Source organism: Bradyrhizobium sp. ISRA436, from assembly GCF_029910015.1.
Classification (GTDB): Bacteria; Pseudomonadota; Alphaproteobacteria; order Rhizobiales; family Xanthobacteraceae; genus Bradyrhizobium.
Genome location: NZ_CP094519.1, coordinates 4,252,781 through 4,364,588, shown reverse-complemented (window position 1 = coordinate 4,364,588; position 111,808 = coordinate 4,252,781). Strand labels below are relative to the sequence as shown.

Below are 111,808 nucleotides of genomic sequence, written 5' to 3'. Positions count from 1 at the left end.
CGGCGAAGGCGGCGATGCCGAGCACGGCACAGACCAGCCCCAGCGCGACGCGCCAGCCGTAGTGCTCGGTGATGGTCGCGAGCAGCGGCAAGAAGGCGAGTTGCCCGGTTGCGACGCTTGCGGTGAGGATGCCGATCACGAGGCCGCGCCGGGCCACGAACCAGCGCGCGGCAATCGTCGCTCCCAGCACCAGCGCGGTCATGCCGGTGCCGATACCGATCACGACGCCCCACAGCAGCATCAACTGCCAGACCTGCGTCATGAAGAGGGACGCCAGCAATCCGGACACGACGATCAACTGCGCTGCCAGCGTCACGTTGCGCAGGCCGTAGCGGTTCATCAGCGCGGCGGCGAACGGTGCCATCAGCCCGAACAGGATGAAGCGGATCGACAGCGCCGACGAGATCTCGGCGGTGCTCCAGCCGAATTCCTTCTGCAACGGCACTATGAAGACGCCGGGCGCGCCGACGGTGCCGGCCGAGATCAGCGCGGCGAGGAAGGTGACGCCGACCATCACCCAACCGTAGTGGATGTTGCGGCGGGCGAGGGTGGAAGCAAGCCAGTTCGAGATCATTGGGGTCCAAAGTGAATTGCAAAGGTGAAAAGCAGTGAGGGTCTTATTCGTGATGCTCACTATGACATGAGGTAGCTATGTCTAAAATGACATAGTTCCCTCGTTTTCGGACTCGGTCGGCCTCGGATCGAATTGGTCGCCGCGAAGGCGCTGCGCTCCCTCTCCCGCTTGCGGGGTATCGCAACGAGTCCCATCGCGGAGAGAGCCCCCAGCCGCCGCGCCGAGCGCGTCGGCCTAAGAGCGAGCTGCGCTCGTCTCGACCCCCGCAAGCGGGAGAGGCGATGCGAGGCTGCGGACAGGCCGACTGAACCAAATATCAATGCGCCTTAATGCGCCAGCCGCTCGACTGCGATCGCGGTGGCTTCGCCGCCGCCGATGCATAGCGCAGCGACGCCGCGCTTCAAATTCTGCGCCTCCAGCGCATGCAGCAGCGTCACGATCAGCCGTGCGCCGGTGGCACCGATCGGATGGCCGAGCGCGCAGGCGCCGCCATTGATGTTGAGCCTGTCCCTGTCGATGCCGAGATCGCGCTGCGCGGCCATCGCCACGACTGCGAACGCTTCGTTGATCTCGAACAGGTCGACGTCGCCGACGCTCCAGCCGACCTTGTCGAGCAATTTTCGGATCGCCGGGATCGGCGCCGTCGTGAACCACTGCGGCTCCTGGCTGTGGGTGGCATGGCCCTTGATCTCGGCCAGCACCGGCAAGCCGTCGCGATCGGCGAGCGAGCGCCTCGCCAGGATCAGCGCCGCGGCGCCGTCGGCATTGGCCGAGGAGGCGGCGGGCGTGATGGTCCCGCTGGCGCGGAACGCCGGCTTCAGGCCGGGTATCTTGGCCGGATCGACCTTCAGCGGATGCTCGTCATTGGCGATGATGCGCGGGCCGGCCTTCTCGGCAAGCGTGATCGGCACGATCTCGGCCTTGAACGCGCCGCCCTCGACCGCCTTGCGGGCGCGGCTCAGCGTCTGCATTGCGTAGGTGTCCTGGTCGGCGCGGGTGAACTGATAGGCCTGCGCGGTCGCCTCGCCGAAATCGCCCATCGAACGGCCGGTCTCGTAGGCATCCTCCAGCCCGTCCATCATCATGTGGTCGATGATGCGGTCGTGGCCGGCGCGATAGCCGCCGCGCGCCTTCTGCAACAAATAAGGCGCGTTGCTCATGCTCTCCATGCCGCCGGACACCACGATCTCGGCCGAGCCGGCCTTGATGATGTCGTGGGCCAGCATGGTCGCCTTCATGCCGGAGCCGCAGACCTTGTTGACGGTGGTGGCGCCGGTGGCGTCGGGCAGCTTGGCGCCGCGCGCGGCCTGGCGGGCAGGGGCCTGACCCTGGCCGGCCGGCAACACGTTGCCCATGAACACCTCGTCGACGCGTTCGGGCGCGAGCCTGGCCCGTTCCAACGCCGCGCCGATCACATGCGATCCGAGCTTGTGCGCAGGAAAGGGCGTGAGCTCGCCCATGAAGCGACCGAGCGGGGTGCGGGCGGCGGAGAGAATGACGACGGGATCGTGGCTGGCCATGGCGGGGCTCCCTTGCGTGTCGGAGATTCTATTGAATTATATGCATAATATGATGCATCGCAAAAAAAGCAACCAGCATGACAAATTGTCGTGTTCGCATGAACGGCGCAGCTGACTTCAAATAACTCGCAGCTTCGCGTCCTCGCGACATGGTCTGTCCGAGGTTTGCATCTTCGTTTCGCCCTCTCTTGAATAGAGGGCGCAGGGAAAGCCGGGTGCCGATCGCACCCATGGGTCCCGCGTAGTGAAAAACGCGGGAGGTAGGACCACAGGTGAGACCGAAGTACACTCCGGCTTTCCCTGCGCGATGGCTTTACGGGTTATACGTGCTCTCCCCGGCGAGACTGGGCTTTGTTGTCACCGTCATCAGCGAGAGACTTGCTCTCCTGCTGATGAGACACCTGCCACTAGGGCGTCAGGCCTGCACGACTTCACCGTCCGCCTCATGCGCACTCGTCAGTTGCACGCGAGGCGTCCACCGCATCCCAACCCAACACTCGTGACGATCGCGAAGCGCCCCTCAGGCGGGTGAGACGGGCGATTCATACACTGAGTTGCGATTCTGTAAAACAGAAATATTTCTTGCGCGAAGCCTTGACGCGTCGGGCAACTCAATGATTGGGAGCTCGCGATGCCGACGAGGAGGGAAGACCTGGACCAGGGCGTGCACCTCACAAATGCGTCGCGTCTGCTTTATCCCAAGCCGTGACGCCAAAGCCGACATGGAAGCATGTCGGCTTTTGAGGCAACGAGACCACATCGAGTTTTGACCCGGACGGCTCGACGAAAGCTCAGCTGTGCCAGGGAGTGTTACGGATGCGGACGCACGCGTTCGGCTTGCGAAATGTAGGATCGCGATGTTCGATGTAATCGAAATTGACCGTACCGAACGTGGTCTGAGGCTTCTTCAAGGCCGAGCAAGTCTGTATCTCGAGAAATTCATTCTTGAAGTCACCGCGCGGAAATGCAGCGATCACCTGCTCGCGTTGCTCCGGCGTGTAGTCGTCATATCCAACTCCCACGACGTCCACCAAAACTCCTGCGTTCGTGAGAGCGATTTCCGGTCGCATATATTGTGGAATCCCGGGGGTGGTGTGCAGCGCAATCGCTTCCCACACCAGATCAGCCTTTGGCTCTGCAATGCCGTGCGCCCGGAGAAATTCGCGCGCTGCGTCGGCGCCATCGACTTCGAATCGCTTTGTCTCAGTGTGGTAGTGATCGACAAGGCCGAGATCGTGAAACAGCGCCGCGACATAAAGCAGCTCGGAATCGAATTTCAGCCGCTGACGAAATCCCTTCATCGCACCGAACACATAGACGCGAACTGAATGGTTGAACAACATCTCGTTTTCGTACTGGCGTACCAGCTCGGCGGCTTCCCGTGCCAGCTTGCTGTCGGGAATCTTGACGCCGGAAATCACGTCGGTCATTTTCAGTCTCCTCGCTCAATCATCGATCTTCATCAAGCCGCCGCTACCGTGACGGCAGCTTGCGGCGTATTCCGGAAACTGATTGCCATGCGGTTATACGCATTCATCACGCTGATCGCGATGGTAAGATCCACGACGTCACGTTCATCGAAGACCGCACGGGCGGCCTCGTAGGCTTGATCTGGAATGCCAGCATCCGCGACGCGGGTTACCGTTTCGGCCCATGCAAGGGCGGCGCGTTCGCGCCCGTCGAACAGATTGCCGGCTTCAGCCCACGCCTGCACCAGCGCGAGTTTTTCGATGTTCTGCCCGCTCTTGAGCAGCTCACGTGTGTGCATGTCGAGGCAATAAGCGCAGTTGTTGATCTGCGATACGCGCAGGTAGACGAGGTTGATCAGCGTGGCCGGAAGCTTGCTCTGCAGGACGTAACCGTAGACCCCGCCCAGGGCTTTGACGCCTGCCGGCGCGATGCGATTGTAATCGAGGCGCATGCTCATGTTGTTGCTCCTTAATGGTCGTCCTGTTTGACGGGGGTGGTCAGTTGCTTATCGTCCGTATCGACGACGAATACGGCGAGCAGCTTTGCGGGGGCGGTTTTGCTGGCGTTGCGGCTGACGGGATGGCGAGAGCCCGGCGTCTCGTAAAAGCTTTCGCCCGCGCGGTAGACTCGCATCGGTTCGTCATTGACCTGCGATTCAATTTCTCCAGACAGCACGTAGCCGAAGATGAAAGCCGACTTGGCATGGACATGCGAAGGCGACGCACCACCCGGCGCATAGTCGACGACGACGGCGACAAGCGACTTGCCGGGGATGTTGGTGATCGGCTGCTGGAAGGTCGGCGCAACCGTCTGGCCCGTTTCATCGGCGGAGACAGGCATTGCCGCGGCAATGACGAGGGCGGCGCAGGCGGCGAGGATGGACGGAATTTGCATGGTCAGGCTCTCCTTTGCCCCACAGGTGCCCCCGTCTTGGTCCATAAAAAAGCACCAAGAACGCACAAAAATCGTGTACCAGGGGGCATGGCCGGGCCGCTGCGATTGGAGCTTGATCGATCTGCGAAGACGCCGCTGGCGGAGCAGATCCGCAAAGGTATCGGGGCCGCCATCGAAAGCGGCGTGCTCGCGCCGGGAGCTCGTCTGCCCTCCTGGCAGGACTTGGCGGCTCAGCTTGGCGTCGCGCGAGGCACCGTGCGGGCGGCGTATGAAAGGCTCTCCTCTGCTCAACTGATCGTCGCGTCGCGCGCAACTGGAACGCATGTCGCGGATCGGCCTTCCTTCGCCGTTGTGCTGGAAGAAGCGCCCGACGCGGGCTCGTTCATGGAGATGTACCAGGAGCTCACCGCGGGGCCGGCTATCTTTCAGATGGGCGTGCCCGCGCAGGAGACATTTCCCGCCAAACTATTCTCGAGGATCCACACGCAGGCGGTTCGCGCGGAAATGAGCGCGCCGGCCCTCTACCCGGATCCGCGTGGGGAGCTGGAATTGCGGCGCGAGATCGCGGGGTATCTTGCACTGGCGCGCGGGATCGAGTGTACGCCTTCCCAGGTTATCGTCACCGGAGGCTTCAGCAGCGGCCTTGGACTGGCGCTTCGTGTTCTGGGCCTCGAACAGAAGAAAGTCTGGGTGGAGGATCCAGGCTTTCCCTTCACCCGGCACGGTCTCGAGCTTGCAGGGTTGTCGATTGAACCGATCCCGGTTGACGCGGACGGCATCGACGTCAGTTGCGGCCTGGAACACGCTCCGGACGCGGCGCTCGTCGTCGTGACCCCCGGACAACAGGCACCGCTTGGATTCACATTATCGCTGGCAAGACGCTCGCGCCTTCTCGACTGGGCCGCTCAGGAGCGGGTGTGGGTGATCGAGGATGACTATCTGAGCGAGCTTCAGTTGAAGGGCCGGGCCACGCCGGCGCTCGCCTCTCTCGATCGTGCCGGGCGCGTCATTCACATCGGGTCGTTCAGCAAAACCCTGACCCCAGCCTTGCGGCTGGGCTTTATCGTTGCGCCTCCATCTCTGGCGCCTCGGTTTGCCGAAGTTGCGGCGTGCCTCGCGCCGGCGCCTGGCCCCTCGGTACAGCTCGCGACCGCCGAATTCGTGCGCGACGGCCACTATCTACGACATCTTCGCCGCACGAAGCGGGTCTATGCAGCACAACGCGACGCATTGCTGAAATGCTTGAGGGCTCGCGCCAGAAACGTGACGATCGGCGGACTAGCAGCAGTCCTGCGATTGCCGGACAGGGCTTCTGACCTCTCCATCGCCAGGAAAGCGGCATCATTCGGATTGGCGCCTACGCCTCTATCGCTTTGGTATGCGTCGAGGACTTCGGCGCGATCCGGTCTCTTGCTCGGCATCGCCACTTCTCCACAAAAGAGAATCGAGGCGTCCTGCGACCAGCTCTTTAACATCATTGATCGGCTCACGTGACAAACGCGGATGACGGGCGATCAGCCGGAATGCACCTCGGTCAGGGCGGTTGCTCACGCCCGCCGCGGGCGTCGCGTTGAACGTCTCGCACCGAGCTCGGGGGCGCGTTTGCGAAAAGCAGGCCCCCACTAGCCTAGCTCACCGCCAGTCGCAGAGATCAGTCGCAGATACGTCTGCGGATCACGACGTCCTCGCCATAACGATTGGTCCGATGGTCAATGACGACCCGGCAGTTCCTGCGGTAACTTTCGTCGTAATATTCGTTGTAGTGGCGATACCGCTCCGGACCGACGTAAACGCCATTCGGACCGACGCCAAACTCTACGGCCTTTGCTGAAGTGACCGCTCCCGCAGTCAGCGTTGCCAACGCAGTGAGCGCCAGGATCAATTGTTTCATAGGTGTCTCCTTTCAGGGAAGTGACACTAAAAAAAACGGTTGAGACATGGGATCTGTTCCCGATTCTTCGCATGGGGCAGGAACCGCGCATGGAGTCGTGCGCGAGCGAAACACCCTCCGCTTGCGCATTTGTCCAGGCAGACCGCGGAACTCCGCAGAGTGGGAGGCACGTCATGAATTCGTTGTCGGCACGCGACGCGTTTCTGTGGTCGCCATCATGAGTGCCACTGATTGAGGTAGTCGTCCTGACGTTGATCGGAATGTTCTGAATGACCTCACCTGGTGTCCGCTGTAACCGTCAGTCGGGAGCGACAGCTATCCTGTAAAATCTCATCGCAAGCTCCGAGATCGAAGGGATGCAAAGCGCATCGGGGTTCCGCGGGAACGACTCTAGCCCGCAGCAAGTTTTTACCTGGAGGATTCGAAGGTCAGGAGCGGAACCATGCGTGCCTTGACTGAGCAGGATATCCGAACGCGGGCCTACAAGCTTTGGCAAACTGCCGGCAGGCCCAACATCAAGATGGATGCGTTCTGGTACGAAGCGGAGAAAGAACTGTTGGCGGAGAGAGCGAGGGAGAGGCACGAATCTCACGCATCGAACACCGCGCAGCGTCGAGTCGTCCGACGGCGGCGCAATGCAGCCTTGGCAGGCGTTCACTAGGGAAGCGATTCGTCACGCGCGGCGAGCCGCCGCGACCTTCTCCCTCAACTACACTACGCAATGTCGGTGCGGATCCAACTAGCGTAGCCCGGATGGGCGCGCCGATGTCTGGGGACACGTACGAGCGCGACTTGTTGGCTGATGCGGGCTACAAGGGTGCGCTTCCTCATTATTCGCGGGGCGGTACGGCACGTTGCGGACTGATGCCGTCGAGCATGGCCGCATGCGGGGGTTGCGATTGACACGCGCGTCGCCAGCGCTACGCTGCTCGACTGGGAAGTTTTCCCAAAAGAACCAAGAAAGACGAACCAAAAGAACCAAGAAAAGGGCAGGGAACGCCGTGACACGCGTCATCGCGTCTTGAGCAGAGGCACGCGGACATCCGCGCTCGCGCCATTCCGCATTCGCAACTATCGCTTTCAATGGCCGTCCGATCTGCTCACCTCGTGGGCGTTCGAGGTCGAGACGCTGGTGCTCGGCTGGTACATCATGGTCGAGACCGGTTCGGTGCTGCTGCTGACGGTGCTCGCCTCGCTGCAATATGTCGGGACGCTGATCGCGCCTGTCGTCGGCATGATCGGAGACCGCATGGGGCATCGCGATCTCTTGGCCGTGATGCGCCTCGCCTATACGGCGCTTTCCGGGACCATCATGACGCTGGCGCTATCAGGCCATCTCGCGCCGCTCAACGTCATGATCATCGTCGCGATCATGGGCCTGATCCGGCCCTCCGATCTCGGCGTGCGCGGCGCGCTGCTTGCCGACATCATGCCGCCGGGGCAACTGGTCGGCGCCATCAGCCTGGCGCGCACGACGCAGGACAGCGCGCGCATTGCCGGCGCGTTGACCGGCGCCAGCCTGTTCGCCGTGCTCGGCATCGGTTTTGTTTACATCGGGATCGCCTGCTTCTATTTCGTGGCCGCCATCCTGATGCTCTGCATGACCCGTCCGGTTCAATCGCATGGCGCAGCCGATCGCCCGGCCGACGCCACGGTCGCTGGGACGGTGCTGCGGGACCTGAAAGAGGGCATCGTCTACGCCTGGAGCGGTCCGGGAATGAGCGCTGCGCTCTGCGTCGCGTTCCTGGCCAATCTTACCGCGTTTCCCCTGACCAACGGGCTGTTGCCCTACGTCGCGCGCGACATCTTCCACACCGACCAGACCGGGCTTGGCTATCTGTCGGCGAGCTTCGCGGTGGGGTCGCTGATCGGCTCGATCACGCTCAGCATGGCCGGTGGCGTGCGCATCGCCCGGCTTCTGATCGGCGCCACCGTGGCCTGGTACGCGATGCTGCTGGTGTTCGTGGAGATCAGGACCATGCCGGTGGCGATGGCCTGCCTCGTGCTCGCCGGCATCGCGCAGAGCATGTCGATGATCTCGGCCGCGGTGATGCTGATGCGCAACGCCAGCGCCCATCTCCGCGGCCGCGTGATGGGCGTGCGCATGATGGTGATCTACGGCCTGCCGCTCGGCCTGCTCGCGGCCGGCAGTCTGATCGATCTGATCGGCTATTCCGCGACCGGCACGCTCTATGCGGCCGCCGGCCTCGTCGCGATGCTTGCCATCACGCTGCACTGGCGCGCCGATCTCTGGCCGGTCCACGCCCCGGCGAATGCAAGGTGAGGAGGGCGCGGCGCGATGCCGCGCCATGACCGAAGGTGCGGCAAAGGACGCGACAGCGTGGAGACGCTATCGTAGATCGTTTCCCGCGCTCCGATTTCCAGTGCCAAGACCTTTCACCGCAATGCTCAGTCTTTTGACCCGGCTTGGACTGCGCTTCGACGACATCGCCGAAGAGCGCCGGTTCGTGGAGCAGTACGTGCGGGGCAATATCGGCTGGACGCAGGTCGCGATGCTGCTCGGCGCGTTCACCTATGCTGGATATTCGTTCTGGGACTGGTTTCTCTATCCCGAAATCGTGTCGACCACGCTGGCGATCCGCGGCGGCATCGCCGTGTTCGTTCTGCTGCCGTTGACCGCACTGCTCTCCGCGCCCGCGATGAAAGCCTGGGCCGAGACGATCTTCCTGGTTTATTGCGTCGTCCCGGGCTGCGTGCTGCCGAGCATCTACCTCGTCTTGCCCTCGGGCTTCACCTATGCGGCACCCGGCATGATCATGGTGATCTTGTTCGTCTCGACCATGCTGCCGCTGCGCATTGGGCCGCTCGCCCTGTTTTGTCTCACGACATGGATCGCCTTGTGCATCGCCGAATCCCTCGGACCTGCCTTGCCGCCGGGCCTGCGCTTCATCAACCATTCGCTCGTCCTCAACGCCTATGCGTTGTCGCTTTATGCCGTGGCGGCCCGCGAGTATCGCGCGCGCCAGCAGTTCCGGACGGCGGAGGCGCTGAAGCAGGAAAAGGAGCGCTCGGAGGCCTCGTTGCGCGATCTGCACGCAACTCAATCGCATCTCGTGCAAGCCGAGAAGCTGGCGTCGCTCGGGCAACTCGTCGCCGGTGTCGCGCATGAGGTCAGCACGCCGCTTGGCCTGGCGCTGACCACGTCCACGGCGATGGAGGCGGACCTGCGCGCGCTGCGTGGCACATTGAACGCTGCGTCCGTCCGGCGGTCCGACCTGACGAAGGGCATTGGACGGATCGAGGAGGGTTTGCGGATCACCTTTGAAAACCTGCATCGGGCATCCGAGATGGTGCACAGCTTCAAGCAGGTCGCGATTCATCAGGCTGACGAGGAGCGCCATACATTCGAACTCGGGGGCTGGCTCTCCGAGTTGATCTCGAAGCTCGGGCCGTTGCTCTCCCGCCAGGGATTGATGGTCGACGTCGCGTGCCCGCAAGGAATCATGCTCAACAGCTATCCCGGAGCGCTGGCGCAGGTGATCAGCAACCTGGCGTTCAACGCGGCGGCGCATGCGTATCCCGATGGCGGCGGCGGGCCGTTCAAGGTGACGGTGACGCCGCTCGACCAGGCGCTGGTGCGGATTGTTTGCGCCGATGAAGGCGTTGGCGTCGCCGAGGATTTGCAGGCACGTGTGTTCGACCCGTTTTTCACCACCGGACGCGAGAAGGGCAACATCGGGCTCGGGTTGCACGTTGTGTTCAACATCGTCGTGTCGTCGCTGAACGGCCGAATCGCGCTCGAAAGCAAGCCAGGTTGCGGCACGCTGGTGTTTGTCGAGATTCCCGTCTCAGGCTGAGCGCAGACTGAATGAGCGTGAAGAGCTCGCAGGATGGTCGTCCCGCATGTCGCTGCGCTCATGCGGGCTACGAGGCGTCAGATAGCTACCGCTTCCGATCCAAAAATCCCCGCAGCAGCCGTTGCGGCTCGCCGGTCAGGAACGACTGTCCGAACACGCCGACGCTCAAATTGACCGACTCGGTCAGCGGCAACTCTTCCCATTGCCGCAGCAGCTCCTTCTGGATGCGCAGCGCCTCGGGGCCGCATTCCAGCAACGCTTTCACGGTGTGCTCGACGGCGTCATCGAGGCCGCCGGGCTTGGCGACCGTGTCGACCAGTCCCCAGGCCAGCGCGGTGGGTGCATCGATGTTCTCCGCGGTCATCATCAGCCAGCGCGCGCGGCCCCAGCCGATCAGCCGCGGCAGCAGCGCGGCGTGGATCACCGAGGGAATGCCGACGCGCACCTCGGGCATGCCGAACATCGCGTCATGCGCGGCGACGCGCACGTCGCAGGCGGCCGCGACCTCGAGGCCGCCACCGAGACACCAGCCGGGCAAGCGGGCGATCACCGGCGCCGGAAACTTGCGCACGGCCTCGCAGAGGTCGCGCAGGCGGCTGATGAACTGCTCGGCGGAGGTTTGGTCGAGGTTCGCCATCTCCTTGATGTCGGCGCCGCCGATCATGCTCCGCTCGCTTTCGCCGGCGAGGATCACCGCGCGGATGGTCGAATCGGAGGCGAGATGCTCGAAGGCTTCGCGCACGCCACTGGTCACGGCCGAGTTCACGATGTTCAGCTTGCCGGCATTGCAGATCGTCAGGCGGACGACGCCGCGGCTGTCGCGGTCGATACCGCAATGAGGATTGAGCATGTCCATGGTGATGGTCTCGCAGCAGGATTGGTCGCGCCACTTCCCGGACAAAGCATGCTCCTGTCAAGGATCGAAGCGGCGGTTGCGCAGCGAGGGGGCGGCGACGCTGGATCTCAAGCTGATCTATCTGCGCTCGCTCTCGGTGCGCTCGGGAACCATCACAGTCGAAGGCTGGGACATCAACCCCGGCCGGCAGACCAGCCACACCGAAGACTTCGTCCGCGACGGCAAGGGCAATCTCGCAGTGCACGCTACCGCGACCTTCTCGATGATCGGGGACGGTGCAAAGACGAAATAACTACAGCTTTTCCGGCGCAAATCTGCTATTATATGATTAGAAACATTCCATGAGACCGGTATGCGCTATTCGAAAGAACACAAGCAGGAAACCCATGCGCGGATCGTGCGGAAGGCATCGGTTCGGCTGCGCGAAAAGGGTGCGCACGGCATCGGCGTCGCCGATCTGATGAAGGACGCCGGCCTGACCCATGGCGGCTTCTACGCGCATTTCGACTCGCGCGAGGCGCTGGTGATCGAGGCCTTCAACCATGCGATGGACCGTGGCACCGAACGCTGGCGCAAGATTGTCGCCGAGATGCCACCCGAGAAGCGGCTTGCGACCATCGTCGACGGCTATCTGACGCCGATCCACCGCGACGATCCCGGCCATGGCTGCGCGATTCCGGCGCTCGGCGCCGAGATCGCGCGCGAGAGCCCGAAGACGCGGAAGGCGTTCGCGCTCAAGCTTGAGCAGATGATCGACATGATCGCCGACCAGATCCTCGACGTGCCGCGCAAGACCGCGCGCAAGCAGGCGATGGCGACGCTTGCGACGATGATGGGCACCATCGTGATGTCGCGGATCGCCGGCAATGGCGAATTGTCCGACGAGGTCCTCGGCGCCGGCCGCGAGGCGGTGCTCGGCCGCGCCGCGGCGGCCAAGGCGTCGGCGAAGAAGGCGAAGGTGAGTTAGACCAAGCGCCGTCACTGCGAGGAGCTCGCGACAAAATTGCAAGGCAATTTTGCGCTGAAGCGACGAAGCAATCCATGCTTCCGCGAAAGCTGCCCTATGGATTGCTTCGCCGCGCTCGCAATGACGCGGATGGAACTGCGCGCACCATCATCACGGCCCGCCGAACAGCGCGCGCTCGGCTTCGACCGTCTCGTAGATGTAGTCGGCCACCGCGCGGATGCGTGCGAGGTCCTTGCTGTCGGCGTGCATCAAGAGCCAGAAGGTGCGCGAGATCCGCACCTCGTCCGGCAGCACGGGCTGCAATTCCGGGTGCGCGGTTGCCATGAAGTGCGGCAGCACGGCGATGCCGAAGCCCGCGATCGTCGCGTTGAGCTGGGCGATCAGATTGGCGCTGCGGAACCTGGCGGAGATCTTCGACGAGACCAGCGGCAGATAGTCCAGTTCCGGCGTGAACAGCAGCTCCTCGATGTAGCCGACGAAGCGGTGTTTCGGCAGGTCGGTGCGTCCGGTAATGTCAGGCGCCTGCGCGAGATAGGCAGGTGCGGCATATAGCCCGAGCGTGTAGTCGAGCAGCTTGCGGCCGACGATCCGGCCTTCCTTCGGCATGGTCAGGCTGATCGCGATGTCGGCCTCGCGCTTGGACAGGCTGAACAGACGGGCGGTCGCGACGAGCTGCAGGTCGAGATCGGGATACCGCTCGGCGAACTTGACCAGCCGCGAGGCCAGGAAGTGGCTGCCGAACCCATCGGGGGCGCCGATCCGCACCGTGCCGGTCAAATGCGCGCGCGAGCCGCCGACCGCCTCCTGGTTGGCCACGATGGTGGATTCCATGGCCTCCGCGCTGTCGGCGACGCGCTGGCCGGCCTCGGTGAGCAGGTAGCCGGTCTTGCGGCGATCAAACAGTTTTGCGGAGAGGTGACGCTCCAGCCGGTCGACACGCCGGATCACTGTGGCATGATCGACGCCGAGCTGCTTGGCGGCGGCCGAAACCGATCCGCCGCGCACGATGGCAAGCACGAAGCGGAAGTCGTCCCAGTCGATTGTGCCGCCGTCTTGATCCAGCATTTCCGCACATCTATGGTGCAATTTATCGGACTTGAATCCTATAAAATGCAGGGTCAATAGGGTTTGTAAAGCGATCTCGCCGGCAGGCTGGCGATTCAGGTCTTTCAAGGGAGGTTATCCATGCGCTCAATCGGACATTTCATCGGCGGCAAGGAGGTCAAGGGTAGCTCGGGCCGCACGGCTGACGTCTTCGAGCCGATGACCGGCGAGGTCCAGGGCAAGGTGGCGCTGGCTTCCAAGGCCGAGGTCCGCGCAGCCGTCGAGAACGCCAAGGCCGCGCAGCCGGAATGGGCGGCGACCAACCCGCAGCGGCGCGGCCGCGTCATGATGCGGTTCTTGGAACTGGTGCAGCGCGACTACGACAAGCTCGCTGAGCTGCTCGCACGCGAGCACGGCAAGACCGTTCCCGACGCCAAGGGCGACATCCAGCGCGGCCTCGAAGTGGTCGAGTTCGCCTGCGGCATTCCGCACCTCATGAAGGGTGAGTACACGGAAGGCGCCGGCCCCGGCATCGACATCTATTCGCTGCGGCAACCCCTGGGAGTTGTTGCCGGCATCACGCCGTTCAACTTCCCGGCGATGATCCCGATGTGGAAGTTCGCGCCCGCGATCGCCTGCGGCAACGCGTTCATCCTGAAGCCCTCCGAGCGCGATCCCGGCGTGCCTATGCGGCTTGCCGAGCTGATGATCGAGGCGGGCTTGCCGGCCGGCATCCTCAACGTCGTCAACGGCGACAAGGAAGCGGTCGACGCCATCCTCGACGATCCTGATATCAAGGCGATCGGCTTCGTCGGCTCGACCGCGATCGCCGAATACATCTACACGCGCGCGGCCCAGACCGGTAAGCGCTGCCAGTGCTTCGGCGGCGCCAAGAACCACGCCATCGTGATGCCCGATGCCGACATGGACCAGGCTGTCGATGCGCTGATCGGCGCCGGCTACGGCTCGGCCGGCGAGCGCTGCATGGCGGTCTCGGTTGCGGTGCCCGTCGGCAAGGCCACCGCCGACCGTCTGATGGAAAAGCTGATTCCGCGCGTCGAGTCGCTCAAGATCGGCACCTCGGTCGATCCGTCGGCCGATTACGGTCCGCTGGTGACGCGCGAGGCGGTCGAGAAGGTCAAGAACTACATCGACATCGGAATCAAGGAAGGCGCCACGCTCGCCGTCGACGGCCGCGGCTTCAAGATGCAGGGCTACGAGAAGGGCTTCTATCTCGGCGGCTCGCTGTTCGATAACGTCACCAAGGACATGCGGATCTACAAGGAAGAGATCTTCGGCCCGGTGCTGTCGGTGGTGCGTGCCCACGACTACAAGGAGGCGCTGGCGCTGCCGTCCGACCACGACTACGGCAACGGCGTTGCGATCTTCACCCGCGACGGCGACGCGGCGCGCGACTTCGCGGCCAAGGTGAATGTCGGCATGGTCGGCATCAACGTGCCGATCCCGGTGCCGATCGCGTACTACACCTTCGGCGGCTGGAAGAAGTCGGGCTTCGGCGATCTAAACCAGCACGGTCCGGACTCGATCCGCTTCTACACCAAGACCAAGACGGTCACGTCGCGTTGGCCGTCCGGCGTCAAGGAGGGCGCGGAGTTCTCGATCCCGACGATGAAGTGACATCTTCATCGTGGGCGGCGAGATGCAGTTCGCTCTCAACGAGGACCAGATCGCGGTTCGCGACATGGCACGGGCGTTTGCGGCGGAGAGGATCGCGCCGCACGCGCTCGAGTGGGATGAGAAGAAGCATTTTCCCGTCGACGTGATGCGAGAGGCTGCGAGCCTCGGCATCGGCGGCATCTATATCCGCGACGATGTCGGCGGCTCGGCGATGACCCGCTTCGACGCGGCGCTGATCTTCGAGGCGCTGGCGACCGGCTGCCCGACCACGTCGGCCTTCATCTCGATCCACAACATGGCCTCCTGGATGATCGATGCCTACGGCAACGACACCCAGCGCCGGAAGTGGCTGCCGAAGCTCTGCACCATGGAGTATCTGGCGAGCTACTGCCTGACCGAGCCGGGCGCTGGTTCCGATGCCGCTGCGCTCCGCACCCGCGCGGTGCGCGATGGCGATCACTACATCCTCAACGGCCAGAAGCAGTTCATCTCCGGCGCAGGCGGCACCGACCTTTTGGTCGCGATGGTGCGGACCGGCGGCGACGGGCCGGGCGGCGTCTCGACGCTGGTGATCGACGGCAAGACGCCGGGCGTGTCGTTCGGCGCCAATGAGCGCAAGATGGGCTGGAACGCGCAGCCGACTCGCGCGGTCATGTTCGAGAATGCGCGCGTGCCGGTCGAGAACCGGCTCGGCGAGGAGGGCATCGGCTTCAAGATCGCGATGGCCGGCCTCGACGGCGGCCGCCTCAACATCGCGGCGTGCTCGCTCGGCGGCGCGCAGGCGGCGCTCGACAAGGCGCTGGCCTACATGAAGGATCGCAAGGCATTCGGAAAGCGCCTCGACGAATTCCAGGCGCTGCAGTTCAAGATCGCCGACATGGCGACCGAGCTGGAGGCCGCACGCACCTTCCTGTGGCGCGCCGCTGCCGCGCTCGACCGCAAGGATCCCGACGCCGGCATGCTCTGCGCGATGGCCAAGCGCTTCGGCACCGATGTCGGCTTCGAGGTCGCCAACCAGGCGCTGCAACTGCACGGCGGTTACGGCTATTTGAGCGAATACGGCATCGAGAAGATCGTGCGCGATCTGCGCGTGCACCAGATCCTCGAAGGCACCAATGAAATCATGCGGCTGATCGTGTCGCGCAAGATGATCGAGGGCGCGCGATGAATGATGCTGCGGCTGCGGACGGCGACCTGATCGTTCGCCGAGAAGGGGCGCTGGGCGTGATCCGGCTCAACCGGCCGAAGGCGATCAATGCGATGACGCTGGAGATGTCTGAGGGCATCGATGCGGCGCTGGACCGGTTCGAGCACGATCCTGAAGTCGCCGTGGTGCTGCTCGAGGGCGCAGGCGAACGCGGGCTGTGCGCCGGCGGCGACATCCGCGGGCTCTACGAGAGCTCGAAGGTGAAGGGAGACCTCGGCAAGGTGTTCTGGCGCCAGGAATACATCATGAATGCACGGATCGCGGAGTATCCGAAGCCCTATGTCGCGTTCATGGACGGCCTGGTGATGGGCGGCGGCGTCGGGCTGTCGGCGCACGGCCGTCATCGCGTGGTGACGGAGAAGACCAAGCTTGCGATGCCCGAGGTCGGGCTCGGCTTCTTCCCCGATGTCGGCGGCACCTATCTGCTCTCGCGCACCCCGGGCGAGCTCGGGACCTATTTCGGCCTGACCGGCACGACCATGAATGGTCCCGACGCGATCCACGCCAGGTTCGCCGATGCCGTGGTGCCGAGCGCGAAGCTCGCGGCGCTGCGCGAGGCGCTGACACAGGTTGGACCGGGCACGACATCGGCCGCGATCGATGCGCTGATCGGTGGATTTGCGACCAGCGAGGCGTCAGGTCCCATTGCTGCGCTGCAGGCGAAGATCGATGGCTGGTTCGCGCATGACCGTATGGAAGAGATCGTTGCCGCGCTGAAGGCTGACGGATCGGAGCTTGCGCAGGCGACGCTCAAGACGCTGGGCGAGAAGTCGCCGCGCGGCATGGTCGTGACGCTCAAGCTGCTGCGGCTGGCGCGGACTGCCGCGACGCTGGAGGAGTGTCTGGTGCGCGAATATCGCGCCGCGCTCGAGGTATTCGCCAGCGACGACTTCCGCGAGGGCGTGCGCGCCGCCGTGATCGACAAGGACCGCAATCCGAAATGGTCGCCGCCGCGAATCGAGGACGTGACGCCGGAGATGGTGGCGCCTTACTTCGCCGAGATCGGCGCCGACGAACTGACATTTCCAGACAGCAAATAGAAACGTCGCAAGCGGAGGAAACTTCCATGGCAAACGTCGCATTCATCGGATTGGGCAACATGGGCGGGCCGATGGCGGCCAACCTGGTCAAGGCCGGCCATAAGGTGACCGCGTTCGATCTGGTCGCGGCGTCGCGCGACCAGGCCAAGACAGACGGCGCCGCGATCGCCGACAGCGGCGTTGCCGCGGTGAAGGGCGCCGCCGTCGTCATCACCATGCTGCCGGCCGGCAAGCATGTGCTCGGTGTCTGGAACGACGTTCTTCCGGCGATGGCCAAGGGCACGCTGATCATCGACTGCTCGACCATCGACGTCGAAAGCGCCAAGCAGGCGCACGCGCTTGCGGCCAAGCACGGCATGGCCTCGGTCGACGCTCCCGTGTCGGGCGGCACCGGCGGCGCTAGGGGCGCGACGCTGACCTTCATGTGCGGTGGCGCGGACAAGGCGTTTGCGGCGGCGAAGCCCGTGCTGGAGAAGATGGGCAAGAAGATCGTGCATTGCGGCGCCGCCGGCGCAGGGCAGGCGGCGAAGATCTGCAACAACATGATCCTCGGCATCTCCATGATCGCGGTGGGTGAAGCCTTCGTGCTGGCCGAGAAGCTCGGTCTGTCGCACCAGGCGCTGTTCGACGTCGCCTCGACCTCGTCGGGGCAGTGCTGGTCGCTGACGACCTATTGCCCGGTTCCAGGCCCGGTGCCGACCTCGCCGGCGAACAACGACTACAAGCCGGGCTTCGCCACCAATTTGATGCTGAAGGACCTGACGCTGGCGCAGGACGCGGCCAGGACCGCCGGCGCGGCGACGCCGCTCGGCCAGCATGCGCAGGAGATCTATAAGACCTTCGACGCAACCGGCCATGGCGGGGTCGACTTTTCCGGGATTATCCAGCACGTTCGGAGCCTTGCTGGAAAGTAGCGGCTTCACTCGTAGCCCGGATGGAGCGCAGCGAAATCCGGGACAGTTTCAGCCATGGCGCGGACCGGCCCCGGATTGCGCTTCGCTCCATCCGGGCTACGCTTGCAGCTGACGCTGGTTGCCACTCGACGGGCTCGGAAGAAGATGACCACATTTCAGGACGCACGCGCTTTTCTGCTCAAGCATCGGGCCGACTACGATACCGCGGTCAAAGAGTTTCGATGGCCGGACGCGGTGCCATTCAACTGGGCGCTGGACTGGTTCGATGCCGAGCTGGCGTGCAATCCCGACAGCCGCGACCGGCCGGCGCTGTGGATCGTCGATGCCGCCAGCAATAGCGAGACGAAGCTCTCCTTCGCCGAACTGTCGCGCCGCTCCAACCAGGTGGCGAACTTCCTGCGTGCGCAGGGGCTGAAGCGTGGCGATCATCTGCTGCTGCTGCTCGGCAATGTCGTGCCGCTCTGGGAGACCATGCTGGCGGCGATCAAGCTCGGCGTCGTGGTGATCCCCGCGACCACGCTGCTGACGGGAGACGAATTGCGCGACCGGCTCGACCGCGGCAAGGCGAAGGCGGTTGTTGCCACGCAGGATCAGGTCGCGAAGTTCGCAGGCCTCGGCAGCGACAAGCTTGTGCGCATCGTGATCGGCGCGACACAGGCGCCCGACGGCTGGCTCCCGTTCGAGGACGCCGCCAAGGCACCCGAGAGCTTCACGCCCGATGGCCCGACCCAGGCCGACGACCCGATGCTGCTCTATTTCACCTCGGGCACCACGGCGAAGCCGAAGCTGGTGCGGCACAGCCAGCGCAGCTATCCGGTCGGCCATCTCTCGACGATGTACTGGATCGGGCTGCAGCCCGGCGACATCCACCTCAACATCTCCTCGCCCGGCTGGGCCAAGCATGCGTGGAGCTGCTTCTTCGCGCCGTGGAACGCCGGCGCCTGCGTGTTCGTGGTCAACCAGCCGCGCTTCGACGCCAAGGGATTGCTCGCCATCATCGGCCGCTGCGGCGTCACCACGCTCTGCGCGCCGCCGACGGTGTGGCGGCTGTTCATCCAGGAGCAGCTTGCGAGCTACAAGGTCTCGCTGCGCGAGGTCTGCGGCGCGGGCGAGCCGCTCAATCCGGAAGTGATCGACCAGGTCAAGGCGGCCTGGGGACTGACCATCCGTGATGGCTACGGCCAGACCGAGACCACGGCGCTCGCCGGTAACTCGCCGGGACAGAAGGTGAAGGTCGGCTCGATGGGCCGTCCGCTGCCGGGCTATCGCGTCCAGGTCACCGACAATGACGGCCATCCGGCGAGCGAAGGCGAGGTGACGCTGCTGCTCGGCGCCGACAGGCCCGCCGGCCTGATGCAGGGCTACCAGGGCGACGACGGCAAGCTCGGCGGCGCCGACGGCGACATTTATCGCAGCGGCGACGTCGTGTTCGCCGATGACGAGGGGTATCTGACCTTCGTCGGCCGCACTGACGACGTGTTCAAATCCTCCGACTACCGGATCTCACCGTTCGAGTTGGAAAGCGTGCTGCTCGAGCACGATGCAGTGGCGGAGGCCGCCGTCGTGCCGAGCCCGGATCCAATCCGGCTGGCGATCCCGAAAGCCTATGTGCTTCTGGTGTCCGGCGTTGAGCGCAGGCCGGAGACGGCGCTGTCGATCTTCAAGCACCTGCATACACGCCTCGCGCCGTTCAAGCGCATCCGCAAGCTCGAACTGGTCACCGAACTGCCCAAGACGATCTCGGGAAAAATCCGCCGAGTGCAGTTGCGCCGGCTCGAACATGACGATAATCGCAGCGATGCGTTGCGCGGACAGGAGTTCCGCGAGGAAGAATTCCCGGAGCTGCAGAAGGTGCGGTCGTCGGGTTCGGAGAGTTAGCCAAATGAACGAAGTCTGGAAGAAGCCGCCGGTGTCCCTGGAAACCTACCAGGGCATGGTCGGCAAGGAGATCGGTGTGTCCTCGTGGCACCTGATCGATCAGGGCCGTATCAACACTTATGCCGACGTGATCGAGGATCATCAGTTCATCCATGTCGATCCCGAGCGCGCCAGGAAGGAAACCGCCTTCGGCACCACGATCGCGCACGGCTTCCTGACGATGTCGCTGATGAGCATCATGTCCTACGAGGTGATGCCGGTCGTCGAGGGCACGGCGATGGGCGTCAATTACGGCTTCGACAAGCTGCGCTTCATCTCGCCGGTGCGCTCCGGCAAGCGCGTCCGCGGCCGCTTCGTGCTGGCGGAAGCCACGCTGCGCAAGCCGAAGGAATTGCTGTCGCGGACCAATGTCACGGTCGAGATCGAGGGCGAGGAAAAGCCCGCATTGGTCGCCGACTGGCTCGGCCTGATCTATTTCAACTAAGGCGTCATGAGATCGGGTGAATAGCAGCCGCGAAGAGACTGCGCTCTCTCTCCCACTTGCGGGCCCGCAAGCGGGAGAGGTGGAGCGAGCCCGGCTCAACTTGCCTTCATAGGTGGTGCGTTGCTCGCTTGGTCCACATAGCGCATTGACGGCGATGATCCCTGGTGTCCATCATCCTCCGTTAGGCGGTGCGGTCCCGGGAGTGGCAGCCATGGTGCAGAACATCGTCGCCGGACTTGTCGTAGTCGCTTTGATTGTGATTGGCCTCATTAGCTTCGCCCAAGAGCATCACGAGTGCTGGAACGGGCACCTGATCAAAACCTTGAAGCCCTGCGGATCGGTCAGCCCTTCGGTGTAGCGCGCCCCGGGGCCATATTGGCCGGGCTTGACCCGGCCATCCATCCTTGTTCAAAAGCGTCCTCGTTTTGATGGATGCCCGGGTCAAGCCCGGACATGACGATGAAACCCGGGAAAGCAAGGTATGGCAATCAGGTTTGACGGACGCGTCGCTATCGTGACCGGCGCGGGCAATGGTCTCGGACGGGCGCATGCGTTAGCGCTCGCCAGCCGCGGCGCCAAGGTCGTGGTCAACGATTTCGGCGGCGCGCGCGACGGCACTGGCGGCTCGCTGTCGCCGGCCGAGACGGTGGTCGAGGAGATCCGCAAGGCGGGCGGCACCGCGATGGCCGACGGCGCCGATGTCTCGAATTTCGAGCAGGTCACCGCGATGGTCGAGCGCGCCACCAAGGAGTGGGGCAGCGTTGATCTCTTGTGCGCCAATGCCGGCATCCTGCGCGACAAGTCGTTCGCCAAGCTCGAGGTCGCTGACTGGGCCAAGGTGCTGGACGTGCATCTCACCGGCACCTTCTACTGCTGCAAGGCGGTGTGGGCCGGCATGCGCGAGCGCAACTACGGCCGCATCGTGCTGACGACGTCGTCGTCCGGCCTGTTCGGCAATTTCGGCCAGGCCAATTACGGCGCCGCCAAGGCCGGCATGGTCGGCCTGATGAACGTGCTCGCCGAGGAAGGCCGCAAGAACAACATCAAGGTCAACACGATCTCGCCCACCGCCGCGACCCGCATGACCGAGGAATTGCTGCCGCCGCAGGCACTGGCGCTGATGAAGCCGGAAGCGATCACGCCGGCGGTCGAGTTCCTGCTCAGCGAGGACGCGCCGACCCGCACCATCATGGGCGCGGGTGCGGGCTCGTTTGCCGTCATCAAGGTGCTGGAGACCGAAGGCGTCAACCTGCCGCAGTCCGAGTGGACGCCCGACGCGGTCGCCGCGCACTTCAACGAGATTGGCGATATGTCGACCGCGAAGGCGCTGCAGGGCGCGTTCGAGCAGACGCAGAAATATGTCGCCCAGGCCGCCGCGCGCGCGGGGATCAAGTTGTAAGGGACGCACCGCCCTTTCAACGCACACACTCGTCGTGGCCGGGCTTGACCCACGGCTGTCCGGTTTAAATTTGGCCTAGGCTGAGGCTCATCTGGCGGTCGTCTTTGATGATCGGGGGCGGCGGATCGAGGAGACGATCAATCCGCCGCCGGTGCATGAGGTTCTGAGCCACCAGACGTGTGAAGGTCAGGAGATTCTCGACGCTGCTTTGGGCGGTATGGGCCATGCGCAAGAGCAAGAAGGCGATCAATGCGATGGCGATCTGAATGCGGACGGCATTCTCCGACGTGCCGAAGAAGTGCCGGATTTTGAGCGTGTGCTTGATCCAGCGGAAGAACAGCTCGATCTGCCAGCGGCGCTTGTAGAGTTCGGCGATCTCGTCGGCCGGGGCATCGAGGTCGTTGGTCACGATACGCAGGATCTTGCCTGTCTCGGTGCGGACCGTGATCTCGCGCACCGGATCCTTGAACGGGTTTTTGCGGGACTTTGCCTGCCTTGCGGGCAACAGACCGATGCGATCGGAGAGCACGCAGGAGCCTTCAGGCACCTTGTTCTCGGCCGTCACCACCAACGGTGTGTTGACCTTCAGCCGTGTGACCAAGCGGCATCCCGCGTTGTCGAGCTGGGCCCACCAGCCATAGTCATAGTAGCCGAGATCGAAGACATAGGTGGCCCCGGGGCGGATCGGCATGGCCTTGGCGACGGTGATGTCGTTGACGTTGGCGGGCGTCAGCTCGGCGAAACTCGGCCGCTCGCGGTCTGGATTATAGACGATATGCAGCTTGACCCCGTGCACACCGGAACAAAACCGCGCCCACTCGGCGCTCAGGGAGGTCAGCCGAAAGCCCGTGGAATCAACCAGATACACTGCGCCCGCCAGCTTGCCAGCGAGGTCACGCTCGCAGCGGCCCATCAGCTCTGACAACAGCGCGGTAAAGACCGCGCTGGAACGCTTGGCGTTGGCGTCAGCCAGGGTCGAGCGCGACAGCTCTCGCGCTCCGAGATGATAGAGCCGCGTGGCATGGCTCTCGAAAGATGCTTCGATCGCGCGCAAGCTCTGGGCATCAGACAGCTGCGCATACAGCATCGCGACGAACTGGTTCTGCGTGCTGAGACGGCGTACCCGCTTGTTGGCGCGATATCTGTCCACAAGCCGATCCAAAACACTCCACGGCACCAAGTTCAGAATGCCGTGAAATACTGTATTGTGGTGGCGCATGGCGGGGACCTTCCTGGCGTGTCTCGAACATTTGGCGATGCTCAAGACCGCAGAAGAATCCACGCCATGCGCCCTGTCCACCAAATTTAAACCGGACAGCCGTGGGTCAAGCCCGGGCATGACGACCGATTTTGTGTGACGCGGATTCGCTCTATTCTCGCAGCATGTCATCGTCATCCGCCAAACACGCCGCCGTCATCGGAGCCGGCCCCGCCGGCCTGATGGCGGCGGAGGTGCTTGCGGCTGATGGTGCCGATGTCACCGTCTATGACGCGATGCCGTCGGCTGGCCGCAAATTCCTGATGGCTGGCCGCGGCGGGCTCAATCTCACCCACTCTGAACCGCTGCCGGATTTCCTCGCGCGCTATCGCGAGGCGATGCCGCACCTGAAAGCCGCGGTCGAGGCGTTTCCGCCTGACGCCCTGCGCGCGTGGTGCGAGGCGTTGGGACAGCCGACCTTCGTCGGCACCAGTGGCCGCGTCTTCCCCGAGGCGTTCAAGGCATCGCCGCTGCTGCGCGCCTGGCTGCGGCGGCTCGACGCCGCTGGTGTCCGGTTCGCGTTCCGCCACCGGTGGGTCGGATGGGACGAGGCGGGCGGACTGCTGTTCGGTACGCCTGATGGTCAACGCGTGGTCCATGCCGACGCAGCCGTGCTCGCGCTCGGCGGCGCGAGCTGGCCGCGGCTTGGATCCAACGGCGCATGGACGGAGATCTTGGCCGCGAAGGGCTTTGCCGTGGCGCCGATGAAAGCGGCCAACTCAGGCTTCACCGTCGCCTGGTCCAATGTCTTCCGCGATCGCTTCGAGGGCCAGCCGCTGAAGGGCGTCGCATTGATGATCGGCGCGCACACCGTGCGCGGCGAGGCAATCATCACCGGCGCGGGCATCGAAGGCGGTGCGATCTACGCATTGTCGGCTGAACTGCGCGAGGCGGTGCTGGCGAAGGGAGCTGCAACACTTCACGCGGCGCTGCGCCCTGATGTTACGACGGGCGAATTGGCCGCGCGGCTGTCGGTGCCGAAGGGCAAGCAATCCCTGTCCAACTTCCTGCGCAAGGCCGCGCAGCTCTCGCCCGTCGGCATCGGGTTGTTGCAGGAGACGGCCATCGCCTCGAGCCGGCCGCTGGCCTCGTTGCCGCCGGCCGATCTCGCCGCGATGATCAATGCGGTGCCGATTCAAATCACCGGTATGGCGCCGATCGCGCGCGCGATCTCGAGCGCCGGCGGGATCAGGTTCGACGAACTCGACGATCATTTCATGCTGCGCCGGCTGCCCGGCACCTTCGCCGCCGGCGAGATGCTCGACTGGGAAGCGCCGACCGGCGGCTATCTGTTGCAGGCCTCGTTCGCAACCGGCGCCGCCGCGGGGAAGGGCGCGCTCAACTGGCTCGATTTGCAGGATGGGTAGAGCGAAGCGAAACCCATCATGCTTGCGTGCGGACAGAATTTGATGGGTTCCGCTGCGCTCTACCCATCCTACGAGGTCTCATGACGAGCCGGTCCTGGTCGTGAGATCGGTGATGACGCCGAGCACGCCGAACGCTCCGGCCACCACGCACACCATCGTCCAGCCGCCAAAACTCCAGGCGGCGGAGGCGGCCGCTGCGCCGACCGCGCCGCCGATGAAGAACAGCGCCACGAACAGGCCGTTGATCCGGCCGCGCACCTCCGGCTGCAGCAGATTGACCGCGCGCCGGCCGAGCGTCTGGTCCGTGGTGATGCCGAAATCGAGCAGGATCGCGCCGACGCTCAGCACCAGCAGTGCCGCGATTCGGGATTCGAGCATGGCGGCCCAGATGCACAGCGCAACCGCGATGATGATGAGCAGATGCGAGCCGATCAGCAGTGGTCGCGCAGAGCCTCTGTCGCCCCAGCGGCCGGCGACCGAGGTCGCTGCGGCTCCGGCCACACCGATCAGTGCGAACACCGCGATCCCCCTGGCGTCGAGATTGAACGGCGCGTCGGGCAGACGCAATGCGATGGCCGCCCAGAATGCAGTGAAGGACGCCATCACCAGTGCCGCGGTCCAGGCGCGCACGCGCAGCACCGGTTCCTCCCGCAGCAGCCTTGGAAAAGAGCGCAGCAATGCGCCGTAGCTTGTAGCGGCTGCGGGCTTGAGCGTCGGCAGATAGCGGGCCAGCGCCGCGGTGAGCACGATCATCAGGATGGCCGAAGTGACGTAATAGCCGCGCCAGTTCCAGGCATCCGCGATCAGGCTCGCCGCCGGGCGCGACACCAGGATGCCGATCATTAATCCGCTCATGACGTCGCCGATCGCCTGGCCGCGGCGTTCCGGCGCCACCATGGACGCGACCAGCGGCACCACCATCTGGATCGCTGCGCAGGACGCGCCGAGGATGAAGGTTGCGGCGAGCAGGACAACGGGCGTCGGTGAGAGCGCCGTGCCCAGCGCGGCCACGATCGCGCAAGCCAGCGTGCGCAGGATCAGCCGCTTGTTCTCGACCAGATCGACCAGCGGCACCAGCAGCAGCAGGCCGAGCGCGTAGCCCAGGAGCGTCAGCGTCGAGATCAGGCCGGCCTGGAATGCGGTCATGTCAAGCGAGCGGCCCATCAGCCCGACCAGGATTTGCGGCGCGAACAGGTTGGTGACGACGGTGCCGGTCGTGATGGCGCCGATCCAGATCAGGGGACGCACCGAGACGAGGCGCGCCGGAGAGAGCTTGGTGACGTCGGAGATGGTCATGGGACCTCGCGGATGGAGTTGCGAAGCCCCCTTTAGGGGATTGGCCTAATATGCTACAATTCAAATAAGGTAATGAAGAATATGCGAGTTTGTTATGAATACGCACGACCTCGTCGCCTTCGTCGCGGTGGTGGAGACCGGATCGATCGTCGCGGCGTCGGCGCGGCTGAATCTGACCCAGCCCGGCGTGACGCGGCGGATCCAGAATCTCGAAGAGATGCTCGGTGCGCAGCTTTTGGACCGGCTGTCGAAACCGCTGAAGCCGACGCCGGCCGGATACGAGGCCTACGAGCAGGGCCGCCGCCTGTTGCGCATGCTAGACGATCTCAAGTCTGGATTAGCTAATGACGGCGTGGTGCGCGGCGAGTTCAGGCTCGGCCTGACGCCGTTCCTGTCGGAGGCGGGGCTCACGGGGCCGCTCGATGCCGTGCGCGCGGAATTTCCCGCGCTCGCCGTACGCGTCGTCTCCGGCTGGTCGCCGCATCACATGGAGGCTGTCTCGCGCAACGAGCTCGATGCGGCGGCTATCTGCCTGCCTGACGGCACCGCCCCGCCGGCAGAGCTTCTTGCCGACGATCTCGGCGCGCAGCCGGTGGTGTTCGTCGTCGCGCGTGACATGAAGATGCCGAAGTCGGTCGACCTCGAATGTCTGTCCCGCATGGGCTGGGTGATCAATCAGGATGGTTGCGGCTTTCGCCAGACGCTGAAGCGCCACTTCGATGCGGCGCATCTGCCGTTCACGGTCGCAGTCGAGGCGCTGGACAGCGAGCTGCGCTTGTCGCTGGTGGCGCGCGGCCTCGGCATTGGCCTCGTGACTCCGGTGGCGCTGAAGCGGAGCCCGATCCGCAACCGGCTCAAGATCGTCAGGATCGAGGATTTCAACCCGGCGGTCCGCGCCTGGATCGTGCACCGCCCCCCGGCCGGACGGCTGACGCGGCCGATCGAGGTGTTTCGCGAGGCGCTGAATCAGGAGCTGCAGGCGCTGGTGCGGGGTTAGCGCAGTTCTGGGGTTGGATAGCAGCCGCGGCGGCGCTGCGCTCCCTCTCGCTTGCGGGAGAGGGTTGGGGTGGGGGTATTACAGCGAGTCATATCGTGGAGGAGAGAGCCCACCCGTATCGCATCTGGCGATGCGATACGACCTAAGAGCGAGCTCCGCTCGTCTCGACCCCCGCAAGCGGGAGAGGTGGACGACCGCGCTACCGCAGCTTCCCGCGCGCCGCGATCGGCAGCGTGCCGATGATCTCGTTGCCGCGCACCACCACGACCTCGTCCATCATGTTGACGACGACGCAGACGTGATTGGGCACGATCCGCACGACATCGCCGACATTCGGCCGGGTGTTGCTGCGGGACAGATCGAGGAAGCCGTGTTCCTCGGCAAAGCGCGCGATCTTGGCTTCGGGATGCTCCAGGATCAGGCCGTGACCTTCGAGGCCGCCGGTATCCGTGGTCAGCGTCTTCGAGCCGGCATCGAGGATGCCGCGCTCGGGGCCGGCGCGGCTGACGACGGTGGAATAGATGTGCAGCGCGCAGTCGTCCCAGGTGGCGACGCCGGCGGCGACCTGCATGCGGTCGTTGTAGATGTAGGTGCCGAAGCGGTGCTCGGTGCCGCCCTTCAGCTTGCCGAGATTCTTCAGGTTCGGCGTGCCGCCGGTCGAGACGATCGCGGCATCCAGGCCGTGCGCGCGGACGCCGGCCAGCGCCTCGTCGTAGAATTTCTGCGCCTCCGCCCAGCCGGTCTCGGTCGGATAGAGCATGAAGCCCGCAAAGGTCAGGCCCTTGGAGCCGGCGATCTCGCGCGCAAGGGCAATCGCCTCGGCCGGGGTCTCGACGCCGGCGCGCTTGCGGCCGGTGTCGCATTCCACGACGACGGAGAGCGGACGGCCGGAGCTTGCTGCGGCCTTCGGCAGGTCGCCGACGACGACGGAATTGTCGGCCGCGACGGTGACGTTTGCCTTACCCTGCAGCGCGCCGAGCCGCGCCATCTTCTCGTCGCCTAGCAGATTGTAGCTGATCAGGATGTTGTCGATCCCGGTATCCGCCATGATCTCGGCCTCGCCGAGCTTCTGGCAGGTGATGCCCTTGGCGCCGGCCTTGATCTGCATCTGTGCCAGCGTCGGATTCTTGTGGGTCTTGATGTGCGGCCGGTTCGCCACCCCGGCGGCGTCGCAGGCAGCCTGGATGCGCGCGATGTTGCGCTCGACCCGCTCCATGTCGATCACGGCGCAGGGCGTGCCGTATTCGCGGGCGATCTTGGCGGCGAGGGGCGTGGTCATGGTCTTCCTTCTTCTCCGACCTCGTAGGATGGGTAGAGCGCAGCGAAACCCATCGACTTCCGTCGTTTTGACAGGATGGGTTTTCGCTGCGCTCTACCCATCCTACGGCTCATGCCTGTTCGATCTCTTCGCGCAGCACTTCGAGCTCGAGCCAGCGGTCCTCCGCGGCGGTGAGGTCTTCCTGCGCCTTGGCGATCGCCGCGGATGCAGCATCGAATTTCTTCCGATCCTTGGTGTAGAGCTCGGGATCGTCAAGCAGCTTCTGCTGCTTTGCGATCTCCGCCTGCAGCTTCTCGATCGTCTTGGGCAGCGTTTCCAGCGCGTGCTTCTCGTTGAAGCTCAGCCGGCGCTTTGGCGCCGCCTCGGGCGCGGTGGCTTTCGCTTCCTTCTCGACCGCAGCTTGCGCCTTCACCGTCTCGCGCTTCACGTCGGCGCCGCGCTGCGCCAGCATGTCCGTGTAGCCGCCGGCATATTCGATCCAGCGGCCCCGGCCTTCAGGCACGATCACCGAGGTCACGACGCGATCGAGGAAGTCGCGGTCGTGGCTGATCAGGATCACGGTGCCTTCGTAGTCGCCGAGCATCTCCTCGAGCACGTCGAGGGTTTCGAGATCGAGGTCGTTGGTCGGCTCGTCCAGCACCAAAAGGTTGGACGGCTTGGCCAGCGCGCGCGCCAGCATCAGCCGGCCACGCTCGCCGCCGGAGAGGGCCTCCAGCGGCGTGCCGCGCTGCTCCTGCGCGAACAGAAAGTCCTTCATGTAGCCGATGACGTGCTTGGGCTTGTCGCCGACCATCACGTGGTCACCGCGGCCGCCGGTCAAAGCTTCGGCGAGCGTCAGCTTCGGATCGAGGCTTTCGCGGTGCTGGTCGAGCGTCGCCATCTCGATGTTGGCACCAAGCCGCACCGAGCCGCTATCGGGCGGATCGTTGCCGATCAGAAGATGCACCAGCGTGGTCTTGCCGGCGCCGTTGGGGCCGACGATGCCAACGCGATCGCCGCGCTGAACTCTCGTCGAGAAGCCGTCGACGATCGTGCGATCGCCATAGGCCTTGGAGATGCTCTTCGCCTCGATCACGAGGCGGCCGGATTTCTCGGCCTCTGCAGCAGCCAGCGTGGCGTTGCCCGTGGCACCGCGATAATTCCTCCGCTGGTCGCGCAGCGCATGCAGATTGCCGAGCCGCTTGACGTTGCGCTTGCGGCGGCCGGAGACGCCGTAGCGCAGCCAGTGCTCCTCGTTGACGATCTTGCGGTCGAGCTTGTGCTGTTCGCGTTCTTCCTCGGCCAGCACCTCGTCGCGCCACGCCTCGAACGCGCCGAAGCCGCGGTCGATCTGCCTGATCTGGCCGCGGTCGAGCCAGGCTGTGGTGCGCGACAGGTTGGTGAGGAAGCGGCGATCGTGGCTGATCAGCACCAACGCGCAGCGCCGGCTCTCCAGTTCGCCCTCGAGCCATTCGATGGTCGGCAGGTCGAGATGGTTGGTCGGCTCATCGAGCAGCAGGATGTCGGGCGAGGGCGCCAGCACCCGCGCCAGCGCCGCGCGCCGCGCTTCGCCGCCGGAGATATGTGCGGGATCTTCCTCGCCGCTGAGGCCGAGCTGCTCGAGCAGATAGCGCGCCTGGTAGCGGTCGTCGCCCGGGCCAAGCCCGGCCTCGACATAGGACAGCGTGGTCGCATGCCCGGCGAAATCAGGCTCCTGCGGCAAATAGCGGATGGTCGCGCCGGGCTGCACGAAGCGGCTGCCGGAGTCGGGCTCGACCAGGCCGGCCGCAATCCGCAGCAGGGTCGATTTACCGGAGCCATTGCGGCCGATCAGGCAGACGCGCTCGCCTGCGGAGACCGACAGCTCGACGCCGGTCAACAGCGGCGTGCCGCCGAAGGTGAGGCTGATGTCCTTGAGCTGGATGAGCGGTGGTGCCATCGCGTCAGCCCTGGCTCGTCGCCGCCTGCTCCGCGCGGCGGCGCTGGATGCGGCGGATGGTCTGGTCGAGCGTCGACAGGAACGTCGCGCGGTCGCGCGGCGAGAACGATTTCGGCCCGCCGGTCACTTCACCCGACGACCGCAGATCGGTCATCAGGTTGCGCATCGCAAGTGTCATGCCGATCGACTGCTCCGTGAACGGCTTGCCGTTCGGCGCGATCACCTCGGCGCCGGCCTTGACGCAGCGGCTGGCGAGCGGAATGTCCGCGGTGATCACGACATCGCCCTCATGCGCGCGTTCTGCGATCCAGTCGTCGGCGGCATCCATCGCGGCGCCGGCGGCGACGCGCTCGATCAGCGGATCCTGCGGCACCCGAATGAAGCTGCCTGCAACCACGCTGACAGGCACGCCGAGACGGAACGCGACGCGGTAGATCTCGTCCTTCACCGGGCAGGCGTCGGCATCGACATAAATGCGGGTGGGGGCAGGGGTTTCAGTCATTGATCCAAAGGTTGGCGGGCGCGCCCCGCGTCTACTCCATCGGGCGGAAAATTGCGAGCAAAACGAGAGCCTTGCCACGGTGTTCGGTTCGACTACGATCATCGCCAGAAAAACAACCGAAATAAGGGAACACCCATGGCGGCTCCGCAAACTTACCGTGTCTCGGCTTACAACACCTCGAAACTGTCCGAGAACAAGATCCACGACGACACGGTGGCGCGGAAGTTCGGCTTCTCCGGCGGGCTCGTTCCCGGGGTCGACGTGATGGCCTACATGATGCACCTGCCGGTCGAGAGATGGGGCCGCGATTTCCTCGAGCGCGGACTGATCGAGGCGCGCTTCGTGAAGCCGGTCTACGACGGCGAGATCGCGGAATTGACGGGCCAGGAGACCGGCAATGGACTGTTGATCGAGCTGCACAGCCGCGGCGAGCTCTGCGCCACCGGCACTGCGTCGCTGCCGGCCTCGACGCCGAAGGTCGCGATCGACGACTACAAGGAGGTTGAGGCAGTGGCCGAGCGCAAGCCGGTCAGCGCGTCGTCCTACGAGCTTGGCAAATGGCTCGGCACCATCCCGCGCGACTGGTCCGGCGATGCCGCGACGGCGTACCTCGCCGACATCAGAGAGACCGACCCGATCTACCTGCGCGAAGGTCTCGGCCATCCCGGCCTGCTGCCGCGGGTGATGAACAAGGTGCTGGTCGACAACGCGATCCTCGGCCCCTGGATCCATGTCGGCACCCGCATGCAGCTTCTGTCGGCGGCAAAGATCGGCGACGAGCTGACGGCGCGGGCCAAGGTGATCGGCAATTACGACAAGAAGGGCCACCGCTTCGTCGAGCTTGACGCCCTGGTGCTCGCCAACGGCACGACGCCACTGGCGCATTGCTGGCACATCGCGATCACCCAGCCGCGCGAGCAGGCGGTGGCGTAATTCGATCCGTCATTGCCGGGCCTCACCCGGAAATCCATCGCCTTCGCAAAAGCGTTCTTGGTTGATGGATGCGCGGGTCAAGCCCGCGCATGACGAGTGTGGATTGGGCTGAGGTCTCGCACAACTGTCATACCCCGCGCATGCGGGGTATCCAGTACGCCGCGGCCTCTTGGTTCAACGACTGCTGTCTCTGGAATACTGGGTCACCCGCCTTTGCGGGTGACGACGCTGGGTTTGTGGGGGCGGGGCGGCTTTCCTTACGCCGCCTTCGACTTGGCGTCCTGGATCGCGCGCCAGACGCGTTCCGGCGTCAGCGGCATGTTGATGTGCTTGATGCCGTAGTCCGACAGCGCGTCCACCACCGCGTTCACAACGCAGACGAGGCTGCCGGCGCAGCCGGCTTCGCCGCAGCCCTTGGTGCCGAGCGAGTTCGACTTCGCCGGCGAGGGGTGATTGTCGACCTGCATCGACGGGATGTCGCCGGCGCGCGGCAACGCGTAGTCCATGAACGAACCGGTGATCGGCTGGCCTGAGCCGTCGTAGTTCACTTCCTCCATCATCGCCTGGCCGATGCCCTGCGCGACGCCGCCGTGCAGTTGGCCGGTGACGATCATCGGATTGACCACGGTGCCGAAATCGTTGACCGCGAAGTAGCGGACGATCCGCGTCACGCCGGTGTCCGGGTCGATCTCGACCTCGGCGACGTGACAGCCATTCGGGAAGGTCGACACCGTTTCCTTGGTGGCATGGTCGACGTCGAGCGTATCAGGGGTGCCCTCGGGCATCTTGCTGTCACGCATGCGCTCGGCGAGCTCCATGATGCCGATCGAACGGTCGGTGCCGGCGATGGTGAAGCGGCCATTGCCGAACTCGATGTCGGCCTCGGACGCTTCGAGCACGTGGGCTGCGGCCCTCTTGCCCTTCTCGACGACCAGCGCGGAGGCCTCGACGATCGCCTGACCCGTCGCGGTGATCGAGCGCGAGCCGCCGGTGCCGTTGCCGAAGCGGACGCGGTCGCTGTCATTCTGATCGAGCGTGATCTTCTCGAAGGGGATCCCGAGCTGATCGGACAGCACTTGCGCAAACGGCGTGGCATGGCCCTGGCCGTAATCGAGCGTGCCGGTGGTGAGCTTCACCGATCCGTCTGGCTCGAAGGTGATCTTGCCGAGCTCGCCGCTCGGCGGCGCCGTGACCTCGAGATAGGAGCCGACGGCGATGCCGCGCAGCTTGCCGTTCTTCTTGCTCTCCTTCTTGCGCTTCGCGAAGTTCTCGTAGTCGGAGATCTCCAGCGCCTTCTGAAACACGCCGGCGAAATCGCCGCTGTCATAGGTGACGCCGCTCGCCGCCGGGAAGGGCAGTTGTGACGGTTTGATGAAGTTGCGCTTGCGCAAGGTGAGACGGTTGATCCCCATCTCGTCCGCGGCGGCATCGATCAGCCGTTCCATGTAGTAGTTGGCCTCGGGCCGTCCGGCGCCGCGATAGGCGCCCATCAACGTGGTGTTGGTCACGACCGTCTTGATGTCGACGCCGAGCAGCGGCGTGCGATAGACGCTCGCAAGATTCTTGCCGGTGTTGAGCGACAGCGGGCCCGGCGCGACACCTGTGATGTAGGCGCCGAGGTTGCCGTAGCCGGAGAGGCGCACCGCGAGGAACTTGCCGTCGGCGTCGAGCGCGAGCTCGGCATGGATCTTTTGCGCGCGGCCCTGGCTGTCGGAGAGGAAGCTCGTCGAGCGCTCGTCCAGCCACTTCACTGGGCAGCCCAGCTCCCGCGCGGCATGCGCGATGCAGGTGTATTCGGGATAGTTGAGGTTCTTCATGCCGAAGGAGCCGCCGACATTGGCGGTGAGGATGCGGACCTTGTCCGGCGGCACGTTGAGCAGCCGCGCCAGGATCGCCTTGTTGCCGGAGACGCCCTGGGTCGGCACCTGCAGCGTGAAGCGCTCGGTTTTCTTGTCATAATGAGCCAGTGCCACCCGCGGCTCCAGCGAGACCACGGCGACGCGGGTGTTGACGATGTCGAGCTTGGTCACATGCGCGGCGCTGGCAAACGCCGCCTCGATTTTGGCGGTGTCACCATAGTGGTAATCGAGCGCGACGTTGTTCGGGATGTTGTCATAGAGCTGCGGCGCGCCGGGCTTGGCGGCCTCGGCCGCGTCGGTCACGGCCGGCAGCGGCTCGATGTCTGTTACGACAGCCTCGGCCGCGTCGCGGGCCTGCGCCGCGGTTTCCGCGACCACGAAGGCGACGGGGTCGCCGACGAAGCGCACCTTGTCGGTCGGCAGCGCGGGGCGGTTGGTCTGCAGCAGCGGCGAGCCGTCGCGGCTCTTCAGCGGCATCCCGCAGGTGAAGGGGTTGTAGCCGGCGGCCTCGAGATCGGCGCCGGTCCAGACCCCGAGCACGCCCGGCATCGCCCTGGCGGCCGCGGTGTCGATGCCCTTGATGATGCCGTGGGCATGGGAGGAGCGGACCATCCAGCAATACGCCTGGCCGGCCAGCGAGAAATCGTCGGTGTATTTGCCCTTGCCGCGCACCAGCGTGTCGTCCTCCTTTCGTCGAACCGGCTGCCCGACACCGTATTTTTGCAGTGCAATAGCGTTTTCGAGAGGGGCGGAGGACGTGTGATCTTGCATCGGAAATGACCTGAAATGCCCGGATTTGCGCCGGTTTGGCGGGCGGTTGACCAGATAACGCACACCCCCCTTAACGACAACGCCCGATTGGGCATGGACCCAATGTGAACAGAGTTTGCGCAGGCCATTGCCGCTGCTAAAGTTTCCGTGAGCGGACAATTCTTCGGTGGGTCGACAGCGGCCGCAACGAAAGACAGTTTTGATGGATGACGATGTGCGGCTTTGCGACGGCCTTCCGGCCGGCGAGGCCCCGTCAGGGTTGATTGCGGCGGGCGCCGACACGGGGGTCTACGCCGCGCTCGACCTTGGCACCAACAATTGCCGACTTTTGATCGCCTGTCCGTCGGGCGACGGGTTCCGCGTGGTCGATTCCTTTTCGCGGATCATCCGGCTCGGCGAGGGGATCGCCGCCACCGGTTCCATCAGCGAGGCCGCGATCGAGCGCGCCATCGCGGCGCTCAGCATTTGCAGCGACAAGATCCGCCATCGCAAGGCGCGCCGGCTGCGGCTGATCGCGACCGAAGCCTGCCGCGCCGCCGGCAATGCCGAGAGCTTTCGCGCACGCGTCGCTGCCGAGACGGGCATCAAGCTCGAGGTGATCGACCGCGAGACCGAGGCGACGCTGGCGGTGATCGGCTGTTCGCCGCTGCTCGACCCGAAAGGGCGAGGCGCCATCCTGTTCGACATCGGCGGCGGCTCGACCGAGCTGGTGCGGATCGAGCGCGATCCGCATGCGCCCGATGCGCGGCCGCGCATCAAGGCGTGGATGTCGATCCCGCTCGGCGTCGTCACGCTGGCCGAACATTTCGGCGGCAGGAACGTCACCAAGGACGTGTACGCGCGCATGGTCGAGGAGGTCGCGCAACATGTCGCGCCGTTCGCCGCCGAGCATGGCCGGGACCTGCGCGACATGCACATGCTCGGCACCTCAGGCACCGTGACCACGCTCGCCGGCGTGTTCCTCAACCTGCCGCGCTACGATCGCCGCCGCATCGACGGCATCTGGATGAACGATGCCGACGTCACCGCGACGATCCAGGAGCTGCTCGGCATGAGCTACCAGGACCGCGTCAACAACAATTGCATCAGCATCGAGCGCGCCGACCTGGTGCTCGCGGGCTGCGCCATCCTCGACGCGATCCGCAACGCATTCCCGCTGCCACGGCTGCGGGTCGCCGACCGCGGCCTGCGCGAGGGCATGCTGGTCGAGATGATGCGCGAGGACGGCGCGCTGCGGGCGTGCTAGACGCTGAATCACCTCGCCCCGCTCTTGCGGGGAGAGGTCGGATTGCTCTCGGCGATGCGAAGCATCGTCCGGTGCAATCCGGGTGAGGAGCCGTTTCCACGCATCTCGTGAGCGGAAGCAGCCCCTCACCCCAACCCTCTCCCCGCAAGAGCGAGGCGAGGGAGAACCACACACCGAGACGCAAGAAGCACAATGGCGAAAGACACCACCGGACGGCTGCACGTCACGGTCAAGAGCGGCGGCAAGCGCAAGCTGTCGTCAAAACTCTGGCTGGAGCGCCAGCTCAACGATCCTTACGTGGCCAAGGCCAAGGCGATGGGCTACCGCTCGCGCGCGGCCTTCAAGCTGCTCGAGATCGACGACAAATATCGCCTGCTCAAGCCGGGCATGACGGTGGTCGATCTCGGCGCGGCGCCCGGCGGCTGGAGCCAGATTGCGGCCAAGCGCACCGGGGCCGCCGACGGCAAGGGCAAGGTGGTCGCGATCGATCTGTTGGAGATGGGCGAGATCCCCGGCGTCACCTTCGCGCAGCTCGACTTCCTCGACGCCGATGCGCCGGAGAAACTGATCGCGATGATGGGCGGCCGCGCCGACATGGTGATGTCCGACATGGCCGCCAACACCACAGGCCACCGCAAGACCGATCAGCTCCGCATCATCGGCCTGGTCGAGACCGCGGCACATTTCGCCTGCGAGGTGCTCAATCCCGGCGGGACGTTCCTGGCCAAGGTGTTTCAGAGCGGCGCGGATGCGGAGTTGCTGGCGCAGCTCAAGCGCGATTTCGCCACCGTGCGCCACGTCAAGCCGGCCGCGAGCCGGCAGGATTCTTCCGAGCGTTACGTGCTGGCGACCGGATTTCGCGGGCAGCCCAACCGGGCCTAGCTGCGGCTCTGCCCGCCGCTGGAACTTTTCCGCTTGCGGCGAATTCTACTGTCCCGGCGCAGTCGTTGCGTATCTCAGCCTGGTACCCACTGCAGGTTTGTGCAGCGAGCCGCGCCTCACGGAGCTTTCCCGTGATGGAGCGTAGGTCGAGCATAGGTAATCGCCTCCTGGCGGCCTTGCCGCCCGCCGATTTTGAGTCGCTTGCACCCCATCTCCGCAAGGTATCGCTCGAACGTGACGTCGTGCTGGTGCGGTCGGGTGACCTCGTCGAACAGATCTACTTCCCTTGCACCGCGTTGATCGCATTCGTCATGGACATGCCGAACGGACAGGCGGTCGCGACAACGATGGTCGGCAACGAGGGGGCGGCCGGCATCCTGCCGGCGCTCAGGTCGATACGCTCGCCGATCTCAGCGGTGGTTCGCATTCCGGGCACGACATGGCAGATCTCGCCGGCACGATTTCATGCCGCGCTTACGCATAGCCGCGCGCTTGCGGATACGGTGCAGCTCCATATGCGGTCGTTGCTGGTGCAGTTCCAGCATATCGCAGCCTGCAATGCGCTGCATTCGGTAGAGGCCCGCCTGGCCCGCTGGCTGTTGCAGGTTCACGACCAGATCGGCCACGACACGCTCCCGCTGACGCAGGAGACGCTGTCGGAATTGTTGGGCGTGCGGCGAACGACCGTAACCCATGCCGTGTGCAAGCTTCGCGCGTCGCGGGCCATCCGGTCCAACCGACGGAGTTCGATCGAGATCGACAGGCCACGGCTCGAAGCTGCGGCTTGCGAGTGCTACGAGATCATGCGGGGCAGGGTTGATCGCATCGTTTCGGCCGAAGGGATGAAATCGTCCGGTCGCGGCGCGCCGCATGGACTCCTGCGTTATCGCGATCAACCGTGGGCCAATGGCGATGAGGTTCAAGCACCCGTGCGAATCGCGGGTGCCGGGCGATCACGGAGCCATTGAAATCAGGTTTCGGCGATATTCCGGAACGCCTCGGGGAGGGCGAACAGGCGGACGCCGCCGGCTTTCGGATCATCACTCATTTCATTCGCATGGGCATCACTCACTGGCTCTGATCCTTTCAAACGAAACTAAATCGAGAAAGGCCCGGCCTTGCGTGGCGCACGAACGCCACGGAAGGGAAACCCGAAGCGCATCCTCCTGCATGGATTTTGCTGACGCGGGATCGCTGCTTCCCGCTCGAGCCGAACTATGCGGCCGCGGAGCTTCCGTTCGCTTTCTGACTCTCGCGAAGATTTCTTTGCCGGGACGAAAGGCCGTGGTGCATCGGGCCAGCCGCGGCCACTCAGCCTTCGATCGCGGGGTGACGTGTTGCGGCCGTTTGTTTGAGGACTGGAAAATCGGCGATGCCAGGCGCATAATTCGGCGATGTCGACAATTGTTCAATGCAATTGCGGCGCCGAGTACAGACGCACTGAAGAGAAGTTCTTGGTGCCGCACACGGGTGACGCGATTTGCACGATCTGCGGAGCGGCGCTGGAATCGTGGCTGGAAAGCACCCACGTTCCCCAATATGAGCTTGTTGAACGTCCGGATCAGACAGATGACCGGAATGACCGGCGACCCTTAAGGTCTGGACGTGATTGGACGACGCGCCTGCACTGAATGTCCGTGCCTCGCGAACAACCGGTTCGATTGACTAGCCCAGCCGCTGATCCCGCGCGTTCTGGGTATCTTCCGTCGCGTGCTTGACGGCGGCGGCGGCCGCGCCCCTTGCGGCGCCCTTGCGGCTGGAAATCTCGATCGACTTGCGACCGGAGATTTCGTGGCCGGCATCGGTCGGCATCTGCCAGAAGAACCAGGCCGACACCGCCGAGATCAGCGAAACCACCACGAAGGCCGGCCCGAAGGCGCCGGCGGTGAGTTCGGTCTGGTTATGCAGCGCCAGCGTAGCCTCGACCGAGAAGGCACCGACCGCGACGCCGGCGGACACCGCGAGCTGCTGGTTGACGCTCGCCAGCGTCGTGGCGCGGCTCATCTGCGCGGCTTCGACCTCCGCATACGCCACGGTGTTGATCGCGGTGAACTGCAGCGAGCGGAAGAAGCCGCCGACCACCAGGATGATCATGATCAGCAGCAGTGGCGTCGTCACCGTAAACAGTGCGCAGGCAGCGAGGAAGGCCGCGGAGACCACCGCGTTAGCCGTCATCATGTAACGGAAGCCGAAGGTGCGGATGATGCGCGCAGCGAGCGTCTTCATGCCCATGGCGCCGACCGCGGAAGCGAAGGTCACGAGGCCCGATTGGAACGGCGTCAGGCCGAAGCCGACCTGCATCAACAGCGGCAGCAGGAACGGCAGCGCTCCGATGCCGAGGCGGAACATGAAGCCGCCGACGATGGCCGCGCGCATCGTCGACAACCGCAGCAGCGAAAAATCCAGCACCGGCGATCCGCTTCGCTTCGCATGCATGACGTAAAGCGTCATCGAGATCGAGCCGATCCCGACCAAAGCGGCGACGATCGGCCACGGCAGGAGATTGAGCCCGGCGACCGAGAGGCCGAACGCGATGCCGGCAAGGCCGATGCCGGCGAGCACGAGGCCATAAAGGTCGAAGCGCTCGGGATCGACGCTCTTGATCGGGTCGATATATCTCAGCGCCAAGAAGATGCCGAGCAGCCCGATCGGGATGTTGATCAGGAAGATCCAGTGCCAGGAGAAATAGGTGGTGATGAAGCCGCCGAGCGGCGGCCCGATCACGGGGCCTATCAGCGCGGGGACCGTCACCCAGGCCATCGCATGGACCAGCGCGCTCTTGTCGACCGAGCGCAGCAGCACCAGACGCCCGACCGGCGTCATCATTGCCCCGCCGAGGCCCTGTAGGATGCGGGCGAACACGAAATCGGTCACCGAGGAGGAGAGCGCGCAGCCGATCGAACCCAGCATGAAGACGCCGACGGCGCCGGCAAACACGATGCGGGCGCCAAAACGGTCCGCGGTCCAGCCGCTCGCCGGGATGAACACCGCGAGCGAGAGGAGATAGGAGGTGATCGCCAGTTTCAGCGTCAGGGGGCTGGTGCCGATATCGGCGGCAATCGCCGGTAGCGAGGTCGCGATCACCGTGGAATCCATGTTCTCCATAAAGAGAGCGGTGGCCACGATGAGCGGGATCAGGCGTTCTTTGTTCATCAAAATGGGACGGCTGGGAGAGCTGAAATGGCAGGCGAGGGGGCTGTATCACCCTGCCGTCAGCCATGCCATTGCGGAACCGGCCAAACCACCTAAATCCAGCGTGACGCTGGTATGCATCCGCCAAGCGCCTGAGGTGTGCTGTGATCTATGTCCTCGCCGCCCTGTTGCCGCCGATCGGGCTGCTCCTGAACGGGCAGCCATTCTCGGCGCTGTTCAACCTGGTCCTGATCGTGTTTTGCGCGATTTTCGGACTGATTTTCCACGTGTTGCTGCTGGTGCCCTCGGCCCATGCCGTGATCGCGGTCCATATGAAGCGGGAGGACCGCCGCCACCGGGAGGTGGTCGAGGCGATCCGCCGCCACGGGCCGCCGCGCGGCTATTGGGCCCCGTAAAAAGCCTGTGCATGGCTGGCAAACACTTTGATTCGTCATGCCGCCATGCTATCGACCAGCGTCAACCCCACCGATGGGCACCGATTCGACGGTGACGCAGCGAGCGTCGCCGCAGGCGGCGTTCATCCGTAAGATCATTGCGGCGGACGCCGCCGAAAGGAGTTGGCAATGGCCACGGGACTTCAGACTATCCGTGAAGCCTTCACGTTCGACGATGTGCTTCTGAAGCCCGGTCTGTCGGACGTTCTTCCCTCGGAGGTCGATATTCGCTCGCGCGTGACCCGCGCGATCCCGCTCAATATCCCGATTATCGCCTCCGCGATGGACACCGTGACCGAGGCGCGCATGGCGATCGCGATGGCGCAGGCGGGCGGCCTCGGCGTCATCCACCGCAACTTCGATCCGGAGGGGCAGGCCGCACAGGTGCGGCAGGTGAAGAAGTTCGAATCCGGCATGGTGGTCAATCCTCTCACCATCGGCCCGGATGCCACGCTGTCCGACGCGCTGACACTGATGAAGGACCACGGCATCTCCGGCATCCCGGTCGTCACCGGCGGGGCCAAGAACGTGCCGGGCAAGCTGGTCGGCATCCTGACCAACCGCGACGTGCGCTTTGCCAGCGATCCGAGGCAGAAGGTCTCGGAGCTGATGACGCATGAGAACCTCGTGACGGTGCGCGAGAGTGTCAGCCAGGACGAGGCGAAGCGGATGCTGCACAAGCACCGCATCGAGAAGCTGCTCGTCGTCGACGATCAATATCGCTGTGTCGGCCTGATTACCGTTAAGGACATCGAGAAGGCGGTGGCGCATCCGCTCGCCTGCAAGGACGAGCATGGCCGGCTTCGCGTCGCCGCCGCCACCACGGTCGGCGAGACCGGCTACGAGCGCACCGAGCGGCTGATCGATGCCGGCGTCGACGTGGTCGTGGTCGACACCGCGCACGGCCATTCCCGGCACGTGCTCAACGCCGTCAACCGCATCAAGCGGCTGTCAAACTCGGTGCAGGTCGTGGCCGGCAACGTCGCGACCGAGGACGGCGCGCAGGCTCTGATCGATGCCGGCGCCGACTGCATCAAGGTCGGCATCGGCCCGGGCTCGATCTGCACCACGCGCATCGTCGCTGGCGTCGGCGTGCCGCAGCTCACCGCGATCATGGATGCGGTGGCCGCGGCGAAGAAGTCCGACATCCCGGTGATCGCCGATGGCGGCATCAAATATTCCGGCGACCTCGCCAAGGCGCTCGCCGCCGGCGCCGACATCGTGATGGTCGGCTCTCTGCTCGCCGGCACCGACGAGACGCCGGGCGAAGTCTTCCTGTGGCAGGGCCGCTCCTACAAGGCCTATCGCGGGATGGGCTCGGTCGGAGCGATGGCGCGGGGCTCGGCCGACCGCTACTTCCAGCAGGACATCAAGGACACGCTGAAGCTGGTGCCCGAGGGCATCGAGGGCCAGGTGCCCTACAAGGGGCCGGTTGGCAATGTCATGCATCAGCTCGCCGGCGGCCTCCGCGCCGCGATGGGCTATGTCGGCGCGCGCAACATCAAGGACTTCCACGACAAGGCCGAGTTCGTCCGCATCACCGGCGCGGGCCTGCGCGAAAGCCACGTCCACGACGTGACGATCACGCGTGAAGCCCCGAACTATCCGGGCGGGGGCTAGCCCGAGCACTGCCATTCGGGGTGCGCGTCTTGCGACGCGCCCCTGAACGACTGTCGAGAGACGGCCGATAGCATACTCGAAATGACGCTCGTCATTTCAAACAACGTTTCAAACAATGCTGCGCGAAAGAGCAAATCCGTCTCCCTTGCAGGGAGACGGATTGCATGACTACGTGTGCGCCACGAAACCAACGAGCAGAGGAATTCCCATGTCCCAAGGCAAGCGCATTGTTCTCGCCTCGCGTCCCCACGGCGAGCCCACCGCAGCCAATTTCCGGATCGAAAACTACACGCCGCCTGCGCCGGGTGACGGGCAGGTCCTGCTCCGCACCATCTGGCTGTCGCTCGATCCCTATATGCGCGGCCGCATGGCCGACGGTCCGTCCTATGCTGCACCGGTGCCGGTCGGCGGCGTGATGGAGGGCGGCACCGTCAGCGAGGTGGTCGCCTCGAACAATCCGAGCTTTGCCAAGGGCGACATCGTGCTGTCGCGCGCGGGCTGGCAGACGCATGCGCTGTCCGACGGCAAGGGGCTCGCCAAGATCGATCCGACAATCGCACCGATCTCGACCGCGGTCGGCGTGCTCGGCATGCCCGGCATGACTGCCTACACGGGCCTGCTCGAGATCGGCAAGCCGCAGTCTGGCGAGACCGTGGTGGTCGCGGCTGCGTCCGGCGCGGTCGGCTCGGCGGTCGGCCAGATCGCGAAGATCAAGGGCGCGCGTGCGATCGGCATTGCCGGCGGCAAGGACAAGTGCGCCTACGTCAAGAACGAGCTCGGCTTCGACGACTGCCTCGACCATCGCGATCCCAACCTCGCGGCGAAGCTCAAGGAGGCCTGCCCGAAGGGCATCGACGTTTATTTCGAGAATGTCGGCGGCGCGGTGTTCGATGCGGTGTTTCCACTGCTCAATGCATTTGCGCGTATCCCGGTCTGCGGCCTGATCGCGCACTACAACGATACAGAAGCTCATGCACCGAAATGGGCCGGCGCGATGATGCGCAACATCCTGACCAAGCGCCTGACCTTTCGCGGCTTCATCGTCAGCGACTTCGCCGCCATGCACGGCGACTTCATCCGCGACATGTCGCAGTGGGTGCGCGAGGGCAAGGTTAAGTACAAGGAGTTCGTGACAGAGGGGCTCGACAGCGCGCCCGAGGCCTTCATGGGCCTGCTCAAGGGCGCCAATTTCGGCAAGCAGCTGGTTCGGGTCGGGCCGGACAGGGCCTGAGCGGAGGGGGCCTCCAGGTCCCATTCCGCGCAGAAAGTATCAAAATCGCCACAACGTCAGGCTTTTGGGGGCTTTTTAGCCCCCATTTGCTTGACCGGCACCCGGAGGAATTGAATCAATATCTCATTTTAAGGTGTAGCGATGTTTGAGCTGGTTGTTGCAGGGGTCATTTTGCTGGCCGTCGGCTACTGGGCGACGATGTTCGCCATGGGCCGCCGTGATGATGTGTTGCATGGAGATTTCGTGCAGGACGAGCCCGAGGTGGAGTCGGTTCTCTCCATGCCTTCGCTGCCGCCCACGCGCCAGGCAGCGCAACCCGACAGGGACTCGCTGCAGGCGCTTCTCACCGCCATCAAGCGGGACCTGAAGGACGTGGCGCAGATCTGAGGCTACTCAGCTCGCCAACTGCTTGCCGAGCAGCATGTCCAGGTCGACATCGGCCTGGCCCTTGGCCCGCACGTGGCGCACTTCAAAGCCGTCGGGGCGGAAGCAGTATTCGACGATCCCGGTTTCCTTGATGCCGATCCGCTCCTGCTTCTCGTCGGAGATGATGAAGCCGACCGAGGGGGCCCAGATTTGTCTGACGCGCCCGAAGGTGTAATCGCGGCGCTGGTGGACGTGGCCGCTGCCGATCAGGCGCAGATCGACCTTGCCGAACATCTCGATCAGGCGGCTCCGCGCCGGCTGCGGCACGAAACGGATCGCGGTGGCCTCGCGCTCGGGGTCGTCGGGCGTGTCGAGATAGAGCGGCTTGTGCAGGAACAGCGCGACCGGCTTGCCGGCGGTCTTGTCGAGCTGCGTGGCGAGCCAGTCGAACTGCTCGGCCTCGCTGTCGAGGCCGGTGTTCATAATCAGCGAGTTCAGCCCTATGAAGCACCAGCCGGCGGCCTCGAATTGCCAGCGGTCGTCGCCGAGCACGGTCCGGAATGCCGCGCGGCTTTCTTCCGTGGGCAATTGCGCCGGCGTCGGGCCGACTGCGGTCGGATTGTCGCCGATATCGTGATTGCCGGGCAGGTAGCGGCAATCGGCCGGCAGCGCGTCATGCATCTCCCTGGCGAACACGAGATCGTCGCGGCTGGTCGGGCCATCGAACGACACGTCACCGCTGTTGAGGACGAGATCGGGCCGCGTCGCGTCAATGTGCTCGCTCACGCGATGGAAGTTATCTGTGAGGAGCTTGAAGCAGCGGGCGAGGTGGGTGTCGGAGATTTGCGTCAGACGAAACTGGGCCATGCATCGTTCCTTTCGGTTCGATCATAGGCCGGAGCGAAGTCGGAACGATGACGATATGCTGGGGAGGAGACGGTTGCGTCTTGCCGGCGTTATGCCCCCCGCGAGGCCTTCATTGTCAGCGGCAGGCTCGGCCGCTAAGAAAGGGGCGCAGCGTCGCGGCTGACGGAGATTCCGGTGTCCATTCAAATGGTTTTGGTGCCGGTCTTCATCCGGATTGGACACGCCTTCGCGCTCTCGTGAAGAGGCTGTATTTCGCGCTCCGGATCCTGCTTGTGATCTGATGCGCCCAACCGAAAGAGATCTATGACTCCCGCTGCCCGGCTCTCCGCCGCCATCGACCTGATCGCCACCATTGACGCCCAGCGCGTTCCTGCCGCCAAGGCGCTGAAGGAATGGGGCACCGCGCACCGCTATGCCGGCTCCGGCGATCGCGCCGCGATCTCCGGCCTGATCTGGGACGTGCTGCGCCGGCAATCCTCCGCGGCCTATCTGATGGATGACGACAGCGCCCGCGCGCGCGTGCTTGGCATGCTCAAGCTCGAGCGCGGCATGGACCTTGCGACGATCACCGCGTTGTTCGACGGCAGCCGCTTCGCGCCGGAACCGCTGACCGAGGCGGAGCAGGCGGCGCTGACCTCGCGCTCGCTCAGCGATGCGCCGGCACCGGTTGCGGGCGATTATCCGGAATGGCTCGATCCTCACCTCGCCAAGGTGTTCGGCGAGGCGCGTGCAGCGGAGGCGGCCGCGATGGCGAGCCGCGCGCCGCTCGACCTGCGCGTCAACACGCTGAGGGGCAAGCGCGAGAAGATCCTGCCGCGGCTGGCGCATCTTGGCGCCAGGGAGACGCCGTGGTCGCCGCTCGGCCTACGCATCGAGCTCGGCGCCGATGCGCGCAATCCCGGCATCCATTCCGAGGAGGACTTCATCAAAGGCGCGATCGAGGTGCAGGACGAGGGCTCGCAGCTCGCCGCGGTGTTCGCGGCGGCGAAACCCGGCGAGCAGGTGATCGATCTCTGTGCCGGCGCCGGCGGCAAGACGCTGGCGCTCGCAGCCCAGATGGGCGGCAAGGGCCGGTTGATCGCGACCGATCACGACAAGCGCCAACTCGCGCCGATCCACGAGCGGCTGTCGCGGGCCGGCGTGCACAATTGCGAGGTGCGTACGCCGCGCGGCGAGACGGACGTGATGTCCGACATCAAGGCCTCCGCCGACCTCGTGCTGATCGATGCACCCTGCACCGGCACCGGCACCTGGCGCCGCAACCCCGACGCAAAATGGCGGATGCGCCCCGGCGCCCTCGAGGTGCGGCTGAAGGACCAGGCCGAGGTGCTCGATCGCGCCGCGCCGATGGTGAAGCCGGGCGGCCGGATCGCCTACATCACCTGCTCGGTGCTTTCCGAGGAGAACGGCGAGCAGGTGCGGGCGTTCATCGCGCGTCATCCGGAATTCGCAGTGCAGCCGCCGGAGCAGACAGCATCGGTGCTGTGGGACAAGGCCGAGGATTTCGCGCAGGCCGCGTTAAAATCGGATGAAGGCTGGCTGATGACGCCGCGCTGCACCGGCACGGACGGGTTCTTCGTGTCGGTGCTGAAGAGGGCGTGAGAAGGGCTTCGTCGTGAATTAGGTCAACAATACTGACATATATCAATTTGTCCATGCCCAAAGAAGAATGTGGGCGCGCCGCTTGGTGCGGTTGCGGGGGCGGGCCGCGTCGCGTATCTGCTTGCCATGACAGCCCAGCAAACAGCCCGCGAGTCGTCGACGCCCTCTGTGGCCTCGGCGCATGACAAGATTCTGATTGTCGATTTCGGCAGTCAGGTGACGCAACTGATCGCCCGCCGCGTCCGCGAGATGGGCGTCTATTCCGAGATCGTCCCGTTCCAGAAGGCGGAGGCCGCCTTCAGCCAGATGAAGCCGAAGGCGGTGATCCTCTCCGGCGGGCCGGCCTCCGTGCTCGACGCCAACGCGCCGTCGGCGCCGATGTCGGTGCTCACAGCGGGCGTGCCGGTGCTCGGCATCTGCTATGGCGAGCAGACCATGGCCCAGCAGCTCGGCGGCATTGTCGAGGCCGGGCACCACCGCGAGTTCGGCCGCGCCACCATCGAGGTCACCGACGATTGCGCGCTGTTCGAGGGCGTCTGGCTGAAGGGCGGCCAGTATGACGTCTGGATGAGCCATGGCGACCGCGTCACCAAGCTGCCCGACGGCTTTCGCGCCGTAGCGCGCGCGCCCGGCTCGCCGATCTCGGTGATCGCCGACGACAAGCGCAAGTTCTATGCGATGCAGTTCCACCCGGAGGTGGCGCATACGCCCGACGGCGCATTGCTGTTGCGCAATTTCGTGCGCAAGATCGCAGGTTTCACCGGCGACTGGACCATGCGCGCGTTCCGCGAGGAGGCGATCGAGAAGATCCGCGCCCAGGTCGGCAGTAGCAAGGTTATCTGCGGCCTGTCCGGCGGCGTCGATTCCGCGGTCGCCGCTGTCCTGATCCACGAGGCGATCGGCGATCAGCTCACCTGCGTGTTCGTCGATCACGGCCTGCTCCGGCTCGACGAGGCAAAAACCGTCGTCGACCTGTTCCGCCACCACTACAACATCCCGCTGGTGCACGTGGATGCGTCGAAGCAGTTCCTCGGCGAGCTCGCCGGCGTCACCGATCCGGAAAAGAAGCGCAAGACCATCGGCCGGCTCTTCATCGACGTGTTCGAGGCGGAGGCGAAGAAGATCGGCGGCGCCGAATTCCTGGCGCAGGGCACGCTCTATCCCGACGTGATCGAGAGCGTCTCCTTCACCGGCGGCCCGTCGGTGACGATCAAGTCGCACCACAATGTCGGCGGTCTGCCCGAGCGCATGAACATGAAGCTCGTCGAGCCCTTGCGCGAATTGTTCAAGGACGAGGTGCGCGTGCTCGGCCGCGAGCTCGGCCTTCCCGAGATCTTCGTCGGCCGCCACCCGTTCCCGGGCCCGGGCCTTGCGATCCGCTGCCCCGGCGACATCACCAAGGAGAAGCTCGACATCCTCCGCAACGCGGACGCCGTCTACATCGACCAGATCCGCAAGCATGGCCTCTACGACGAAATCTGGCAGGCCTTCGCGGTGTTGCTGCCGGTGAAGACCGTCGGCGTGATGGGCGACGGCCGCACCTACGACTACGTCGTCGGCCTCCGCGCCGTCACCTCGACCGACGGCATGACCGCGGACTTCTATCCCTTCGAGATGAAGTTCTTGGGCGAGACCGCGACGCGCATCATCAACGAGGTGAAGGGCGTGAACCGGGTGGTGTACGACGTGACGTCTAAGCCGCCGGGGACGATTGAGTGGGAGTGAGGTAGAATACCAAAGGATAGCGGCGATCATAGTCGGCAACAGGATCTTACCGATACGTATCGATCGCAGCCGGCTCGATCCTGCTTAATCCTGCCTCGCGGGGCCCTTCTGCGTATTTGGAATGTTCGCCGTTATCGTAGCAGGGCTACGACTCAGAACAATTCCGGGGGATTTGACGCCGAGGGGCGCCGCGGTGCCGGGACGACGCCGTTATTCCTTCACGCCCTCGACGATGCCCAGCATCTTTGAGGGCGGATACCAGGTCTGGCGATATTTCCAGCCGGACCGTTCCAGCAGCGCAGCGTATTCCTCTCCCGTGCGTTCCCGGCCGCTGCCCCAGACCAGCATATGGATGTCAAACAGTTTTGAGAAATGCGAGGTGTCCGGTCCGGGGACGACCTGCTCGACGATCAACACCCTGGCCTGCTTCGGCGCCGCTCGCTGCATGGTGGAGAGAATCTGCAGGCACTCCGCGTCGTTCCAGTCATGTAGAATGCGCTTCAACATGTAGGCATCGGCGGAAGGGACCGCTTGGAACATGTCGCCGGCCACGTAGGTGCAGCGATCTCCGACCTCCATCTTCGCTGCCCACAACAGCTCTCGATTGGCGATCACGCCAGGCAGCTCGAACACCGTGCCTTTGAGGTGCCGGTATTTGGCCAGCAGGTTGCACAGGGCATAGCCATGGCCGCCGGCGACGTCGCAGAGATGCGAGACGCGGGTGAAGTCGTAAGTTTCGAGCGCTTGCAGCATCAGCATGTTGTCCATGCCGGAGAAGCTGCTCATCGCCGCGTTGAATGCGGTGCCGTAACCCGGATTTCGTGCCGCATACTCGAAGGCGGGCGCGCCCAACTCACGAGCAAAGCCGTCCTGGCTCCCTTCTGCGATCAGGGCGCTCAGGTGCTTCCAGGCGGCGTAGTGCTCGGGGCCTTCCTCCAGCAGGGTCATCGCGCGCAGGCTGTGCGGGTGGTCCTCGCACAGCAGCTGGCCGCTCGCGGTCAGTGAGAAGGTTTTGGCCCTATCCTCACTCAACAGTCCCAGGGAGCCGAGCGCCCGCATGAGCCGGTACAACAGGTCGGCATCCAACTCGTGCTCGCCGGCGACGCGGGCGGCGGTCTTGGGACCGCTCGCAAGGGCGTCGAAGACGCCCAACTTGGCCCCCGCATAGAGGATTTGGCTCCGCCATCGCCCGAAGATGAGTTCGATCACCTGTCCGCTGGCATCCCCGGCCGGACCGTGCTGAGGCGGCGAAACCTCGACCAGCTCTGGCAATTGCTGCTGCTCCATGGCAATCTCCTTTGCTGAAATCTGAGGTCGCCCCGGAGCGGGTGACCGTGCAGGCACTCAAGGTCATACGACGATAGGGATCGCGGCTCGGCGTGTAACGAAAGACCGACGATGGTTCGCCGAAATTTCGACGAAAGTGCCTTGAAGGGCACGGACGCGCCGGCATCGCGGATGGAAGCCGACCTGCCCAGAAACCTTCACTTCGCCGGCTGGACCCTCAATCTCGCACGCCTCTCGCTGGAGGGCGAGGGCAGGGAGATTTTTCTCAGGCCCAAGTCATTTGAAGTGTTGCGCTATTTGGCGGCGAACCCTGGGCGCGTCATCACCAAAGACGAATTGATGGAGAGGCTGTGGTCCGAGACCGTCGTCACGGACGATTCGCTCGTGCAATGCATAAAGGACATTCGCGAGGCGATCTGTGATCAAGAGCGGCGAATCGTCAAGACCCTTCCGCGCCGCGGCTACCTGTTCGCGGCGGTCGTCACGGACGGCGCGACCTCACCGATTTCAGCCGACTCCGTGTCTCCGATCCGCTTCGCCAAAAGCGGCGAAGTCCACATCGCCTATCGGGTTTGGGGAGAAGGTCCTCGCCATCTCGTGTTCTGCCCCGGTTTCATCACCCACATCGAGAACGCGTGGACCGAGCCGAGCATGGCCCGGTTTCTGCGCCGCATGGGACAGTTCGCGCGGGTCATCATGTTCGACAAACGCGGGACCGGCATGTCGGACCGTGCCGAAAAGGTTCCTGGCCTCGATGCGCGCGTCGATGATTTGCGTGCCGTCCTGGATGCTGTGGAGGTCGAACGGGCGGCCATCATCGGACCGTCCGAAGGCGGCTCGCTTGCCGCCTATTTCGCCGCCACGCAGCCGCACCGCTGCGAAGCGCTCGTGCTCTATGGTGCGTTCGCGCGCTTTGCCTCTTGGATCCGAAGCGAAGAGGCCTTGCGGGGACTGTTGCAATACATCGATACGAGCTGGGGCAGCGGCGCGAGCCTGCCCATGTTCGCTCCCTCGATGGTCGGAAATGCGGCATTCCAAGAATGGTGGGGACGATGCGAGCGGCTCGGCGCGACTCCCGCCGCCGCCATGGCGCTGATGCGTCTGAACAGCGAGATCGATATCACCGGTATCCTTCCGAGCATCCGCATTCCGACCCTGGTCATTCACCGAACGGCAGACGCGTGCGTTGATATTGCAGGGGGGCGGCAGCTCGCGGCCAGCATACCGAACGCACGTTTGGTCGAACTCCCTGGCGCTGATCATCTCCCCTGGGTGGGCGACAACGCTGATGAGATTCTTTGGCGCATTGAAGAATTTCTAGCTGGCCGAGAGCGTGCAGGCGTGGTCCCGCCACCACAGCCGTCAAACTCTCTAGCGCCGCGCTGACGGTATTTTCCGGCTTCGCTGATCTCGCCACGGGCGCTGCTGATCATCGAGAATCGCGCGATTGATGCCGATAGTCGCTGAAACCTACCAATTTTTTTATTCAGCGAATTTCCTTTCTGAATTCAAGATCGGAAATTTCTGGCGTACCGCGTGCACGGTGTTGGCGCGGACTAAAAAATTGCGCTGAAAGATCAGCGCATTACTGGGTCTGAAAATAATCGAGTGGGAGTAGCTTGCTTTAGAAATGTGAGCGATATTCGGCTCAAGGGAGCCGCTATCAATGACCGAGACGATTGCCATCGCGTCCGATCATGCCGCAATCGAGCTGAAGGCCGCGCTCGCCGCGTGGCTGCGCGCGGCCGGCCATGAGGTCATCGATATCGGCCCCGAGACGGCAGACTCCGTAGATTATCCCGATTACGGGTACAAGCTCGCCGAACATATCGCCGCGGGCTGGGCGGACAAGGGAGTCGCGCTCTGCGGATCCGGTATCGGCATCTCGATCGCCGTGAACCGCAATCCGGCATGCCGCTGCGCGCTGGTCTCCGACAGCCTCTCCGCCCGTCTCTCGCGCGAGCATAATGACGCGAACGTCATTGCGATGGGCGCGCGGCTGATCGGCATCGATACCGCCAAGGATTGCCTTTCGGCCTTCTTGGCCACGGCCTTCGGCGGAGGCCGCCATGCGCGCCGCGTCGACAAGCTTTCCCATCCGCCGCAAGCGTAGCGCGGATCAGCCTAGCGATATCCGCGGCTCTTCCACCGAGGCGTCGCATCTTACTCCCGCATGTCGCTTCGCTCATGCGGGCTACCTTAGCCAGTGAGTGGCTGGCCCGTGTTAACCGCCAATTGCGCCTCAAAAGCCCTCTTGTACGCAGGCCGCGTTTCGCCGCGGCCGACGTAGGCGGCAAGGTTCGGAAATTCATCCAGAACGCCTGATGCTCTCAGCCTGAGCAGCACCGACACCATCATCAGATCGCCTGCGCTGAATGCGCCGTCGAGCCACTCGGCGTCGCCAAGGCGCCCGGAAAGTTGCCTCAAGCGGTCGCGGATGCGGTCCACGACCAGGGGCAGGCGCTCCTTGCTCCAGGGCTTGTCGCCCTCCATGAACTTGGCGATGACGAGCTCGAGGATCGGCGGCTCAACCGTGTTGAGTGCGGCAAACATCCATGCGATCGCGCGCGCCCGGGCATTGGCATTATCAGGCAGCAGGCCCGCATGGTGCTCGGCGATATGGAACACGATCGCGCCTGTCTCGAACAGCGCGAGATCGCCGTCCTCATAGGTCGGAATCTGGCCGAACGGATGCAGCGCCAGATGCGCGGGCTCCTTCATCGCGCGGAACGAAACAAGGCGGACCTCGTAAGGCTGGCCGACTTCTTCCAGCGCCCAGCGAACGCGGGTATCACGTGCCAGCCCCTTGCCGCCATCGGGCGATCGTTCAAAGGCGGTAATGGTGATGGTCATGGTCCTCTCCGCGTCCGTGGTCTGGCGTCCCTAGAACGAACGATCGGCACGCCTTCCGACATCCGATCTTGGATTCGTTTGACCGGGGAATTTCGAGAGGTTGACCCGCAGATCGGATTCGTCCGGCACCCCGGCTATATCGCTGCGATAGCAATGTTCATCGCAATTCCGCTTGCGCTCGCCTCATGGTGGGGCTTGTTGCCGGCTGCATTGGCCATCGTGCTGCTGGTCGTCCGGACGCGGCTGGAGGACGGCCTGCTCCAGGCCGAACTGTCGGGCTAAGCTGACTATGCAGGCCGAACGCGTTATAGGCTCGTGCCCGGTATCTGGTGACGGATCACCGCGGGCCGAAATCAGTCGAAGACAGTTCTGGGAAGGAGACTACCATGACCGACCTCGTCACATGCCTCTGGTTCGACCAGGGCCGAGCGCGCGAAGCGGCAGAGTTTTACGCTGCGACTTTTCCCGACAGCCATGTCGGCGCGGGCCATGCATCGCCGATACCGGGCATCGGGCAGGGCGAAGAACTGACGGTCGAGTTCACCGTGCTCGGCCGGCGCTTCGTGGGGCTGAACGGAGGCCCCACCTACACGCCGAACGAGGCGGTCAGCTTCATGGTGCTCACCGACAGCCAGGACGAGACCGACCGCTACTGGAATGCGGTCACCGGCAATGGCGGCAAGGAATTGCCTTGCGGGTGGTGCAGGGATCGCTGGGGCTTTGCCTGGCAGATCACGCCGCGGCGGCTGCTCGAGCTCGTCAACAGTACCGATCGCGCCGTCGGTAAGCGCGCGATGGAGGCGATGATGACGATGACGAAGATCGACATCGCCGCGATCGAGCAGGCGGCTGCGGGATGAAGGTGGTGCCGCCGCGTCCGTTCACCATGACATAGCGGCAAGGCGCCCGGAGCAAACGCAGGATGTGCCGCGTGCCCTCCCATGATACGACTCGGTATCGTCCTATTCTGGAGCCTGCCCCTCATGTCCGTTGCGACCGCCGCCAGCCAGCAGCCCCAGAGCGCCGCCGAGACCGATCCGCAAACGCTCGGCTGGATGCAGGGCTTTCCGCCGCCGCCGGACAAGACCATCATGTTCCAGGACGGTTCGTTTCGCAGCTTTCCGGAGCTGCGCTGGGCGTGGAGCAGTCTGCGGCAACTGGTGCCGACGGTGAACGTCTGGCGCGGGCCGGGGCCTGCGTCGGTGCTGCCGCGCGAGGACCATGACATCGGCGCCTCCGCGTCGGTCACCATGGACGGCCGTCCGATGACCTTTGCGCGGATGCTCGAGGAAACCTATGCCGACGGCATCGCCGTGCTGCACCGGGGCAAGCTGATCTATGAGCGCTATTTCGGCGCGCTGAAGCCGCACAAGCCGCATATCGCGATGTCCGTGACAAAATCGTTCACCGGCACGCTCGCCGGCATTCTGATCGCCGAGAGCAAGATCGATCCGCAAGCTCCGATCACCGACTATGTGCCGGAGCTGAAGGCGAGCGCCTTCGGCGACGCGCGCGTGCATGAGGCGATGGATATGACCACGGGCCTCGCCTACACCGAGGTCTATACCGACAGGAATTCCGACGTGTGGGGGCTGCGGCGCGCCAACGGCATGGCGCCGATCCCCGAGGGCTATGAGGGCCCGACCACGATTTTCGATTTCCTCTGCGCGCAGAAGAAGCAGGGCGAGCACGGCAAGGCCTTCGCCTACAAGACCGTCAACACCGACGTGCTGGCCTGGATCTGCCGCCGTGCCAGCGGCATGACCTTGTCCGACCTTCTCTCCGAGCGGATCTGGACGCCGATGGGGGCGGAGGAGGACGCGCATTATCACGTCGACCGCATCGGCACCGAGAGTGGCGGTGGCGGGCTGTCGACGACGCTGCGCGATCTGGCCCGCTTCGGCGAGACGATCCGCAATCACGGCCGCTTCAACGGCCGCCAGATCGTGCCGGCTTCCCTGGTCGAGGACATCGCGCGCGGCGGCGATCCCGAAAAGTTCAAGCCGGCCGGCTACACCACCTTGCCCGGCGCCTCCTACCGGAATCAGTGGTGGGTGACGCACAATGCGCACGGCGCTTTCATGGCGCGCGGCGTCTATGGCCAGGGCATCTACATCGATCCGAAAGCCGAGATGGTGATCGCGCGCTACGCCTCGCACCCGGTCCCCGGAAATGCCGCCAACGATCCCGTGACGTTGCCGGCCTACATGGCACTGGCGAAGGATTTGATGGCGGGCGGGTGAGGGCGACAAATTTTGGTTCGATCGGTCTATCGGCAGAACTGACTTCGCCTCTCCCGCTTGCGGGGGAGGCCGACGCGCTTGGCAGCGCTCTTGCGCGCCTGAGCGCGGCGGGTGGGGGCTCTCTCCACAGCATGACTCGCGGAGATATCCTCACCCCGACCCTCCCCCGCAGGCGGGAGAGGGAGCGCAGCGTCTTTGCGGCAGCCAGTTCAATCTAATACCAACGGCCCCCGGATTTGACTCACATTTGGGATTTCCAAATCAGTGAGTTTCTGAATCGATGTTGCTGCGTAGACAGGAGCAATATCGATGGGGGCAGCGGTAGCGATTACGCGGCTTGATTTGACCGCGGGCGAGCTTCGGAAGGCGGCGCGCAGAGAGAAGAATAGTACGGTAGCGCGGCGGATATTGGCGCTTGCGCTTGTGCTGGAGGGCGCGGACCGCAAGAAGGCAGCCGAAAGTTGCGGGATGGATCGTCAGACCCTGCGGGACTGGGTGCATCGTTATAACGCCGAAGGCTTGGCGGGACTGCGGTCGCGCAAACCGACGGGACCGCGGTCGCGGCTGACGACAGAGCAGCAGGCCGAATTGGCCGCGTTGGTCGAGGCCGGTCCCGATCCTGAGCAGCATGGGGTCGTACGTTGGCGGCGGGTGGATTTGCGCGACGAGCTTGAGCGGCGGTTTGGCGTCAAACTGCACGAACGTTCGGTCGGCAAGGTTCTGGCCAAGCTCGGGTACCGCCGGCTCTCGGTGCGGCCGCGCCATCCGCAAGCCGATGAAGCGGCTCAGGAAGCGTTCAAAAAAACTTTGCTACGACCCTCACGACAACGCTCCCCGCTCACGCCCAAGGCAAGCCGATCGAAATCTGGTTCCAGGACGAGGCGCGGATCGGCCAGCAGGGCACGCTGACACGCGTGTGGGCCAAGCGTGGCTCACGGCCTCGCGCGCCGCGCGATCGACGTTACGATTGGGCTTATCTCTTCGGTGCCGCCTGTCCTCAACGGGGCGTCGCCGCGGGTCTTGTCATGCCGACGGCAAATGCAGAGGCGACGTCACTGCATTTGGAGGCAATCAGCCGCAAAGTTGCACCCGACGCACATGCCGTTCTCGTCTTCGACGGCGCCGGCTATCACAGTGCCGGCACCGTCCGAGCTCCGGAAAATATCACTCTGTTACAGCTGCCGCCTTATGCGCCCGAGCTCAATCCGATTGAAAACGTCTGGCAGTACCTGCGCGCCAACAAGCTCGCCATCACCGTCTTCGACGACTACGACGATATCGTCGCCAAGACCTGCGAAGCCTGGAACTTCTTCGCAAATGATCCAGGTCGCATCGCCTCAATCACAAGCCGCACTTGGGCAACAGTCAATCCTTAGGGCCATTGGTATAAGCTCATCCTACAGCTTAACCCCGCGACATCTTCTCGAACCGCTTGATCAGCCGCTCGCGCTTGAGGCGGGAGAGCCGCTTGATCCAGAACACGCCGTCGAGCTGATCGATTTCGTGCTGGTGGCACACCGCGCGCAGGCCGTCGGATTCCTCGGTCTGCATGTTGCCGTCGAGGTCCTGATAGCGGATGCGAACACGCGCATGACGCTCAACCTCATCACTGACCCCCGGCATCGAGACGCTGCCTTCGCGATGCAGGATCGTCTCGGGCGAGGTCCGGATGATCTCGGGGTTGACGTAGGTCCGTGGGCCTTCGCTGGCGTCGAGCTCGAGCACCACGACGCGTAAGGAGACGCCGATATGCGGCGCGGTGATCCCGATGCCGGGCGCGGCGCGCATGGTCTCCAGCAGGTCGCCGGCCAGCTCGCGCAGCGCGTCGTCGAACACGGTCACTGGCTGCGCGGGCAGTGCAAGCCTGGGGTCAGGATAGCGGACGATGGGGCGGATGGTCATGGGATCGTCTTAGGCCAGCGCATGGGGCCGGACAACACGCTCATACCGTCGATGCACGGTGCATTCGCTTCGCTGCGATGACGCCCACGCGCGGCGCGCCGCTCAGAGCCGTTTCTCGAAGAAGAGATCGGGGTAGGGGTCGTCGTTGAAGCGCGGGATCTCGGTCCAGCCGCTGCTGCGGTAGAGCTGACCGGCTTCCGCCAGCGCGCTGTTGGTGTCGAGCCGCAATACCGCGATGCCGAGCTCGCGCGCGGCGCTCTCGGCCGCCTCCATCAGGCGCCGGCCGAGGCCCAGTCCGCGTGCGGCCGGCGCGACCCAGAGCCGCTTGATCTCCGCCAGCGCGCCGCCGCTGCCTTTCAGTCCGACGCAGCCGACCGGCAGGCCGTCCGACATCGCCACGATGAATGTGCCGCGCGGGCGCACCATGTCCTTCGCGTCGGGATCGCGCGACCGCTTGACGTCGAATCCCTGGCTGAAGCGCCGCGCAAGCTCGGCGTAATAGGCGCCGAGGCAGTAGCGCGCCTCGTCGCTGCGCGGGTCCGTGTCACGTAACGTCATGCCGTCGCGCCCGAGCGCCGAGGCGATCATGTCCATCGCCGCCAGCAGCGCCTCGCGCTGGGCGTGGTGGGCGAGGAAATCCCTGGCCTGCCGATTGGAGATCGCCTCATAGGCGTTGAACTCGCGACGGCCGGCCGGCGTCAGCCGGCAGATGCGGCGGCGCGCGTCGCTCGCATGCGCCGTGGTCTCGATCAGCCCTTCGTCTTCAAGGCTTCGCAACAGACGGCTCATCAGGCCTGAATCGAGGCCGAGGTAATCCCTGATGTCGCCGACCTCAGAGCATCCATGCCCGATCGCGTTCAGCACGCGCGCCGCGCCAAGCGGCCGGCCGCGCCCGAGAAACGATGTGTCGAGCGCGCCGACGGCTGATGTCACGGCACGGTTGAAGCGACGGACGCGGGAAACTGGGTCAAGCATATATCTGACTCTAGTCAGATATCGTTTCCCGGTCAATTGGCCGCCGGTGCAACTCAAATGGGGGGCGCCGCCTGCGACAAATCAACCCGACGGGCAAAATTCCGCTTCCGTCGTCGGGCAACTCAGCATTACGACTCCGCGCGTCTCACCCGACACGAGGGGCGGATCGCGATCGTCACGAACGCGGCGTGAGATGCGGTGGACGCTAGTTGCGCAACTGACGAGTGCGCATGAGGCGGACGGTGAAGTCGTGTGGTCTCGACGCCCCAGTGGCAGGTGTCTCTTCGCAAGACGCCGATGCGCTTTGCGAGGACGGTGACAAAAAAGCCCGGTCTCACCGGGGAGAGCACGAAGTAAGCCGTAATCCATCGCGCAGGGAAAGCCGGGATTGTTCCGGTTACACCTGTGGTCCTACCTCCCGAGCTTTCCATTTGCTCGGGACCCATGGGTGCGATCGGCACCCGGCTTTCCCTGCGCCCTCTGTTCTCGGAGCGGCGAAACGAGATGCAAGACTCGGACAGATCGTGTCGCGAGATGGTGGTTCTGTGCCCTCACGCTGTGCAATGGCTCAATCTTCGCTACGAGAGCCGAGCGATGGCCAGCGACCTAAAGCGCTCCAGCGTCAGCATCGGCGGCAGGGTGGCATCGTCGTCCTGCTCTTCGACGATCGGGTCCGGAAGCCAGGGACCGACAGGATGACATCGCCGCATATCGGAACGGCAAGGACGCATTTGTGCAGGAGATCCCGGCGAAGGCGCGTTGGGTTGCGATCGTGGCGCGAGGTCGGCGGCGCGAGGTGCTCGAGCAGCGCCGCGAAAGGAATCCCGACACACTTGTCACTCCCATGGTCCGCCGCCGCCGCGCCACACTGAGCGCACGAACCAAGACGAGGGACGGGGAACAGCGTTTCGCCCCCGGCGTTCGTCCTTTCAGGAGGTTGAACATCATGAGCAAATCACCCGAAAACGCCCGCTCCGCCATGCAGACACCGCCGGTGGTATCGCCGGAGGCCTGGGAGGCTGCGCGGCTGCAGATGCTGGCCAAGGAGAAAGCGCAGGTGCGGGCGCGCGATGCGCTTGCCGCCGAGCGCCGCCGGATGCCGTGGATGGCCGTTGAGAAGCCGTATGTTTTCGAGGGACCGAACGGCAAGATGAGTCTGCTCGACCTGTTTGAAGGCCGCCGGCAACTCATCGTCTATCGCGCCTTCTTCGAGCCCGGCGTGTTCGGCTGGCCCGATCACGCCTGCCGCGGCTGCTCGCTCGGCGCTGACCAGGTGGGCCATCTCGCGCATCTGAACCAGCGCGACACCACGCTGGTCTATGCTTCGCGTGCGCCGCAGGCCGACATCGCGCGGCTGAAGGCACGGATGGGCTGGGAGATGCCCTGGTACACGATCACGGACAGTTTTGACGCGGATTTCGGCGTCGGCGAATGGCACGGCCACAACGTGTTCTTCCGCGACGGTGAACGGATCTTCCGCACCTATTTCGTCAACAGCCGCGGCGACGAGGCGATGGGTACGGTGTGGAGCTATCTCGACATCACCCCGCTCGGCCGGCAGGAGCTCTGGGAGGACTCGCCGGCAGGATATCCGCAGGGCCCAACCTACAAATGGTGGAACTGGCACGACAACTACGAGGCCGAGGCCACACCGAATGCGAAATGGGCTGCGGTCACCGACGCCGGCGAAGCCGCGTTCCGCAAGATCGCCGAGGAAGAGCGCAAGGCGATATAGCAGCCGGATAGGGAGGACGGGGGCATCCTCCCTAGCGACCGTCTGCCGGGATCGCCTTCAGCGCGGACAGGGTCTGTCGCAGTCCGCGATCCAGGCGCTTGTCGCGGCGGATCACGACGGCGAGCCGGCGGTACAGCTTCGGCGACAGCGAGCGAACGGCGAGGTCGCGTTGCTTGCCCGTGGTCGAGACAGCCATGCCCGGCAGGATGGCGCACCCGAGGCCGGCGCGCACCATCTCCTTGATGGCCTCGACGCTGCCGAGCGACATCAACGGCTTCAGCGCGACGCCGCCGCGCGCCAGCCATTCGTCGGCGGTGCGCCGCGTGTTGCCGCCGGGTTCGAACAGGACGACCGGCCGCGTCGCCAGCACCGCCGGCGTGATCCGCGCCGGCAACGGCATGTCGGGAGGGGCGATCAAAACGAATTCGTCGTTCAGGACTGGCGTGATCTCGAAGCTGCGCCCCGACACCGGCAGCGTGACGAGCCCGATGTCGATCGTGTTGTCCTCGACCGCCTTGGCGATCTCCGGCGTGTTGCCGGTCGTGACCGTGATCTCGAGCCCCGGAAGCGCCGCCCGCAGCTCCTTCAGGATCGGCGGCAGCAGGAAGATGCACGCGGTCGCGCCGGTCCCGAGCCGCACGCGCCCCGCGGTGCCGGCCGTCTGCTGCGCGACGGCGTCGACGGCCGATGTGACGGCCGCGCTGATCTGCTCGGCATGGGTCAGCAGCGCCGCGCCGGCCGCCGTCGGACGGGCCCTTCGCCCGACGCGCTCGATCAAGGTTGCGCCGAGACTGCGTTCGAGCTGACGCACCTGCAGGCTGACCGCGGGCTGCGTAAGCTGCAGCCGTTCGGCGGCGGCGGAGAAGCTGCCGCTCTCGATCACGACCCGGAAGCTCTCGAGATAGTCGAGGTTGAGGTCCTTCATCAAAGCATCTCTTATGCTTTGCATAAGCTGTCAAAGCTTCCCTTATATAGCGCCAGGGCGCATGCTCGGGCAACACGACAGCGTCCGGGTTCACCGTGCGCCGACGCGCCGTCGCAGCGCAGGCGCGACGGCGCCGGACGAGAGAGGAAGGATGAGAGGAGACAAGGACACCGTGATCCGCGACGCGACAGAGGTCGACATGGCGGAGGTGCAGCGCATCTACGCGCACCACGTGCTGAACGGACTTGCGACCTTCGAGGAAGTGCCGCCGACTCTGGATGAGATGATCGCGCGCCGCGACGCCGTGCTGGCCGCCGGGTTGCCGTATCTCGTGGCCGATGTCGACGGATGCGTAGCCGGCTACTCCTACGCGACGTCGTATCGGCCCCGTCCGGCCTACCGCCACACCATCGAGGACTCGGTGTATGTGTCGGAAACCCTGCGCGGCCGCCGCGTCGGCGCGGCGCTGCTCCAGGCGTTGATCGAACGGACAGAGGCGGGGCCGTGGCGGCAAATGATCGCCGTGATCGGCAACAGCGGTAACGCCGGTTCGATCGCGCTGCACCGGCGTATGGGCTTCGAGATGGTCGGGACGCTGAGATCGGTCGGCTTCAAGCTCGGGCAATGGGTCGACACCGTGCTGATGCAGCGGTCGCTTGGTCGCGGCGGCGGTGCACCTCCATCAGGGACCAGGGAGGCGCCGCGGTGATCGCGCGCCGGCTCGTGGTCGCCCTCGGACTTGGCCAACTGATCTCCTGGGGCGCCACCTACTATCTGATCGGCGGATTTGGCGAGCAGATCGGCGCCGACCTCGGCTGGAGTCGCGACATTGTTTACGGCGGCTTTGCCGTCGCGCTGCTGGTCATGGGGTTGACGTCGCCGCTGGTGGGACGGCTGGTGGATCGCCGCGGTGGCCGCGACGTCATGGTCGCCGGCGCGGTGGTCAATGCTGCCGGATGCGCCGGTCTTGCCGTCTCGCATCAGGTCGCAACGTACTTCGCGGCGTGGATCGTCCTCGGCCTCGGGATGCGGCTGACGCTGTACGACGCCGCCTTTGCGGCACTGGCGCGGATCGGCGGACCGGAGGCGCGTAGGGCGATGTCGGGGATCACGTTGCTCGGTGGATTGGCGGCCACCGTGTTCTGGCCGCTCGGACACATTCTCTCGGAGCATTTTGGCTGGCGGATCGCGCTGCTCGTCTATGCAGGCTTCGCGCTTGTGACGATTCCGCTCTCTCTCATGACCCCGAACCGGCGCTACGCCGGTCCGTCCGACTCCGGCGCGGCGGCGCGGAGGCAGCCACTCGCGTCCAATCCCCGGCAGGTGTTGGTTGGAGGCGGGCTCTATGCCGTGATCACGACGGGCGCGAATTTCCTGAACGCCGGCATGTCGGCGCACATGATCGCCGTTCTCGCCGGCCTCGGGCTCAGCGCCACGGTCGCCGTCTGGATCGCGACATTGCGGGGAATCGGGCAGTCGGCGGCCCGTCTCTGCGAAGTCCTGTTCGGCGGACGGATCAATCCGCTCGCGCTCAACCTGCTGGCCTGCCTGGTCATGCCGCTCTCCTTCATCGCCGGGCTGTTCAGCGGGACCTCGAAGGAGATGGGGATCGTCTTCGCGCTGCTGTACGGCGCCTGCAACGGCATCCTGACCATCACCAGGGGGACGTTGCCGCTCATCCTGTTCGACCATCGCAGCTACGGGACGATCGTCGGCCGCCTGATCGTGCCAAGCTTTATCCTGCCCGCGGCGGCGCCGCTGATCTACGCGATCGTCATCGACCACGTGGGCAATGCGGGCGCGCTGTATCTCTCGATCGGCCTTGCCATGATGACGTTGCTCGCGGCGGTGCTGCTGAAGGTGCTGTTTCCGAGACCGTCTTGAGGTCTGCGCCCAACGAGATCTCTTCAAGAAAAACATGCGAGGAAGAAAAGACATGGCGCCGCTGATCAAAGGCCGTCTCGCGGCGCTGGTTCTCAAGCCGCCTGCTCGCGGGGCAGCCAGAGCGACAGCCAGCCGCCGAGCGCCAGCAGTGCCACGTTGCAGCCGAGCCCGATCGTGAAGGCGTGCGCGTAATCGTCGGCATCCGGATGCACCCCAAGCAGGCTGTAGAAGACGCCGCCGATGGTCGCAACGCCGAGCGCGGCGCCGATCTGGAAGGTCGAGATCATGATCCCCGATGCGAGCCCGGCGTGGTGCGAATTGATGCTGCCGATGACGGCCTTGATAACCGACGGCATCACGGTGCCGAAGCCGAGACCGCCGCACGCCAGGCCGATCGCAAGGCTCTGCGGCAGCGCGCCGCCGACCGAGAGCATCACGACACCGAAGCCGACGACCTGGAGGGCGAAGCCCAGCGTCAGCGTACGCACGCCGAGCCACTGCATGACGTAGGACGACACCAGCGAGGCGAAAAAGAAGCCGACGGCGAAGGGCAGGGTGGCGAGCCCCGCGGTCAACGGCGACTCGTGCAGGCCGTTTTGCAGATAGACCGCAAACGTCAGGTAGGACGACGACAGCATGTAGAAGGCGAGCGCCATCACGAGCCCGATCACGAAGTCGCTGTTGCGCAGGAGATGCAGCGCAACCAGCGGATCGCCGCCACGGGCCGACAGGTTCGCTTCGAAGCGGACGAAGGCCCCGAGCATCAGCGGCGAAGCCAGCAGCATGGCGACGATCCAGATAGGCCATCCCGTCTCGCGGCCCTGGATCAGCGGGTAGACCAGGAGGCCGAGCGTGAGCGACAGCAGGATCACCCCGCCGATGTCGATCCGCTTGGCGTGTTGTGCACGCGAATCAGTCAGGAACAGCAGCCCGCCGATGAAGGCGGCAAGCCCGATCGGTACGTTGATCAGGAAGATCGCCTGCCAGGCAAGTCCGAACGGATGGGCCGACACCAGCACGCCGCCGAGCACCTGGCCGCAGATGTTGGCGAGGCCGAAGGTCGCCCCGTAGTAGCCGAGGGCGCGGCCTTGCTCGGCGGCCGGAAACAGCACGCGGATCGAGGTGAGCACTTGCGGCGCCATTGCGGTCGCGGTGAGGCCCTGGAGGATCCGCCCGGCGACCAGCACGGGTGGCGACCACGCGATGCCGCACAGCACCGAGGCGATCGTGAAGCCGGCAACGCCGCCCAAGAACATACGCCGCCGTCCAAAGAGATCGCCGAGCCGGCCGCCCGTAATCAGGAACACTGCGTAGGTCGCGGCGTAGGCTGAGATGACGAACTGCATCTCGCTTGCGGTTGCGCCGAGATCCTGGCGAATGGCCGGCAGTGCGAGATTGACGACGTTGAAGTCGAGGATCGGCAGGAAGGCGCCAGTGAGCAGGACGGGCAAAGCGAGCCACCGCCGCGGGTCTCCCATCGCGTGTCCGGCATGGTTGAAGCGCAGCGTATCGGCAGTCTCGGTCGTCACCTTCCAACTCCTCCGTATCGCCGGATGCCCTGGCGCGGCGCGCTCGGTCGATCGAACCATGCAGAGGAAGATGGCCTGTCCATCTGCGATATGATATTGTCCATCATCGCCAATCGAGTTTGCAAAAATGCACAATGCGATCGACTGGAATGATCTTCGCCTCGTCCTGGCGGTCGCGCGCGAGGGCAGCCTCTCGGGAGCCGCACGCAGGCTGGGCGTCACGCATTCGACGGTGTTTCGCCGCCTTGGCGCGATCGAGGCCACGATCGGAACGCGCCTGTTCGAACGCTTCCGCGACGGCTATGCGCCGACCCCGGCCGGCGAGACGGCGGCTGCGTCTGCGGCCCGTCTCGAGGACAGGTGCTCGCACTCGAACGCAAGCTCTCCGGGCAGGATCTCAGGCCGTCAGGCCCGGTCCGGATCACGACGACGGATACGCTCGGCGCGATCCTGATGCGGCATTTGCCTGCGATGCGCGCCGCCGATCCGGAGATCGAACCCGAGATCACGATCTCGAACACGATGGCGAACCTGACGCGGAGGGAGGCCGAGATCGCGATCCGCCCGACCCCGGCGCCGTCCGAATTGCTGGTCGGGCGGCGCGTCGCCGAGATCGCGCACGCCATCTATGGATCGCGCGCCTATCTCGGCCGGCGCAGCGACAAGGATTTGTCCGCGCACGACTGGATCGGGCTCGACGATGCGCTGGCGGGGACTGTGATTGCAGGCTGGATGCGCCAGAACCTGCACGCGGCGCGCGTCACCTGCCGTGTCGATGCGCTGCCTGCGCTGCGCGACGCGGCGATTGCCGGGTTGGGGCTTGCCTTGCTTCCCTGCTACGTCGGAGACCTCGCGCCCGGACTGCGACGAGTTACGCCGAAGACGCTTGCCGAGCCCCGGTCAGCGCTGTGGCTGCTGACGCATGACGATCTCAAGCGCACCGCGCGCATCCGCGCCACGCTCGACTTTCTCGCCAAGGCCCTGGCGGCAGAGCGCGCATTGTTCGAGGGGAAGCGTGCCGATGCCACGCGACGATAGACGACCGGCGTGTCATCGTAGATGGATCAGGCGCGCGATGCGCCGTTCAGGGTCTTCTGAGCGTGATGACCGGCGCGCCCACGTCCGGCCGCGTTGCCGGCGATCCCGGGGGCACGATGCTCGCGAAAGGCAGTCGCGAGGGCCTTCAGCGCGGCGCGCGACCGCGGATCCGAGAGCGTCGACAGCAGCACGATCTCTGACGGGGGCAGGGCGGGAAGGCCGAACCGCTTGCTCACCTCGATCGTGCCGGGCGGGGCGACCCGGCAAGAGAAGACCGAGATGGCGAGGCCCGCCGAGACTGCCTCCGCAACGGCAAAAGCCCCGCACCCCAGAAACGTCTCGGTCCACGGCAGTCCCGCCGCGTCGAGCGCGCGCGTCGCGATGTTGAGGATGCCGCAGGACGGCGAGGACGCCGCCAGGCGGATCGGGTCTCCAGTGTGATGGACGAAGTCCGGCGTGGCAAACCAGCCGAAATGATCTGGGCCGAGCACCTCGCTGTCGCGACGATCGTCCTCCCGGAAGATGATCACCGCGTCGATGATGCCGCGATCGAATGCGTCGAGCAGGTCGCGGGCATCGTCGAGCCGCACCTCGATGGTGAGCGCCGGATCATGCCCATTCAGCCGCGCCAGCAATGTCGGAAGCTCGGGTGCGCCGACATGGGTGGCGATCCCCAGCGAGAAGCGGCGGCGAGCCGAAGACAGTTCGGCGACGGCGCGGTCGTGCGCGGCGAGGAAGGCGCGTGCGGAGTCGAGGAACACAGCACCCTGCGCCGACAGGCGCACCAGCCGCGGCGTCCGTTCGACCAGTCTGTGGCCGAGCCGCGCTTCCAGCCGCTTCAGCTTGACACTGATCGCGCCTTGCGTGGTGCCGAGCGTGTCGGCCGCGCGGGTGAAGCTCTGTAGATCGGCAATCGCAACGAATGCCTTGACGGCATCGACATCGAGTGTGGTCACGTCAATCATCCGAATTTGTTGTCTCTGAAATATCTAGTCATCCAGTTCCAAGATGTTCAAGCGCCGCCTAGCTTCGCGACAGGTCAAGCGCGGCGCACGGCTATTCCGTCGCCGCTTCAATTGATTGTGTGCCGACCCGCGCGCCGCTGCTGCCAGTACCCTGGCAGCAGCGTGGGCTATGGCGTTGGCGTCGCAATGTCGAAAGGCTGAACCATGCCCAATGAGCTGAGCCGCCGAGGCGCCGTCGTCCTGTCCGCCGTATGTCTGTCATGCCTGATGTTCGGCCTGGAAATTTCCAGCATTCCCTCGATCCTGCCGACGCTGGAGCAAGTGTTGCACGCCGACTTCAAGCAGCTGCAGTGGATCATGAACGCCTACACGATCGCCGTCACGACCGTGCTGATGGCGGTCGGAACGCTGGCGGACCGCTTTGGGCGCAAGCGCATGTTCGTCATCGCGATCGCCGGATTCGGCCTCACGTCATTGATGTGCGGGGTGGCAGACAACGTCGTGACGCTGATCGTCGCCCGCTTCCTGCAGGGCGCGAGCGGCGGCGCACTGCTGATCTGCCAGATCGCGGTCCTGTCGCATGAATTCCAGGGCGGACGGGAACGCGCCATCGCCTGGGGCTGGTGGGGCGTGATCTTCGGCATCGGGCTTGGATTCGGACCGATCATCGGCGGCGCGGTCGCCGCGGTCCTGAGCTGGGAATGGGTGTTCCTCGTCCACGTGCTGTTCGCGGCGGTGGCGCTCGTGCTCACCATCGGCGGCGTGCACGAATCGAAGGACCCGAAGGCGAGCACGCTCGACCTTACAGGCATCGTGACGCTCTGGCTCGCGGTGTTCTGCCTGGCCTACTACATCACGCAGGGACCGGATCTCGGCTTCGCCAGCCCGGCCGCGCTTGCGATCCTCGGAGTTTCCGCGGCGAGCCTCATCGCCTTCCTCGTTGCCGAGCAGGTCAGCCGGCGGCCGATGTTCGACTTCTCGGTGTTCCGGATTCCCGCGTTCTCCGGCTCGATCGTCGGCTCGGCCGCGATGAACCTCAGCTACTGGCCTTTCATGATCTATCTGCCGATCTGGTTTCACGCTGGTCTCGGCTATGACAGCGTGTCGGCCGGTCTTGCGCTACTCGCCTACACGCTGCCGACGTTGGTGATGCCGCCGTTCGCGGAGCGGCTGTCGCTGCGTTACCAGCCTGGTCTGATCATTCCCGCGGGGTTGTTCACGATCGGCATGGGCTTCATGCTGATGAAGTTCGGCAGCGCCGCCGCACATCCGGATTGGTCGACGATGCTGCCGGGCTGCCTGATCGCCGGAATCGGCCTCGGCATCACCAATACGCCGGTCACCAACACGACGACGGGCTCGGTCTCGAGCGACCGTGCCGGCATGGCCTCCGGCATCGACATGAGCGCCCGGATGGTCTCGCTTGCGGTCAATATTGCGCTGATGGGCTTCATCCTGGCGAGCGGCGTGCTGGCGCATCTCAAGGCAGTGCTGCCCGGGCTCGATGCGGACCAGGTGCGCGGGCTCGCCGAGAAGATCGCTGCGGGCAACACCGTATCCATGCCCGAGCTGACGGCTCCGATCGTGCACCAGGCGCTGGCGAGTGGATTCGGCTGGGTGATGCTCTACGGCGGGATCGGTGTGTGGATCATGGCCGGCATCAGCTTCGTGATCTTCAACGCGCGGCCGCTTCGTCAGCCGAGGGTTCAGTACCCGGAATGATCGGATCAAGCGGGGAGTGCCTGCGATCCCGCGGATCCTCGTGCGGCCTCTGCGCTGCGCGCAAGTCGACAACGGGATAACCGCGTGCATGCAATTCGGCCAGCAAGGTCGATTTCCCGCCGCCAGAGCAGCCCGAGATCAGGATGAAGCGAGTTTCCAAGGGAGGCCTAGACCCGAAACGGATTGACGATCCGAAGGCTGTTATCCAGGACTTGGTTGTGCTGCATGTCCTCAGACCACAATCTGTCGCAACCGGCCTGAAGCGCGGAGGCGGCGATCATGGCGTCGAACATCGACAATCCGTAGCGCTCGGCCAGATCAAGTCCAGCGTCATGGATCTCCTGCGTGAGGGGATAGATCGTCAGCAGATTGCGCAAGATCGTCAGAAATGCGCGCGTCTCCGTCCATGACATCCGCATCTTGCGGCGCGCGACATTGGCGATTTCATTCAGCACCTGAACGCTAATCACCCCGCCCCGGGAAATGACGGCTTCTGCCCGATCGGCCTTCAAGGGATCGCCCGACGCGAGGTGGACAAGCACGTTGGTGTCGAAGAAGTCACCGGGCATTTGCCTCGTCCCGGTCGAATTTGAAATCCGCCGGCAGGCGTCCGCGGAAGGCGCGCAGTCGCGCCAGTAACTCCTCACGCCCCGGTTTGCGCGCGACGCCGAAGTTCCGCTCGTCGGCAACATGGATTTCGATCTCGTCGCCTTCCTTGAGTTCGAGCGCTTCGACCACGGCCGCGGGAAGCCGAATCGCGAGGCTGTTACCCCATTTGGCGACTTGCATGTTGGTGCTCCGTGTAAGGATATCCACCAGCTGAGATGTATATCCGGAAGCCGTGGATGCAAGCGGACTTCGCGCCGCACCTATTGCGCGCGCCCCAGCGGCCCGTCGCAGAATCGACTTGTTTGCTTCGTCGCCTGTCGGTTCCACACCGTCCCGTTCGTCTTCCACCCAGACCGAGGTGCACTGGGAGATCAGGAATGAGCAATTCTCACTATCGTTGGGTGATCGTCGCGGCTGGGGGCCTGTTAGGCTGTGTCGCGATCGGCGGCATGTTTTCGCTGCCGGTGTTTTTGCAGCCGATGGCCCGGGAGACCGGCTGGTCGGTGACCGGCATTTCCAGCGCGATGACGATCGGCTTCCTCGCGATGGCCTTCACCAGCATGATGTGGGGCACGCTGTCGGACCGGTTCGGTCCGCTTCCGGTGGTGCTGACCGGTTCGGTCGTGCTGTCGGCGAGCCTTGCGCTGGCGAGCCGGGCGCCGTCGTTGCTGGCGTTTCAGGTCCTGTTCGGCGTGCTGGTCGGCGTCGCGACCGCCGCCATCTTCGCGCCGATGATGGCCTGCGTCACCGGCTGGTTCGACACCCATCGCGCCCTTGCCGTCTCGCTGGTGTCGGCGGGCATGGGCATGGCGCCGATGACCATGTCGCCGTTCGCCGCCTGGCTCGTCTCCCATCACGACTGGCGCACTTCAATGCTCATCGTGGCTGGCGTGGTCGCCGCGATCATGATCCCGGTCTCGCTCCTGGTGCGAAGGCCGCCCGCGCTGCAGAACCCGCAGGCGGCCGCGGCGGCCGACAACGGCGAACCGGCGATGTCGATGGCGCAGGCGCTGCGCTCGCCGCAATTCATGATCCTGATCGCGACCAATTTCTTCTGCTGCGCCACCCATTCGGGGCCGATCATCCACACCGTCAGCTATGCGATCACCTGCGGCATTCCGATGATCGCTGCGGTCACGATCTACAGCGTGGAAGGACTGGCCGGAATGGGCGGCCGCATCGTCTTCGGCCTGCTCGGCGATCGCTTCGGCGCCAAGCGCGTCCTCGTGCTCGGCCTGCTCGCGCAGGCGTTCGGCGCGCTCGGCTACGTCTTCGTGCGCGAGCTCGCCGCGTTTTATGCGGTGGCGGCGGTGTTCGGCTTCATCTATGCGGGCACCATGCCGCTCTATTCCGTGCTTGTGCGCGAGAACTTCCCGCTGCGCATGATGGGCACCGTAATCGGCGGCACCGCGATGGCCGGTAGCCTCGGCATGGCGACCGGGCCGCTGGCCGGCGGCCTGATCTACGACACCTTCGCGAGCTACACGTGGCTCTATGTCGGGTCCTGGGCGGTCGGCCTCGGCGCGTTCCTGATCATGATGACCTTCAGGCCGTTCCCGGCCGTGCGGAGCGCGGCTCCGGTGCCGGCCTGAGACGTGAGTTGATGCGTGGCGTGGTCCGCCGAGGGGTGGATCACGCCGCACCTCACGCGCGGCGTCGCTTTGGCCGCGCAATCGCGCGTACCGTGTTCTTGGCGTGTCCGCCGCCGCAGAAGAAGCGGTCGCCGCCATCAGACTCCAGTCCGGAGACGTTCGTCCCCTTCGGCATCTCGAGCCTTTCCAGAACGTCGCCGGTTTGCGGATCGATGTGCCGCACCTCGCTCGCGTCGTCTTCCCAGGTGCCGTGCCAGAGTTCGCCGTCGACCCAGGTGACGCCGGTGACGAAGCGATTGGACTCGATGGTGCGAAGGATCACGCCGGTGTCCGGATCGATCTGGAGGATCTTGCGGTCGCGATATTGTCCGACCCAGAGCGAGCCTTCGGCCCAGGCAAGGCCGGAGTCGCGACCGCCACCGGGCGATGGGATCGTCGACACCACGCGGCCGTTCTTCGGATCGATCTTGTGGATACGGTCCTCGGTGATCTGATAGAGGTGCTTGCCGTCGAAGGCGGTGCCGGCATGAGCTGCGATGTCGAAGGTGCGGGTGGTCTTGCCGCTGTCGGGATCGAACGCGATCATCCGGTCGCCCGCAGCGAACCAGACCTGCTCGCCATCGAAGCTGACGCCGCCCACGCTGTCGACGCCTTCGAAGGCGTATTCCCTGATGATCCGGGCCGGCGACGTCTTCATGCTTCGCTCCTGTTGCTTGATTGCGGCCTGATGCTAGCCGTTCGGCAGCGGGGCAGGGAGTAACAAGGTCGTCGTGAATCCCGGCACTGGCGGCGTCATCCAGCGCCGCGCGCGGGCGCGGCCGACCGACCGCACCTTGCCCGCGGCGGCGAGCGCGTCGAGCGCGCGCTGCACGGTGCGCTGGCTGGCGCCGAGTGCCTGCGACAGCGCCGAACTCGACCACGCCTCGCCATCGGCGAGGAAGGCGAGCACCGCGGCGTGCTCCTCCTCGACTGGGCGCGCCAGCACGGCAACCTCGCGCCCGCCGTGTGGCTCCAGCACAAAGCCGTCGGGCGTCGCGCGCAGGTCGGCGAGCGGCCGCAGCGCGCGACGCAGCCGGCCGATCTCGACCCGCAGTCGCGCACGGTGCGATTCATCGGCGTGCTTGCCGCGAAACGCCCGCGCGATCAGCGTGCCGCGCGACACGTCCCGCGGCCACGCCTCGCCCAGCGCGCGGGCGAGCGCGAACAACACCGGCCGGCGCGTCAGCGAGACCGTTGTGCTGTTGTCGCGCACGACGTAGCGGCAGGCATCGACGACAAGCGCCTTCGACACCATCAGGGCCTCGACCTCTTCGAGCCGCAGCAGCCGTTCACTGCCCCGTGCGATCAGACGCGCCGCGGGCGCTCCGAGCAGACGCGCGGTGCTCTCGACCTCGGCCGCAAGTTCCGCGATGCCGGCACGGCGCGCGGCGTCCTTGGCCCGCGCCAGCGCGTCGCGTGCCGGTTTCGTCCGCAGCCGCCGCATCGCGATCCCGGCCACGACGAGCTCATGGCCGACCCGAAGTGCCGGCGGGAAGGGCGCGGGGTCGAGGTCATCAAGCATGCGCTCGGCCGCATCGAGGCTCCCGATCAGCAGCAGGCGGCGGATTTCGAGATAGCCGGCATGTGCGGCGTTGAGCGCATCACCATGCGCCGCAAGGGTCGCGCGCGCCGCGGCGAGGGCTCGCTTCGGAAAAGAAAGGTCGCGCGACACCAGCGCGATCTCGGCCTCGGCCACCACGCAGCGCGCACGCGCAACGGCCTCCCGCGGGCCGAACGCGCGTCCCGCGCGCCGCAACAGCTCCTTGGCCCGGGCGAAGTCGCCGAGCCGGGCCATCGCGATGCCGCGCAACGCCAGCGCCGGCGCGTCGTCGCGCAGCGCCACCCGTTTCAGTGCGCCAAGGGGATCACCCGCCGCGAGCGCGCGCGCCGCAGCCGTTATCAGCGCGTCCATCCGAATCCCGACACACTTGTCACTCTCTCCATCCGAGTCCCGGGCCTAATCTAGCACAAGACGACAGAACGCCATGGCCAAGGAGACCTATACGATGACCAGTCACCAAATAGGAACGCGCGAGCAATGGCTTGCGGCCCGGCTGGACCTGCTGCAGGCCGAGAAGGAGTTGACGCGGCGCAGTGACGCGGTGGCCCGGCAGCGACACGCCCTGCCGTGGGTCCGAATCGACAAGGACTACCGGTTCGATACCGATGACGGCAGCGCTTCGCTGGCAGACCTGTTCCGGGGCCGCTCGCAGCTCCTCATCTATCATTTCATGTTCGGCCCCGATTACGCCGCCGGCTGTCCGTCCTGCTCGATGATCGCCGACGGTTTCAACGGATTTGCGGTCCATCTCGCTCATCACGACGTGATGCTGTCGGCGGTCTCGCGGGCGCCGCTCGCAAAGCTGCAGGCCTACAAGCGGCGGATGGGCTGGACGTTTCCATGGGCGTCGTCGTCTCCGAGCGACTTCAACGCCGACTTCAATGTCTGGTTCACCGAGGATCAGCAGAACAGTGGCATCGACTACAACTACCGGCGCGAACCGCCATTCGTGCAGCGTGACGAGCCGCAGGGCGGCGGCGAGGCCCCGCGGTCCGTGTCCCACTCCGCGATGTGCGGGACCGACCGCGCAACCTTCCTTCGCGAGCGGCCGGGCATGAGTGCCTTCGTCCGCGAGGACGGCGCGATCTACCACACCTATTCGACCTACGCGCGCGGCCTCGACGGCATCTGGGGCATGTATGCCTGGCTCGACCGCGCGCCGAAGGGCCGCAACGAGAGCGGCGGCGCGTGGTGGCGCCGTCATGACGAGTACGACGCGGCCTGATCGGTCCAGGGAGGCGGCTGATGAGCGATCAGACCACATCAATCGTCGGCGCGCGGCCGCACGGATACGGCCAGACGGCAGCGCGTTGGCTGTCGCTGGCGGCGGCGCCGGCCTTCGCGATCATGGCGTTGCTCGCGGCGGCCGCGCCGGCCGACATTCTGTGTGTCGCCATGCAAGGGCCGATTTCGCTTCAGGGCATGGTCCCGATGTATGCGCTGATGAGTGCCTTCCATCTGGCACCGTGGCTGCGGCTGCTGCGATGACCGGTTCAATCTTCCGGCAGGGCGAACACCGCGCAGGGCCGCACGATGCCGCGCAGCTCGTGCGTGCCGAGCGCGACCAGCGGCATTTCGGTCTCGGCGGCCAGCGCGCCCGACACCAGCACGGTTTTCTGCAGCGGCCTGCACAGCCCTTCGAGCCGACTGACCAGATTGACCGCGGAGCCGATCGCGGTGAAGTCGAGACGATCGGCGGCGCCGATATTGCCCCAGAGCATGTCGCCGAGATGCAACGCCGCGCCGAACGGCAGCGGCGGCAGGCCCTGTTTGCGGCGCTCGGCATCGAGATGCGCCATGCCGAGGCGTGCGGCCGAGACCGCGCGCAACGCGGCCTCGCAGGCGCTGCGCGGGCTGGTCGTGACCGGGAAGATCGCGAGCAGGCCGTCACCGATGAATTTCAGCACCTCGCCGCCGAAAGCGTGGATGGCGCCGGCGATGCGATCGAACCAGGCGTCGAGCGCGGCGATCACCTCGGCGGGAGGATGGCTCTCGGAGAGTGCGGTGAAGCCGCGCAGGTCGGCAAACAACAGCGCGGCCTTGATGGTCTCGCCGGTGTTGCGCCGCAAGGGCGATGCCAGCACGCGCGCCGCGCTGCGCCGGCCGAGATAGGCTTCCAGCGCCGCGGTCAGCGTGGCTCGCGTGGCGAGCGCGGCCAGCGGCGCTGCGGCGAAGCGCGCCGCATCGCGCAATTGATCTGCCTCGTCGGGCGTGAAGGGGCGGGTCCCGATCCAGCCAAGCGCCGGCCCATCCGGGCGCGGGCCGATGGTGTCTTCATGCACCGGGCCCGTCGCGAGCCCGCTGAGCCAGCGGCGGCCGGCATCGCCGGATGCGGCGGTATCGAACATGCCAAAGGGCTGCTGCGGCGCGAAGCCGAGCGCCTCGATGACTTCACCGCTGTCGGCGCGCCAGAGCCAGGTGCGCCTCGCGATCAGCGGGTGCGGAACCTCGAGCGTGAGGGCGCCGCCGGCGAGCGGCAGGCCATCCGCAACCAGATGCGCACCGAGTTCCGCCAGCAGCCGGTTGGCGCCCGCGGTCTCGGCTGCGGCGTCGACCAGCCAGCTCAACGTCGAAGACAACTGCATCGCGGTATCATGGAGGTGACGCCTCACTCTTGTCACGCGTTATCCGTTAAGATCGCCGCCAAGGGAGGATTTGATCGATGAGTGACCCCTTCGTCGTCAGGCGCGAAATCGAGATCGCAGCCCCGCCGGCTTCGGTGTTCGCCTTCCTGACCGATCCGCAGAAGATCGTAAGCTGGATGGGCCTCGAGGCAAAGACCGAGCTACATCCGGGTGGCCTGTTCTTCCTCAAGGGCGTCGGCGACGATCATGAACGCGCCGCGCGCGGTGCGTTCCGCGAGGTCGTGCCGGTGCACCGGCTCGCCTACAGCTTCGGCTGGGAAGGAGGCGAGGAGGTGCCCCCGGGATCGAGCCTGATCGAGATCGATCTGATCGACAAGGACAGCGGCACCCTGTTGCGCATGACCCACAGCGGCCTGCCCAATGCGGCGCAGTGCGCCAGCCATGACAAGGGATGGGCGCACTATCTCGGCCGGCTCGCGCTGGTGGCCGCGGGCCAGGATCCTGGTCCGGATCACGGTCCACACCGCCGCGCCTGACACCGCGCATGCAAGGACGCGCGCGCCTCCGCTGGAATCCGCACGGCGCGCCGCCACTATCGCCACGCCAGGCGGTAATGACAGGAGCGTTACGCGAGCCCGAGCGCCTTGCGCGACTTTCGCGTCAGCCTCGCCGCAATCAGCGCGTGCGCCTGGTCGAGATAGGCTTTGAGCTCGGCGTCGGGCAGCACGTTGTTGCCGACAAGCTGCACCCATTTGGCGCGCGCCAGATAGGGCGCCGGCTGCGCCAGGCCCTGCTCGATCAGGAGTTGGTAGGCCATGTTCGAGGTCTTGAACATGAAGCCGCCGCCGAGCCGTTCGACGAAGCCGCCACCCAGCGCAAACATCTTGCCGCCGACCTTGAACACCGACGTGCCTTCCCATTGCACCACCTTGGTGGTGGCGGGCAGGCTCAGGCAGTGCTTTTCGAAAGCCTTCGGGCTCATGGCATCGGCTAGCGGTGGAGAGAAGTGCGCGCATGCTTAGTCTGGGCGCGTAAAGGTCGACAAGCCTTAAGTGGTGACCATTTGGGCGAATGCCGCTCAAGGGCAGCACGGTCTGTGCTTGAAGGTGGCGTGACGCGGCGCCTGTGGCGCCACCGGTCCGCAGCCTTTTGGTTGGCGATGATGGCTTCATCGCAACGGCGCGGGCGTTTCGCCGCATCATTTTCGGCGGTCGCGGTGACCTGAGCGGGGCCAGCGGCCGATCAGAAATGATGGATGCCGAGCGCCGAGAAGGCCGCGTCGTGTGTCTCATGGCCGTCGGTCGTCGGCTGGCCGAGGAAGCCGAGGTGGAGCGGAAGCGGATGGAGCGGGGCCATCGGGATCGCGCCGGCGGTGTCAAGCAACGGAATGCTGGAGGGTGTGCTCGCAGGCGAATGCGCTGAGCTGTCCTGCGTCGAGCCGAGGATATCAGTCAGGACAGGTTCGACGACGGTCGTGACCGGCGAGTCATGAACAACGCTCGACACCATGCCGGTCAGGCCGTCGGTGAGATGGTTGATCGAATCAGACAGTGACGATGTCACCTGGCCGATCGTGGCGCTGACATCCGAGATCACGTGCGACACCGTCGCAAGGGAGCTGTCGACCAGGTTCTTGATGGTGTCGACGGGCTGCACGAGGGAAGACGCGAGATCTGTGGCCGGCGGCGCGCTGACAATGCCGTGGCTTCCGACGGCGTCGTGCGGCGATGCATGATCAGCCGATGTGCCGGGAGACTCCGCTGGAATAGACGGGGTCGGGGCATGCGCGGCGGAGGCGGTGCCAGCCGATGCCGTCGTTGCCGCCGTATGGTCTGGCTCGGGCGAAGGGCCGGCATCAGCGTGATCCATCGCTGTGGGCTGCGCCGGCGGCGTATCGGGGCTGCCTGCGTGCTGCTCGTGGAGATGAGGATCGGGCGGCGCAGGCTCCTTCGCGGACGGATCGGCGGGCTGCGCGGGGTGCAAGGCGGGCTCCGGCGCGGGCCGCTCCGGGTCGTGGTGGATGACGCGCGGCGCGGCTTCGGCCTCGTTCAGGACGGCAAGCAACGTCGTGAAGAAGGCTGCGGTCTCACCGGACGCAATCTGGCGCGCGGTTTCGGCGGCATGTGCGCGTCGCGTGTTGTCCTTGTCTGACATAGCCATGGCAGCTCCTCAGTGTTCCCGGAACGTCAACGTTCCCGGAAACCGCGCGTAATCTCGTCGCGCAGCGGTCCGAGCAGATATTCGAACAGCGTGCGCTGGCGTGTCGGCACGATCACCTCGGCCGGCATGCCTGGCTGCAGCTCGATATGCGATTTCCTGACGTCATCAGGATCGAGCGCGACCTCGACCGCGTAGTAGCCGGGCGACGACTTGTCATCGGTCAACCGGTCCGCAGACACCGTCTTGACGGTGCCGTAGAGGCGCGGCCGTTCGGCATAGTTCACGCCGATAAGCCTGACCTCGGCGCGACGGCCGGTGGTGACGTCGTTGATGTCGGAGAGCTTGAGCCTGGCGTCGGCGATCAGCGGATCGTCCGACGGCACGACGTCCATCAGCTTGGCGCCTGGCTGGATCACGCCGCCCTCGGTGAAGACGTCGAGGCCGACCACCGAACCGGTCGCAGGCGCGATAATCCTGGTGCGCGCCACCACGTCGCTCGTGGCGTCGATCTTGGGGGCGAGCTCGGCGAGCTTGGTCTCGGTCGAGCGGAGCTGGTCGGTGATCTCGCTCATCCGCGCGCGCTCGGCCTTGGCGATCTCAAGCTCGTTCTGCGCGATCTGCTGCTGCATGCCGGCGATGTTGGCCTGTTGCGCGCCGATGTCGGCCTGCAGCCTGGCATCCTCACGCTGCAGCGCCAGGATCCGGGTCTTCGGTGTATAGCCCTGTTCGTACAAATGCTGCGCGCCATTCATCTCGTCCGTCAGCAGCTCGCGCTGCTTCTGCGTGCCGGTCAGTTGCGCCTGCGTCCCGCCGATCTGCGCGGTGAGCTCCTTGATCTTGCCGCGGAGCACCGCGGTCTCGGCTTCGAACTGATGTTTCCGTGCGGCCATCATCGCGGTCTCGTTGGCCATCGCCTGGCGTACGGTGGCTTTGTCGCTCCGTGCGCGCAGGTCGTCGCCAAAGGCAGGCGCGTCCTGGCCGTCACGCTCGGCGACCAGCCGCGCCTCCGCGGCGAGGGCGGCGTCGCGATCGGCGACGAGGACGTCGAGCTTGGCGCGCGGGTCGCTGTCGTCGAGTGCGATCAGGAGCTGCCCCTTCTCGACATGGGCACCGTCGCGAACCAGGAGCTGGCGCACCACGCCGCCGTAGGGGTGCTGCACGCTCTGCCGCCGTCCCTCGACCTGGAGGTTGCCGTTGGCGATCGCCGCGCCGGAGATCGGTGCCAGCGTGCCCCACATCGTCATCGCGCCCGCAAAGGCTGCGACCACGCCGGCGCCGAGCCATGCCGGCCGCTCGGGCCGCGAGTACGAGGCGCGGTCGCGGATCGGGGCAAAATCCTCGCCGATCACCGTCATGTGGCACCTCGCGCGGCGGCCTGCTGCTGCAAGCTCTGATAGATTTCGCCAGGCGGCCCGAGCATGTCGAGCAGGCCGTTGCGCAGCACCATCATGACGTCGACGATGTCGAGGATGGTGGTGCGATGGGTGATGACGATGACGGTCGCACCCTCGGTCTTGGCCTGCAGCAACGCCGCCTTCAGCGCCTCCTCGCCGGGGCCGTCGAGATTGGCGTTGGGCTCGTCGAGCACGAGCAGAGGCGGGCGGCCGAGCAGCGCGCGTGCCAGCGCGAGGCGCTGGCGCTGCCCGCCGGAGAGGCCGACGCCGCCGGCGCCGAGCTGCGTGTCGTATTGCTTGGGCAGGTCGAGGATCATCTCGTGGATGCCGGCGCGCTTGGCCGCGTCGATGATCTCCTCGGTCGAGGCGTTGCCGAACCGCGCGATGTTCTCGCGCACGCTGCCGACGAACAGGCCGACATCCTGCGGCAGGTACCCGACATGGCGGCCGAACTCGAGCGGATCCCAATGGCTGTAATCGAGCCCGCCGAAGCGCAGCCGTCCGCCGGCGGGCGCGATCGCGCCGACCAGCATGCGCGCCAGCGTGCTCTTGCCCGAGCCGCTGGCGCCGACGATGCCGAGCGCCTGTCCGCCTGCGAGCTCGAACGACAGGCCCTTGATGACCGGCTCCTGCCGCGCCGGCAGGACGCAGCTGACATCGCGCACGTCGATTGTGTTGCGGGCGCGCGGCACGATGGTGCGGGGCGGTGTCAGGTCGACCTCGGCGAGCAGGTCGCGTACCTCGACATAGGCTTCGCGCGCGCCGATGAACTGCTTCCAGGTGCCGACCGCCTGCTCGACCGGCACCAGCGCGCGGCCCATCACGATGCTGGCGGCGAAGATCGTTGCGGGCGCAATCGCATGATCGATCGCAAGCCAGGCGCCGGTGCCGAGCATTAGGGATTGCAGCAGCAGGCGGAAGAAACGAATCGAGGAGGTCATGACCGCGTTCTTGTCGCTGGCATGAGCCTGCTGCACCAGCATCGAGGAGCGTTGGCTCTGCCAGTTGTGCTCGACCGCGGGCTGCATGCCCATGGCGCGGATGACATCGGCATGACGCAGCACGTTCTCGGTGAAGACATAGGACTGGTTGCCGGCGGCCTCCGCCCGCTTCATCGGCTCGCGCGTCATGACCTCGTTGAGCCCGGCAAGACCGAGCAGCAGGATCGCGCCGAGGGTCGCGACGATGCCGAGCAGCGGATGGATGAAGAATAGCAGCATCAGGTAGATCGGGATCCACGGCAGGTCGAAGGCAAAGTAGATGCCGGGTCCGGTTACGAAGGTGCGGAACTGGTCGAGATTGCGCAGCTGCTGCGCGCCGCGCGAGGCTCCGCGCTCCGCGGAGCGAACCACCAGCGCCTCGAACACGCGCCGCGACAGGTCCATGTCGAGGCGGATGCCGCAGCGGATCAGGATCCAGGCGCGCACCGCGTCGAGCAGCGCCATGGTAAGCAGCGCGATCGCGAGGATCAGGGTGAGAAGGACGAGGGTCGAGATGTTCTCGTTGAGCAGGACGCGGTTATAGACCTGCATCAGATAGAGCGGCGAACTCAGATAAAGCAGGTTGATGCCGCTCGAGAACAGGCCGGCCCACAGGAAGTGCGGCCATAGCGCGACGAGCGCCTGGCGGACACCATCGCTTCGACGCGAATGTGCGACAGTTTCGTCAAAAACCGCCAGCGAGTCCGAATGCATTCGGAGAAGTCCTCAAGCTGCCATGCAGGGTCACGATGCAGAAACCGCCGGCTCCGGCGGCCAGCGGCATCAGGCACGATGGCGTGGGGAAGTCTCCCCACGCCACGTGTTGTGAGACTTTCCGGACTCAGGCGAGCCCGTGGAGCAGGCCACCCACATCAAGGTGACCGACATCGGCCGTGGCGCCGATCATGGTCGGAGCGGAAACTGAGGCGTCGATGCCGCCGGTTCCGGCCAGGCCGGATGCCGAAAGGTTGACGCTCGGATTGGTTTCGACCACCGCACCGAGATCAAGCGTGTGCGAGAGATCGACCGTTCCGCTGGCGCCCGCCGATGCACCACCGCCTGCGCCGGCACTGCCTGAGAGCGAGCCGGTTGCAGAACCGAGCAGTCCGTCCACAGTGTCGAGCAGGTTTCCGAGAAGTGCCATGTGAACTCCTTTGTTTGATTGGCTTGGCGCGACGCAAAGCGTCGCTGGTCACAAAGTCATTCGCGCGCAAAAGGTTGCGGACTCATATGCGACCATTTCGTGCTCATTTCATGAGCGAGGAACAGGAACCGTACGTATGTCCTCGACCGTCGTCGTGGAGCGCGCGAGCCACGCGCTCGCCTTGGCGAAGGCGGAAGCAATCCATGTCACTGCTTGCGGAGGCATGGATTGCTTCGTCGCTAACGCTCCGCGCAATGACGTTGTCGAAGGCGCCGGAGGCGCTTCAGTGGCCTTGATGCCTTGAGATGAAGAACCTGACACGAGGCGCATGTGGGTTGACGTCGCGGGCGCCGCGGTCGATGGATTGAAAGCCTTTCACGTCAACAATAACAGGAAGCTTTCATGACACGCGTGCGCTGTATCACCGAAATGGGCATGGGCGTCGACGTCCACGGACGCGACGCCACCAAGGCTGCCAAACGCGCGGTCTCCGACGCCATCCGTCACTCCAGCCTCGGCTTCTTCCGCATGCTCGGCAAGACCGCGAACGACATGTTCGTCGATGTCACGATCGCCGTGCCGAATCCGGAGGGCGTCGACACCGCTGAAGTCGCCAAGGAGCTGCCATATGGCACAAAAACAGTGAAGGCGATCGCAGGCGGGCTCGAAATCCCGTCAGACCAGGGCAATGACCCGATCCTCATTGCAAATGCGGCGGTCATCGTCAGCTTCGATGATGGGAAATGATGCGTCGATCCGTGGCAAAGGCGCGAAGGGCGCCTTTGCCCGCCCTGCGGTTTCGCACGCAACGTGACAGCATCATTTGAAATAGTCCGGCTTCCCGGTGGTCCAGGTCTCGCCCCAATGCTGACCGCCGCCGTCGACGGTCAGCGTCTCGCCGGTGATGAATTTGCCGGAGGGGCCTGCGAGATAGACGCTGGCCTCGGCGATGTCCCAGGGCGAGCCCGGGCGCATCATCGGATTGGAGCGCGGATAGGCGGCGCGCGCTTCCGCGGTGTAGACGTTCCACCCCTCGGTTTCGATCGCACCAGGGGCGATGCAGTTGACGCGGATGTTCAGCGGCGCCCATTCGACCGCGAGCGCGCGCGACAGCCCGATCACGCCGGATCGCGCCGCGATCGTGTGCGCGATGCCGTAGAGGCCGTGGGTGGTGACCACGACGATGTTGACGATGCTGCCCAGGTGCTTGCGGTCACGCCAGAGCTGCGCCGCCGCCTGCATCATGTACCAGGTGCCGTTGAGGTTGGTATTGATGACCGCGTTCCAGCCCTTGACCGAAAAGTCGATCGCGGCCTGCGGGAACTGGCCGCCGGCGCTGTTGACCAGGATATCGACGCGGCCATGCGCGGCCCAGATCGCCTCGAACATCTTGTTGACGGCGTCGGGGTCCTTGATGTCGGCCACATGCGCGGAGGCCGTCAGGCCGCGCCGCCTGAGAGCGTCGACCAGCGCATTGAGCTTGTCGCTGTTGCGGCCGACCACGATGACATCAGCGCCGAGCCGTGAAAACAGCCACGCGATGGCGCGGCCGATGCCGCCGGCGCCTCCGGAGACGACCGCCACCTGACCGGCCAGCGCATCGGATGCAAACACGGTCGGATGGATCGCCAGTTCGTCGTCGGAGAGGCCGAGCCGTTCAGACTCCGCTTGATCTGTCATGGTCGGTCCGGCCCTTGCGGCTTGCATCGAGGTCCGTACATTAGCTAGCCAATCACAACGACGCAAAGACCATCAATATGGCCGATCTCTCCGCCTTTCCGATTACAAAACGCTGGCCCGCTCAGCATCCGGATCGCTTGCAGCTCTATTCGTTGCCGACACCGAATGGGGTGAAGGTCTCGATCATGCTTGAGGAGATCGGGCTGCCTTACGAAGTGCATCTCGTCGACTTCAACAAGGACGACCAGAAGACAGCGGAGTTCCTCTCGCTGAACCCGAACGGCAAGATCCCGGCGATCCTCGATTCCAACGGCCCCGGCGGCAAGCCGCTGCCCTTGTTCGAATCCGGCGCCATCCTGCAATACCTGGCCGAGAAGACCGGCAAGCTGCTGCCGGCAGATCCGGCGCGCCGTTACGAAACCATCCAGTGGGTTCATTTCCAGATGGGCGGCATCGGCCCGATGTTCGGCCAGGTCGGCTTCTTCAACAAATTCGCCGGCAAGGACTATGAAGACAAGCGGCCGCTGCAGCGCTACCTCGCGGAATCCAAGCGTCTGCTCGGCGTGATGGAGACACACCTTGCAGGGCGGCAGTGGTTCATGGATGACGAGTACACCATCGCCGATATCTCGATGCTCGGCTGGGTGCGCAATCTGATCGGCTTCTACGATGCGCGCCAGCTTGTCGAGTTCGACCAGTTCAAGGACGTTGCGGCCTGGCTGGAGCGCGGCCTCGCGCGTCCTGCCGTGCAGCGTGGACTGAATATTCCGAAGCGGCCCTAGGCCGCGTGATTGAGCAGTTCGCAACCGAGAAAACCCGTTGTCGGCCGCGCTCTGCTTCGCCATGGTCGTCCCGCCCGTCCTTCCATTCCAGCCTCGAGCCCGCCCATGACCACAGACGCGATCCGGCCTGCCGTTCACCGTCATCAGCCCTGGTACAAGGTCCTCTATGTCCAGGTGCTGATCGCGATCGCGCTCGGCATCCTGATCGGGCATTACAACCCCGGCCTCGGCAAGGCGCTGAAGCCGCTCGGCGACGGCTTCATTGCGCTGATCAAGATGATGATCGCGCCGGTGATCTTCTGCACGGTGGTGCACGGCATCTCCTCGATGGGCGACCTCAAGCGCGTTGGCCGGGTCGGGCTGAAGGCGCTGATCTATTTCGAGACGGTGTCGACGGTTGCGCTCGCGATCGGCCTTCTGGTCGGCGAATTGCTGCAGCCTGGCCACGGCTTCAACATAGATCCGACCACGATCGATCCGAAGTCGGTCGCGACCTACGTCAGCAAGGCGAAGGAGGAGGGCATCGTCGCCCACCTGATGGCGATCATTCCCGACAGCTATTTCGGGGCGCTTTCGCGCGGCGACCTCCTGCAGGTGCTGCTGATCTCGATCCTCTCCGGATTTGCCATCGCGTTCATGGGCAAGGCCGGCGAGCCGATCGCGGCGGCGATCGACAAGGCCGCCAAGGTGTTCTTCGGCATCATCCGCATCATCGTTCGCGTCGCGCCGCTTGGCGCGTTTGGCGCCATGGCCTTCACGGTCGGCGCCTACGGGCTCGGCTCGCTGTGGAATCTGGCGGCGCTGATCGGCACCTTCTACCTCACCAGTGTGCTGTTCGTGCTGATCGTGCTCGGCGCGATCGCGCGGCTGGCGGGCTTCTCGATCCTCCGCTTCATCGCCTATATCAAGGACGAGCTCCTGATCGTGCTCGGCACCTCGTCATCGGAGACCGTGCTGCCGCAGATGATCCAGAAGATGGAGCATCTCGGCGCCTCGCGCTCGGTGGTCGGCCTCGTCATCCCGACCGGCTACAGCTTCAATCTCGACGGCACCAACATCTACATGACGCTGGCGACGCTGTTCCTGGCACAGGCCACCAACACGCATCTGACGATCTGGCAGGAGCTCGGCATTCTCGGCATCGCCATGATCACCTCGAAGGGCGCCTCCGGCGTCACCGGCGCGGGCTTCATCACGCTCGCGGCGACGCTGTCGATCGTGCCCGACATTCCGATCCAGTCGATCGCGATCCTGGTCGGCATCGACAAGTTCATGAGCGAGTGCCGCGCACTCACCAACCTGGTCGGCAACGGTGTCGCCTGCGTGGTGATCAGCCTTTCCGAAGGCGAGCTCGACAAGGATGCGCTGCACGAGACCATGGCGCATCCGCTCGAACTCGGCGAGGCGCTGGAGCCGGGCGGAAAGGGATGAGTCGGTCCAGCACGCCGGCCAGCCGGTCGCGGTCGCTGCTGGCCGTATCAGGCGAGGATCACAGCGTCGTTTTCACGCGTTTACGCGCGCTGAAGCGCGGCGAATATCGGTGTGGAGACAGACCCGGTCCGATCTGGCGCTGTGATTGCTGTGGGGATAATTTCCCGCAGCAATCGCATGCGGGGAACGGCATTGACCATCACCATCTACGGCATCAAGAACTGCGACACCATGAAGAAGGCCCGCGCCTGGCTCGACGATCACGGCGTGGCCTATGACTTTCACGACTACAAGATCGCCGGAATCGGCAAGGACAAGCTCGAGCAGTGGAGCGATGAAGTCGGCTGGGAGACGTTGCTCAATCGCGCCGGGACTACCTTCAAGAAGCTGCCGGACGCCGACAAGGACGGATTGAACGAGCGCAAGGCGCTGGCGCTGATGGCCGACCAGCCATCGATGATCAAGCGGCCGGTGCTGGACCTCGGGGCCAAGCGCGTGGTCGGCTTCAAGCCGGATCTCTACGCCAAGGAAGTGCCGGCGAAGGCGCGCAAGAAGGGCTAGCTGGATCTGTGCCTTCGAATTGCAACGGCTAGCCGAACTCGAGCACATCCGCGAGCGCGATCCGGCCGGGGGCGCGATAGGCCAGGTCGCGATCGATGATGGCGCACAGCCGGGTTTCGGGCAGCTTGTCATTGCCGCGCATCAAGTTGCGGATTTCGAAGCTGCCGTCCTCGCTGATCGTCTTCAGCGATGCGACGAGATGGGTGACCGGTCCGCCATTCGAGAACGGCAGCAGCAACCGCTCATAGGCGACCACGTGGCCGTAGATGTCGTCGATATCTGCGATGGTGTAGACGGGCAGGCGGCAGGCGATGCAGGTGTAATATGCGGGCATCACGATCGGTGCGAGCCGCGGTCCGAGATAGTCGTCGAGCAGGCGGCCCTTGCCGGTGTGCCCGTAGGCGTTCGCCATCCGCGTGCCGTCGCTCTGGATCGTCAGCCGTGGCGTTTCCGTCGTCATATCGACGGTGAAGAACACGAGATCGGGCAGTTCCTCTTCCATCCGCTCCGGCTGAAACTCGTCCATCCGCGGAACCGTCTGGCCGCTGCCACGGAGTCGCAGCCATGCGTTCAGGAAATCACGTTGCCTGATCGACTTGACGATCGAGGGATTTGCGCTCCCGAACTGCAAGGCCGTGGGCCCTCTGTGCACATCGGCAGAGCGTCGGTCGGGGACGGAAATATTCTATGAAAACGCCGAATCGCAGCAAAACACCGTTAACGGCCGCTTTCCGATGCGCAAAGCGCGCCGAATGCCATTCGACTAAGGATGAACCGGAACCGGGTATCGGCGATACCGCGGTGCACAGCTTTCCACCTTGCGTAACCGCCACGGATGACGGCATATTCCGGCCCGGAGGCGGCGGGCTCCGGACGGTTTCCAGGACGCATCGGACAACCTGTCGGACATCAAAAGAACTGGCCACGCGGGCGAGAGGCCTCGCAGCGATGGCGTATGGGGGATTCTATTTGGCCGATGAGTTCATTCTCGAAACCAGCGGATTGACCAAGGAATTCGCGGGTTTCTTCGCAGTTCGTGACGTCGCGCTGAAGGTGCGTCGCGGTCACATTCACGCGTTGATCGGGCCTAACGGCGCCGGCAAGACAACCTGTTTCAACCTGTTGACCAAATTCCTGAACCCTTCGGCGGGCGAGATCCGCTACAAGGGGCAGGATATCACCGCGATGCCGCCGGCCGACGTGGCGCGGCTCGGATTGGTCCGGTCGTTCCAGATTTCGGCGGTGTTTCCCCATCTGACCGCGCTCGAAAACGTCCGCGTGGCCTTGCAGCGCCAGCACGGTGCGTCGTTCGATTTCTGGCGCTCCAAGACCGTGCTCGACCACTTCAATCCGCGCGCCCATGAGCTGTTGAACGACGTCGGCTTGAGCGAATTCGCCAACACGCCGGCGGTCGAGATGCCCTATGGCCGCAAGCGCGCACTTGAGATTGCGACGACGCTCGCGCTCGACCCGGAGATGATGCTGCTCGACGAGCCGATGGCCGGCATGGGCCATGAAGACATCGACAAGATTGCGGCGCTGATCAAGCGGATTTCCGCCAAATACACCATCCTGATGGTCGAGCATAACCTCTCGGTCGTGGCCAATCTTTCCGACGTCATCACCGTGCTGACGCGCGGCCAGGTGCTGGCGGAGGGCAACTACGCCGACCTCTCCAAGGACGAGCGCGTGAAGGAAGCCTATCTGGGAGCGGGTCATGGCTGAGGCGAAACTGGCGGAAGCCCCCGCGACGGCTGCCAGCGCCGAGGTGCTGTCGGTCAAGGATCTGCAGGCCTGGTACGGTGAGTCCCACATCCTTCACGGCATCAATTTCAGCGTGAAGGCCGGCGAGGTGGTGACGCTGCTCGGCCGCAACGGCGCCGGCAAGACCACGACGCTGAAGTCGGTGATGGGCGTCATCGGCAAGCGCTCCGGCTCGATCCGGTTCAACAATCAGGAGATCATCCGCGCCACGTCCGACAGGATCGCGCGGATGGGCATCGCGTTCTGCCCTGAGGAGCGCGGCATCTTCTCGAGCCTCGACGTGCGCGAAAACCTGATGCTGCCGCCGGTGGTGCGGAGCGGGGGCCTGTCGCTCGACCAGATCTTCACGCTGTTTCCGAACCTGAAGGAGCGCCTCACCAGCCAGGGCACCAAGCTTTCGGGCGGTGAGCAGCAGATGCTGGCGATCGCGCGCATCCTGCGCACCGGCGCGCGCTTCCTGATGCTGGACGAGCCGACCGAAGGCCTGGCGCCGGTCATCATCCAGCAGATCGGCCACACCATTTCGCGCCTGAAGTCGGAGGGATTCACCATCCTTCTGGTCGAACAGAATTTCCGCTTCGCCTCGACCGTTGCCGACCGCTACTACATCGTCGAGCACGGCAAGGTGATCGACGGATTCTCGAATTCGGAGCTGTCGGCCAACATGGACAAGCTCCATACTTACCTTGGCGTCTGAGATCGCCTGAACCAGAAAATTTAGGACGAGGGAATACCGGATGAGGAATACGATTTCAGCGCTTCTGCTCGGCACCGCGATGGTGTTCAGCGCCGCGAGCGTCGCCTCCGCCCAGGACAAGATGGACAAGACGGTCAAGATCGGCGCACTGTCCGATCAGTCCGGCCTCTATGCCGACCTCGCAGGTCCCGGCTCGACGCTGGCGGCGCAGATGGCGATCGAGGATTCCGGCCTGAAGGCCAAGGGCTGGACCATCGATCTCATCTCCGGCGATCATCAGAACAAGCCCGACATTGGCACCACCATCGCCCGGCAGTGGTTCGACGTCGACAAGGTCGACGCGGTCGTCGACGTGCCGAATTCCGGCGTCGCGCTCGCGGTCAACAACGTCGTGAAGGAAAAGAACGGCGTCTACATCAACTCGGGCGCCGCGACCTCGGATCTGACCAACGCGCAGTGCTCGCCGAACACGGTGCACTGGACCTACGACACCTACATGCTCGCCCACGCCACCGGCCAGGCGTTGGTGAAGGCGGGCGGGGACACGTGGTTCTTCCTGACCGCGGACTATGCGTTCGGCGCGGCGCTGGAGCGCGACACTACCGCCGTCGTCACCGCCAATGGCGGCAAGGTGGTCGGCGGCGTCAAGCATCCGCTCAACACCGCGGACTTCTCCTCCTTCCTTCTGCAGGCGCAAGCCTCCAAGGCCAAGATCATCGGCCTTGCCAATGCCGGCGGCGACACCACCAACTCGATCAAGCAGGCCGCCGAGTTCGGCATCGTCAAGGGCGGCCAGAAGCTCGCGGCGCTCCTACTGTTCCTGACCGATGTCAAGGCGATCGGGCTCGAGACCGCACAGGGCCTCAACTTCACCGAGACGTTCTACTGGGACCTGAACGACCAGACCCGTGCCTTCTCCAAGCGCTTCTCGGAGCGGATGAAGAACAGCGCTCCCCCGACCATGGTGCAGGCCGGCGTCTATGCGGGCCTGATGCATTATTTCAAGGCGCTGGAAGCGCTCGGCGGCAATCCGCATGACGGCGTCAAGGTGGTCGCCAAGATGAAGTCGATCCCGACCGACGATCCTCTGTTCGGCAAGGGCGAGATCCAGCCCAACGGCCGTGTCACGCACAGCGCCTATCTGTTCGAGGTGAAGAAGCCGTCGGAGTCCAAGGGGCCGTGGGATTTCTACAAGCTGGTCGGCACCGTGCCGGGCAACCAGGCTTTCACCCCGCTCGACAAAAGCACCTGCCCATTGCTGAAGAAGTAACAATCGTGTCCGTCGGTCACGGCGTGACCGGCGGGCTTTGTCTACCCAAGCGAAAGCTCATTCGATGCAGGCTTTATACGCACAGCTCCTGGTGGGACTGATCAACGGCTCGTTCTATGCGTTGCTCAGTCTGGGGCTCGCCGTGATCTTCGGCATGCTCAACATCATCAATTTCGCGCACGGCGCGGTCTACATGATGGGCGCCTTCGTGGCGTATTTCCTGCTCAACCTGGGCGGCATCAACTACTGGTGGGCGCTGATCATCGCGCCGATCGTGGTTGGCATCTTCGGCATGATCCTCGAACGCACCATGCTGCAATGGCTGACGGGGCTCGACCATCTCTACGGGCTGCTTCTGACCTTCGGCATTGCACTGATCATTCAGGGTGTGTTCCAGAATTATTTCGGCTCGTCCGGTCTGCCTTATTCGATCCCGGATCAGCTCAGGGGCGGCATGAATCTCGGCTTCATGTTCCTGCCGATCTATCGCGGCTGGGTCGTCGTGTTCTCGCTGGTGGTTTGTCTGGCGACCTGGTTCCTGATCGAGAAGACGCAGCTCGGCGCTTACCTGCGCGCCGCCACTGAAAATCCGACGCTGGTGCGCGCCTTCGGCATCAACGTGCCGCGCATGATCACGCTGACCTACGGGCTCGGCGTCGGCCTCGCGGCGCTTGCCGGCGTGCTATCGGCGCCGATCAACCAGGTCCGGCCGCTGATGGGCGCCGATCTGATCATCGTGGTGTTCGCGGTGGTCGTGATCGGCGGCATGGGCTCGATCATGGGATCGATCATCACGGGCTTCGCGCTCGGCGTGATCGAGGGACTGACCAAGTATTTTTATCCCGAAGCCTCCAACACCGTGGTGTTTGTCCTGATGGTGCTGGTGCTGCTGGTGAAACCCACGGGACTGACGGGACGGGCGGCCTGATATGTCAGCATTGACCGACGATACGATTCCGGTGACGCCGCGCGCGATGCGCGACGAAATGATTGTGTTCGCCGTGATGGCGGTGCTGCTGGCGGTGGTGCCGTGGACGGGGGTCTATCCCTTCTTCGTCATGCAGGCGCTGTGCTTCGCGCTGCTCGCCTGCGCCTTCAACCTCCTGATCGGCTATGGCGGCCTGCTGTCGTTCGGCCACGCGATGTTCCTTGGCACCGCGGGCTACGTGTCGGCGCATGCGCTGAAGGTGTGGGGGCTGCCGCCCGCGCTCGGCATCGTGGTCGGCACGGCCGCCGCGGCCTTGCTCGGCCTCATCACCGGTTACATTTCGATCCGCCGGCAGGGCATCTATTTCTCGATGATCACGCTGGCGCTGTCGCAGCTGCTCTACTTCATCTATCTGCAGGCGCCGTTCACCCACGGCGAAGACGGCATCCAGGGCATTCCGCAGGGCCACCTGTTCGGGATCTTCGACCTCTCCAAGCCGATGGTGCTCTATTACGTCGTGCTGGTCGGATTTCTCGCCGGCTTCCTCCTGATCTACCGGACCATCAATTCGCCGTTCGGCGAGGTCCTGAAGTCGATCCGCGAGAACGAGCCGCGCGCGATTTCGCTGGGCTACAAGACCGACCAGTACAAGCTGCTCGCTTTCATCCTGTCGGGCACGCTGGCGGGATTCGCCGGCTCGCTGAAGGTCTTCGTGGCGCAGAACGCCTCGCTCACCGACGTGCATTGGTCGATGTCCGGTGAAATCGTGCTGATGACGCTGGTCGGCGGTCTCGGCACGATTTTCGGACCCGTGGTCGGCGCCTTCGTGATCATCGCCATGCAGCAATACCTTGCCGGCTTCGGCCAGTGGGTGACGGTGATCCAGGGCGTCATCTTCGTGGCCTGTGTGCTGCTGTTCCGGCGTGGTCTCGTCGGCGAGCTCGCCCATTACTTCCGGCGGTCGCTGTAGGGCGCTTTCGAGCGAAGCGGACCCCGGTTCGCACAAAAAAGCGTCAAACCACAATCTTGGGCACGGGCGAGCGGCCTTTCGAGAGCCGACATAGCGGTGGATGACCGCCCATTCGGGCGGTCGCCCCCGGATGCTTTCCTCGCGAAATGTTCTATGACAGTTTTGTGACTGCCTCCGATGGCCGTCCAAAACGATGGAACTGAACAATGTTGCGCTGGTTTCGCTCCTTTCTGCCCAAGGAAGAGCGGTTTTTCGACCTGTTCGCCCGCCATGCCCAGACCTCCGTGCAGTGCGCGTTGGCGCTGCAGGACATGTTGAAGGGCGGGGAGGAGACGCCCGTCTTCTGCCAACGTGTCAATCAGTTCGAGAACGACGCGGACAACATCACCCGTGAGGTCCTGACCGCCGTCCGCCGCACCTTCATCACCCCGTTCGATCGCGGCGACATCAAAAGCCTGATCACGTCGATGGACGATGCCGTCGACCAGATGCAGCAGACCGCGAAGGCGGTCGTGCTGTTCGAGGTGCGATCGTTCGAACCGCCGATGCGCGAGATCGGCAGCCTGATCATCGAATGCGCCAATCTGGTCGGCCGCGCGCTGCCTTTGCTGCAATCGATCGGGCAGAACGTCGTGATGCTGACCCAGATCACCGAGGAGCTGACCAAGCTCGAGGGCCGGGTCGACGATCTCCACGATATCGGCCTGAAGGAATTGTTCCTCAAGCATCGCGACGCCAACACGATGGACTTCATCGTCGGTGCGGAGATCTACGATCATCTCGAGAAGGTGGCCGACCGCTTCGATGACGTCGCCAACGAGATCAACTCCATCGTGATCGAGCAGGTCTAATCACGTGGACGCCACGTTGGGTCTTCCCGTTCTCGTCATCCTGATCGCGGTCGCGCTGCTGTTCGACTTCCTGAACGGCCTGCACGACGCCGCCAATTCGATCGCGACCATCGTCTCGACGCGCGTGCTGCGGCCGCAATATGCGGTGTTCTGGGCGGCGTTCTTCAATTTCGTCGCCTTCACGGTGTTCGGCCTGCACGTCGCCAACACCATCGGCACCGGGATCATTGACCCGTCGGTCGTGGACGCGACCGTGATCTTCGCGGCGCTGGTCGGCGCGATCATCTGGAACCTGATCACCTGGGGACTCGGCATTCCATCGTCGAGCTCGCACGCGCTGATCGGCGGCCTGGTCGGCGCCGGGATGGCGAAGGCGGGGATTTCGGCGGCGGTGTGGAGCGGGCTCTCCAAGACACTGCTTGCGATCGTGCTGTCGCCTTTGGTCGGCTTCCTGCTGGCGCTGGTGCTGGTCGCGATCGTGTCCTGGCTCTCGGTGCGCTCGACACCGTTTGCCGTCGACCGCGCCTTCCGCATCCTGCAATTCGCCTCCGCCTCGCTCTATTCGCTCGGCCATGGCGGCAACGACGCGCAGAAGACCATGGGCATTATCGCCGTGCTGCTCTATTCGCAGGGGCACACCGGCGAGACGTTCCACATCCCTTTCTGGGTGGTGCTGGCCTGCCAGAGCGCGATGGCGCTGGGCACGTTGATGGGCGGCTGGCGGATCGTCCGCACCATGGGCCTGCGCATCACGAAGCTGACGCCGATGCAGGGCTTCTGCGCCGAGACCGGCGGCGCCGCGACCCTGTTCATGGCAACCTATCTGGGGGTTCCTGTCTCGACCACGCACACCATCACCGGCGCCATCGTCGGCGTCGGTGCGGCACGGCGGCTGTCCGCTGTGCGCTGGAGCGTGGCGAGCTCGATCGTCTACGCCTGGCTGATCACGATTCCCGCCTCCGCGGCGGTTGCTGCGCTGACCTATTGGGTGGTGCTGATCCTGCGGTGATGGATCAGGTCACCAGCTTCAGCCCGACAATGCCGGCAACGATCAGTCCGATGCTGGCAAGCCGCATCGCAGTCGCCGGTTCGCCGAACAGGACGATGCCGAGCGCCGCGGTTCCGACCGCGCCGATCCCGGTCCAGACCGCATAGGCGGTTCCGATCGGCAAGGTCTTGAGCGCGACGCCGAGCAGAATGACGCTGCCGGCCATGGCCGCCAGCGTCAGCGCCGACGGTCCGATCCGCGAGAAACCCTCGGTATATTTCAGCCCAATCGCCCAGCCGATCTCCAGCAGGCCAGCGGTGAAGAGAATGGTCCAAGCCATAACAAACCCTCCGGACAAGGCAGGGTCGTCCCCGCTGATGGTGTGGTGAGGTGAAGGTCGTCCTTCTCGTGCCTATATGGGATGGTGTGACCATTCCGCATTGCGACAAATCGCCCTTGATTGCGTCCGTTTTCCCTGCCAAACGCTCCCCGCTATGTCCGATACCGCCCTTACAGCCGAATCGCCGTTCCGATCGTCGCTTGCCGATGAAGTTGCCCGACGTCGCACCTTTGCGATCATCTCGCACCCGGACGCCGGCAAGACCACGCTGACCGAAAAACTGCTGCTGTTCGGTGGCGCCATCAACCTTGCCGGCCAGGTCAAGGCCAAGGGCGAGCGGCGCAACACGCGCTCGGACTGGATGAAGATCGAGCGCGAGCGCGGCATCTCGGTCGTCACCTCGGTGATGACCTTCGAGTTCAACGACCTCGTGTTCAACCTGCTGGACACGCCGGGCCACGAGGACTTTTCGGAAGACACCTATCGCACGCTGACCGCGGTCGATTCCGCGGTCATGGTGATCGACGCCGCCAAGGGCATCGAGGCGCGCACGCGCAAGCTGTTCGAGGTTTGCCGCCTGCGCGACATTCCGATCATCACCTTCATCAACAAGATGGACCGCGAGAGCCGCGACACCTTTGAGCTTTTGGACGAGATCGAGAAGACGCTGGCGCTCGACACCACGCCGATGACCTGGCCGGTCGGCCGCGGCCGCGACTTCCTCGGCACCTATGACGTCGTCAATGGCGGCGTGCGGTTGCTCGAAGGCGGCGGCGCCAAGACCGGGCAGGCCGAGCAGATCGACATCGCCGATCTTGGCGCGCGTAATCCCAATCTCGACGTCGCCGGGGTCAAGGACGAGCTCGAATTGGTGTCGGAGGCCTGCAAGCCGTTCGAGCTCGAGGCGTTTCGCGAGGGACATCTGACGCCGGTGTATTTCGGCAGCGCGCTGCGCAATTTCGGCGTCGGCGACCTGCTGGAAGGCCTCGGCAAATTCGCGCCCGCGCCGAGAGCGCAGGATTCCGATCTGCGCAAGGTCGAGGCGGCGGAGCCGCGCATGAGCGCCTTCGTGTTCAAGATCCAGGCCAACATGGATCCGAACCATCGCGACCGCATCGCCTTCGCGCGGCTATGCTCGGGCAAGCTCAGCCGCGGCATGAAGGCCAAGCTGGTGCGCACCGGCAAGAACATGAGCCTGTCGAGCCCGCAATTCTTCTTCGCCCAGGACCGCTCGGTAGCCGATGAGGCCTTTGCCGGCGACGTCGTCGGCATCCCCAATCACGGCACGCTGCGGATCGGCGACACCCTGACCGAGGGCGAGGAGCTGACCTTCGTCGGCGTGCCGAGCTTCGCGCCGGAAATCGTCCGCCGCGTCCGCCTGACGGATGCGATGAAGGCCAAGAAGCTGAAGGAAGCCCTGCAGCAGATGTCGGAGGAGGGCGTCGTCCAGGTGTTCCGCCCGCGCGACGGCGCGCCGGCGCTGGTCGGCGTGGTCGGCCCGCTGCAGCTCGACGTGCTCAAGGCGCGGCTCGATGCTGAATACTCGCTGCCGGTGGAGTTCGAGGTCAGCGAGTTCTCGCTGGCGCGCTGGATTTCCTCCGACGACCGCAAGAAGCTCGACGCCTTCATCGCTGCCAACAATTCCGGCATTGCTGACGATGTCGATGGCGATCCCGTGTTCATGGCCAAGAACGAGTTCTATCTCGGTTACACCCGCGATCGCGCCGAGGGCATCACCTTCTCCAACGTCAAGGACGTAAAGAAGCGGGCGTAGCGGCCTATCGCGGTTGTCGCCCCCGCGCAGGCGGGGGACCCAGTACGCCGCGGCCCATCGATCGATCACTGCCGTCTCTGGAATACGGAATCGCCGGACAAGCCGGGCGATGACAGCGCAAATTGTGGAGACTTTCCGCGTAAACGCGAGGACGTGAACGCGTTCCCGCTTGATGCGATCAGGTTGCGGTACCATTTTCTCCGGTAGGCGTTCAGGGTTCGCTCGCATGCTCCGGCGCGTTGCCATCTGTCTCGCTCTTGCACTGCTGGCCATCGCCCCTGCCGGCACCGTCGACGCGCGGCCGCGGCATCAGAGCAACCCGATTCCCTTCGCGCATGAGCCGTGCAGCGTGCTCGACAACCGGCCCTGCACGCCGTCCTATTGCAGCGTGTTCAATCACGAGCCCTGTCTTCCCGAGATCAATTATCCGTACGGTGAAAATCTGCAGCTCACGGTCTTGGCCGTGCCGCCGCAGGACCAGACCGACAGGTACCGCAAGCCCGATCATGACCTCAATACCATCGGTGACCTGTTCGCCGCGCTGCGCGCCTGCTGGTCACCGCCGCCGGCCGGCAGCGCGCGCGAGGGCATGCAGATGTCGGTGCGGTTCAGCTTCAAGCGGTCCGGCGAAATGATCGGCGCCCCGCGGATGACATTCGCCACGTCGGGCGTGCCGGCCGGTACCCGCTCCACCTATCTGAATGCGATCAACGCCTCGCTCGATGCCTGCCTGCCGCTGAAGTTCACCGGCGGGCTCGGCGGGGCCCTGGCTGGCCGGCCGATCATGATCCGCTACGTCGACAATCGCGAGCTTGCCAAATCGGCCGACAAGCCGTGACCTGGACGCGAGGGTGATGCATTGCGTTCGGCCGCCCGAAGGTGATACCCGAAGGCATCAACCAAGGACATCTAGGGAGGGACATCGTGGGACTGCTCGTCATGATCCTGGGTCTTGTGCTGTTCCTCGGCGTCCACGTGCTGACCAGCCGGCGCGGGATGCGCGCGGGCTTGATCAAGGCGATGGGCGAGGGGGCCTACAAGATCGTCTATGCGCTCGTAGCGGCCGCAGGCCTCGTGCTGATCGTCCGAGGCTTTGGCGAATACCGCGCTACAGGTTGGATCGATGTCTGGACGCCGCCGACCGCGTTCAAGCACATCACGGTGGCGCTGATGCTGCCGGCTGTCATCCTGGTGGTGGCCTCCTATATCCGCGGCCGCATCTACACCACGCTGAAGCATCCGATGCTGGCCGGCGTGAAGCTGTGGGCATTTGCGCATCTGCTCGCCAACGGCGATCTCGGCTCGATCATCCTGTTCGGCTCGTTTCTCGGCTGGGCGGTCTATGACCGTATCTCGCTGAAGCACCGCACGGATGCCGGCGCGCCGCCGATCCCGGTGGGCGGGACAACCAACGACCTGATCGCGATCGCGGTCGGTGTCATCGCTTATCTGGCGCTGGCGTTTGCGTTCCATCCGGTCGTGATCGGCGTGCCTGTGATGGGAGCCTGACGATGTCTGTTCAATCCACCATCAAGCGCAAGACCGCGCCCGATCTCCGCGCCCGCAAGAACGGCGAGCCGATCGTGATGCTGACCTCGTACCACGCCCACACCGCGGCGCTGGTCGACAAGCATTGCGACGCCATTCTGGTCGGGGATTCCCTCGGCAATGTCATGCACGGCTTCGAAACCACTGTGCCTGTTACGCTCGACATGATGATCCTGCAGGGCCGCGCGGTGATGCGCGGCTCGCAGCAGGCGCTCGTCGTGGTCGACATGCCGTTCGGCTCCTACGAAGGCTCGAAGGAGCAGGCGTTCCAGTCGGCGGTTCGGATCATGAAGGAAACGCTGTGCGGCGCGGTCAAGCTGGAGGGCGGCGCGCGGATGGCCGAGACGGTGGCGTTCCTGTCGGAGCGCGGCATTCCCGTGATGGGCCATATCGGCCTGACGCCGCAGTCGATCAACACGCTCGGCTCGTTCCGCGCGCAGGGCCGCGAGGAGGCGAACTGGGCGCCGATCGAGAACGACGCTAGGGCGATCGCAGAGGCCGGCGCCTTCTCGATCGTGGTCGAGGCGGTGGCCGAGCCGCTGGCGCGCAAGATCACGCAGTCGATCGCCGTGCCGACCATCGGCATCGGCGCCAGCGCGGCTTGCGACGGCCAAGTGCTGGTGCTGGAGGACATGCTCGGCCTGTCGCCGCGCTCGCCGAAATTCGTACGCCGCTACGGCAATCTCGGACCGGCGATCGAGGAAGCGATCGCGGGCTATGCGCGGGACGTGAAGAGCCGCGCCTTCCCGGGGCCCGAGCATGTCTACGACATGAAGAAGACCTGACGGAGCTAGCATGGACTGGTCGCAGCACGCACTTCCGCCCACGCGGCTCGAGCCGCGCTTCGGTGACCGGGTCGTGCCGGCGTTCGTGGAGCGGCCAGGCAGCCTGTGGGCGATGATTGAGCAAGCCGTCGCGCAGAATGGCGATGGCGAGGCATTGATCTGCGGAGATACGCGTCTGACCTGGCGCGAGGTCGCGCAGCGCTCGGCCAAGGTCGCGGCAGGCTTCGAAAAGCTCGGCCTTGTGCCCGGCGATCGCGTCGCGATCTTGCTCGGCAATCGCATCGAGTTCGTGTTGGCGATGTTCGCCGCCGCCCATGCCGGGCTGGTGACGGTGTTGCTCTCGACGCGGCAGCAGAAGCCGGAGATCGCCTATGTGCTGAACGATTGCGGCGCGAAGCTGCTCGTCCATGAGGCCAGTCTTGCCGACCGCGTGCCCGACGCGGCCGACATCCTCGATCTGCGGCACCGGATCGCCGTGAGCGATGACGGTGCATCGGAATTTGCACGCCTGCTCGACAATCCGCCGGCATCCGCGCCCGCGGAGGTGAGGGAAGAGGACACCGCGATGATCCTCTACACTTCGGGCACCACGGGCCGGCCGAAGGGCGCGATGCTCGCCCATTGCAACATCATCCATTCTTCGATGGTGTTCGTGTCCTGCCTGAAGCTGACCCAGGCAGATCGCTCGATTGCCGCCGTGCCGCTCGCGCACGTCACCGGGGCCGTCGCCAATATCACCACCATGGCGTGCTGCGCCGGCACGCTGATCGTCATGCCGGAGTTCAAGGCGTCCGAATATCTGAAGCTCGCCGCGCGCGAACGCGTGACCTTCACGGTGATGGTGCCGGCGATGTACAATCTCTGTCTGCTGCAGCCGGACTTCGACAGCTACGATCTGTCGAGTTGGCGCATCGGCGGCTTCGGCGGCGCGCCGATGCCGGTCGCCACCATCGAGAAGCTCGACGCCAAGGTTCCCGGGTTGAAGCTCGCGAACTGCTACGGCGCCACCGAGACCACGTCGCCGTCGACGTTGATGCCGGGCGAACTGACCGCGGCGCATATCGACAGCGTCGGCCTGCCATGCCCCGGCGCCGAGATCGTCGTGATGGGGCCTGATGGCCGCGAAGTGCCGCGCGGTGAGATCGGCGAGCTCTGGATCCGCAGCGCCTCCGTCATCCGGGGTTACTGGAACAATCCGAAGGCAACAGCCGAGAGCTTCACGGCCGGCTTCTGGCATTCCGGCGATCTCGGCTCGGTCGATGCGCAGAACTTCGTCCGCGTATTCGATCGCCAGAAGGACATGATCAACCGCGGCGGCCTGAAGATTTATTCCGCCGAGGTTGAATCGGTGCTGGCTGGACATCCTGCCGTGGTCGAGAGCGCGATCATTGCCAAGCCGTGCCCGGTCCTGGGCGAGCGGGTGCACGCCGTGATCGTGACCCGTGCCGAGGTGAATGCGGAGGTACTGCGCGCCTGGTGCGCCGAGCGGCTGTCGGACTACAAGGTGCCGGAGACGATGGCGCTGACCGCAACCCCACTGCCGCGCAATGCCAACGGCAAGGTAATCAAGCGCCAGCTCCGGGAGACGTTAGCGGCGGCCGGGAGCTGATCGGGGAGGCAAGCCTCCACGGTTAACGCTTTGATCTGCCTCGCTTTGCCTTGCCACCGCCACACCATTAGGGTAACGCCGCGGCGGTGTGGGGATCGGGTGTGGGCTGGGCCCAGCCCGCAATTGCGGTCCCGAGGGGATGGGATAGCCTTAAGTGTCTGAATTATTTGATGAAGTAAACGAGGAAGTCCGTCGCGAACAGCTCAAGAGGCTGTGGGACAAGTACTCGCTCCTGATTATCGCCCTGGTGATCCTGATCATCGCGGGCGTGGGTGGCTGGCGCGGCTATCAGTATCTCGAGGCCAAGAAGGCCGCCGAGGCGGGTGCGGCATTCGATCGCGCCGTCGAATTGTCCGAGCAGAACAAGCATGCCGAGGCGGAAGCGGCCTTTGCGGACCTCGCGGCCAAGGCGCCGTACGGCTATCGGACCCTGGCGCGGCTGCGCATGGCGGCCGAGGTCGCGACCCGCGACCAGCAGGCCGCCGCCAAGCTGTATGACGAGATCGCGGCCGACGGCAGCGTCGGTCGGCCCGAGCAGGATCTGGCCCGGATCCGCGCCGCGCAGCTCCTGATGGAAACCACGACCTATCCCAACATGCTGCAGCGGCTCGAACCGGCGACCGCCCAGGATTCGACCTTCCGTCACACCGCGCGCGAACTGCTGGCGCTGTCGGCTTGGCGGGCCAACGACGCTACCGCCGCGCGCAAGTGGCTTGACCAGATTGCCAGTGACGGCGACTCGCCGCCGAGCCTGCGCTCGCGCGCCGAGGCGCTGCAGGCCCTGCTGCCGCCGGCCGCCAAGAGCTGAGAGGCATGATCCGGAAAAGTGGGAACCGGTTTTTCCTCGCGACAAACGCGAAGCGTTTGCGCGGAGATCATGCCCAGACAAACCTGAGTTGAATGAGAGATCGACCATGCGCCGCTCGCAACGCTTGATCGCAGCCGCAGTTCTCGTCTCGCTTTGCAGCGTGCTGGCGGGCTGCGGTGGTGGCGGCATGGCCAATTTCGATCCCTCCGATCTGCTCGACTTCCTCGACACCAAGAAGAAGCTGCCGGGCGAGCGCAAGCCGGTGTTTCCCGAGGGCGTGCCGGGCCTCGAGCAGGGCGTGCCAAAGGAATTGTACAAGGGCGCAGTGGAGCAGCAACAGCAGCAAGAGCAGGCCGCCGAGGCTGCAGCTGCGGCGCCTCCGCCGGCCGAGCCGGCAAAACCAGCGAAGAAGCACGCCAGGGGCAAGCCGGCTCCTGCTGCGGGCCAGGCCGCCGCTCCCGACGCCGCGGCGTCCGAGGAGGGCGCTCCCGTCGCGCTGCCGCCGGAGCCGAAGAAGAAAAAGGCCGTTCGCCGCCGGACCACGGCGCCGCCTCCCGATGACCAGCAGGCGCAGCAGCCCGCCGCCCCGGCCCAGACCACGCAACAATCCGCCGCGCCGTTCCCCGCGCCGCTACCGAGCGGCTCGTTTAGCCACTAGCGCCGAACTACCTGGGCCCGGTGCACATCCCACGGCCTCATGGTTCGAGATGCGCGGCGCTGCCACGCCCCTCACCATGAGGATCCAGCCCCTCATCCTGAGGAGGCGCGAAGCGCCGTCTCGAAGGATGAGGCCACCGATCGAGAACAGGCACGGGCTACCCGAAGCTCATTGACTCGCGCCTGATAAGTTGCGCTTGGATAGTTTCATGTCTTTCACCATCGCCATTATCGGCCGGCCCAATGTCGGCAAATCGACGCTGTTCAACCGGCTGGTCGGGCAGAAGCTCGCGCTGGTCGACGATGAGCCGGGTGTGACGCGCGACCGCCGCGAGGGTCAGGCGCGGCTCGGCGATCTCGACTTCACGATCATCGATACCGCAGGCCTCGACGAGGGGGCCAAGGGCTCGCTGACCGCCCGGATGCAGGAGCAGACAGAAACCGCGATCGAGCTCGCCGACGCCCTGATGTTCGTGATCGACGCCCGCGTCGGCCTGACGCCGACCGACCGCGCCTTTGCCGATTTCGCCCGCCGCGCCAACAAGCCGGTGGTTCTGGTCGCGAACAAGGCCGAAGGCAAGCATGGCGAGATCGGGGCGATGGAGTCCTATGCGCTGGGCCTCGGCGATCCCGTGCAGATCTCGGCCGAGCATGGCGAGGGTATGGGCGAGCTCTACGACGCGCTGAGCGCGCTGATGCCGGAAGGCGCCGACGCGGATGATGACGAGGTGGAGGACGATGACGAGGACGTCTCGGAGGAGGAGGCCGCGCAGCGCCCGATCCGGGTGGCGATCGTCGGCCGGCCCAATGCCGGCAAGTCGACGCTGATTAACCGTCTGCTCGGCGAGGAACGCCTGCTGACCAGCCCCGAGGCCGGCACCACGCGCGATTCCATCGCGGTCGAGATCACCTGGCAGGGCCGTCAATTCCGCATCTTCGACACCGCAGGCCTGCGCCGCCGCTCGCGAATCGAGGAGAAGTTGGAAAAGCTTTCGGTCGCCGACGCGCTGCGCGCGGTGCGCTTCGCCGAGGTGGTCGTGCTGATGATGGACGCGCAGAACAGGTTCGAGGAGCAGGACCTGCGCATCGCCGACTTGATCGAACGCGAGGGCCGCGCGATCGTGCTCGCGGTCAACAAATGGGATCTCGTCGAGCGCAAGCCCAACCAGATCTCGGCGCTGCGCGCCGACGCCGATCACTGGCTGCCGCAGGTCAAGGGTGCGCCGATCGTGGCGGTGTCCGGCCTGATGGGCGAGGGCGTCGACCGCCTGATGAGCGCGATCCAGGACGCCTATGCGGTCTGGAACCGGCGCGTGCCGACCTCGGCGCTCAACCGCTGGTTCGAGCAGGCGATCCAGGCCAATCCGCCGCCCGCGGTCTCGGGCCGCCGGCTGAAGCTGAACTACATCACCGAGACCAAGGCGCGCCCGCCGAGCTTTGTGCTGTTCTGCTCGCGCGCCGATGCGATCCCGAAATCCTATCTGCGCTATCTCACCAACGGACTGCGCGAGGCGTTCGATCTGCCGGGGACACCTGTTCGGATCACGCTGCGCGAGAAGGCCAATCCGTTCGCCCACAAGCGCAAACGGCCGTCGTGAGCGGGGAGGCGGTCAACGGCACGACGGATGCACCGCAGGCGTGCAGTGGCGCGGTGATCTTCATCTTCATCACCCTTCTGCTCGACATGCTGGCGCTCGGGATCATCATCCCGATCCTGCCGAAGCTGATCGAGGGGTTCGTCAACAACGACACCGCGAACGCGGCGCGCATCTTCGGCCTGTTCGGCACGATTTGGGCGCTGATGCAGTTTATCTTCTCGCCGGTGCTGGGTGCGCTGTCCGACCGCTTCGGCCGCCGGCCCGTGGTGCTGTTGTCGAATTTCGGCCTTGCCGCCGACTATGTCGTGATGGCGCTGGCGCCGACGCTGGTCTGGTTGTTCATCGGGCGGGTGATCTCGGGCATCACGTCGGCGAGCATCTCGACCGCGTTCGCCTATGTCGCCGACGTCACCGCGCCGGAGCAGCGGGCCGCGATGTTCGGCAAGGTCGGCGTCGCCTCCGGCGCGGGCTTCATCCTCGGGCCGGCTCTGGGCGGCCTGCTCGGCGAGATCGATCCGCGGCTGCCGTTCTGGGTTGCGGCAGGGTTGAGCTTCGCCAATGGTCTCTACGGCCTGTTCATCCTGCCGGAGTCGTTGCCGCGCGAGCGCCGCTCGCCGTTCCACTGGCGGAGCGCCCATCCGCTCGGCGCGCTGCGTCTCTTGCGGTCGAACCGGACGCTCGCCGGCCTGTCGCTGGCGACTTTCTTCGCGCAGCTCGCGCATGTCGTGCTGCCCTCGGTGTTCGTGCTTTACGCTACTTATCGCTACGGCTGGGACACCGGCACGGTCGGCGCCACGCTGGCGCTGGTCGGCGTCTGCGCGATGATCGTGCAGGGCGCGGCGATCGGCCCGATCGTCCGGCGTTTGGGCGAGCGCAAGGCGCTGTTCCTCGGCCTCATCTGCGGCGCCGCCGGCTTCGCGATTTTCGGCGCGGCGCCGACCGGACACCTGTTCTGGGTCGGCATTCCCGTGATGGCGCTGTGGGGCGTCTCGGGCGCCGCGACCCAGGCACTGACCACGCAGCTCGTGGCCGTAGACCAGCAGGGCCAGTTGCAGGGCGCCACCACCACCGTGCAGAGCGTCTCGGAACTGATCGGGCCTTTCCTGTTCACGCTGACCTTCGCCTATTTCATCGGCGACAGCGAGCCGCTGAAAATGCCCGGCGCGCCGTTCTACCTTGCGGGTGCGCTGTTGCTGCCGGCGCTCGCGATCGCGTGGCGCGCGACGGCGGCGCGGAAGATAGCATCGTAGCTTCGTGGGGTGAGTTAGCCGAAGGCGTAACCCACCATTGTCTCCGAGGTGAGCAGGTCGGTGGGTTACGCTTCGCTAACCCACCCTACAATTCTATTCGGTCGCGGGCACCGAATGGTGCTCGTGCGTGATGCGCCAGTTGCCGTCGACCTTGCGCAATCCAATCGTCAGCCTGAACTGGAACGTGGCGTCGGGAGGGCCGCACCGCATCACCGCGACGGCGAAGGCGACGTCGTTGCCGGCCGTGATCGCGATGTCCTCGATGTCGAACGCGTACGAGGGTTTGTGATAGCGGAAGAACAGATCCCACGTCTTCCGGTATTGGTCCAAGCCGCGCGATTGGAGCGGCGGCGGAACGTCGAACATCACGATGTCTTGATCGTGATGGGCGAGAACACCCGCATAGTCGTGTCTGCGGACGGCGTCCGTCCAGGCGTCGATCAGCGCTTTGATCTCGATTTCTGCCGTCTGGCCCTGTTGCGTCATCGCTCTCGTGCTCCGAATGCTGGCTGATGGATGCTCAGAGGACGAAGGCGAGGGCGCATATCCGACAGGAGACGTTTGCGTCATTTTGTCGGTCAAGCGAGGGTAGCGGCTGCGAAGCGATGATGTGTGAGCGGGCACGAAACGGCGCAGGGTGGATTGGCCGCGGGCCAACCCACCCCTGTCGCCGAGGTAAGCAAAATCGTTCCGCTTCCTACGCCGTCACTTCTTCACCAGCGGGCACTCGCTGGCCGAGAGCGGCTTGGCTGCGTCTTCCGGCGAGATCGTGGCGATCAGCTTGTAGTAGTCCCAGGGATATTTGGATTCTTCGGGCTTCTTCACCTCGAACAGATAGGCCGGAATGATGCGGCGGCCGTCAATCCGTAGTGGGCCCTTGCCGAACAATGGATCGTCGGTCGGGATCTCCTTCATCTTGGCCACGACCTTGGCGCCGTCATGCGGATTCCCGCCGAGGGCCTCCAGCGCCTTCAGATAGTGCAGCACCATCGCGTAGTTCCCGGCCTGCGTCATCGACGGCATCGCGTTCTTGGCAGCCAGGGCGGCGAAGCGCTTCGACCATGCGCGGGTCTTGTCGTTCATGTCCCAGTAGAAGGATTCCGTGAACGTCAGGCCTTGCGCGGTCTTGAGCCCCAGCGAATGCACGTCGTTGATGAACAAGAGCAGCGCCGCCAGCTTCTGGCCGCCCGAGACGATGCCGAATTCCGCGGCCTGCTTGATCGCGTTGGTGGTGTCGCCGCCGGCATTGGCGAGGCCGATGACCTTGGCCTTCGAACTCTGCGCTTGCAGCAGGAAGGAGGAGAAGTCCGCTGTGTTGAGCGGATGCCTGACGCTGCCGAGCACCTTGCCGCCATTGGCGGTGACGACCGCGGAGGTGTCCCGCTCCAGGGCATGGCCGAAGGCGTAGTCTGATGTGAGGAAGAACCAGGTATCGCCGCCGGCTTTCGTCAACGCCTTGCCGGTGCCGTTGGCCAGCATGTAGGTGTCGTAGGTGAACGAGACGGTGTTCGGCGTGCAGGCCTTGCCGGTCAGGTCCGCGGTGGCCGCACCCGAATTGAGCAGAACGGCGTTCTTTTCTTTGACCAGGTTGCTGACGGCAAGGGCGACGCCGGAGTTCGGCGTATCGGCGATCGCATCGACCTTGTCGTTGTCGATCCATTGCCTTGCGATGTTGACGCCGACATCCGGCTTGTTCTGATGATCGCCGCTCATCACCTCGATCTTCCAGCCCTTCTTCAGCAGGCCCGAATCCTCAACCGCCATTTTGACCGCGACGACCGAATTTGGGCCGCCGATGTCGGCATAAAGGCTCGACATGTCGTTCAGCACGCCGATCTTGACGGTCTTGTCCTGAGCGAACGCAGAAGTTGAAAGGCTGAGTGCGGCGCAAGCAAGAAGCGCGGCGCAGCGCCGCACGAACGTCGTTGTCATGAAACATTCCCTCCACTGTGAATTATCCGGACGGCCCTCTTGAGATGGAGCCTTCGTGCCGGTTGGGTTTCCCGCTTACCCTTTCTGAAGCCTAACGGCAATCAGCATAAAGCCGGACGAATCAGCACAGTGCGGAGGGCGGGCGGGGAAGCGTCGGCATCATGGTTGGCCCCGCTGAGCTGCGGCGACGTGGCCGAGGCCGCGGTGTCGCAGCGTCATCCAGCCCGTCGTCACTTCAGCGCGTCGGAAGTCAGCTTGAATTTCTGGATGCGCTTGCCGTCGACCTCGCCGGTATAGACGTTGCCGTTCTGGTCGACCGCCATGACGTGCAGCAGCGCCAACTGGCCGGCATTGCGGCCGCTGTGGCCGCGTCATTGCGAGCGCAGCGAAGCAATCCATTCCTCCGCGAGTGCGGGCGCATGGATTGCTTCGTCGCTTCAGCGCAAAATTGCTTTGCAATTTTGTCGCGAGCTCCTCGCAATGACGGGCGGTGGGAGTGCCTTCACGCCGGCGGCTGAAAATTCCGCAGCGTGCGCGCCTTGTAGTCGTAGAGCTTGCCGGTCTCGGTCCAGTCGGGCGCGCACATCGGCACGATGAATTCGGCGGCCATCTCGGGCGTATCCAGCGTCATCGGGTCTTCGCCGGGAAACACAGCAGCCCGCATCCGGGTGCGGATCGGGCCGGGGCTGAACAGGTTGACGCGCAGCTTGGTGTTGGCGGTCTCGTTGGCCCAGGAGCGCACCAGCGCCTCGAGTGCGGCTTTCGACGCCGCGTAGGGCCCGAGATAGGCGTTGGCCTTGTAGGCCGCGCCCGAGGTGACGAACACCGCGCGGCCGGCATCGGATTGCTTCAGCAGCGGATCCATGCAGCGGATCAGCTGGAAGTTGGCGGTGACGTTCACCGCCATCACGTCGTTCCACGGCTTCAGTTCGATGTGGCCGAGCGGCGAGGAGGGACCGGCGACGCCGGCATTGCCGACGAGGATGTCGAGCTTGCCGTGGCGCTCGTGCAGCGCAAGCCCGAGCCGCGCGATGCCCTCGTAATCGGTCATGCTGAGCGGCACCAGCGTGGCGCTGCCGCCGTCCTTGCGGATCTCGTCGTCGAGCTCCTCCAGCCCTCCTTGCGTCCGCGCCACAGCCACGACATGCGCGCCGGCCCTGGCGAGCGCGACCGCGGTGGCATAGCCGATGCCGCGCGAGGCGCCGGTCACGAGGGCGATACGGGAGGCGAGGGGTTTTGTCATGAGCCGCTCTCTTCGTCATGCCCGGCCGGTAGCGCGAAGCGCGTCTTCGCGCCAGACGCGCCGGGCATCCACGTCTTTGGAGCGGGTATTACAGACGTGGATGGCCGGGACAAGCCCGGCCATGACGGAAAACAGCGTGTTCCTGCGCGTCAGCTCGCCTCGGCGAGCAGCGAGAGCTGGCGCGGCGCGGGCTCGACGTCGCTCTGGTCGGTGAGGTGGGTCGGATAGGCGCCGGTGAAGCAGTGGTCGGCGAATTTCGGGTTGGCGGGATCGCGCCCCTGGTAGCCCATCGCACGGTACATGCCGTCGATCGACAGGAAGGCGAGCGAGTCGGCGCCGATGATCTCGCGCATCTCCTCGACCGAGTGGGTGGCCGCCAGCAGGCCGCCGCGGTCGGGCAGGTCGATGCCGTAATAGTCGGGATAGAGGATCGGCGGCGAGGCGAGGCGGAAGTGCACCTCGCGAGCGCCAGCGTCGCGCATCATGCGCACGATCTTCTTCGAGGTGGTGCCGCGCACCAGACTGTCGTCGATCAGGATGATGCGCTTGCCCTCGATCGCGGCGCGATTGGCCGAATGCTTCATGCGCACGCCGAGCTCGCGCACGCTCTGGGTCGGCTGGATGAAGGTGCGGCCCACATAGTGGTTGCGGATAATGCCGAGCTCGAAAGGCACGCCGGAATACTGGCTGTAGCCGACCGCGGCGGGCACGCCCGAGTCAGGCACCGGCACTACGACGTCGACATCGGGATGGCTCTCGCGCGCGAGCTGGGCGCCGAAGGCCTTGCGCACGTCATAGACCGAACGGCCGCCGACGATGGAATCCGGCCGGGCGAAATAGATGTATTCGAAGATGCAGGGCCGCGGCGGCTTCGGCGGGAACGGCTTGTGGCTGTGTGCGCCGCTCTCGTCGAACACGATGATCTCGCCGGGTTCGATGTCGCGGACATATTTGGCGCCGATCATGTCGAGCGCGCAGGTCTCCGAGGTCAGGATCGGGCGGCCGTCGAGATCGCCGAGCACCAGCGGCCGGATGCCGAGCGGGTCGCGCGCGCCGATCAACTTCTTGTTGGTCAGCGCGACCAGCGCGTAGGCACCCTCGATCGCGCGCAGCGCCTCGATGAAGCGGTCGATGAAACGGGCGCGCTTGGACTGCGCCACCAGATGCAGGATCACCTCGGTGTCGGTGGTCGATTGCATCATCGCGCCGCCCTTCACGAGCTCGCGGCGCAGGGTCAGGGCATTGGTGAGGTTGCCGTTGTGGCCGACCGCGAAGCCGCCGGCATTGAGCTCGGCGAACAGCGGCTGCACGTTGCGCAGGATGGTGGCGCCGGTCGTGGAGTAGCGGACATGGCCGACCGCGGCGCTGCCGGGCAGTCTCTCGATCACCTCGCGTCGGGAGAAGGTGTCGCCGACGAGGCCAAGACGGCGCTCGGAATGGAAGCGGCTGCCGTCGAAGGAGACGATGCCCGCGGCCTCCTGGCCGCGATGCTGGAGGGCGTGCAGGCCGAGCGCGGTGATGGCGGCGGCTTCCGTGTGGCCGAAGATGCCGAACACGCCGCATTCCTCGCGGAGCGAGTCGCCATCGAGATCCGGGTGTCGGAGATCGTCCTGCAATTCGATCGGGCCGAGGTCGAGATCCAGTTGGTCGGCGTGATCGGAAGGGGTCTGCATCTCGTTCATCGCCTCTCGTTGGGGCCCGTCAAAGTCAATGGCCTGCGGGTTTCTCGATCAGCCTTTTAAGGCTGTCGCGGGCAGGTTTGCTATAGCTGTCGCCCGACGCGGGCGTGGTCGCCTGATCGGGATCGGCAGCAGAATCATCGTCCGGCTTATTCTTTTTGAACTTCTTTAAGATGGTGTTCTCGGGGTCGTCAGGCAAGAGCGACATCAGCCAATCCCCGGTTCCCTGCAGCACCACCCGGGACTTCGCCCCGCTCACCCAGTCGGGCCGCTGCTTGTCCGGGACCAGCCAGGTGAAGAACATGAACGCCACGACCACGATCAGGAGGCCGCGGGCCAGGCCGAACAGGAAGCCCAGCGTCCGGTCCAGCGCGCCGATCCGCGAATCCAGGATCATGTCGGAAATGCGCACCGTGATGATGGAGACCACGATCAGGGTGCCGATGAAGGTACCGGCTACCACGACCACGGCCGCGACCGTGTCGTTGTTGAAATAGGTCTTGGCGGTCGGCAGCAGCTTCGAGAACGCATACAGCGTCACCAGCGCCGCGGCGCCCCAGGCCGCGATCGACAGGATCTCGCGCATGAAGCCACGCACCATGGCGAGCAGGCCCGAGATCAGCATCACCCCGAGCAGGACGAGATCAAGTATCGTTATGGGCATCGGCTGGTCAGGTCCGCTGGTACGTTTGGGTACGCTGTTAATGGCTCTCGCGAATCGGCATGTCGGTGCCGTCCTAACTGAGGCGCATCGGGTGCGTCCGACAAGGCCGGAGAGCCACCTGTCCCGCGCGGCGGATGTATAGCGGCGGGGCGCGCGCGCGTCACGCCCGCTTTAGCTGGTCTCGCGACGGAATCGGGCCGGTGTGGCATTTTTCTCAACCGGATCAGGGCCTCCGGAGCCGCCCAGGTCGGCTTTTGGCGCCCCCGGGTCGCCTCTTGGCGCACCCCTGTTGCCCCTCGGTGTTCCCCGGTCGCCTCTTGGCGTACCGCGCGCGGCGATTTCGGCGACCAGCGTGGTCAGATTGCCGACGCTGTTGAGCGACAGCCCGGCGTCGCCGCCGGTCTCGCCGCGGGCCGATTCGGGCAGGATGGCGCGGCCAAAGCCGAGCTTTAAGGCCTCCTTCAGCCGCGCCGGCGTCTGCGCCACCGGGCGGACCGCGCCAGACAGCGAAATCTCGCCAAAATAGACCGCGTCGGTCGGCAGCGGGGCGTTTACCAGCGAGGAGACCAACGCGGCGGCCGCGGCGAGGTCCGCCGCCGGTTCCTGGATGCGCAACCCGCCGGCGACGTTGAGATAGACGTCGTGGCCGGAGAGTTTCACCCCGCAATGGGCCTCCAGCACCGCCAGCACCATCGACAGCCGGCTCGGGTCCCAGCCGACCACGGCGCGGCGGGGTGTGCCGAGCGAGGTCGGCGCCACTAGCGCCTGCAATTCGACCAGCACGGGCCGCGTGCCCTCGATGCCCGCGAACACCGCCGTGCCGGGGCTGCCGAGGTCGCGTTCAGAAAGGAACAATTCGGACGGGTTGGTGACCTCGCGCAGGCCGAGGCCGGTCATCTCGAACACGCCGATCTCGTCGGTCGCGCCGAAGCGATTCTTCACCGAGCGCAGGATGCGGAACTGCTGCGAGCCCTCGCCCTCGAACGAGAGCACCGCATCCACCATGTGCTCGACCACGCGGGGGCCGGCGATCTGGCCGTCCTTGGTGACGTGGCCGACCAGGATGATCGCGGCCCCGGTCTTCTTGGCAAATCTGATCAGCGCCTGCGCGGAAGCGCGGACCTGGGTGACGGTGCCGGGCGCCGATTCGACGGTGTCGGTCCACATGGTCTGGATCGAGTCGATCACGATCAGGCGGGGCACCGTGCCTTCCGACAGCGTCGAGACGATATCCTCGACCGAGGTCTCCGAGGCCAGTTGCACCGGCGCATCCGCGAGCCCGAGCCGGTCCGCTCGCAGCCGCACCTGCGCCACCGCCTCTTCGCCCGAGATGTAGACCACGCGATGCCCGGCGCGCGCCATCATGCTGGTCGCCTGCGTCAGCAGCGTCGACTTGCCGATGCCGGGGTCGCCACCGACCAGCAGCACCGAACCGCGCACGAAGCCGCCGCCGGTGACGCGATCGAGCTCGGCCATCCCGGAGGAGAGGCGCGGGGCGTCCTGGGTCTTGCCCGAAAGCGACTCCAGCGCGAACGTCCGGCCCTTGCGCTTGCTGCGGATCGAGACCGGCACCGAGCCCGAGGTGTCTTCCTCGGCCAGCGTGTTCCACTCGCCGCAGGCGTCGCACTTGCCCTGCCAGCGATTATACGCCGCGCCGCAGTTCTGGCAGACGAAGGAGACTGTGTTCTTGGCCATGGGCAGGTGAGTCGTACTGTCGAGCACCGTGCATAACATGGTTCGACTGGCGAGCACGATCCATCAATGATTGGGCACCTGCCGGACGGCGGGGATCAGCGGGAGAATATCCGCGTTCCGGCCGACCATCGTGGCTTGTCGCCGACCGGGCTTGCGCCGATCTCCCATCCGACGCCGCCCCAGAGCACGTCGACCGCGCCGAGCTCTCCGGCCATATCGCGGACGTAAAAGACATTCGGCTTGGCGTTGGTTTCGAGAGGGCCGCTGCTTCCGTTGGGCTGCTGCTTCAACAGGCACCAGACATCGGCCAGCCGGCTCTCGTGGCCCTGATCCAGCTTCGCCAGGATCTCCTTGTCGCTTGACGCGGCGCTCAGGACATAGGTCTGCAACGAAGTGCCGCCGATATCGTCCTCGACCTTGGTCGCGAACCGGCGCGCGAAGGTCGCGCCGAGCCACGAGATCTTGACGGCGGCGCTTGACGAGATGTCTTCGGCGAAATGTTCCCGCGCGACGAACTTTTCAGGGATCGCCGACGTAGACGATGGATCGGCAGGTTCCTCAGCGTTCCGGTGCAGGGAACATGCAACACGGTTAGCCGCAACGGTCGAATCCGGCGCCGCCGGTTTGGTGTCGTCGGCAGCGAGGCTGAGGCCCGGTGCAGCCAGAAGGAATGCCAGCGACAGGGTGAGGCTTGGCCGGGGCATATTGTTGTTGTCCTTGAGTTCGCTTGGTCCGCGAAGACAAGGTAAACCGCATCGAGCAGATGTAAATCAAAGATGCAATTTCTGGTTAAGGATAAAAAGTAACGACAACTACAATCCAGTTTGAATCAAATTCGCTCGATGCCGATTCGTGAGCGCTGAATTTTTTGCACGGCGACGCGTGTTGTGAAGACGTTGGTGCAGGCCATCCGGTGAGACGACCGCCGTCAATGTTCGGTCGTCTCTTTCCTAGCTGCGCAGCGCGCGCGTCGACAGCAGCATCGGCGAGTGCTCGCGCGGCGTGAAGCCGGTCGGCAAGGCGCGGCAACATCTTGCTTCTGCGCGGAGCGGATCGCTCCAGCGCCAGTGCACGCGCCAGGACGGATTGTGCGCGTAAGCTGGAATGCGCCATACCCAGATGGTCTCGTAGACGCTGTCTCCGAAATGTTCGACGTCGGGTTTTGCCGTTGGCCAGAGAGCCGAGCCGACGAGGGCGACCGTCAAAGTCATTGCCGCTGCAATAATCATTTTGCGCATCACGCGCCTACCTTTCCTGCCTGTCGCGGACAAATAATCCGCGACGTCCAAATTCTGTTCGATACGTCGCGGGCCTTGGCTTCGGGCGGCATCGACAATAATTGCCGCTGAGTTTGCGGCGCCGCCGTTTGCGCACGATGCGTGTCGTCCGGGGTCTTGGGTCTGCACCCAAGGCTACGATCGATCTCGCAATCCGCGCCTGAGCAAAGTCCTTTTTCCGCAACGATCGAACGCAAGTAATACGATTGTCATAATCGGAGTGATCAGGTGTAGGCAACCGGGAAAACAACCGGGAGTGAACGGGCGGCAAAACTCTTTCGAGTTAACCAGCATCGAACGGCAAAAGCCCGTAGAATTACGTTGTGGATTGCACGGTGCAGGCGTCGGCGATCGAATGCAAGTGACGATCGTCATGGCGAAATGTCCGCGAGCGGCCGCGCAACGCGGGACCTAGCGCAATACGGCTGACCACAGCAGTGATGCGCCGGCGATCAGCATGATGCCGTCCATCAGCAAGCGAAACGCCTCGGGCTTCAGGCGTAGCACGAAGCGCTTGGCGATGAAGGCGCCGGCCATCAGAGACGCGCCGGCGATCAGACCCTTCAGCGCCACAGTGGCGGTGAGTGCGCCGAAGCGCTCGAACGTCACCGACTTGCTCACATAGAGCCCGAGCGAGCTTGCCGCTTCGGTGGCGAGGAACGCGCCGCGCGAAAGGCCGTAGAACAGGAACAGCGGCACGCTGAGCGGCCCGGTCGAGACCACGATGCCGGTGAGGTAACCGATCACGGCGCCGCCGACCGCGAGATGCCAGAGCCTGGCCTTCAGTCTGTGCCGCGCCAGCCAGTGCCGCACCGGCACCATCGTGATCAGAAACACGCCGATCGCGACGTCGACCGCGCGCGAGGGCAGAGCGAGCAGCGTCCGCGCGCCGAGCGCTGCGGCCGGAATGCCGGTGATGGAATAGGCCACGCAGGCGCGCCAGTCGACCTCGCGCCACCAGGCCAGGATGCGCGAGAGATTGGCCATCACGGATGCGACCGCCATGATGGGCACGGCCTGCTTCGGCCCGAACTGATAGACCAGGATCGGCATCAGCATGATCGACGAGCCGGTGCCGACGATGCCGGAGATGGTGCCTGCAACCAGGCCGACGATGAGGACGAAGAGATAGCCCACGCGCGTACTCCGACCCGTTGACCGCCCCTAGCGCTGATTTGCCCGACGGCGCAAGACCCCGCATCAAAAATATTTCTGTTTTACAGAAGTGCAACTCAATGTATGAATAGCCCGTCTCACCTGTCTGAGGGGCGCTTCGCGATCGTCACGAGTGTTGGGTCGAGATGCGGTGGACGCCGAGCGCGTGACTGACGAGCACGCATGAGGCGGACGGCGAAATCGTGCAGGCCTGACGCCCTAGTGGCAGGTGTCTCCTTGCAAAGCGCGAAGCGCTTTTGCAAAGACGGTGACAACAAAGCCCAGTCTCGCCGGGGAGAGCACGTATAAGCCGTAAACCATCGCGCAGGGAAAGCCGGAGTGTTTCCGGTTTCACCTGTGGTCCTACCTCCCGAGCTTTCCATTTGCTCGGGACCCATGGGTGCGATCGGCACCCGGCTTTCCCTGCGCCCTCTGCTTGATGAGAGGGCGGAACGACATGCAAAGCTCGGACGATTCACGTCGCGAGAACGCGAAGCCATATCTCCACGACTGTCATCGCCCGCGAAAGCGGGCGATCCGGTATTCCAGGGGCAGCAGTGATTGATCCGAGAGGCCGCAGCGTACTGGATACCCCGCATGCGCGGGGTATGACGGCGGGGCGATGGATTGCTTCCGCCGTCGCCGAGGCTTCGGCGGACAAGTCGTCGCTAACGCTTCTCGCAATGACGGTGGAAGCCCATCACTTCAACACCACCCACGCCGGCGCATGGTCGCTGGCGCTGTCCTCGCCGCGGATGTCGCGATCGACGCCGGCCTTTTCGAGCCGCGACGCCAGCGCGGGGCTGAGCAGGAGATGATCGAGCCGCAAGCCGGCATCGCGTGGCCAGCGGTTGCGCTTGTAGTCCCAGAAGGTGAACATCGGCGCGTCAGGATGCAGCGTGCGGATCGCATCGCACCAGCCCTGGTCGACCAGCGCCTTGAACGCGGCGCGGCTCTTCGGCTGGATCAGCGCGTCGTTGTCCCAGGAGCGGGTCGGATAGATGTCGAGCGTATCAGGCGCGACGTTGTAGTCGCCGGCGAGCACGACCGGAACGTCCTGCTTGAGCAGCTTGGCGGCGTGCGTGCGCAGCCGCTTGAACCAGGCGAGCTTGTAGTCGAACTTCGGTCCGGGCTGCGGATTGCCGTTCGGCAGATAGAGGCTGGTGACGACGATGCCGCGCACCGCGGCCTCGATGTAGCGTGCCTCATGGTCGTCGCGGTCGCCGGGCAGGGCGGTACGGATCAGCACCGGCCTGGTCTTGCGCGCGAGGATCGCAACGCCGTTCCACGTCTTCTGTCCCTGCCACACTGCGCCATAGCCGGCGTTCTCGATCGCTGCATGCGGAAACTCGGCCTCGCTCGCCTTGAGCTCCTGCAGGCTGACGACGTCGGGTTTCGCCGCGTGCAGCCAGCGCAACAGGTTTGGCAGGCGGCGATTGATGTTGTTGATGTTGAAGGTCGCGATCTTCATGCGTCCAAGCGATCGCGAACCCTTCCGCGGTCAGCTCGATGCCGCGACAGACGCAGCCGGCGCTGGCGCCACCGGCTCGGCAGCGGCACCGCCGCCCTTGTAGACCCGCGCGAAGCGGCGGCCGAGGCTGGTCAGCACCTCATAGCCGATCGTGCCGAAATGGTGCGCGATCTCGTCGACCGTGATGCCTTCGCCGATCAGCGTCACCATGTGGCCGCGGCGCGCGGCGTTCTGGTCGAGATCGGTGATGTCGACCGCGATCAGGTCCATAGAGACGCGGCCTGCGATCGGGCAGCGCTTGCCGGCGACTACCACTTCGGCGCCGCGGGTGCCGTCATTGGCGCTGGCGGCGCGGAAATAACCGTCGGCATAGCCGGCT

Annotated in this window: 108 protein-coding genes and 2 pseudogenes (2 of these 110 cut by a window edge); 62 read left to right on the top strand and 48 right to left on the bottom strand. The window is 65.0% G+C overall.

The annotated features are described in order from the left end of the window. The 5 genes from MTX23_RS20725 to MTX23_RS20705 all read right to left on the bottom strand — a co-directional run. On the bottom strand, positions 1 to 574 hold the 5' portion of the coding sequence (locus MTX23_RS20725; RefSeq protein ID WP_280972057.1) for an MFS transporter. It extends 737 nt beyond the left edge of the window; the window shows 574 of its 1,311 coding nt (coding positions 1-574); its start codon is at positions 572 to 574; its stop codon lies off the left edge, out of view. A gap of 326 nt (positions 575 to 900) precedes the next feature. Further along, positions 901 to 2,094, bottom strand: coding sequence for an acetyl-CoA C-acyltransferase (locus tag MTX23_RS20720; RefSeq protein WP_280972056.1), 1,194 nt, complete (start codon positions 2,092 to 2,094; stop codon positions 901 to 903). Between the two features lie 791 nt (positions 2,095 to 2,885). After that, positions 2,886 to 3,524 carry an HD domain-containing protein gene (locus tag MTX23_RS20715; RefSeq protein WP_280972055.1) on the bottom strand — a complete coding sequence of 213 codons (639 nt, stop codon included), beginning with the start codon at positions 3,522 to 3,524 and terminating at the stop codon, positions 2,886 to 2,888. Positions 3,525 to 3,556: 32 nt separating this feature from the next. Further along, entirely contained in the window at positions 3,557 to 4,021 is a 465-nt protein-coding gene (locus tag MTX23_RS20710; RefSeq protein ID WP_280972054.1) for a carboxymuconolactone decarboxylase family protein, read from the bottom strand. Positions 4,022 to 4,032: 11 nt separating this feature from the next. After that, positions 4,033 to 4,458, bottom strand: a complete 426-nt coding sequence (locus tag MTX23_RS20705) for a cupin domain-containing protein (protein ID WP_280972053.1) — start codon at positions 4,456 to 4,458, stop codon at positions 4,033 to 4,035. An 87-nt stretch (positions 4,459 to 4,545) separates the two neighbouring features. Here MTX23_RS20705 and MTX23_RS20700 point away from each other — a divergent pair, with 87 nt between their 5' ends. After that, a complete protein-coding gene (locus MTX23_RS20700) occupies positions 4,546 to 5,952 on the top strand; it encodes a PLP-dependent aminotransferase family protein (protein ID WP_280972052.1) in 1,407 nt (468 codons plus the stop codon). Between the two features lie 157 nt (positions 5,953 to 6,109). On the opposite strand, the gene MTX23_RS20695 is transcribed toward MTX23_RS20700, so the two are convergent. Then, on the bottom strand, positions 6,110 to 6,349 hold the full coding sequence (locus MTX23_RS20695; protein ID WP_280972051.1) for a hypothetical protein: 240 nt from the start codon (positions 6,347 to 6,349) through the stop codon (positions 6,110 to 6,112). 442 nt (positions 6,350 to 6,791) lie between these two features. Between MTX23_RS20695 and MTX23_RS36395 the strand changes: the two genes are divergently transcribed. From MTX23_RS36395 to MTX23_RS20680, 3 genes are all read left to right on the top strand, one after another. Then, positions 6,792 to 7,010, top strand: coding sequence for a DUF2934 domain-containing protein (locus tag MTX23_RS36395; RefSeq protein ID WP_348637494.1), 219 nt, complete (start codon positions 6,792 to 6,794; stop codon positions 7,008 to 7,010). A gap of 360 nt (positions 7,011 to 7,370) precedes the next feature. Continuing rightward, entirely contained in the window at positions 7,371 to 8,633 is a 1,263-nt protein-coding gene (locus MTX23_RS20685) for an MFS transporter (RefSeq protein ID WP_280972050.1), read from the top strand. Between the two features lie 121 nt (positions 8,634 to 8,754). After that, positions 8,755 to 10,167, top strand: a complete 1,413-nt coding sequence (locus MTX23_RS20680; RefSeq protein ID WP_280972049.1) for a HAMP domain-containing sensor histidine kinase — start codon at positions 8,755 to 8,757, stop codon at positions 10,165 to 10,167. An 85-nt stretch (positions 10,168 to 10,252) separates the two neighbouring features. On the opposite strand, the gene MTX23_RS20675 is transcribed toward MTX23_RS20680, so the two are convergent. Beyond that, positions 10,253 to 11,023, bottom strand: a complete 771-nt coding sequence (locus MTX23_RS20675; RefSeq protein ID WP_280978130.1) for an enoyl-CoA hydratase — start codon at positions 11,021 to 11,023, stop codon at positions 10,253 to 10,255. An 85-nt stretch (positions 11,024 to 11,108) separates the two neighbouring features. Between MTX23_RS20675 and MTX23_RS20670 the strand changes: the two are divergent. Both MTX23_RS20670 and MTX23_RS20665 read left to right on the top strand, forming a co-directional pair. Next, positions 11,109 to 11,315 (top strand): annotated as a pseudogene (locus MTX23_RS20670) (PaaI family thioesterase); the annotation flags it as partial. Positions 11,316 to 11,375: 60 nt separating this feature from the next. After that, positions 11,376 to 11,990: a TetR/AcrR family transcriptional regulator gene (locus MTX23_RS20665; protein ID WP_280972048.1), complete on the top strand. Its 615-nt coding sequence runs from the start codon at positions 11,376 to 11,378 to the stop codon at positions 11,988 to 11,990. Positions 11,991 to 12,140: 150 nt separating this feature from the next. On the opposite strand, the gene MTX23_RS20660 is transcribed toward MTX23_RS20665, so the two are convergent. After that, positions 12,141 to 13,055, bottom strand: a complete 915-nt coding sequence (locus MTX23_RS20660; protein WP_280972047.1) for a LysR family transcriptional regulator — start codon at positions 13,053 to 13,055, stop codon at positions 12,141 to 12,143. A 120-nt stretch (positions 13,056 to 13,175) separates the two neighbouring features. Here MTX23_RS20660 and MTX23_RS20655 point away from each other — a divergent pair, with 120 nt between their 5' ends. The 8 genes from MTX23_RS20655 to MTX23_RS20620 all read left to right on the top strand — a co-directional run bounded on the left by MTX23_RS20655 (position 13,176) and on the right by MTX23_RS20620 (position 21,594). Further along, positions 13,176 to 14,672, top strand: coding sequence for a CoA-acylating methylmalonate-semialdehyde dehydrogenase (locus MTX23_RS20655; protein ID WP_280972046.1), 1,497 nt, complete (start codon positions 13,176 to 13,178; stop codon positions 14,670 to 14,672). A gap of 22 nt (positions 14,673 to 14,694) precedes the next feature. Next, positions 14,695 to 15,840 (top strand): isobutyryl-CoA dehydrogenase, encoded by a 1,146-nt coding sequence (locus MTX23_RS20650; RefSeq protein ID WP_280972045.1) that lies wholly within the window; start codon positions 14,695 to 14,697, stop codon positions 15,838 to 15,840. Beyond that, positions 15,837 to 16,919 carry an enoyl-CoA hydratase/isomerase family protein gene (locus tag MTX23_RS20645; protein ID WP_280972044.1) on the top strand — a complete coding sequence of 361 codons (1,083 nt, stop codon included), beginning with the start codon at positions 15,837 to 15,839 and terminating at the stop codon, positions 16,917 to 16,919. The genes MTX23_RS20650 and MTX23_RS20645 overlap by 4 nt, the downstream gene beginning before the upstream one ends. Before the next feature lie 26 nt (positions 16,920 to 16,945). Further along, positions 16,946 to 17,833 carry a 3-hydroxyisobutyrate dehydrogenase gene (gene mmsB, locus MTX23_RS20640; RefSeq protein ID WP_280972043.1) on the top strand — a complete coding sequence of 296 codons (888 nt, stop codon included), beginning with the start codon at positions 16,946 to 16,948 and terminating at the stop codon, positions 17,831 to 17,833. 144 nt (positions 17,834 to 17,977) lie between these two features. Further along, positions 17,978 to 19,711 carry an AMP-binding protein gene (locus tag MTX23_RS20635; protein WP_280972042.1) on the top strand — a complete coding sequence of 578 codons (1,734 nt, stop codon included), beginning with the start codon at positions 17,978 to 17,980 and terminating at the stop codon, positions 19,709 to 19,711. A gap of 4 nt (positions 19,712 to 19,715) precedes the next feature. Beyond that, a complete protein-coding gene (locus MTX23_RS20630) occupies positions 19,716 to 20,195 on the top strand; it encodes a MaoC family dehydratase (RefSeq protein WP_280972041.1) in 480 nt (159 codons plus the stop codon). Between the two features lie 211 nt (positions 20,196 to 20,406). Then, complete coding sequence (locus tag MTX23_RS20625; protein WP_280972040.1) at positions 20,407 to 20,553, top strand: hypothetical protein; 147 nt, start codon at positions 20,407 to 20,409, stop codon at positions 20,551 to 20,553. A gap of 123 nt (positions 20,554 to 20,676) precedes the next feature. Beyond that, complete coding sequence (locus MTX23_RS20620) at positions 20,677 to 21,594, top strand: SDR family NAD(P)-dependent oxidoreductase (protein ID WP_280972039.1); 918 nt, start codon at positions 20,677 to 20,679, stop codon at positions 21,592 to 21,594. Positions 21,595 to 21,658: 64 nt separating this feature from the next. On the opposite strand, the gene MTX23_RS20615 is transcribed toward MTX23_RS20620, so the two are convergent. Further along, positions 21,659 to 22,813 carry an IS4 family transposase gene (locus tag MTX23_RS20615; protein ID WP_280972038.1) on the bottom strand — a complete coding sequence of 385 codons (1,155 nt, stop codon included), beginning with the start codon at positions 22,811 to 22,813 and terminating at the stop codon, positions 21,659 to 21,661. Positions 22,814 to 23,034: 221 nt separating this feature from the next. Here MTX23_RS20615 and MTX23_RS20610 point away from each other — a divergent pair, with 221 nt between their 5' ends. Then, positions 23,035 to 24,219, top strand: coding sequence for a TIGR03862 family flavoprotein (locus MTX23_RS20610; RefSeq protein ID WP_280978129.1), 1,185 nt, complete (start codon positions 23,035 to 23,037; stop codon positions 24,217 to 24,219). Between the two features lie 78 nt (positions 24,220 to 24,297). On the opposite strand, the gene MTX23_RS20605 is transcribed toward MTX23_RS20610, so the two are convergent. Further along, entirely contained in the window at positions 24,298 to 25,515 is a 1,218-nt protein-coding gene (locus MTX23_RS20605; protein WP_280972037.1) for an MFS transporter, read from the bottom strand. A 94-nt stretch (positions 25,516 to 25,609) separates the two neighbouring features. Here MTX23_RS20605 and MTX23_RS20600 point away from each other — a divergent pair, with 94 nt between their 5' ends. After that, positions 25,610 to 26,512 (top strand): LysR family transcriptional regulator, encoded by a 903-nt coding sequence (locus MTX23_RS20600; RefSeq protein WP_280972036.1) that lies wholly within the window; start codon positions 25,610 to 25,612, stop codon positions 26,510 to 26,512. 199 nt (positions 26,513 to 26,711) lie between these two features. On the opposite strand, the gene MTX23_RS20595 is transcribed toward MTX23_RS20600, so the two are convergent. From MTX23_RS20595 to MTX23_RS20585, 3 genes are all read right to left on the bottom strand, one after another. Continuing rightward, on the bottom strand, positions 26,712 to 27,791 hold the full coding sequence (locus MTX23_RS20595; RefSeq protein ID WP_280972035.1) for a D-TA family PLP-dependent enzyme: 1,080 nt from the start codon (positions 27,789 to 27,791) through the stop codon (positions 26,712 to 26,714). 109 nt (positions 27,792 to 27,900) lie between these two features. Beyond that, positions 27,901 to 29,709, bottom strand: coding sequence for an ATP-binding cassette domain-containing protein (locus tag MTX23_RS20590; protein WP_280972034.1), 1,809 nt, complete (start codon positions 29,707 to 29,709; stop codon positions 27,901 to 27,903). Between the two features lie 4 nt (positions 29,710 to 29,713). Next, positions 29,714 to 30,211 (bottom strand): YaiI/YqxD family protein, encoded by a 498-nt coding sequence (locus MTX23_RS20585; protein ID WP_280972033.1) that lies wholly within the window; start codon positions 30,209 to 30,211, stop codon positions 29,714 to 29,716. Between the two features lie 135 nt (positions 30,212 to 30,346). Between MTX23_RS20585 and MTX23_RS20580 the strand changes: the two genes are divergently transcribed. Continuing rightward, positions 30,347 to 31,144 carry a hypothetical protein gene (locus tag MTX23_RS20580; protein ID WP_280972032.1) on the top strand — a complete coding sequence of 266 codons (798 nt, stop codon included), beginning with the start codon at positions 30,347 to 30,349 and terminating at the stop codon, positions 31,142 to 31,144. A gap of 257 nt (positions 31,145 to 31,401) precedes the next feature. Here MTX23_RS20580 and MTX23_RS20575 read toward each other — a convergent pair whose 3' ends face one another. Further along, entirely contained in the window at positions 31,402 to 33,774 is a 2,373-nt protein-coding gene (locus MTX23_RS20575; protein WP_280972031.1) for a xanthine dehydrogenase family protein molybdopterin-binding subunit, read from the bottom strand. Positions 33,775 to 33,976: 202 nt separating this feature from the next. On the opposite strand from MTX23_RS20575, the gene MTX23_RS20570 reads away from it, so the two are divergent. The 3 genes from MTX23_RS20570 to MTX23_RS20560 all read left to right on the top strand — a co-directional run bounded on the left by MTX23_RS20570 (position 33,977) and on the right by MTX23_RS20560 (position 36,870). Then, a complete protein-coding gene (locus MTX23_RS20570; protein ID WP_280972030.1) occupies positions 33,977 to 35,020 on the top strand; it encodes a Ppx/GppA phosphatase family protein in 1,044 nt (347 codons plus the stop codon). Between the two features lie 192 nt (positions 35,021 to 35,212). Then, entirely contained in the window at positions 35,213 to 35,902 is a 690-nt protein-coding gene (locus MTX23_RS20565; RefSeq protein WP_280972029.1) for an RlmE family RNA methyltransferase, read from the top strand. A gap of 134 nt (positions 35,903 to 36,036) precedes the next feature. After that, the gene (locus tag MTX23_RS20560; RefSeq protein WP_280978128.1) at positions 36,037 to 36,870 is read left to right on the top strand and encodes a Crp/Fnr family transcriptional regulator; all 834 of its coding nucleotides are present in this window, start codon (positions 36,037 to 36,039) and stop codon (positions 36,868 to 36,870) included. 697 nt (positions 36,871 to 37,567) lie between these two features. On the opposite strand, the gene MTX23_RS20555 is transcribed toward MTX23_RS20560, so the two are convergent. Then, positions 37,568 to 39,055, bottom strand: coding sequence for an MFS transporter (locus tag MTX23_RS20555; RefSeq protein WP_280972028.1), 1,488 nt, complete (start codon positions 39,053 to 39,055; stop codon positions 37,568 to 37,570). A gap of 143 nt (positions 39,056 to 39,198) precedes the next feature. Here MTX23_RS20555 and MTX23_RS20550 point away from each other — a divergent pair, with 143 nt between their 5' ends. From MTX23_RS20550 to MTX23_RS20535, 4 genes are all read left to right on the top strand, one after another. Further along, positions 39,199 to 39,450 carry a hypothetical protein gene (locus tag MTX23_RS20550; protein WP_066511589.1) on the top strand — a complete coding sequence of 84 codons (252 nt, stop codon included), beginning with the start codon at positions 39,199 to 39,201 and terminating at the stop codon, positions 39,448 to 39,450. Positions 39,451 to 39,618: 168 nt separating this feature from the next. Further along, a complete protein-coding gene (gene guaB / locus MTX23_RS20545; protein ID WP_280972027.1) occupies positions 39,619 to 41,109 on the top strand; it encodes an IMP dehydrogenase in 1,491 nt (496 codons plus the stop codon). Between the two features lie 208 nt (positions 41,110 to 41,317). Continuing rightward, on the top strand, positions 41,318 to 42,340 hold the full coding sequence (locus MTX23_RS20540) for an NADP-dependent oxidoreductase (RefSeq protein WP_280972026.1): 1,023 nt from the start codon (positions 41,318 to 41,320) through the stop codon (positions 42,338 to 42,340). 141 nt (positions 42,341 to 42,481) lie between these two features. Next, entirely contained in the window at positions 42,482 to 42,727 is a 246-nt protein-coding gene (locus MTX23_RS20535) for a hypothetical protein (RefSeq protein ID WP_280972025.1), read from the top strand. 6 nt (positions 42,728 to 42,733) lie between these two features. Here MTX23_RS20535 and MTX23_RS20530 read toward each other — a convergent pair whose 3' ends face one another. Further along, positions 42,734 to 43,573, bottom strand: a complete 840-nt coding sequence (locus tag MTX23_RS20530) for a metallophosphoesterase (protein WP_280972024.1) — start codon at positions 43,571 to 43,573, stop codon at positions 42,734 to 42,736. A gap of 303 nt (positions 43,574 to 43,876) precedes the next feature. On the opposite strand from MTX23_RS20530, the gene MTX23_RS20525 reads away from it, so the two are divergent. Together MTX23_RS20525 and guaA are read left to right on the top strand one after the other, a co-directional pair. Then, positions 43,877 to 45,175, top strand: coding sequence for an RsmB/NOP family class I SAM-dependent RNA methyltransferase (locus MTX23_RS20525; RefSeq protein ID WP_280972023.1), 1,299 nt, complete (start codon positions 43,877 to 43,879; stop codon positions 45,173 to 45,175). 126 nt (positions 45,176 to 45,301) lie between these two features. Beyond that, complete coding sequence (guaA, locus tag MTX23_RS20520; protein ID WP_280972022.1) at positions 45,302 to 46,900, top strand: glutamine-hydrolyzing GMP synthase; 1,599 nt, start codon at positions 45,302 to 45,304, stop codon at positions 46,898 to 46,900. Positions 46,901 to 47,110: 210 nt separating this feature from the next. Here guaA and MTX23_RS20515 read toward each other — a convergent pair whose 3' ends face one another. Beyond that, positions 47,111 to 48,187 carry a methyltransferase gene (locus MTX23_RS20515; RefSeq protein ID WP_280972021.1) on the bottom strand — a complete coding sequence of 359 codons (1,077 nt, stop codon included), beginning with the start codon at positions 48,185 to 48,187 and terminating at the stop codon, positions 47,111 to 47,113. 141 nt (positions 48,188 to 48,328) lie between these two features. Here MTX23_RS20515 and MTX23_RS20510 point away from each other — a divergent pair, with 141 nt between their 5' ends. After that, the gene (locus MTX23_RS20510; RefSeq protein WP_280972020.1) at positions 48,329 to 49,573 is read left to right on the top strand and encodes an alpha/beta fold hydrolase; all 1,245 of its coding nucleotides are present in this window, start codon (positions 48,329 to 48,331) and stop codon (positions 49,571 to 49,573) included. A 280-nt stretch (positions 49,574 to 49,853) separates the two neighbouring features. After that, a complete protein-coding gene (gene rpiB / locus MTX23_RS20505) occupies positions 49,854 to 50,300 on the top strand; it encodes a ribose 5-phosphate isomerase B (RefSeq protein ID WP_280972019.1) in 447 nt (148 codons plus the stop codon). A gap of 86 nt (positions 50,301 to 50,386) precedes the next feature. Here the strand turns inward: rpiB and MTX23_RS20500 are convergent, their stop codons facing one another. Further along, positions 50,387 to 51,040, bottom strand: coding sequence for a glutathione S-transferase family protein (locus tag MTX23_RS20500; RefSeq protein WP_280972018.1), 654 nt, complete (start codon positions 51,038 to 51,040; stop codon positions 50,387 to 50,389). 153 nt (positions 51,041 to 51,193) lie between these two features. Between MTX23_RS20500 and MTX23_RS20495 the strand changes: the two genes are divergently transcribed. From MTX23_RS20495 to MTX23_RS20480, 4 genes are all read left to right on the top strand, one after another. Then, complete coding sequence (locus MTX23_RS20495; RefSeq protein WP_280972017.1) at positions 51,194 to 51,322, top strand: hypothetical protein; 129 nt, start codon at positions 51,194 to 51,196, stop codon at positions 51,320 to 51,322. A gap of 104 nt (positions 51,323 to 51,426) precedes the next feature. Continuing rightward, positions 51,427 to 51,900 (top strand): VOC family protein, encoded by a 474-nt coding sequence (locus tag MTX23_RS20490; RefSeq protein ID WP_280972016.1) that lies wholly within the window; start codon positions 51,427 to 51,429, stop codon positions 51,898 to 51,900. 123 nt (positions 51,901 to 52,023) lie between these two features. Beyond that, positions 52,024 to 53,283 carry a serine hydrolase gene (locus MTX23_RS20485; protein ID WP_280972015.1) on the top strand — a complete coding sequence of 420 codons (1,260 nt, stop codon included), beginning with the start codon at positions 52,024 to 52,026 and terminating at the stop codon, positions 53,281 to 53,283. A gap of 309 nt (positions 53,284 to 53,592) precedes the next feature. Beyond that, positions 53,593 to 54,659, top strand: a protein-coding gene (locus MTX23_RS20480; protein ID WP_280971795.1) for an IS630 family transposase whose coding sequence is annotated in 2 segments (ribosomal slippage) — positions 53,593 to 54,079 and positions 54,079 to 54,659 — 1,068 coding nt in all. Because the reading frame shifts where the segments join, the coding sequence is not laid out codon by codon here. 28 nt (positions 54,660 to 54,687) lie between these two features. Here MTX23_RS20480 and MTX23_RS20475 read toward each other — a convergent pair. Beyond that, a complete protein-coding gene (locus tag MTX23_RS20475; RefSeq protein ID WP_280972014.1) occupies positions 54,688 to 55,185 on the bottom strand; it encodes a peptide deformylase in 498 nt (165 codons plus the stop codon). Positions 55,186 to 55,287: 102 nt separating this feature from the next. Further along, on the bottom strand, positions 55,288 to 56,160 hold the full coding sequence (locus tag MTX23_RS20470; protein WP_280972013.1) for a bifunctional helix-turn-helix transcriptional regulator/GNAT family N-acetyltransferase: 873 nt from the start codon (positions 56,158 to 56,160) through the stop codon (positions 55,288 to 55,290). A 946-nt stretch (positions 56,161 to 57,106) separates the two neighbouring features. Between MTX23_RS20470 and MTX23_RS20465 the strand changes: the two genes are divergently transcribed. Further along, entirely contained in the window at positions 57,107 to 57,895 is a 789-nt protein-coding gene (locus MTX23_RS20465) for a DUF899 domain-containing protein (RefSeq protein ID WP_280972012.1), read from the top strand. Between the two features lie 31 nt (positions 57,896 to 57,926). Here MTX23_RS20465 and MTX23_RS20460 read toward each other — a convergent pair whose 3' ends face one another. Continuing rightward, complete coding sequence (locus MTX23_RS20460) at positions 57,927 to 58,820, bottom strand: LysR family transcriptional regulator (RefSeq protein WP_280972011.1); 894 nt, start codon at positions 58,818 to 58,820, stop codon at positions 57,927 to 57,929. 151 nt (positions 58,821 to 58,971) lie between these two features. On the opposite strand from MTX23_RS20460, the gene MTX23_RS20455 reads away from it, so the two are divergent. Continuing rightward, positions 58,972 to 59,529, top strand: coding sequence for a GNAT family N-acetyltransferase (locus MTX23_RS20455; RefSeq protein WP_280972010.1), 558 nt, complete (start codon positions 58,972 to 58,974; stop codon positions 59,527 to 59,529). Continuing rightward, positions 59,526 to 60,704, top strand: a complete 1,179-nt coding sequence (locus MTX23_RS20450) for an MFS transporter (protein ID WP_280972009.1) — start codon at positions 59,526 to 59,528, stop codon at positions 60,702 to 60,704. Before MTX23_RS20455 ends, MTX23_RS20450 begins: the two co-directional genes overlap by 4 nt. 92 nt (positions 60,705 to 60,796) lie before the next feature. Here the strand turns inward: MTX23_RS20450 and MTX23_RS20445 are convergent, their stop codons facing one another. Beyond that, positions 60,797 to 62,233, bottom strand: coding sequence for an MFS transporter (locus MTX23_RS20445; RefSeq protein WP_280972008.1), 1,437 nt, complete (start codon positions 62,231 to 62,233; stop codon positions 60,797 to 60,799). A gap of 127 nt (positions 62,234 to 62,360) precedes the next feature. On the opposite strand from MTX23_RS20445, the gene MTX23_RS20440 reads away from it, so the two are divergent. Next, positions 62,361 to 62,687: a LysR family transcriptional regulator gene (locus MTX23_RS20440; protein ID WP_280972007.1), complete on the top strand. Its 327-nt coding sequence runs from the start codon at positions 62,361 to 62,363 to the stop codon at positions 62,685 to 62,687. Then, positions 62,594 to 63,271, top strand: coding sequence for a LysR substrate-binding domain-containing protein (locus MTX23_RS20435; protein ID WP_280972006.1), 678 nt, complete (start codon positions 62,594 to 62,596; stop codon positions 63,269 to 63,271). Before MTX23_RS20440 ends, MTX23_RS20435 begins: the two co-directional genes overlap by 94 nt. Before the next feature lie 26 nt (positions 63,272 to 63,297). Here the strand turns inward: MTX23_RS20435 and MTX23_RS20430 are convergent, their stop codons facing one another. Then, entirely contained in the window at positions 63,298 to 64,236 is a 939-nt protein-coding gene (locus MTX23_RS20430) for a LysR family transcriptional regulator (RefSeq protein ID WP_280972005.1), read from the bottom strand. Between the two features lie 204 nt (positions 64,237 to 64,440). On the opposite strand from MTX23_RS20430, the gene MTX23_RS20425 reads away from it, so the two are divergent. Next, a complete protein-coding gene (locus tag MTX23_RS20425) occupies positions 64,441 to 65,958 on the top strand; it encodes an MFS transporter (protein WP_280972004.1) in 1,518 nt (505 codons plus the stop codon). Positions 65,959 to 66,025: 67 nt separating this feature from the next. On the opposite strand, the pseudogene MTX23_RS20420 reads toward MTX23_RS20425, so the two are convergent. The 3 genes and pseudogenes from MTX23_RS20420 to MTX23_RS20410 form a co-directional block, all read right to left on the bottom strand. Next, positions 66,026 to 66,118: pseudogene (locus MTX23_RS20420) on the bottom strand (AAA family ATPase); the annotation flags it as partial. A 7-nt stretch (positions 66,119 to 66,125) separates the two neighbouring features. After that, complete coding sequence (locus MTX23_RS20415) at positions 66,126 to 66,527, bottom strand: PIN domain-containing protein (RefSeq protein ID WP_280972003.1); 402 nt, start codon at positions 66,525 to 66,527, stop codon at positions 66,126 to 66,128. Beyond that, positions 66,517 to 66,747 (bottom strand): AbrB/MazE/SpoVT family DNA-binding domain-containing protein, encoded by a 231-nt coding sequence (locus MTX23_RS20410; RefSeq protein WP_280972002.1) that lies wholly within the window; start codon positions 66,745 to 66,747, stop codon positions 66,517 to 66,519. Before MTX23_RS20410 ends, MTX23_RS20415 begins: the two co-directional genes overlap by 11 nt. Positions 66,748 to 66,944: 197 nt before the next feature. On the opposite strand from MTX23_RS20410, the gene MTX23_RS20405 reads away from it, so the two are divergent. After that, positions 66,945 to 68,159: an MFS transporter gene (locus MTX23_RS20405; RefSeq protein ID WP_280972001.1), complete on the top strand. Its 1,215-nt coding sequence runs from the start codon at positions 66,945 to 66,947 to the stop codon at positions 68,157 to 68,159. A 52-nt stretch (positions 68,160 to 68,211) separates the two neighbouring features. Here the strand turns inward: MTX23_RS20405 and MTX23_RS20400 are convergent, their stop codons facing one another. Beyond that, positions 68,212 to 68,856 carry a glutamine cyclotransferase gene (locus MTX23_RS20400; protein WP_280972000.1) on the bottom strand — a complete coding sequence of 215 codons (645 nt, stop codon included), beginning with the start codon at positions 68,854 to 68,856 and terminating at the stop codon, positions 68,212 to 68,214. A gap of 33 nt (positions 68,857 to 68,889) precedes the next feature. Continuing rightward, positions 68,890 to 70,110 carry a helix-turn-helix domain-containing protein gene (locus tag MTX23_RS20395; protein WP_280971999.1) on the bottom strand — a complete coding sequence of 407 codons (1,221 nt, stop codon included), beginning with the start codon at positions 70,108 to 70,110 and terminating at the stop codon, positions 68,890 to 68,892. A 94-nt stretch (positions 70,111 to 70,204) separates the two neighbouring features. Here MTX23_RS20395 and MTX23_RS20390 point away from each other — a divergent pair, with 94 nt between their 5' ends. Together MTX23_RS20390 and MTX23_RS20385 are read left to right on the top strand one after the other, a co-directional pair. Then, positions 70,205 to 70,984 (top strand): DUF899 domain-containing protein, encoded by a 780-nt coding sequence (locus MTX23_RS20390; protein WP_280971998.1) that lies wholly within the window; start codon positions 70,205 to 70,207, stop codon positions 70,982 to 70,984. A gap of 20 nt (positions 70,985 to 71,004) precedes the next feature. After that, the gene (locus MTX23_RS20385) at positions 71,005 to 71,247 is read left to right on the top strand and encodes a hypothetical protein (RefSeq protein WP_280971997.1); all 243 of its coding nucleotides are present in this window, start codon (positions 71,005 to 71,007) and stop codon (positions 71,245 to 71,247) included. A 5-nt stretch (positions 71,248 to 71,252) separates the two neighbouring features. Here the strand turns inward: MTX23_RS20385 and MTX23_RS20380 are convergent, their stop codons facing one another. Next, positions 71,253 to 72,344 (bottom strand): adenylate/guanylate cyclase domain-containing protein, encoded by a 1,092-nt coding sequence (locus MTX23_RS20380; RefSeq protein ID WP_280971996.1) that lies wholly within the window; start codon positions 72,342 to 72,344, stop codon positions 71,253 to 71,255. Between the two features lie 77 nt (positions 72,345 to 72,421). Between MTX23_RS20380 and MTX23_RS20375 the strand changes: the two genes are divergently transcribed. Then, entirely contained in the window at positions 72,422 to 72,880 is a 459-nt protein-coding gene (locus tag MTX23_RS20375) for an SRPBCC family protein (protein ID WP_280971995.1), read from the top strand. Between the two features lie 89 nt (positions 72,881 to 72,969). On the opposite strand, the gene MTX23_RS20370 is transcribed toward MTX23_RS20375, so the two are convergent. From MTX23_RS20370 to MTX23_RS20350, 5 genes are all read right to left on the bottom strand, one after another. Next, entirely contained in the window at positions 72,970 to 73,326 is a 357-nt protein-coding gene (locus tag MTX23_RS20370) for an MmcQ/YjbR family DNA-binding protein (protein ID WP_280971994.1), read from the bottom strand. 260 nt (positions 73,327 to 73,586) lie between these two features. Continuing rightward, positions 73,587 to 74,504: a hypothetical protein gene (locus MTX23_RS20365; protein WP_280971993.1), complete on the bottom strand. Its 918-nt coding sequence runs from the start codon at positions 74,502 to 74,504 to the stop codon at positions 73,587 to 73,589. Between the two features lie 26 nt (positions 74,505 to 74,530). Beyond that, complete coding sequence (locus MTX23_RS20360) at positions 74,531 to 75,859, bottom strand: HlyD family type I secretion periplasmic adaptor subunit (protein ID WP_280971992.1); 1,329 nt, start codon at positions 75,857 to 75,859, stop codon at positions 74,531 to 74,533. After that, positions 75,856 to 77,592, bottom strand: coding sequence for a type I secretion system permease/ATPase (locus MTX23_RS20355; RefSeq protein WP_280971991.1), 1,737 nt, complete (start codon positions 77,590 to 77,592; stop codon positions 75,856 to 75,858). The genes MTX23_RS20360 and MTX23_RS20355 overlap by 4 nt, the downstream gene beginning before the upstream one ends. 127 nt (positions 77,593 to 77,719) lie before the next feature. After that, positions 77,720 to 78,022 (bottom strand): hypothetical protein, encoded by a 303-nt coding sequence (locus MTX23_RS20350; protein ID WP_280971990.1) that lies wholly within the window; start codon positions 78,020 to 78,022, stop codon positions 77,720 to 77,722. Between the two features lie 402 nt (positions 78,023 to 78,424). Here MTX23_RS20350 and MTX23_RS20345 point away from each other — a divergent pair, with 402 nt between their 5' ends. Continuing rightward, on the top strand, positions 78,425 to 78,769 hold the full coding sequence (locus tag MTX23_RS20345) for a Lin0512 family protein (RefSeq protein ID WP_280971989.1): 345 nt from the start codon (positions 78,425 to 78,427) through the stop codon (positions 78,767 to 78,769). A gap of 72 nt (positions 78,770 to 78,841) precedes the next feature. Here the strand turns inward: MTX23_RS20345 and MTX23_RS20340 are convergent, their stop codons facing one another. Continuing rightward, entirely contained in the window at positions 78,842 to 79,702 is an 861-nt protein-coding gene (locus MTX23_RS20340) for an SDR family oxidoreductase (protein WP_280971988.1), read from the bottom strand. 77 nt (positions 79,703 to 79,779) lie between these two features. Between MTX23_RS20340 and MTX23_RS20335 the strand changes: the two genes are divergently transcribed. The 3 genes from MTX23_RS20335 (at position 79,780) to MTX23_RS20325 (ending at position 82,476) form a co-directional block, all read left to right on the top strand. Further along, the gene (locus MTX23_RS20335) at positions 79,780 to 80,484 is read left to right on the top strand and encodes a glutathione S-transferase N-terminal domain-containing protein (protein WP_280971987.1); all 705 of its coding nucleotides are present in this window, start codon (positions 79,780 to 79,782) and stop codon (positions 80,482 to 80,484) included. A gap of 105 nt (positions 80,485 to 80,589) precedes the next feature. Continuing rightward, positions 80,590 to 81,915, top strand: a complete 1,326-nt coding sequence (locus tag MTX23_RS20330) for a dicarboxylate/amino acid:cation symporter (RefSeq protein ID WP_280971986.1) — start codon at positions 80,590 to 80,592, stop codon at positions 81,913 to 81,915. A 192-nt stretch (positions 81,916 to 82,107) separates the two neighbouring features. After that, entirely contained in the window at positions 82,108 to 82,476 is a 369-nt protein-coding gene (locus tag MTX23_RS20325) for an ArsC family reductase (protein WP_280978127.1), read from the top strand. Between the two features lie 28 nt (positions 82,477 to 82,504). Here the strand turns inward: MTX23_RS20325 and MTX23_RS20320 are convergent, their stop codons facing one another. After that, positions 82,505 to 83,107 (bottom strand): PAS domain-containing protein, encoded by a 603-nt coding sequence (locus MTX23_RS20320; protein ID WP_280971985.1) that lies wholly within the window; start codon positions 83,105 to 83,107, stop codon positions 82,505 to 82,507. A gap of 338 nt (positions 83,108 to 83,445) precedes the next feature. Here MTX23_RS20320 and MTX23_RS20315 point away from each other — a divergent pair, with 338 nt between their 5' ends. From MTX23_RS20315 to MTX23_RS20285, 7 genes are all read left to right on the top strand, one after another. Next, positions 83,446 to 84,201 carry an ABC transporter ATP-binding protein gene (locus MTX23_RS20315; protein WP_280971984.1) on the top strand — a complete coding sequence of 252 codons (756 nt, stop codon included), beginning with the start codon at positions 83,446 to 83,448 and terminating at the stop codon, positions 84,199 to 84,201. After that, the gene (locus MTX23_RS20310) at positions 84,194 to 84,937 is read left to right on the top strand and encodes an ABC transporter ATP-binding protein (RefSeq protein ID WP_280971983.1); all 744 of its coding nucleotides are present in this window, start codon (positions 84,194 to 84,196) and stop codon (positions 84,935 to 84,937) included. The genes MTX23_RS20315 and MTX23_RS20310 overlap by 8 nt, the downstream gene beginning before the upstream one ends. Positions 84,938 to 84,977: 40 nt before the next feature. Then, complete coding sequence (locus MTX23_RS20305) at positions 84,978 to 86,207, top strand: ABC transporter substrate-binding protein (protein WP_280971982.1); 1,230 nt, start codon at positions 84,978 to 84,980, stop codon at positions 86,205 to 86,207. Positions 86,208 to 86,271: 64 nt separating this feature from the next. Continuing rightward, entirely contained in the window at positions 86,272 to 87,135 is an 864-nt protein-coding gene (locus MTX23_RS20300; RefSeq protein ID WP_280971981.1) for a branched-chain amino acid ABC transporter permease, read from the top strand. A gap of 1 nt (position 87,136) precedes the next feature. Beyond that, complete coding sequence (locus MTX23_RS20295; protein ID WP_280971980.1) at positions 87,137 to 88,105, top strand: branched-chain amino acid ABC transporter permease; 969 nt, start codon at positions 87,137 to 87,139, stop codon at positions 88,103 to 88,105. Between the two features lie 206 nt (positions 88,106 to 88,311). After that, entirely contained in the window at positions 88,312 to 88,956 is a 645-nt protein-coding gene (locus tag MTX23_RS20290) for a DUF47 domain-containing protein (protein ID WP_280971979.1), read from the top strand. Between the two features lie 4 nt (positions 88,957 to 88,960). After that, on the top strand, positions 88,961 to 89,965 hold the full coding sequence (locus MTX23_RS20285; protein ID WP_280971978.1) for an inorganic phosphate transporter: 1,005 nt from the start codon (positions 88,961 to 88,963) through the stop codon (positions 89,963 to 89,965). Between the two features lie 4 nt (positions 89,966 to 89,969). On the opposite strand, the gene sugE is transcribed toward MTX23_RS20285, so the two are convergent. Further along, complete coding sequence (sugE, locus tag MTX23_RS20280; RefSeq protein WP_280971977.1) at positions 89,970 to 90,284, bottom strand: quaternary ammonium compound efflux SMR transporter SugE; 315 nt, start codon at positions 90,282 to 90,284, stop codon at positions 89,970 to 89,972. Positions 90,285 to 90,438: 154 nt separating this feature from the next. Between sugE and MTX23_RS20275 the strand changes: the two genes are divergently transcribed. From MTX23_RS20275 to MTX23_RS20235, 9 genes are all read left to right on the top strand, one after another. Next, the gene (locus tag MTX23_RS20275) at positions 90,439 to 92,058 is read left to right on the top strand and encodes a peptide chain release factor 3 (protein ID WP_280971976.1); all 1,620 of its coding nucleotides are present in this window, start codon (positions 90,439 to 90,441) and stop codon (positions 92,056 to 92,058) included. Between the two features lie 226 nt (positions 92,059 to 92,284). After that, a complete protein-coding gene (locus MTX23_RS20270; protein WP_280971975.1) occupies positions 92,285 to 92,896 on the top strand; it encodes a hypothetical protein in 612 nt (203 codons plus the stop codon). Between the two features lie 86 nt (positions 92,897 to 92,982). Further along, complete coding sequence (locus tag MTX23_RS20265; protein ID WP_280971974.1) at positions 92,983 to 93,567, top strand: NnrU family protein; 585 nt, start codon at positions 92,983 to 92,985, stop codon at positions 93,565 to 93,567. A gap of 2 nt (positions 93,568 to 93,569) precedes the next feature. Beyond that, on the top strand, positions 93,570 to 94,391 hold the full coding sequence (gene panB, locus MTX23_RS20260) for a 3-methyl-2-oxobutanoate hydroxymethyltransferase (protein WP_280971973.1): 822 nt from the start codon (positions 93,570 to 93,572) through the stop codon (positions 94,389 to 94,391). Between the two features lie 10 nt (positions 94,392 to 94,401). Then, a complete protein-coding gene (locus tag MTX23_RS20255; protein WP_280971972.1) occupies positions 94,402 to 96,000 on the top strand; it encodes a class I adenylate-forming enzyme family protein in 1,599 nt (532 codons plus the stop codon). Between the two features lie 154 nt (positions 96,001 to 96,154). Continuing rightward, positions 96,155 to 96,808, top strand: a complete 654-nt coding sequence (locus MTX23_RS20250; RefSeq protein WP_280971971.1) for a tetratricopeptide repeat protein — start codon at positions 96,155 to 96,157, stop codon at positions 96,806 to 96,808. Between the two features lie 106 nt (positions 96,809 to 96,914). Further along, positions 96,915 to 97,466: a hypothetical protein gene (locus MTX23_RS20245; protein WP_280971970.1), complete on the top strand. Its 552-nt coding sequence runs from the start codon at positions 96,915 to 96,917 to the stop codon at positions 97,464 to 97,466. Between the two features lie 208 nt (positions 97,467 to 97,674). Further along, entirely contained in the window at positions 97,675 to 99,063 is a 1,389-nt protein-coding gene (der, locus tag MTX23_RS20240; protein WP_280971969.1) for a ribosome biogenesis GTPase Der, read from the top strand. Continuing rightward, positions 99,060 to 100,313, top strand: coding sequence for an MFS transporter (locus MTX23_RS20235; RefSeq protein WP_280971968.1), 1,254 nt, complete (start codon positions 99,060 to 99,062; stop codon positions 100,311 to 100,313). The genes der and MTX23_RS20235 overlap by 4 nt, the downstream gene beginning before the upstream one ends. A 93-nt stretch (positions 100,314 to 100,406) precedes the next feature. On the opposite strand, the gene MTX23_RS20230 is transcribed toward MTX23_RS20235, so the two are convergent. The 11 genes from MTX23_RS20230 to alr all read right to left on the bottom strand — a co-directional run. Next, complete coding sequence (locus MTX23_RS20230; protein WP_280971967.1) at positions 100,407 to 100,799, bottom strand: nuclear transport factor 2 family protein; 393 nt, start codon at positions 100,797 to 100,799, stop codon at positions 100,407 to 100,409. Positions 100,800 to 101,018: 219 nt separating this feature from the next. Then, the gene (locus MTX23_RS20225; RefSeq protein ID WP_280971966.1) at positions 101,019 to 102,245 is read right to left on the bottom strand and encodes an ABC transporter substrate-binding protein; all 1,227 of its coding nucleotides are present in this window, start codon (positions 102,243 to 102,245) and stop codon (positions 101,019 to 101,021) included. A 502-nt stretch (positions 102,246 to 102,747) separates the two neighbouring features. Further along, positions 102,748 to 103,488, bottom strand: coding sequence for an SDR family NAD(P)-dependent oxidoreductase (locus MTX23_RS20220; RefSeq protein ID WP_280971965.1), 741 nt, complete (start codon positions 103,486 to 103,488; stop codon positions 102,748 to 102,750). 149 nt (positions 103,489 to 103,637) lie between these two features. After that, a complete protein-coding gene (gene purF, locus MTX23_RS20215; protein WP_280978126.1) occupies positions 103,638 to 105,161 on the bottom strand; it encodes an amidophosphoribosyltransferase in 1,524 nt (507 codons plus the stop codon). A gap of 34 nt (positions 105,162 to 105,195) precedes the next feature. After that, positions 105,196 to 105,831 (bottom strand): CvpA family protein, encoded by a 636-nt coding sequence (locus MTX23_RS20210; protein WP_280971964.1) that lies wholly within the window; start codon positions 105,829 to 105,831, stop codon positions 105,196 to 105,198. A gap of 171 nt (positions 105,832 to 106,002) precedes the next feature. After that, positions 106,003 to 107,526, bottom strand: coding sequence for a DNA repair protein RadA (radA, locus tag MTX23_RS20205; protein ID WP_280971963.1), 1,524 nt, complete (start codon positions 107,524 to 107,526; stop codon positions 106,003 to 106,005). A gap of 95 nt (positions 107,527 to 107,621) precedes the next feature. Beyond that, positions 107,622 to 108,230: a hypothetical protein gene (locus MTX23_RS20200; protein ID WP_280971962.1), complete on the bottom strand. Its 609-nt coding sequence runs from the start codon at positions 108,228 to 108,230 to the stop codon at positions 107,622 to 107,624. A 246-nt stretch (positions 108,231 to 108,476) separates the two neighbouring features. Then, positions 108,477 to 108,932, bottom strand: a complete 456-nt coding sequence (locus MTX23_RS20195) for a hypothetical protein (RefSeq protein ID WP_280971961.1) — start codon at positions 108,930 to 108,932, stop codon at positions 108,477 to 108,479. Positions 108,933 to 109,214: 282 nt separating this feature from the next. Continuing rightward, complete coding sequence (locus tag MTX23_RS20190; RefSeq protein WP_280971960.1) at positions 109,215 to 109,940, bottom strand: sulfite exporter TauE/SafE family protein; 726 nt, start codon at positions 109,938 to 109,940, stop codon at positions 109,215 to 109,217. 718 nt (positions 109,941 to 110,658) lie between these two features. After that, complete coding sequence (xth, locus tag MTX23_RS20185; protein ID WP_280971959.1) at positions 110,659 to 111,429, bottom strand: exodeoxyribonuclease III; 771 nt, start codon at positions 111,427 to 111,429, stop codon at positions 110,659 to 110,661. 30 nt (positions 111,430 to 111,459) lie between these two features. Further along, positions 111,460 to 111,808: the final stretch of an alanine racemase gene (alr, locus tag MTX23_RS20180; protein WP_280971958.1), read on the bottom strand. The gene runs 872 nt beyond the window's last position; 349 of the gene's 1,221 nt are visible here — the last part of the coding sequence; the start codon falls outside the window, past its right edge; its stop codon occupies positions 111,460 to 111,462.

What these genes read in the sequence shown, in the direction of transcription:
- MTX23_RS20720 (WP_280972056.1), bottom strand. Translation starts at nt 2,094, where the DNA reads ATGGCCAGCCACGATCCCGTCGTCATTCTCTCCGCCGCCCGCACCCCG.
- MTX23_RS20715 (WP_280972055.1), bottom strand. Translation starts at nt 3,524, where the DNA reads ATGACCGACGTGATTTCCGGCGTCAAGATTCCCGACAGCAAGCTGGCA.
- MTX23_RS20710 (WP_280972054.1), bottom strand. Translation starts at nt 4,021, where the DNA reads ATGAGCATGCGCCTCGATTACAATCGCATCGCGCCGGCAGGCGTCAAA.
- MTX23_RS20705 (WP_280972053.1), bottom strand. Translation starts at nt 4,458, where the DNA reads ATGCAAATTCCGTCCATCCTCGCCGCCTGCGCCGCCCTCGTCATTGCC.
- MTX23_RS20700 (WP_280972052.1), top strand. Translation starts at nt 4,546, where the DNA reads ATGGCCGGGCCGCTGCGATTGGAGCTTGATCGATCTGCGAAGACGCCG.
- MTX23_RS20695 (WP_280972051.1), bottom strand. Translation starts at nt 6,349, where the DNA reads ATGAAACAATTGATCCTGGCGCTCACTGCGTTGGCAACGCTGACTGCG.
- MTX23_RS36395 (WP_348637494.1), top strand. Translation starts at nt 6,792, where the DNA reads ATGCGTGCCTTGACTGAGCAGGATATCCGAACGCGGGCCTACAAGCTT.
- MTX23_RS20680 (WP_280972049.1), top strand. Translation starts at nt 8,755, where the DNA reads ATGCTCAGTCTTTTGACCCGGCTTGGACTGCGCTTCGACGACATCGCC.
- MTX23_RS20675 (WP_280978130.1), bottom strand. Translation starts at nt 11,023, where the DNA reads ATGGACATGCTCAATCCTCATTGCGGTATCGACCGCGACAGCCGCGGC.
- MTX23_RS20665 (WP_280972048.1), top strand. Translation starts at nt 11,376, where the DNA reads ATGCGCTATTCGAAAGAACACAAGCAGGAAACCCATGCGCGGATCGTG.
- MTX23_RS20660 (WP_280972047.1), bottom strand. Translation starts at nt 13,055, where the DNA reads ATGCTGGATCAAGACGGCGGCACAATCGACTGGGACGACTTCCGCTTC.
- MTX23_RS20655 (WP_280972046.1), top strand. Translation starts at nt 13,176, where the DNA reads ATGCGCTCAATCGGACATTTCATCGGCGGCAAGGAGGTCAAGGGTAGC.
- MTX23_RS20650 (WP_280972045.1), top strand. Translation starts at nt 14,695, where the DNA reads ATGCAGTTCGCTCTCAACGAGGACCAGATCGCGGTTCGCGACATGGCA.
- MTX23_RS20645 (WP_280972044.1), top strand. Translation starts at nt 15,837, where the DNA reads ATGAATGATGCTGCGGCTGCGGACGGCGACCTGATCGTTCGCCGAGAA.
- mmsB (WP_280972043.1), top strand. Translation starts at nt 16,946, where the DNA reads ATGGCAAACGTCGCATTCATCGGATTGGGCAACATGGGCGGGCCGATG.
- MTX23_RS20635 (WP_280972042.1), top strand. Translation starts at nt 17,978, where the DNA reads ATGACCACATTTCAGGACGCACGCGCTTTTCTGCTCAAGCATCGGGCC.
- MTX23_RS20630 (WP_280972041.1), top strand. Translation starts at nt 19,716, where the DNA reads ATGAACGAAGTCTGGAAGAAGCCGCCGGTGTCCCTGGAAACCTACCAG.
- MTX23_RS20625 (WP_280972040.1), top strand. Translation starts at nt 20,407, where the DNA reads ATGGTGCAGAACATCGTCGCCGGACTTGTCGTAGTCGCTTTGATTGTG.
- MTX23_RS20620 (WP_280972039.1), top strand. Translation starts at nt 20,677, where the DNA reads ATGGCAATCAGGTTTGACGGACGCGTCGCTATCGTGACCGGCGCGGGC.
- MTX23_RS20615 (WP_280972038.1), bottom strand. Translation starts at nt 22,813, where the DNA reads ATGCGCCACCACAATACAGTATTTCACGGCATTCTGAACTTGGTGCCG.
- MTX23_RS20610 (WP_280978129.1), top strand. Translation starts at nt 23,035, where the DNA reads ATGGCGGCGGAGGTGCTTGCGGCTGATGGTGCCGATGTCACCGTCTAT.
- MTX23_RS20605 (WP_280972037.1), bottom strand. Translation starts at nt 25,515, where the DNA reads ATGACCATCTCCGACGTCACCAAGCTCTCTCCGGCGCGCCTCGTCTCG.
- MTX23_RS20600 (WP_280972036.1), top strand. Translation starts at nt 25,610, where the DNA reads ATGAATACGCACGACCTCGTCGCCTTCGTCGCGGTGGTGGAGACCGGA.
- MTX23_RS20595 (WP_280972035.1), bottom strand. Translation starts at nt 27,791, where the DNA reads ATGACCACGCCCCTCGCCGCCAAGATCGCCCGCGAATACGGCACGCCC.
- MTX23_RS20590 (WP_280972034.1), bottom strand. Translation starts at nt 29,709, where the DNA reads ATGGCACCACCGCTCATCCAGCTCAAGGACATCAGCCTCACCTTCGGC.
- MTX23_RS20585 (WP_280972033.1), bottom strand. Translation starts at nt 30,211, where the DNA reads ATGACTGAAACCCCTGCCCCCACCCGCATTTATGTCGATGCCGACGCC.
- MTX23_RS20580 (WP_280972032.1), top strand. Translation starts at nt 30,347, where the DNA reads ATGGCGGCTCCGCAAACTTACCGTGTCTCGGCTTACAACACCTCGAAA.
- MTX23_RS20575 (WP_280972031.1), bottom strand. Translation starts at nt 33,774, where the DNA reads ATGCAAGATCACACGTCCTCCGCCCCTCTCGAAAACGCTATTGCACTG.
- MTX23_RS20570 (WP_280972030.1), top strand. Translation starts at nt 33,977, where the DNA reads ATGGATGACGATGTGCGGCTTTGCGACGGCCTTCCGGCCGGCGAGGCC.
- MTX23_RS20565 (WP_280972029.1), top strand. Translation starts at nt 35,213, where the DNA reads ATGGCGAAAGACACCACCGGACGGCTGCACGTCACGGTCAAGAGCGGC.
- MTX23_RS20560 (WP_280978128.1), top strand. Translation starts at nt 36,037, where the DNA reads ATGGAGCGTAGGTCGAGCATAGGTAATCGCCTCCTGGCGGCCTTGCCG.
- MTX23_RS20555 (WP_280972028.1), bottom strand. Translation starts at nt 39,055, where the DNA reads ATGAACAAAGAACGCCTGATCCCGCTCATCGTGGCCACCGCTCTCTTT.
- guaB (WP_280972027.1), top strand. Translation starts at nt 39,619, where the DNA reads ATGGCCACGGGACTTCAGACTATCCGTGAAGCCTTCACGTTCGACGAT.
- MTX23_RS20540 (WP_280972026.1), top strand. Translation starts at nt 41,318, where the DNA reads ATGTCCCAAGGCAAGCGCATTGTTCTCGCCTCGCGTCCCCACGGCGAG.
- MTX23_RS20535 (WP_280972025.1), top strand. Translation starts at nt 42,482, where the DNA reads ATGTTTGAGCTGGTTGTTGCAGGGGTCATTTTGCTGGCCGTCGGCTAC.
- MTX23_RS20530 (WP_280972024.1), bottom strand. Translation starts at nt 43,573, where the DNA reads ATGGCCCAGTTTCGTCTGACGCAAATCTCCGACACCCACCTCGCCCGC.
- MTX23_RS20525 (WP_280972023.1), top strand. Translation starts at nt 43,877, where the DNA reads ATGACTCCCGCTGCCCGGCTCTCCGCCGCCATCGACCTGATCGCCACC.
- guaA (WP_280972022.1), top strand. Translation starts at nt 45,302, where the DNA reads ATGACAGCCCAGCAAACAGCCCGCGAGTCGTCGACGCCCTCTGTGGCC.
- MTX23_RS20515 (WP_280972021.1), bottom strand. Translation starts at nt 48,187, where the DNA reads ATGGAGCAGCAGCAATTGCCAGAGCTGGTCGAGGTTTCGCCGCCTCAG.
- rpiB (WP_280972019.1), top strand. Translation starts at nt 49,854, where the DNA reads ATGACCGAGACGATTGCCATCGCGTCCGATCATGCCGCAATCGAGCTG.
- MTX23_RS20500 (WP_280972018.1), bottom strand. Translation starts at nt 51,040, where the DNA reads ATGACCATCACCATTACCGCCTTTGAACGATCGCCCGATGGCGGCAAG.
- MTX23_RS20495 (WP_280972017.1), top strand. Translation starts at nt 51,194, where the DNA reads ATGTTCATCGCAATTCCGCTTGCGCTCGCCTCATGGTGGGGCTTGTTG.
- MTX23_RS20490 (WP_280972016.1), top strand. Translation starts at nt 51,427, where the DNA reads ATGACCGACCTCGTCACATGCCTCTGGTTCGACCAGGGCCGAGCGCGC.
- MTX23_RS20485 (WP_280972015.1), top strand. Translation starts at nt 52,024, where the DNA reads ATGTCCGTTGCGACCGCCGCCAGCCAGCAGCCCCAGAGCGCCGCCGAG.
- MTX23_RS20475 (WP_280972014.1), bottom strand. Translation starts at nt 55,185, where the DNA reads ATGACCATCCGCCCCATCGTCCGCTATCCTGACCCCAGGCTTGCACTG.
- MTX23_RS20470 (WP_280972013.1), bottom strand. Translation starts at nt 56,160, where the DNA reads ATGCTTGACCCAGTTTCCCGCGTCCGTCGCTTCAACCGTGCCGTGACA.
- MTX23_RS20465 (WP_280972012.1), top strand. Translation starts at nt 57,107, where the DNA reads ATGAGCAAATCACCCGAAAACGCCCGCTCCGCCATGCAGACACCGCCG.
- MTX23_RS20460 (WP_280972011.1), bottom strand. Translation starts at nt 58,820, where the DNA reads ATGAAGGACCTCAACCTCGACTATCTCGAGAGCTTCCGGGTCGTGATC.
- MTX23_RS20455 (WP_280972010.1), top strand. Translation starts at nt 58,972, where the DNA reads ATGAGAGGAGACAAGGACACCGTGATCCGCGACGCGACAGAGGTCGAC.
- MTX23_RS20440 (WP_280972007.1), top strand. Translation starts at nt 62,361, where the DNA reads ATGCACAATGCGATCGACTGGAATGATCTTCGCCTCGTCCTGGCGGTC.
- MTX23_RS20430 (WP_280972005.1), bottom strand. Translation starts at nt 64,236, where the DNA reads ATGATTGACGTGACCACACTCGATGTCGATGCCGTCAAGGCATTCGTT.
- MTX23_RS20425 (WP_280972004.1), top strand. Translation starts at nt 64,441, where the DNA reads ATGCCCAATGAGCTGAGCCGCCGAGGCGCCGTCGTCCTGTCCGCCGTA.
- MTX23_RS20415 (WP_280972003.1), bottom strand. Translation starts at nt 66,527, where the DNA reads ATGCCCGGTGACTTCTTCGACACCAACGTGCTTGTCCACCTCGCGTCG.
- MTX23_RS20410 (WP_280972002.1), bottom strand. Translation starts at nt 66,747, where the DNA reads ATGCAAGTCGCCAAATGGGGTAACAGCCTCGCGATTCGGCTTCCCGCG.
- MTX23_RS20405 (WP_280972001.1), top strand. Translation starts at nt 66,945, where the DNA reads ATGAGCAATTCTCACTATCGTTGGGTGATCGTCGCGGCTGGGGGCCTG.
- MTX23_RS20400 (WP_280972000.1), bottom strand. Translation starts at nt 68,856, where the DNA reads ATGAAGACGTCGCCGGCCCGGATCATCAGGGAATACGCCTTCGAAGGC.
- MTX23_RS20395 (WP_280971999.1), bottom strand. Translation starts at nt 70,110, where the DNA reads ATGGACGCGCTGATAACGGCTGCGGCGCGCGCGCTCGCGGCGGGTGAT.
- MTX23_RS20390 (WP_280971998.1), top strand. Translation starts at nt 70,205, where the DNA reads ATGACCAGTCACCAAATAGGAACGCGCGAGCAATGGCTTGCGGCCCGG.
- MTX23_RS20385 (WP_280971997.1), top strand. Translation starts at nt 71,005, where the DNA reads ATGAGCGATCAGACCACATCAATCGTCGGCGCGCGGCCGCACGGATAC.
- MTX23_RS20380 (WP_280971996.1), bottom strand. Translation starts at nt 72,344, where the DNA reads ATGCAGTTGTCTTCGACGTTGAGCTGGCTGGTCGACGCCGCAGCCGAG.
- MTX23_RS20375 (WP_280971995.1), top strand. Translation starts at nt 72,422, where the DNA reads ATGAGTGACCCCTTCGTCGTCAGGCGCGAAATCGAGATCGCAGCCCCG.
- MTX23_RS20370 (WP_280971994.1), bottom strand. Translation starts at nt 73,326, where the DNA reads ATGAGCCCGAAGGCTTTCGAAAAGCACTGCCTGAGCCTGCCCGCCACC.
- MTX23_RS20365 (WP_280971993.1), bottom strand. Translation starts at nt 74,504, where the DNA reads ATGGCTATGTCAGACAAGGACAACACGCGACGCGCACATGCCGCCGAA.
- MTX23_RS20360 (WP_280971992.1), bottom strand. Translation starts at nt 75,859, where the DNA reads ATGACGGTGATCGGCGAGGATTTTGCCCCGATCCGCGACCGCGCCTCG.
- MTX23_RS20355 (WP_280971991.1), bottom strand. Translation starts at nt 77,592, where the DNA reads ATGCATTCGGACTCGCTGGCGGTTTTTGACGAAACTGTCGCACATTCG.
- MTX23_RS20350 (WP_280971990.1), bottom strand. Translation starts at nt 78,022, where the DNA reads ATGGCACTTCTCGGAAACCTGCTCGACACTGTGGACGGACTGCTCGGT.
- MTX23_RS20345 (WP_280971989.1), top strand. Translation starts at nt 78,425, where the DNA reads ATGACACGCGTGCGCTGTATCACCGAAATGGGCATGGGCGTCGACGTC.
- MTX23_RS20340 (WP_280971988.1), bottom strand. Translation starts at nt 79,702, where the DNA reads ATGACAGATCAAGCGGAGTCTGAACGGCTCGGCCTCTCCGACGACGAA.
- MTX23_RS20335 (WP_280971987.1), top strand. Translation starts at nt 79,780, where the DNA reads ATGGCCGATCTCTCCGCCTTTCCGATTACAAAACGCTGGCCCGCTCAG.
- MTX23_RS20330 (WP_280971986.1), top strand. Translation starts at nt 80,590, where the DNA reads ATGACCACAGACGCGATCCGGCCTGCCGTTCACCGTCATCAGCCCTGG.
- MTX23_RS20310 (WP_280971983.1), top strand. Translation starts at nt 84,194, where the DNA reads ATGGCTGAGGCGAAACTGGCGGAAGCCCCCGCGACGGCTGCCAGCGCC.
- MTX23_RS20305 (WP_280971982.1), top strand. Translation starts at nt 84,978, where the DNA reads ATGAGGAATACGATTTCAGCGCTTCTGCTCGGCACCGCGATGGTGTTC.
- MTX23_RS20300 (WP_280971981.1), top strand. Translation starts at nt 86,272, where the DNA reads ATGCAGGCTTTATACGCACAGCTCCTGGTGGGACTGATCAACGGCTCG.
- MTX23_RS20295 (WP_280971980.1), top strand. Translation starts at nt 87,137, where the DNA reads ATGTCAGCATTGACCGACGATACGATTCCGGTGACGCCGCGCGCGATG.
- MTX23_RS20290 (WP_280971979.1), top strand. Translation starts at nt 88,312, where the DNA reads ATGTTGCGCTGGTTTCGCTCCTTTCTGCCCAAGGAAGAGCGGTTTTTC.
- sugE (WP_280971977.1), bottom strand. Translation starts at nt 90,284, where the DNA reads ATGGCTTGGACCATTCTCTTCACCGCTGGCCTGCTGGAGATCGGCTGG.
- MTX23_RS20275 (WP_280971976.1), top strand. Translation starts at nt 90,439, where the DNA reads ATGTCCGATACCGCCCTTACAGCCGAATCGCCGTTCCGATCGTCGCTT.
- MTX23_RS20270 (WP_280971975.1), top strand. Translation starts at nt 92,285, where the DNA reads ATGCTCCGGCGCGTTGCCATCTGTCTCGCTCTTGCACTGCTGGCCATC.
- panB (WP_280971973.1), top strand. Translation starts at nt 93,570, where the DNA reads ATGTCTGTTCAATCCACCATCAAGCGCAAGACCGCGCCCGATCTCCGC.
- MTX23_RS20255 (WP_280971972.1), top strand. Translation starts at nt 94,402, where the DNA reads ATGGACTGGTCGCAGCACGCACTTCCGCCCACGCGGCTCGAGCCGCGC.
- MTX23_RS20245 (WP_280971970.1), top strand. Translation starts at nt 96,915, where the DNA reads ATGCGCCGCTCGCAACGCTTGATCGCAGCCGCAGTTCTCGTCTCGCTT.
- der (WP_280971969.1), top strand. Translation starts at nt 97,675, where the DNA reads ATGTCTTTCACCATCGCCATTATCGGCCGGCCCAATGTCGGCAAATCG.
- MTX23_RS20230 (WP_280971967.1), bottom strand. Translation starts at nt 100,799, where the DNA reads ATGACGCAACAGGGCCAGACGGCAGAAATCGAGATCAAAGCGCTGATC.
- MTX23_RS20225 (WP_280971966.1), bottom strand. Translation starts at nt 102,245, where the DNA reads ATGACAACGACGTTCGTGCGGCGCTGCGCCGCGCTTCTTGCTTGCGCC.
- MTX23_RS20220 (WP_280971965.1), bottom strand. Translation starts at nt 103,488, where the DNA reads ATGACAAAACCCCTCGCCTCCCGTATCGCCCTCGTGACCGGCGCCTCG.
- purF (WP_280978126.1), bottom strand. Translation starts at nt 105,161, where the DNA reads ATGCAGACCCCTTCCGATCACGCCGACCAACTGGATCTCGACCTCGGC.
- MTX23_RS20210 (WP_280971964.1), bottom strand. Translation starts at nt 105,831, where the DNA reads ATGCCCATAACGATACTTGATCTCGTCCTGCTCGGGGTGATGCTGATC.
- radA (WP_280971963.1), bottom strand. Translation starts at nt 107,526, where the DNA reads ATGGCCAAGAACACAGTCTCCTTCGTCTGCCAGAACTGCGGCGCGGCG.
- MTX23_RS20200 (WP_280971962.1), bottom strand. Translation starts at nt 108,230, where the DNA reads ATGCCCCGGCCAAGCCTCACCCTGTCGCTGGCATTCCTTCTGGCTGCA.
- xth (WP_280971959.1), bottom strand. Translation starts at nt 111,429, where the DNA reads ATGAAGATCGCGACCTTCAACATCAACAACATCAATCGCCGCCTGCCA.